Origin of the sequence: Acerihabitans arboris, assembly GCF_010131535.1 — a bacterium.
Classification (GTDB): domain Bacteria; phylum Pseudomonadota; class Gammaproteobacteria; order Enterobacterales; family Enterobacteriaceae; genus Acerihabitans; species Acerihabitans arboris.
This window is the reverse complement of sequence record NZ_WUBS01000012.1, coordinates 1-115,343: the sequence shown is the minus strand read 5'-3', so window position 1 is coordinate 115,343 and position 115,343 is coordinate 1. Positions and strand designations below refer to the sequence as shown.

93 protein-coding genes, 6 tRNA genes, 1 rRNA gene and 5 pseudogenes are annotated in these 115,343 nt (G+C 58.7%); 31 read left to right on the top strand and 74 right to left on the bottom strand.

Features of this window, described 5'->3' with window-relative positions:
• Positions 1-347: 347 nt before the first annotated feature.
• On the bottom strand, positions 348-1,451 hold the full coding sequence (gene asd, locus GRH90_RS17000; RefSeq protein WP_162367151.1) for an aspartate-semialdehyde dehydrogenase: 1,104 nt from the start codon (positions 1,449-1,451) through the stop codon (positions 348-350).
• A gap of 209 nt (positions 1,452-1,660) precedes the next feature.
• Here asd and GRH90_RS16995 point away from each other — a divergent pair, with 209 nt between their 5' ends.
• Positions 1,661-2,254: a YhgN family NAAT transporter gene (locus GRH90_RS16995; protein WP_162367150.1), complete on the top strand. Its 594-nt coding sequence runs from the start codon at positions 1,661-1,663 to the stop codon at positions 2,252-2,254.
• A gap of 90 nt (positions 2,255-2,344) precedes the next feature.
• Here GRH90_RS16995 and GRH90_RS16990 read toward each other — a convergent pair whose 3' ends face one another.
• From GRH90_RS16990 to GRH90_RS16975, 4 genes are all read right to left on the bottom strand, one after another.
• Positions 2,345-2,926 carry a nuclear transport factor 2 family protein gene (locus GRH90_RS16990; RefSeq protein ID WP_218586259.1) on the bottom strand — a complete coding sequence of 194 codons (582 nt, stop codon included), beginning with the start codon at positions 2,924-2,926 and terminating at the stop codon, positions 2,345-2,347.
• A gap of 205 nt (positions 2,927-3,131) precedes the next feature.
• A complete protein-coding gene (gene gntT, locus GRH90_RS16985; protein WP_162367149.1) occupies positions 3,132-4,451 on the bottom strand; it encodes a gluconate transporter in 1,320 nt (439 codons plus the stop codon).
• A 285-nt stretch (positions 4,452-4,736) separates the two neighbouring features.
• A complete protein-coding gene (gene gntR / locus GRH90_RS16980; RefSeq protein ID WP_162367228.1) occupies positions 4,737-5,732 on the bottom strand; it encodes a gluconate operon transcriptional repressor GntR in 996 nt (331 codons plus the stop codon).
• 161 nt (positions 5,733-5,893) lie between these two features.
• Positions 5,894-6,658, bottom strand: coding sequence for an SDR family oxidoreductase (locus tag GRH90_RS16975; protein WP_162367148.1), 765 nt, complete (start codon positions 6,656-6,658; stop codon positions 5,894-5,896).
• A 100-nt stretch (positions 6,659-6,758) separates the two neighbouring features.
• On the opposite strand from GRH90_RS16975, the gene GRH90_RS16970 reads away from it, so the two are divergent.
• Positions 6,759-7,658 carry an AraC family transcriptional regulator gene (locus GRH90_RS16970; protein WP_162367147.1) on the top strand — a complete coding sequence of 300 codons (900 nt, stop codon included), beginning with the start codon at positions 6,759-6,761 and terminating at the stop codon, positions 7,656-7,658.
• A gap of 218 nt (positions 7,659-7,876) precedes the next feature.
• On the opposite strand, the gene GRH90_RS16965 is transcribed toward GRH90_RS16970, so the two are convergent.
• The 3 genes from GRH90_RS16965 to pldB all read right to left on the bottom strand — a co-directional run bounded on the left by GRH90_RS16965 (position 7,877) and on the right by pldB (position 10,714).
• Positions 7,877-8,572, bottom strand: a complete 696-nt coding sequence (locus GRH90_RS16965; RefSeq protein ID WP_162367146.1) for a pirin family protein — start codon at positions 8,570-8,572, stop codon at positions 7,877-7,879.
• 300 nt (positions 8,573-8,872) lie between these two features.
• The gene (yigL, locus tag GRH90_RS16960) at positions 8,873-9,670 is read right to left on the bottom strand and encodes a sugar/pyridoxal phosphate phosphatase YigL (RefSeq protein WP_162367145.1); all 798 of its coding nucleotides are present in this window, start codon (positions 9,668-9,670) and stop codon (positions 8,873-8,875) included.
• 9 nt (positions 9,671-9,679) lie between these two features.
• Entirely contained in the window at positions 9,680-10,714 is a 1,035-nt protein-coding gene (gene pldB, locus GRH90_RS16955) for a lysophospholipase L2 (RefSeq protein WP_312857197.1), read from the bottom strand.
• A gap of 145 nt (positions 10,715-10,859) precedes the next feature.
• Between pldB and rhtB the strand changes: the two genes are divergently transcribed.
• Complete coding sequence (gene rhtB / locus GRH90_RS16950) at positions 10,860-11,477, top strand: homoserine/homoserine lactone efflux protein (protein ID WP_162367143.1); 618 nt, start codon at positions 10,860-10,862, stop codon at positions 11,475-11,477.
• Here rhtB and rhtC read toward each other — a convergent pair.
• The 3 genes from rhtC to pldA all read right to left on the bottom strand — a co-directional run bounded on the left by rhtC (position 11,464) and on the right by pldA (position 14,994).
• Positions 11,464-12,084, bottom strand: coding sequence for a threonine export protein RhtC (rhtC, locus tag GRH90_RS16945; protein WP_162367142.1), 621 nt, complete (start codon positions 12,082-12,084; stop codon positions 11,464-11,466). The two genes, rhtB and rhtC, sit on opposite strands and share 14 nt — an antisense overlap.
• A 136-nt stretch (positions 12,085-12,220) precedes the next feature.
• On the bottom strand, positions 12,221-14,053 hold the full coding sequence (recQ, locus tag GRH90_RS16940; protein ID WP_162367141.1) for an ATP-dependent DNA helicase RecQ: 1,833 nt from the start codon (positions 14,051-14,053) through the stop codon (positions 12,221-12,223).
• 71 nt (positions 14,054-14,124) lie between these two features.
• Positions 14,125-14,994 carry a phospholipase A gene (gene pldA / locus GRH90_RS16935; RefSeq protein ID WP_162367140.1) on the bottom strand — a complete coding sequence of 290 codons (870 nt, stop codon included), beginning with the start codon at positions 14,992-14,994 and terminating at the stop codon, positions 14,125-14,127.
• 274 nt (positions 14,995-15,268) lie between these two features.
• Between pldA and rarD the strand changes: the two genes are divergently transcribed.
• Entirely contained in the window at positions 15,269-16,177 is a 909-nt protein-coding gene (gene rarD, locus GRH90_RS16930) for an EamA family transporter RarD (protein ID WP_162367139.1), read from the top strand.
• Here rarD and GRH90_RS16925 read toward each other — a convergent pair.
• The 9 genes from GRH90_RS16925 to GRH90_RS16885 all read right to left on the bottom strand — a co-directional run bounded on the left by GRH90_RS16925 (position 16,148) and on the right by GRH90_RS16885 (position 27,083).
• Positions 16,148-17,200, bottom strand: a complete 1,053-nt coding sequence (locus tag GRH90_RS16925; RefSeq protein WP_162367138.1) for an AbrB family protein — start codon at positions 17,198-17,200, stop codon at positions 16,148-16,150. The genes rarD and GRH90_RS16925 overlap by 30 nt on opposite strands.
• A 186-nt stretch (positions 17,201-17,386) precedes the next feature.
• Entirely contained in the window at positions 17,387-18,337 is a 951-nt protein-coding gene (corA, locus tag GRH90_RS16920) for a magnesium/cobalt transporter CorA (RefSeq protein ID WP_162367137.1), read from the bottom strand.
• 377 nt (positions 18,338-18,714) lie between these two features.
• Positions 18,715-20,877: a DNA helicase II gene (uvrD, locus tag GRH90_RS16915; RefSeq protein ID WP_162367136.1), complete on the bottom strand. Its 2,163-nt coding sequence runs from the start codon at positions 20,875-20,877 to the stop codon at positions 18,715-18,717.
• An 83-nt stretch (positions 20,878-20,960) separates the two neighbouring features.
• Positions 20,961-21,677 carry a 5-amino-6-(5-phospho-D-ribitylamino)uracil phosphatase YigB gene (gene yigB, locus GRH90_RS16910; protein WP_162367135.1) on the bottom strand — a complete coding sequence of 239 codons (717 nt, stop codon included), beginning with the start codon at positions 21,675-21,677 and terminating at the stop codon, positions 20,961-20,963.
• Positions 21,677-22,588: a tyrosine recombinase XerC gene (xerC, locus tag GRH90_RS16905; protein WP_162367134.1), complete on the bottom strand. Its 912-nt coding sequence runs from the start codon at positions 22,586-22,588 to the stop codon at positions 21,677-21,679. Before xerC ends, yigB begins: the two co-directional genes overlap by 1 nt.
• Positions 22,585-23,289, bottom strand: a complete 705-nt coding sequence (locus tag GRH90_RS16900) for a DUF484 domain-containing protein (RefSeq protein ID WP_162367133.1) — start codon at positions 23,287-23,289, stop codon at positions 22,585-22,587. Before GRH90_RS16900 ends, xerC begins: the two co-directional genes overlap by 4 nt.
• Entirely contained in the window at positions 23,286-24,110 is an 825-nt protein-coding gene (gene dapF, locus GRH90_RS16895) for a diaminopimelate epimerase (protein ID WP_162367132.1), read from the bottom strand. Before dapF ends, GRH90_RS16900 begins: the two co-directional genes overlap by 4 nt.
• Before the next feature lie 69 nt (positions 24,111-24,179).
• Positions 24,180-24,389, bottom strand: coding sequence for an LPS translocon maturation chaperone LptM (gene lptM / locus GRH90_RS16890; RefSeq protein WP_162367131.1), 210 nt, complete (start codon positions 24,387-24,389; stop codon positions 24,180-24,182).
• Positions 24,390-24,530: 141 nt separating this feature from the next.
• Entirely contained in the window at positions 24,531-27,083 is a 2,553-nt protein-coding gene (locus GRH90_RS16885) for a class I adenylate cyclase (protein ID WP_162367130.1), read from the bottom strand.
• Positions 27,084-27,377: 294 nt separating this feature from the next.
• On the opposite strand from GRH90_RS16885, the gene hemC reads away from it, so the two are divergent.
• The 4 genes from hemC to hemY are packed head-to-tail and all read left to right on the top strand — an operon-like array spanning position 27,378 to position 31,575.
• A complete protein-coding gene (hemC, locus tag GRH90_RS16880) occupies positions 27,378-28,331 on the top strand; it encodes a hydroxymethylbilane synthase (protein WP_162367129.1) in 954 nt (317 codons plus the stop codon).
• A complete protein-coding gene (gene hemD, locus GRH90_RS16875; RefSeq protein WP_162367128.1) occupies positions 28,328-29,068 on the top strand; it encodes a uroporphyrinogen-III synthase in 741 nt (246 codons plus the stop codon). The genes hemC and hemD overlap by 4 nt, the downstream gene beginning before the upstream one ends.
• Before the next feature lie 23 nt (positions 29,069-29,091).
• Positions 29,092-30,333, top strand: a complete 1,242-nt coding sequence (gene hemX, locus GRH90_RS16870; protein WP_162367127.1) for a uroporphyrinogen-III C-methyltransferase — start codon at positions 29,092-29,094, stop codon at positions 30,331-30,333.
• Between the two features lie 3 nt (positions 30,334-30,336).
• Positions 30,337-31,575, top strand: a complete 1,239-nt coding sequence (gene hemY / locus GRH90_RS16865; RefSeq protein ID WP_162367126.1) for a protoheme IX biogenesis protein HemY — start codon at positions 30,337-30,339, stop codon at positions 31,573-31,575.
• A 721-nt stretch (positions 31,576-32,296) separates the two neighbouring features.
• On the opposite strand, the gene GRH90_RS16860 is transcribed toward hemY, so the two are convergent.
• The 4 genes from GRH90_RS16860 to GRH90_RS16845 all read right to left on the bottom strand — a co-directional run bounded on the left by GRH90_RS16860 (position 32,297) and on the right by GRH90_RS16845 (position 35,486).
• Positions 32,297-32,512: an MFS transporter gene (locus GRH90_RS16860; protein ID WP_162367125.1), complete on the bottom strand. Its 216-nt coding sequence runs from the start codon at positions 32,510-32,512 to the stop codon at positions 32,297-32,299.
• Between the two features lie 219 nt (positions 32,513-32,731).
• Positions 32,732-33,166: a hypothetical protein gene (locus GRH90_RS16855; RefSeq protein ID WP_162367124.1), complete on the bottom strand. Its 435-nt coding sequence runs from the start codon at positions 33,164-33,166 to the stop codon at positions 32,732-32,734.
• Positions 33,167-33,214: 48 nt separating this feature from the next.
• Positions 33,215-34,141 carry an LpxL/LpxP family Kdo(2)-lipid IV(A) lauroyl/palmitoleoyl acyltransferase gene (gene lpxL, locus GRH90_RS16850; RefSeq protein WP_162367123.1) on the bottom strand — a complete coding sequence of 309 codons (927 nt, stop codon included), beginning with the start codon at positions 34,139-34,141 and terminating at the stop codon, positions 33,215-33,217.
• 499 nt (positions 34,142-34,640) lie between these two features.
• A complete protein-coding gene (locus GRH90_RS16845; RefSeq protein ID WP_162367122.1) occupies positions 34,641-35,486 on the bottom strand; it encodes a fumarylacetoacetate hydrolase family protein in 846 nt (281 codons plus the stop codon).
• A gap of 504 nt (positions 35,487-35,990) precedes the next feature.
• On the opposite strand from GRH90_RS16845, the gene GRH90_RS16840 reads away from it, so the two are divergent.
• The 8 genes from GRH90_RS16840 (at position 35,991) to tssG (ending at position 47,541) form a co-directional block, all read left to right on the top strand.
• Positions 35,991-36,629 (top strand): two component system response regulator, encoded by a 639-nt coding sequence (locus GRH90_RS16840; protein WP_162367121.1) that lies wholly within the window; start codon positions 35,991-35,993, stop codon positions 36,627-36,629.
• 162 nt (positions 36,630-36,791) lie between these two features.
• Positions 36,792-39,278 carry a type VI secretion system Vgr family protein gene (locus GRH90_RS16835; RefSeq protein WP_162367120.1) on the top strand — a complete coding sequence of 829 codons (2,487 nt, stop codon included), beginning with the start codon at positions 36,792-36,794 and terminating at the stop codon, positions 39,276-39,278.
• 10 nt (positions 39,279-39,288) lie between these two features.
• Positions 39,289-42,180 (top strand): DUF2169 family type VI secretion system accessory protein, encoded by a 2,892-nt coding sequence (locus tag GRH90_RS16830; protein WP_162367119.1) that lies wholly within the window; start codon positions 39,289-39,291, stop codon positions 42,178-42,180.
• Positions 42,177-43,241, top strand: a complete 1,065-nt coding sequence (locus GRH90_RS16825; RefSeq protein ID WP_162367118.1) for a pentapeptide repeat-containing protein — start codon at positions 42,177-42,179, stop codon at positions 43,239-43,241. Before GRH90_RS16830 ends, GRH90_RS16825 begins: the two co-directional genes overlap by 4 nt.
• A gap of 89 nt (positions 43,242-43,330) precedes the next feature.
• Positions 43,331-43,963 carry a DUF3540 domain-containing protein gene (locus GRH90_RS16820; RefSeq protein WP_162367117.1) on the top strand — a complete coding sequence of 211 codons (633 nt, stop codon included), beginning with the start codon at positions 43,331-43,333 and terminating at the stop codon, positions 43,961-43,963.
• 69 nt (positions 43,964-44,032) lie between these two features.
• Positions 44,033-44,569 carry a type VI secretion system baseplate subunit TssE gene (tssE, locus tag GRH90_RS16815; protein WP_162367116.1) on the top strand — a complete coding sequence of 179 codons (537 nt, stop codon included), beginning with the start codon at positions 44,033-44,035 and terminating at the stop codon, positions 44,567-44,569.
• 3 nt (positions 44,570-44,572) lie between these two features.
• The gene (tssF, locus tag GRH90_RS16810; RefSeq protein WP_162367115.1) at positions 44,573-46,438 is read left to right on the top strand and encodes a type VI secretion system baseplate subunit TssF; all 1,866 of its coding nucleotides are present in this window, start codon (positions 44,573-44,575) and stop codon (positions 46,436-46,438) included.
• Positions 46,435-47,541: a type VI secretion system baseplate subunit TssG gene (tssG, locus tag GRH90_RS16805; RefSeq protein ID WP_162367114.1), complete on the top strand. Its 1,107-nt coding sequence runs from the start codon at positions 46,435-46,437 to the stop codon at positions 47,539-47,541. The genes tssF and tssG overlap by 4 nt, the downstream gene beginning before the upstream one ends.
• Positions 47,542-47,645: 104 nt before the next feature.
• On the opposite strand, the gene GRH90_RS16800 is transcribed toward tssG, so the two are convergent.
• The 10 genes and pseudogenes from GRH90_RS16800 to GRH90_RS16760 form a co-directional block, all read right to left on the bottom strand.
• Complete coding sequence (locus GRH90_RS16800) at positions 47,646-48,284, bottom strand: hypothetical protein (RefSeq protein ID WP_162367113.1); 639 nt, start codon at positions 48,282-48,284, stop codon at positions 47,646-47,648.
• Positions 48,256-48,783, bottom strand: coding sequence for an Hcp family type VI secretion system effector (locus GRH90_RS16795; RefSeq protein ID WP_162367112.1), 528 nt, complete (start codon positions 48,781-48,783; stop codon positions 48,256-48,258). Before GRH90_RS16795 ends, GRH90_RS16800 begins: the two co-directional genes overlap by 29 nt.
• 42 nt (positions 48,784-48,825) lie before the next feature.
• Complete coding sequence (gene tssC / locus GRH90_RS16790) at positions 48,826-50,307, bottom strand: type VI secretion system contractile sheath large subunit (RefSeq protein WP_246236118.1); 1,482 nt, start codon at positions 50,305-50,307, stop codon at positions 48,826-48,828.
• A gap of 69 nt (positions 50,308-50,376) precedes the next feature.
• Positions 50,377-50,844: pseudogene (gene tssB, locus GRH90_RS26295) on the bottom strand (type VI secretion system contractile sheath small subunit); the annotation flags it as partial.
• On the bottom strand, positions 50,841-51,860 hold the full coding sequence (gene tssA / locus GRH90_RS16785) for a type VI secretion system protein TssA (protein WP_162367110.1): 1,020 nt from the start codon (positions 51,858-51,860) through the stop codon (positions 50,841-50,843). The pseudogene tssB and the gene tssA, both read right to left, overlap by 4 nt.
• Positions 51,857-55,408 (bottom strand): type VI secretion system membrane subunit TssM, encoded by a 3,552-nt coding sequence (gene tssM / locus GRH90_RS16780; RefSeq protein ID WP_162367109.1) that lies wholly within the window; start codon positions 55,406-55,408, stop codon positions 51,857-51,859. Before tssM ends, tssA begins: the two co-directional genes overlap by 4 nt.
• A gap of 16 nt (positions 55,409-55,424) precedes the next feature.
• A complete protein-coding gene (gene icmH / locus GRH90_RS16775; protein ID WP_162367108.1) occupies positions 55,425-56,609 on the bottom strand; it encodes a type IVB secretion system protein IcmH/DotU in 1,185 nt (394 codons plus the stop codon).
• Complete coding sequence (gene tssK, locus GRH90_RS16770) at positions 56,606-57,961, bottom strand: type VI secretion system baseplate subunit TssK (RefSeq protein WP_312857196.1); 1,356 nt, start codon at positions 57,959-57,961, stop codon at positions 56,606-56,608. Before tssK ends, icmH begins: the two co-directional genes overlap by 4 nt.
• Positions 57,948-58,475 carry a type VI secretion system lipoprotein TssJ gene (tssJ, locus tag GRH90_RS16765; RefSeq protein ID WP_162367107.1) on the bottom strand — a complete coding sequence of 176 codons (528 nt, stop codon included), beginning with the start codon at positions 58,473-58,475 and terminating at the stop codon, positions 57,948-57,950. Before tssJ ends, tssK begins: the two co-directional genes overlap by 14 nt.
• Positions 58,476-58,501: 26 nt before the next feature.
• Positions 58,502-58,894 carry a DUF4150 domain-containing protein gene (locus GRH90_RS16760; RefSeq protein WP_162367106.1) on the bottom strand — a complete coding sequence of 131 codons (393 nt, stop codon included), beginning with the start codon at positions 58,892-58,894 and terminating at the stop codon, positions 58,502-58,504.
• Positions 58,895-59,143: 249 nt separating this feature from the next.
• Here GRH90_RS16760 and GRH90_RS16755 point away from each other — a divergent pair, with 249 nt between their 5' ends.
• Positions 59,144-60,310 (top strand): AAA family ATPase, encoded by a 1,167-nt coding sequence (locus GRH90_RS16755; protein ID WP_162367105.1) that lies wholly within the window; start codon positions 59,144-59,146, stop codon positions 60,308-60,310.
• A 164-nt stretch (positions 60,311-60,474) separates the two neighbouring features.
• Here the strand turns inward: GRH90_RS16755 and GRH90_RS16750 are convergent, their stop codons facing one another.
• Both GRH90_RS16750 and GRH90_RS16745 read right to left on the bottom strand, forming a co-directional pair.
• Positions 60,475-60,717, bottom strand: coding sequence for a hypothetical protein (locus GRH90_RS16750; protein WP_162367104.1), 243 nt, complete (start codon positions 60,715-60,717; stop codon positions 60,475-60,477).
• 106 nt (positions 60,718-60,823) lie between these two features.
• Positions 60,824-61,342, bottom strand: coding sequence for a GNAT family N-acetyltransferase (locus GRH90_RS16745; RefSeq protein WP_162367226.1), 519 nt, complete (start codon positions 61,340-61,342; stop codon positions 60,824-60,826).
• Between the two features lie 595 nt (positions 61,343-61,937).
• On the opposite strand from GRH90_RS16745, the gene kdpF reads away from it, so the two are divergent.
• From kdpF to kdpD, 5 genes are read left to right on the top strand one after another with little or no spacing between them, the layout of a single operon-like run.
• On the top strand, positions 61,938-62,027 hold the full coding sequence (gene kdpF / locus GRH90_RS16740) for a K(+)-transporting ATPase subunit F (RefSeq protein WP_162367103.1): 90 nt from the start codon (positions 61,938-61,940) through the stop codon (positions 62,025-62,027).
• Positions 62,027-63,712, top strand: coding sequence for a potassium-transporting ATPase subunit KdpA (kdpA, locus tag GRH90_RS16735; protein ID WP_162367102.1), 1,686 nt, complete (start codon positions 62,027-62,029; stop codon positions 63,710-63,712). Before kdpF ends, kdpA begins: the two co-directional genes overlap by 1 nt.
• A gap of 18 nt (positions 63,713-63,730) precedes the next feature.
• Positions 63,731-65,779, top strand: a complete 2,049-nt coding sequence (kdpB, locus tag GRH90_RS16730; RefSeq protein WP_162367101.1) for a potassium-transporting ATPase subunit KdpB — start codon at positions 63,731-63,733, stop codon at positions 65,777-65,779.
• A gap of 11 nt (positions 65,780-65,790) precedes the next feature.
• On the top strand, positions 65,791-66,366 hold the full coding sequence (gene kdpC, locus GRH90_RS16725; protein ID WP_162367100.1) for a potassium-transporting ATPase subunit KdpC: 576 nt from the start codon (positions 65,791-65,793) through the stop codon (positions 66,364-66,366).
• Between the two features lie 9 nt (positions 66,367-66,375).
• Positions 66,376-69,066, top strand: a complete 2,691-nt coding sequence (gene kdpD, locus GRH90_RS16720) for a two-component system sensor histidine kinase KdpD (RefSeq protein ID WP_162367099.1) — start codon at positions 66,376-66,378, stop codon at positions 69,064-69,066.
• Positions 69,067-69,462: 396 nt separating this feature from the next.
• Here the strand turns inward: kdpD and GRH90_RS16715 are convergent, their stop codons facing one another.
• Positions 69,463-70,284 (bottom strand): YdcF family protein, encoded by an 822-nt coding sequence (locus GRH90_RS16715; protein WP_162367098.1) that lies wholly within the window; start codon positions 70,282-70,284, stop codon positions 69,463-69,465.
• A 165-nt stretch (positions 70,285-70,449) separates the two neighbouring features.
• On the opposite strand from GRH90_RS16715, the pseudogene GRH90_RS16710 reads away from it, so the two are divergent.
• The 3 genes and pseudogenes from GRH90_RS16710 to GRH90_RS16700 all read left to right on the top strand — a co-directional run.
• A pseudogene (locus GRH90_RS16710) lies at positions 70,450-70,731 on the top strand (LOG family protein); the annotation flags it as partial.
• 115 nt (positions 70,732-70,846) lie between these two features.
• On the top strand, positions 70,847-71,500 hold the full coding sequence (locus GRH90_RS16705) for an aspartate/glutamate racemase family protein (protein ID WP_162367096.1): 654 nt from the start codon (positions 70,847-70,849) through the stop codon (positions 71,498-71,500).
• A gap of 93 nt (positions 71,501-71,593) precedes the next feature.
• Positions 71,594-71,983 carry a ribonuclease T2 family protein gene (locus GRH90_RS16700; protein WP_162367095.1) on the top strand — a complete coding sequence of 130 codons (390 nt, stop codon included), beginning with the start codon at positions 71,594-71,596 and terminating at the stop codon, positions 71,981-71,983.
• A 186-nt stretch (positions 71,984-72,169) separates the two neighbouring features.
• On the opposite strand, the gene GRH90_RS16695 is transcribed toward GRH90_RS16700, so the two are convergent.
• From GRH90_RS16695 to trxA, 17 genes are all read right to left on the bottom strand, one after another.
• The gene (locus tag GRH90_RS16695; RefSeq protein ID WP_162367094.1) at positions 72,170-72,604 is read right to left on the bottom strand and encodes a hypothetical protein; all 435 of its coding nucleotides are present in this window, start codon (positions 72,602-72,604) and stop codon (positions 72,170-72,172) included.
• A 230-nt stretch (positions 72,605-72,834) separates the two neighbouring features.
• Positions 72,835-72,911, bottom strand: a tRNA-Pro gene (locus GRH90_RS16690).
• Between the two features lie 36 nt (positions 72,912-72,947).
• Positions 72,948-73,034, bottom strand: a tRNA-Leu gene (locus GRH90_RS16685).
• 14 nt (positions 73,035-73,048) lie between these two features.
• Positions 73,049-73,124: transfer RNA gene (locus GRH90_RS16680), tRNA-His, on the bottom strand.
• A gap of 64 nt (positions 73,125-73,188) precedes the next feature.
• A tRNA-Arg gene (locus tag GRH90_RS16675) sits at positions 73,189-73,265 on the bottom strand.
• A 184-nt stretch (positions 73,266-73,449) separates the two neighbouring features.
• A complete protein-coding gene (gene wecG, locus GRH90_RS16670; protein ID WP_162367093.1) occupies positions 73,450-74,190 on the bottom strand; it encodes a lipopolysaccharide N-acetylmannosaminouronosyltransferase in 741 nt (246 codons plus the stop codon).
• Between the two features lie 27 nt (positions 74,191-74,217).
• The gene (wzyE, locus tag GRH90_RS16665) at positions 74,218-75,561 is read right to left on the bottom strand and encodes an ECA oligosaccharide polymerase (RefSeq protein WP_162367092.1); all 1,344 of its coding nucleotides are present in this window, start codon (positions 75,559-75,561) and stop codon (positions 74,218-74,220) included.
• Complete coding sequence (locus GRH90_RS16660) at positions 75,558-76,649, bottom strand: TDP-N-acetylfucosamine:lipid II N-acetylfucosaminyltransferase (protein ID WP_162367091.1); 1,092 nt, start codon at positions 76,647-76,649, stop codon at positions 75,558-75,560. Before GRH90_RS16660 ends, wzyE begins: the two co-directional genes overlap by 4 nt.
• Positions 76,646-77,896, bottom strand: coding sequence for a lipid III flippase WzxE (gene wzxE / locus GRH90_RS16655; protein WP_162367090.1), 1,251 nt, complete (start codon positions 77,894-77,896; stop codon positions 76,646-76,648). Before wzxE ends, GRH90_RS16660 begins: the two co-directional genes overlap by 4 nt.
• A 1-nt stretch (position 77,897) precedes the next feature.
• Positions 77,898-79,028 (bottom strand): dTDP-4-amino-4,6-dideoxygalactose transaminase, encoded by a 1,131-nt coding sequence (gene rffA, locus GRH90_RS16650; RefSeq protein ID WP_162367089.1) that lies wholly within the window; start codon positions 79,026-79,028, stop codon positions 77,898-77,900.
• 4 nt (positions 79,029-79,032) lie between these two features.
• Positions 79,033-79,827 (bottom strand): dTDP-4-amino-4,6-dideoxy-D-galactose acyltransferase, encoded by a 795-nt coding sequence (gene rffC, locus GRH90_RS16645; protein WP_162367088.1) that lies wholly within the window; start codon positions 79,825-79,827, stop codon positions 79,033-79,035.
• 42 nt (positions 79,828-79,869) lie between these two features.
• Entirely contained in the window at positions 79,870-81,132 is a 1,263-nt protein-coding gene (gene wecC, locus GRH90_RS16640) for a UDP-N-acetyl-D-mannosamine dehydrogenase (RefSeq protein WP_162367087.1), read from the bottom strand.
• Complete coding sequence (gene wecB / locus GRH90_RS16635) at positions 81,129-82,259, bottom strand: non-hydrolyzing UDP-N-acetylglucosamine 2-epimerase (RefSeq protein WP_162367086.1); 1,131 nt, start codon at positions 82,257-82,259, stop codon at positions 81,129-81,131. Before wecB ends, wecC begins: the two co-directional genes overlap by 4 nt.
• 108 nt (positions 82,260-82,367) lie before the next feature.
• Positions 82,368-83,414 (bottom strand): ECA polysaccharide chain length modulation protein, encoded by a 1,047-nt coding sequence (gene wzzE / locus GRH90_RS16630; RefSeq protein ID WP_162367085.1) that lies wholly within the window; start codon positions 83,412-83,414, stop codon positions 82,368-82,370.
• A complete protein-coding gene (wecA, locus tag GRH90_RS16625; RefSeq protein WP_162367084.1) occupies positions 83,411-84,523 on the bottom strand; it encodes a UDP-N-acetylglucosamine--undecaprenyl-phosphate N-acetylglucosaminephosphotransferase in 1,113 nt (370 codons plus the stop codon). The genes wzzE and wecA overlap by 4 nt, the downstream gene beginning before the upstream one ends.
• A gap of 275 nt (positions 84,524-84,798) precedes the next feature.
• Positions 84,799-86,058, bottom strand: a complete 1,260-nt coding sequence (rho, locus tag GRH90_RS16620; protein WP_162367083.1) for a transcription termination factor Rho — start codon at positions 86,056-86,058, stop codon at positions 84,799-84,801.
• Between the two features lie 442 nt (positions 86,059-86,500).
• On the bottom strand, positions 86,501-86,827 hold the full coding sequence (gene trxA, locus GRH90_RS16615; protein ID WP_162367082.1) for a thioredoxin TrxA: 327 nt from the start codon (positions 86,825-86,827) through the stop codon (positions 86,501-86,503).
• Positions 86,828-86,945: 118 nt separating this feature from the next.
• Here trxA and rhlB point away from each other — a divergent pair, with 118 nt between their 5' ends.
• Both rhlB and gppA read left to right on the top strand, forming a co-directional pair.
• Positions 86,946-88,241 carry an ATP-dependent RNA helicase RhlB gene (gene rhlB, locus GRH90_RS16610; RefSeq protein ID WP_162367081.1) on the top strand — a complete coding sequence of 432 codons (1,296 nt, stop codon included), beginning with the start codon at positions 86,946-86,948 and terminating at the stop codon, positions 88,239-88,241.
• 5 nt (positions 88,242-88,246) lie between these two features.
• The gene (gene gppA / locus GRH90_RS16605; protein ID WP_162367080.1) at positions 88,247-89,740 is read left to right on the top strand and encodes a guanosine-5'-triphosphate,3'-diphosphate diphosphatase; all 1,494 of its coding nucleotides are present in this window, start codon (positions 88,247-88,249) and stop codon (positions 89,738-89,740) included.
• A gap of 107 nt (positions 89,741-89,847) precedes the next feature.
• On the opposite strand, the gene rep is transcribed toward gppA, so the two are convergent.
• From rep to ilvC, 6 genes and pseudogenes are all read right to left on the bottom strand, one after another.
• A complete protein-coding gene (gene rep / locus GRH90_RS16600) occupies positions 89,848-91,875 on the bottom strand; it encodes a DNA helicase Rep (RefSeq protein ID WP_162367079.1) in 2,028 nt (675 codons plus the stop codon).
• A gap of 182 nt (positions 91,876-92,057) precedes the next feature.
• The gene (locus tag GRH90_RS16595; RefSeq protein WP_162367078.1) at positions 92,058-92,324 is read right to left on the bottom strand and encodes a hypothetical protein; all 267 of its coding nucleotides are present in this window, start codon (positions 92,322-92,324) and stop codon (positions 92,058-92,060) included.
• A complete protein-coding gene (locus GRH90_RS26290; RefSeq protein ID WP_246236114.1) occupies positions 92,321-94,045 on the bottom strand; it encodes a trichohyalin-plectin-homology domain domain-containing protein in 1,725 nt (574 codons plus the stop codon). Before GRH90_RS26290 ends, GRH90_RS16595 begins: the two co-directional genes overlap by 4 nt.
• 606 nt (positions 94,046-94,651) lie before the next feature.
• Positions 94,652-95,112: pseudogene (locus GRH90_RS26285) on the bottom strand (hypothetical protein).
• Between the two features lie 33 nt (positions 95,113-95,145).
• A pseudogene (locus GRH90_RS26705) lies at positions 95,146-95,250 on the bottom strand (ash family protein); the annotation flags it as partial.
• Between the two features lie 613 nt (positions 95,251-95,863).
• The gene (gene ilvC, locus GRH90_RS16580) at positions 95,864-97,342 is read right to left on the bottom strand and encodes a ketol-acid reductoisomerase (protein WP_162367077.1); all 1,479 of its coding nucleotides are present in this window, start codon (positions 97,340-97,342) and stop codon (positions 95,864-95,866) included.
• 183 nt (positions 97,343-97,525) lie between these two features.
• On the opposite strand from ilvC, the gene ilvY reads away from it, so the two are divergent.
• Positions 97,526-98,413 (top strand): HTH-type transcriptional activator IlvY, encoded by an 888-nt coding sequence (ilvY, locus tag GRH90_RS16575; RefSeq protein WP_162367076.1) that lies wholly within the window; start codon positions 97,526-97,528, stop codon positions 98,411-98,413.
• A gap of 9 nt (positions 98,414-98,422) precedes the next feature.
• Here the strand turns inward: ilvY and ilvA are convergent, their stop codons facing one another.
• The 6 genes from ilvA to ilvL all read right to left on the bottom strand — a co-directional run bounded on the left by ilvA (position 98,423) and on the right by ilvL (position 104,997).
• Positions 98,423-99,967, bottom strand: coding sequence for a threonine ammonia-lyase, biosynthetic (ilvA, locus tag GRH90_RS16570; RefSeq protein ID WP_162367075.1), 1,545 nt, complete (start codon positions 99,965-99,967; stop codon positions 98,423-98,425).
• A 5-nt stretch (positions 99,968-99,972) separates the two neighbouring features.
• Positions 99,973-101,823: a dihydroxy-acid dehydratase gene (gene ilvD, locus GRH90_RS16565; RefSeq protein ID WP_162367074.1), complete on the bottom strand. Its 1,851-nt coding sequence runs from the start codon at positions 101,821-101,823 to the stop codon at positions 99,973-99,975.
• Between the two features lie 65 nt (positions 101,824-101,888).
• Positions 101,889-102,818 carry a branched-chain amino acid transaminase gene (locus GRH90_RS16560; RefSeq protein ID WP_162367073.1) on the bottom strand — a complete coding sequence of 310 codons (930 nt, stop codon included), beginning with the start codon at positions 102,816-102,818 and terminating at the stop codon, positions 101,889-101,891.
• Between the two features lie 21 nt (positions 102,819-102,839).
• Complete coding sequence (gene ilvM / locus GRH90_RS16555) at positions 102,840-103,097, bottom strand: acetolactate synthase 2 small subunit (RefSeq protein WP_162367072.1); 258 nt, start codon at positions 103,095-103,097, stop codon at positions 102,840-102,842.
• Positions 103,094-104,740 carry an acetolactate synthase 2 catalytic subunit gene (gene ilvG, locus GRH90_RS16550; protein WP_162367071.1) on the bottom strand — a complete coding sequence of 549 codons (1,647 nt, stop codon included), beginning with the start codon at positions 104,738-104,740 and terminating at the stop codon, positions 103,094-103,096. The genes ilvM and ilvG overlap by 4 nt, the downstream gene beginning before the upstream one ends.
• Positions 104,741-104,895: 155 nt before the next feature.
• The gene (gene ilvL, locus GRH90_RS16545; RefSeq protein ID WP_162367070.1) at positions 104,896-104,997 is read right to left on the bottom strand and encodes an ilv operon leader peptide; all 102 of its coding nucleotides are present in this window, start codon (positions 104,995-104,997) and stop codon (positions 104,896-104,898) included.
• Positions 104,998-105,384: 387 nt separating this feature from the next.
• Here ilvL and GRH90_RS16540 point away from each other — a divergent pair, with 387 nt between their 5' ends.
• Positions 105,385-106,908 (top strand): YifB family Mg chelatase-like AAA ATPase, encoded by a 1,524-nt coding sequence (locus tag GRH90_RS16540; protein WP_162367069.1) that lies wholly within the window; start codon positions 105,385-105,387, stop codon positions 106,906-106,908.
• Positions 106,909-106,949: 41 nt separating this feature from the next.
• Here the strand turns inward: GRH90_RS16540 and GRH90_RS16535 are convergent, their stop codons facing one another.
• Positions 106,950-107,288: a MaoP family protein gene (locus tag GRH90_RS16535; protein ID WP_162367068.1), complete on the bottom strand. Its 339-nt coding sequence runs from the start codon at positions 107,286-107,288 to the stop codon at positions 106,950-106,952.
• Between the two features lie 120 nt (positions 107,289-107,408).
• Here GRH90_RS16535 and hdfR point away from each other — a divergent pair, with 120 nt between their 5' ends.
• Entirely contained in the window at positions 107,409-108,227 is an 819-nt protein-coding gene (gene hdfR / locus GRH90_RS16530; protein ID WP_162367067.1) for an HTH-type transcriptional regulator HdfR, read from the top strand.
• Positions 108,228-108,343: 116 nt separating this feature from the next.
• Here the strand turns inward: hdfR and yjfF are convergent.
• From yjfF to ytfQ, 4 genes and pseudogenes are all read right to left on the bottom strand, one after another.
• A pseudogene (gene yjfF / locus GRH90_RS16525) lies at positions 108,344-109,321 on the bottom strand (galactofuranose ABC transporter, permease protein YjfF); the annotation flags it as partial.
• On the bottom strand, positions 109,314-110,330 hold the full coding sequence (ytfT, locus tag GRH90_RS16520; protein WP_162367065.1) for a galactofuranose ABC transporter, ATP-binding protein YtfT: 1,017 nt from the start codon (positions 110,328-110,330) through the stop codon (positions 109,314-109,316). The gene ytfT and the pseudogene yjfF, both read right to left, overlap by 8 nt.
• Before the next feature lie 14 nt (positions 110,331-110,344).
• A complete protein-coding gene (gene ytfR / locus GRH90_RS16515) occupies positions 110,345-111,853 on the bottom strand; it encodes a galactofuranose ABC transporter, ATP-binding protein YtfR (protein ID WP_162367064.1) in 1,509 nt (502 codons plus the stop codon).
• A gap of 302 nt (positions 111,854-112,155) precedes the next feature.
• The gene (gene ytfQ, locus GRH90_RS16510; protein ID WP_162367063.1) at positions 112,156-113,112 is read right to left on the bottom strand and encodes a galactofuranose ABC transporter, galactofuranose-binding protein YtfQ; all 957 of its coding nucleotides are present in this window, start codon (positions 113,110-113,112) and stop codon (positions 112,156-112,158) included.
• Positions 113,113-114,147: 1,035 nt separating this feature from the next.
• Here ytfQ and GRH90_RS16505 point away from each other — a divergent pair.
• Positions 114,148-114,579 (top strand): fibronectin type III domain-containing protein, encoded by a 432-nt coding sequence (locus GRH90_RS16505; RefSeq protein WP_162367062.1) that lies wholly within the window; start codon positions 114,148-114,150, stop codon positions 114,577-114,579.
• A 235-nt stretch (positions 114,580-114,814) separates the two neighbouring features.
• Here the strand turns inward: GRH90_RS16505 and GRH90_RS16500 are convergent.
• The 3 genes from GRH90_RS16500 to rrf all read right to left on the bottom strand — a co-directional run bounded on the left by GRH90_RS16500 (position 114,815) and on the right by rrf (position 115,341).
• A tRNA-Trp gene (locus GRH90_RS16500) sits at positions 114,815-114,890 on the bottom strand.
• An 8-nt stretch (positions 114,891-114,898) separates the two neighbouring features.
• Positions 114,899-114,975, bottom strand: a tRNA-Asp gene (locus GRH90_RS16495).
• 250 nt (positions 114,976-115,225) lie between these two features.
• Positions 115,226-115,341, bottom strand: a 5S ribosomal RNA gene (gene rrf, locus GRH90_RS16490).
• Positions 115,342-115,343: the final 2 nt, after the last annotated feature.

Genomic DNA, 115,343 nt, shown 5'->3' with positions numbered 1-115,343 from the left:
GAACCGGCGCGGGTAGAAAGAAGCTGTGCAGAGATCCCGCAAGCATTGATTACATCTTGTTCGCAATCATAGATCTCACAATAATAAGCATAGACAAAGGTTTAGAAGAAAGAATAACCCCGGTGATAAAATTTTTATTTTCTAATAAACCGTTGATAAATTTTGGGTTTGAAAAAAAGATTCTTATATTAATCATCGCAATATGAAAAAAGCGACTTTACATAAAGGTTAAAAAAGTGAAATTATTTAGCTTATTTAATTTAAAGTGCGTTAAAGCGGGGAATTAGCGAGGGTAATCAAAGCCCATCCGCCGATGACGGACGGGCTGGTTTGTCAGAAGCGTCGAATCAGGCCAGTAAGCGCAGCATACGCCGCAATGGTTCCGCCGCACCCCATAACAATTGATCGCCCACGGTAAACGCGGAAAGATATTCCGGCCCCATGTTCAGTTTGCGCAGCCGTCCGACCGGCGTTTTTAGGGTCCCCGTCACGGCGGCCGGCGTCAGTTCCCGCATCGACAGTTCGCGATCGTTGGGCACCACATTGACCCAATCGTTATGGGTAGCCAGCATCTGTTCGATTTCCGGCAGGCCGACGTTACGCTTGAGCTTGATGGTAAACGCCTGGCTATGGCAACGCAGCGCGCCGACCCGCACGCACAGGCCGTCAACCGGGATAACCTGGCGGGTATTGAGTATTTTGTTGGTTTCGGCCTGGCCTTTCCATTCTTCACGGCTCTGGCCGTTGTCCAGCTGTTTGTCGATCCAGGGGATCAGGCTGCCGGCCAGCGGCACGCCGAAGTTATCCGTAGGCAGGGCGCCGCTGCGGGTCAGCGCCGTTACTTTACGTTCGATATCCAAAATGGCCGAGGCCGGATCCTGCAGCTCTTTAGCCACTTCATTATGCAGCTGGCCCATTTGCACCAGCAGCTCACGCATATGGCGCGCCCCGCCGCCAGACGCGGCCTGATAGGTCGCCACCGACACCCAGTCGACCAGATCGTGGGCGAACAGCCCGCCCAGCGACATCAGCATCAGGCTGACGGTGCAGTTGCCGCCGACAAAGGTTTTGACGCCGTCGTTCAGGCCCTGCTGGATTACCGCCTGGTTCACCGGGTCAAGGACGATGATGGCGTCGTCCCGCATGCGCAGCGAGGATGCCGCGTCGATCCAATATCCCTGCCAGCCGATTTCCTTCAGCTTCGGATAGATTTCGTTGGTATAATCGCCGCCCTGGCAGGTGACGATAATATCCAGGGCGCTAAGCGCGTCCAGATCAAAGGCATCCTGCAACGTCCCTTGCTGCCCGCCGAATACGGGCGCGGCCTGGCCATGCTGGGAGGTTGAGAAGAATACCGGACGGATGGCGTCAAAATCGCGTTCTTCGTTCATGCGTTGCATGAGCACCGAACCGACCATACCGCGCCAGCCAATAAAACCAACGTTTTTCATGTTAACTGTCCTGCCTTGGAGGGTGACAAAGGATATTCTGGCGTAAGCCGCAGCATAAGCTTGCAGGCTATACAATGACCACCTTACAAAATGTGGCCGAATAGCTGCAAGCGAAATTAATCGATAAGGAAAACTTTTTCAGCAGTTGTGCTAATAATCACCCTGCGCGCGAAAATCAGGGATAAAAAACTGAATAAAAAGAGGCGATAATGACTGAAATGATTTCGGCAACCGTATTGCTGTTTTTAATAATGGATCCGCTGGGCAACCTGCCGATTTTTATGTCGGTGTTAAAACATCTCGAACCGAAACGGCGGCGGGCGATCGTGATCCGCGAGCTGTTGATTGCGTTATTGCTGATGCTGTTATTTTTGTTTGCCGGTGAAAAAATCCTCTCTTTTCTTAACCTGCGTTCGGAAACCGTGTCGATCTCCGGCGGCATCATCATGTTCCTGATTGCCATTAAAATGATTTTCCCTTCCCAGGAGGGCAGCAGCAGCGGACTGCCGGCCGGTGAAGAACCCTTCCTGGTGCCGCTGGCCATTCCGCTGGTGGCCGGGCCGTCGATTTTGGCCACCCTGATGCTGCTGTCCCACCAGTATCCGCACCAGATTAATCATCTGGTGCTGGCATTGCTGATAGCCTGGGGGATGTCGGTGTTTATCCTGATGCAATCGTCGCTGTTTATCCGGCTGCTGGGCGACAAGGGAGTCAACGCGCTGGAACGCCTGATGGGGTTGCTGTTGGTGATGCTGTCCACCCAGATGTTCCTGGATGGGGTGCGATCCTATCTTCGTGGTTGATCGGGGCAACGCCGTTAATGAGACGACATCTATTTACCGCCATGAAGTGATGGCGGCGCGGCCTGATGACCGCGCCGGCCGCCGCCCGACTTACGCGTCCGGCCGCATGCGCCGCCAGAAATCGTTGGACGCGGTGCTGTCATAAAAGGCGGTGGCGTCGACCATTCGCTTGCCTCGCACCGTAAAAAACCACGCATAGCTGTTACGGTAGGGTTTGTGGTCCCGCGCCGTCCCGGCGGCATCGAAATGCACAATGACGGTATCGCCGTCGGCATAGATATGCCGGACGTCAGGAATCAGCCGCCCCGACATGCGGGCGTTGAAAGGCCGGATCACATTCGCCAGGAAATCCTCGCGGCCGTGATAGGTTCTTGATGCCAGGGAATTACCCGCTATGGTCCAGGTGGCGTTATCGGCGAGGTGATCATCAGGGCTGCCGGTGCCGTTTTTCCAGTCGTCGAACCCGGCGGCGATCGGCGCCTTGTTTTGCGCCTCACGGGTATCTGCCCGGGCCACGGCGCTGTGCGCCGGTATCATAAAACCCAGGCCAAGCCCGAACGCCAGGGCAAGAAAATCGCTGAGAACCGGAGCAAGGAAACCATTATCCGCTGCGGCAGGCTGGTTCCGCTGCTGGTGGAACATGTAGCCGAGCATGAGGGAATCTATATGCATTACGGCCATCGGAATGCAATGCCGCTGAGGGTACGGACTTTTATCGAATTTATGATAAGACGCGTGGCGGGCAATCGCCTTTTTTTCCTCGATCCGCTCGAACTGCGCGCATGGCGTAATCCGCCCGCGCCACACGGTTAAATGAGTCCCGCTAAAAAAAATCCCGGCCATCAGGCCGGGATGAGGATTGCGGGCATCGGGCAGGTTATGAAATCGCCATGTTCATCAGCAGGCAACCGATCAGGCCGCAGACCGAAATAATGGTTTCCAGCACCGACCAGGATTTGATGGTTTCCATGATGGTCAGGTTAAAATACTCCTTGAACAGCCAGAAACCCGGATCGTTCACGTGGGAGAAAATCACGCTGCCGGCGCCGACGGCAATAACCATCAGCTCGGGACTGGCGCCGGTGGTGGCAATCAGCGGCGCGGCGATGCCGCCGGCGGTGATGGCCGCAACCGTGGCGGAGCCGAGGGCGATACGCAGTACGGCGGCGATTGACCAGGCCAGCAGCAACGGCGAAATGGAGCTGCCTTCCATCAGCGAGGCAATGTAGTTACCCACGCCGCTGTCCACCAGAACCTGTTTAAATGCCCCGCCCCCGCCGATGATCAGCAGGATCATGGCAATAATCTTGATGGAGTCGCTGATGGTGTCCATCACCTGCTGCACGCTGCGGCCGCGGTTAATGCCGAAGGTGAAGATGGCAATCAGCACCGAAATCAGGGTTGCCATGATCGGATCGCCAAAAAATTCGGCGTAGGGCAGGATCACATGTCCGGCGGGCAATGCCATCTCGGCCACGGCGCGCAGCGCCATCAGCACGACGGGCACCAGCGCGGTCCAGACGCTGACCGCGAAGGTCGGCATTTCCTGTTCGGTAAAGATTTTCGGATTGTACAGACCTTCCGGCACCGGCTTGTCGATGCCTTTCAGGAACCGGCTATATACCGGACCCGCCAGGATCACCGTGGGCACCGCCAGTATGGCGCCATACAGCAGGGTCTTGCCCATATCCGCATGGAAAATCGTGGCAATGGCGGTCGGTCCCGGATGCGGCGGCAGGAAGCCATGGGTGACCGAAAGCGCGGCCGCCATCGGCACGCCGACATACAGCAGCGGAATACGCGCCGTTGCGGCCAGGCTGAACACCAGCGGCAGCATCAGCACGAAGCCGATTTCGTAAAACAGGGCAAACCCCACGGTAAAGCCCGTAACGACTACCGCCCATTGGATATTCTGCTTGCCGAACTTATCGATAAGCGTAGTGGCGATACGCTGTGCGCCGCCACAGTCCGCCAGCAGCTTACCCAGCATGGCGCCAAAACCGATAATCAACGCCAGGCTGCCTAAGGTACCGCCGACGCCGGACTTGATGGATACCAGTACTTTGCTTACCGGCATTCCCTCAAGCACGCCGACAATCAGCGCCACCAGGATAAGGGCTATAAAACCATTCAGTTTGAAACGAATCATGAGCAATAGCAGCAACGCCACGCCGATGGCAACGATAAAGAGCGGCATAAAAAATCCTCAATGGCCTTTTCCCGGCAAGGGTTTGAATGTCCTTGCCTTCGAGTAGTTATGCATTCGGGTCAGTGATGCGCAAGTTAGGGATATCTCCCGACCAACCGTTAGAGCATAGTGCGTATCAAGATGTTACCGGTATCATGATACCGGTAACATCTTATTAAGGAATCCACTGGCGGCACTAAATTAACGTTTTGGGAGGTGGATCATAATTATGGGTATGTCAGATGACGCTACGATGAACCCATCGGCGCGGGAAAAAGCAGAAAAAGGAAAGATTTAGATGCTGTCGCCGGGTAATAGCGTAAAACCGACGTCCGTGATCGGCGGATCGACCGTCTCGCCACGCAGGCGGGCCAAGAGTTTCTCGGCGCTCAGGCGTCCCATCTCCTCGCGGGGGGTGAGCACGCTGGCAAGCCTGGGCAGCATCGCCTGGCCGACATCGTGGCCGTGGAAACCGGCGATGGCCATATCCTCGGGGATGCGCAGCCCCTGGCGCTGGCATTCAAACACCGCGCCGATGGCCAGGTCATCGTTGGTGCAGATAATGCTGTCCATGGCGGGAAACTCGCGCCGGGCCTGGCGAAACAGCTCCGCGCCGGTCGAGTAGGTGGATGATTCGACAATCATGACGCTGTGGGCCGGCAGCCCCTGCTCTTTCATGGCCTGTTCATAACCGCGCTGTTTGATAATGGTACGCTCATCCAGGCGCGCGCCGAAATACACCACGTTGCGATGCCCGCGCGAGATGATATACAGGGTCATTTGCCGCGCCGCCTCGAAATTATCAAACCCCACCGCGATATCCAGACAGGGTGAAACGCTGTCCATGATCTCGACCACCGGGATACCGGCCACTTCAATCATCTTCAGGGTGCGCGGGGTATGGGAGCGTTCGGCTAAAATCAGCCCGTCGATATTATATGAAAGCAGCGAGGTCAGGCGCAGCTCTTCGGTTTCGGGCTGGTAGCCGTAGTGGGCCAGCATGGTCTGGTAGCCGTGGGCGTCGGTGACCGTTTCGATGCCGCGCAGCACTTCGGCGAACACCTGGTTGGTCAGGGAGGGCAGCAGCACGCCGATGGCCCGGCTGGTGGAGTTGGAGAGGATATCCGGCGCCCGGTTGGGAATATACCCCAGCTCATCCAGGGATTGGGCGATTTTAAACTGCAACGCCTCGGATACCAGCGCCGGATTGCGCAAATAGCGGCTGACCGTCATTTTAGTGACGCCGACTTTATCGGCAACATCCTGAAGTCCCGGTCTTTTTTTCTTGATTTGCGCCATGACTGCTCCCACCTGGAATGGGCGCAGTTTAGCAAAAAAAAGACGTGGCGAGTATGTTTATCAGGAGAGGGTGAGCGTGGGCAAAAAAATAGGGCCAAGGCCCCATTTATTATGTGAGTGATGTGGCTATATCAGGAGCAGCCGCAGCCGGGCTAGGGGGTTAGCCCAGGGTCCAATGACTCGGCCAGCGCCACGGCGTCAGCGCCGGCGGGGATGTGAAACGGGCACGAGGGGTCGTTTGCCGCGCGCCATACCGCCTCCGCCACGTCCAGCGGCCGGGTGATCGGGGACGACGACTGTGCCCATTCGTCGAAGACACTCTGCCCAAGGTCGGCGTAGGCATCCGGGAACCCGCCCTGCAACCGGGGCTGTGCGTTTTCACCGAAGCGCGTATCCGGCGCCCGACCGGGAAGCACCAGGTTTACCCGAATGTTGAATTGCCGGAGTTCCAGCGCCAGACACTGCGTAAATGCGTTCACTGCCGCCTTGCTCGCGGTATAGACGGAAAGCAGGGTAAACGACGTCAATGTCACCGTCGATGTGACGTTTACGATTGCCCCGGCCCGGCGTTGCCTGAATTGAGGCAGCACCGCCTGGATCACCGCCATGGTGCCGAAGGTGTTGGTTTCGAAGACTTCGCGGACCATTGCCATCGGAGTGCCTTCAAAGGCGCTGAGCAGGCCAATGCCCGCGTTGTTGACCAGGACGTCGATCGGCCCCGCGTCGTCCACCGCCCTACGGATGCTGTCCGGATCGGTAACATCAAGGGCCAGCACGCGCAGACGCGGGGAATGTGGCAGAATGTCCCCGCGCGGCGTACGCATCGTGGCGATAACATTCCAGCCGCGATCGAGGAAGTATTGCGCGGTTTCGAGGCCGAAACCGGACGAGCATCCGGTAATCATAACGGTTTTCATTGTAAGCTCCTGCGAGTGGTTGGCGATATCGACATGATAGATTGCCCCATCCGGACTTGCTATAATTGTAAGTCCATATTTCATTCGCGGGAGTACGGCCATGATCGATCCGCTGGCAGAAGTGGTCACGTTGCTCCAGCCCGGCGCCCCGTTCTCGAAAGTCGTCAGCGGGGCAGGTCCCTGGCGGGTTCGCCATAACAGATCCGGGCAGACGTTCTACTGCGTAATCCTCGACGGTTCGTGCCGCCTGGCGATCGACGGACATGAGCCGATTATCCTGCGGGGGGGCGACTTTATCCTAATCGCCACGGCATATGGCTTCACGATGTCCAGCGTTGAACCGGTAGCGCCGGAGGCCCCCGATAACGCTCCCGTCGCGCTGCCCCATGGCGAATACAGGCTCGGCGTGCAAAGCGGGCCGGCCGACATTCAAATGCTTGGGGGCGAATGCGTCTTCGGCTCGCCGGACGCGGCCCTGCTGGTTTCGTTCCTACCGCAGCTAGTGTATGTTCGCGGCGAGAATAGGCTGGCCACCCTGGTGCAAATGGTGGGGGAAGAATACCGCGCGCTGCGGCCCGCGCGTGATGTCATCCTGGCGCGCCTCCTTGAGGTTCTTCTCATCGAAGCCCTGCGATCCACGGCGGGAACCGCGGCGTCGCCGGGCCTGCTGCGCGGGCTGGCCGATGAACGCCTCGCGATCGCGATACGCCGCATGCACGAAAGCCCGACCCGGCCCTGGAAGGTTGCCCAGTTGGCTAAGGAGGCGGCCCTCTCCCGCTCGGCGTTTTTCGAGCGATTCAACCGCGCGGTGGGCATGACGCCTATGGAGTACCTGCTCGCCTGGCGCATGGCCTTGGCGAAGAACCTGCTGCGGCACGAGAAATACGGCGTTGCCGAGGTTGCGCAACGCGTCGGCTACAGCTCCGCGAGCGCGTTCAGCGTTGCATTCACCCGCCATGTCGGACTGCCGCCGACGCAGTACGCGCGGGAGGCGCTGTAATAGTGAAATAGCGTCGCCAAAACGCAAAAAACCGCGCTCATCGCCGGGCGCGGCTTCAGGCTTTTGACAAACCTGCACATAAGCTTGGGACGGATGTGCCGGGCAAGGAGCCGCTTGGGACCAACACGCTTGCGGGCCCAAGCGCTATAGCGGCAAGGACGGAAGTATTTACGGCGTCTTTACGATCTTGCCCACCACGCCCGCAACACCCTGTTGTATTATACCGGCGGCAGGTCGAATACCAGGATTTCGCTGTCCCGCCCCGTCTTGATGGTTAAGGCGGTTTCGTCCCAAACGGCAAGCGCATCGCTGGCGCCGACCTGTTGTCCGTTGATATCCAACTCACCGCGCACTACCTGGATCCAGACACGCCGTCCCGGCGCCACGTCCAGCGTTTCCTGCCGATCGCCGGCCAACGCCCAGCGCGACAGGGTCATGTCTTGGAACACCTTCAGCGATCCGTCGCGCGCATCCGGCGACAGCACCAGTTGCCGCCCCTGCGGCGCATCAAAACGGCGCTGTTCATAACGCGGTTCCAGGCCGGTCTGCCGCGGGATAATCCAGATTTGATATAAATGCAGCGCCTTGTCGTCACGGCCGTTGTATTCGGAATGACGCACCCCGGTGCCGGCGCTCATGATCTGGAACTCCCCGGCATGGATTTGTTCTTTATTGCCCATGCTGTCCTGATGCTCAACCGTACCGTCCAGCACATAGGTCAGGATTTCCATATCTTTATGGGGGTGGGTACCGAAGCCCTTGCCTTCGGCGATGTGGTCTTCGTTAATCACCCTCAGTGCGGAAAAGCCCATGAATTTGGCATCATAATAGTCGGCAAAAGAAAAAGTATGCCAGCTATCCAGCCAACCATGGTTAGCATGACCGCGATCGTTTGCTGCTCTTAAGAAAATCATGTTCAAGTCTCCTCAACGTTTTTTTCTAGTCTAAACCTGCGCTGGGAATATGAAAGGGTAAAAATCTCATCGCTCTGTTCAAAAAATCTGAATGTTTAGAGCGCCATGATTCAGTGGCTTTGCCGGTTGGATGGAGGGAGGGAAATCAAGGTTAAAAAAAAGCCGGCATCAGGGCCGGCCGAAGAAATACTGGAAGCAATGTGAGCAATGTCGTGCTTTCGCGGTTATCGCCACTATCCGAACCATAACCGGATTGCATGGTGATAATAATCATTATCATTCGCACTTGTAAAGTATTTTTTAAAGATACATCTGGCGCAGGAGACGTGATACCGCCTCTTCGCCGTTAGTGCCTATGACTTCAAGCTCGGGCAGCAGATCCTTGAGGCGCTGGTGCGAATTTTTCATGATGCAGCCCTTGCCGGCCATGGTGAGCATCTCTTTATCGTTCATGCCGTCGCCAAACGAAATGCAGTCGGACAAGGCGAAACCCAGGGTTTTCGACACCTGATCCAGCGCATGTCCCTTGGAGACGCCGCCGGCCATGACTTCCAGGCATACCGGCAGTGAAAAGCAGACGTTGACCCGGGAGCCCCAGCGCGCGTTAAGCGAGTCCTCCAGGGCCACCAGCCGTTCATGGTTGTCGCTGGTGTAGTAAACCTTGCAAATGCCGTCGGCAGGCAGCGTGCCCGGCTCGAACAGCTGGTAGTTGAATTCGGATTCGCGAAAAAAGTCTTGCTGATCCAATCTGTTGCGGTTCATATACCAGTCATCGCCACGATAGACGTTGGTCAGGATTTCCGGGTCGTCATGGACCAGGCCGAACAGATCGGCGGCAATATCCCCATCCAGGTCATGGGCGAAAATCAGCTCGCCCGCCGGGTTATGCACCCGCGCGCCGTTGGAGGTAATCATATACGCGCTGATACCGAGATTATCGCGGATTTGGGAAACATCGATATGATGACGGCCGGTGGCAAATACAAAATTGATGCCCCTGGCGGTCATCAGCTGCAAGGTTTCCTTCGTGTAAGGTTTGAGGGTGTGGTCCGGCGCAAGCAGGGTACCGTCAAGATCGGAAGCAACGACATGATACATAAGCCTTAATTAAACCTCTGGTGTTATCGGCGGTTGTACACCGCCGGAAATTGAGTGATAACGGCCAAAAAACGCGGTAATCCTTTCCAGCGCCTCGGCGCGCAGAGTGTCTTTTTCAAACAGGATCTCATGCCTGGCACCCTCGATCCTAACGGGTTTATTTGCCTCGCACGGATGCCCGGCGGCGGCCATGATCTGGCAAAAAAGCTCATGGCTGTGGTTATCGACAATCCGGTCCTCCCCCGCCTGCAGCAACAGTAACGGGGTGGTAATGTCCGCGGCCTTGGCCAGCACGTCATGCCCTGCCAACACCCCTTCCCTGACCCAATGATAGGTCGGGCCGCCAACCCGCAGTTCCGGATCGTCGGCGTAAAAACGCAGGCTGCGCCGGTAACGTTGCCCGCTGTGCGTCAGCATATTGAGCATAAACGGCAGGGGACGCCATTGCCCGGTGCCGATGGCGTAATAATCACGCATGGCCGGCCGCTGCTCGGTCCATTCCAGGATTTGCCAGGCCAGCCAGTGCGGCATCGGCAGGCGGATGCCGAACATGGGCGCGCAGAGCACCGCTGCGTCGCAGGCATCCGGCTTGGCGGCCAGGAACAGGGCCAAAACCGCCCCGCCCATGGAGTGCGCCAGGGCAAAACGGCGTTTATAACGGCCGGGGACCACGTACTGCTGCCAGAACTGGGTAAAATCGCTGACGTAATCGCCGAACTGCAGTACGTGCCCCCGATGGGTATCTTCCAGCAGGCGGCCGGAACGCCCCTGGCCGCGGTGATCGATGATCATCACGTCATAGCCGCAGTGGAACAGATCGTAGGCCACTTCGGGATATTTTACGTAGCTTTCAATGCGCCCGGTGCTGATGACGATCACCTTGTTGTGCCGGGCCGAGCGCAGGCGGACAAAACGAATCGGCATGCCCTGCGCCCCGATGAACTCGCCCTCTTCCCGTTGGTGCCAGAAATCCAACAACGCTCCGGTGGAGAAGGCGGCGAACTGTTGTTCGCGGGTTAACCAACTTTTTTTATGTACCGACACCACCTGCGCTACTCCTGGCAAAACACGGGGCAATTCATTACTGTCCGGCGCGCTGGAAATTCGTTGCCGTCCTGACGGGGAAAAGGCTACTCTGTCTGCATTGACATATTGTGACATAAAAACAACATTTCAGGGAGCGCAATTAATGACCTGCGACTGGTGGCTTACCTACCTGCTCACAACCACCATACTAAGCCTGTCGCCCGGTTCGGGGGCGATTAACACCATGAGCACCGGCATCAGCCACGGTTATCGCGGCGCGGTGGCGTCCATTGCCGGCCTGCAGGTGGGATTGGCCACGCATATCGTGCTGGTGGGTATTGGATTGGGGGCGTTATTCGCCCATTCGCTGCTGGCGTTTGAAATCCTGAAATGGCTGGGGGTGGCTTACCTGGTCTGGCTTGGCATCCAGCAATGGCGCTCCGCCGGCAGCCTTAGCCTGGACGCCTCAAGCGCCGCGCTGCTGCCCAGGCGCCGGTTATTCAAGCGGGCTATTTTTGTCAACCTGACCAATCCCAAAAGCATTGTGTTCCTGGCCGCGCTGTTCCCGCAGTTCGTGCTGCCGCAGTACCCGCAGGCATCGCAATACCTGGTGCTGGGCGTCACCACCCTGGCGGTGGATACTATCGTGATGATTGGCTATGCGACCCTGGCCACCCGCCTGGCCCGCTGGCTGAAGGGGCCGCGCCAGATGCGGCGGCTGAACCGCACCTTTGGGTCGCTGTTTATCATGGTCGGCGCGCTGCTGGCTAGCGCGAAATAATCAGGTTGATGCCGAAACCGGCAAAAAACACCCCCGCCACCCCATCGATCCAGCGCGCCAAGCGCTGGTAGCCGCGGCGCATGGCCGGCAGGGCAAACACCACCGCCACCACGCTGAACCACAGCAGGGTTTCGCCGATAATCATGATAAAGAGTCCCCAACGCGCGCCGGCGGCCACGTTGTCGCCGACAAACAGCGAGAACACGCTGCCGAAGTAGATGACCGCCTTCGGATTGGCCAGGTTGGTCAACAGGCCGCGCACAAAGGTGCGTCCGGTATGGGTCGACGCCGCCGGGGTATCGCCCGCCGGCGGCGGGGACGGATGCCGGGCGGCGCGCAGCAGCTGCCATCCCAGCCAGCAGAGGTACAAACCACCGCCGACCGTGATGATGCTGTGCAGCCACTTCATTTTCAGCAGCAGCAGGTGCAACCCCATCAGCGCCACGGCGGCCCACACCGCCACGCCCAGGGTAATCCCCAGCATGCCCATCATGGCGTCGCGGCGCGAACGGCTGGCCGCGGTCTGGGAAATAAAGAAAAAATCCGGACCGGGGCTCATCAGGGCAATTAAATGCACCATGGCCACGGTGGCAAACAAGACTAACATCGCTGGTCGCTCCTGATAACAGTTGCCGCCGCGGCGGCGGGTTTACCGGCTGGATAACACCTTGTTAACACCGTTCCTCATGCTTAACCCCGGTGGCAGCGCCGGAGCGGGATAGGCGCTGTCCGCACCATGGCCGCTACAGCCCATCATCGTCAACCAGGTGCTCGCGGATCAGGGTAAGGAACGGCATACCGAAGCGATCCAGTTTACGATTGCCGACGCCGTTCACCCGCAGCATATCGCCGGGGGTCACCGGCAGCTGCTCGGCCATTTCCAGCAGCGTCGCATCATTAAATACCACATAAGGCGGCACGTTGGCCTCATCCGCCAGGGATTTGCGCAGCTTGCGCAGCTTGGCGAACAGTTGCCGGTCATAATTGCCGCCGTAGGTTTTCGGCGCGGTGCCGCGCGCCTTCAGGTTGGGCAGACGCGGCTCGGCCAGCATCAGCGGCACCTCGCCGCGCAATACCGGACGCGCCGACTCGGTCAGCTGCAACGCCGAATGCTGGGTAATATTCTGGCTGACCAGCCCCAGGTGAATCAACTGGCGCAGCACGCTGACCCAGTGCTCATTGGTGCGGTCGCGGCCGATGCCGTATACCGGCAGTTTATCGTGGGCATAGTCGCGAATGCGCTGGCTATTGGCGCCGCGCAATACCTCGACGATATACCCCATGCCGAAGCGCTGGCCCACCCGGTAAATGCAAGACAGCGCCTTGCGCGCTTCCTCCAGCCCGTCATAGCGCTTAGGCGGATCGAGGCAAATATCGCAGTTGCCGCAGGGCTGTTGGCGACCCTCGCCAAAATAATTCAGCAACACCAGGCGGCGGCAGGTTTGCGCCTCGGCGAACGCGCCCATGGCGTTCAGCTTATGGCGCTCGATGTCCTGCTGCTCGCCGGGGGCCTTTTCCTCCAGGCAGCGGCGCAGCCAGGCCATATCCGCCGGATCGTAAAATAAAATGGCCTCGGCGGGCAGGCCGTCGCGACCGGCGCGACCGGTTTCCTGGTAATAGGACTCGATGTTGCGCGGGATATCGAAGTGCAGCACAAAACGCACGTTGGGTTTGTTGATGCCCATGCCGAAGGCCACGGTGGCCACCACCACCTGCAGATCGTCGCGCTGGAACGCCTCCTGCACCTGCCCGCGCCGGTCGTTGCTCAGCCCGGCATGATAGGCGTCGGCGCTCACCCCGCGGCTTTGCAGGCGCGCGCTGACATCTTCCACCTTGGAGCGGCTGTTGCAGTAGATGATGCCGCACTTGCCGCGCTGCCCCTGCACGTAGTGCCAGAGCTGCTCGAAGGGCTTATATTTTTCCACCAGGGTATAACGGATATTGGGGCGATCGAAGCTGCTGATTTGGATCAGCGGGTCCTGCAGGTCCAGCAGGCGGACAATATCCAGACGGGTGGTTTCGTCCGCCGTGGCGGTCAGGGCGATAAACGGCAGGCCGGGAAAATGCCGTTTGATTTGCCCGAGCGTGCGGTATTCCGGGCGGAAATCGTGCCCCCACTGCGAGATGCAGTGCGCCTCGTCCACCGCGATCATCGCCGGGTGCCATTGCAGCAGCTGCTCCAGCATATTGTCCATCATCAGGCGTTCCGGCGCGATGTAGAGCAGCTTGATGCGGCCTTCACGACAGCCGGACATCACCTCGTGCTGCTGCTCGCGGGTTTGCGTGGAATTCAGGCACCCCGCGGCAACGCCGTAGGCCTGCAGTTGATCCACCTGATCCTTCATCAGGGAAATCAAGGGCGACACCACGACGGTCAGCCCCGCCATCACCAACGCCGGGATCTGGTAGCACAAGGATTTGCCGCCGCCGGTCGGCATGACCGCCAGGCAATCCCTGCCGCTCATCACGGCGTTAATCAGCGCTTGCTGACCCGGGCGGAACTGCTGGTAGCCGAAGGTATCATGCAATACCTGCTCCGCCAGCGCTTCCCGATCTATTACTGCCACCGTTGACACATCTTCCCCAACTTATTACGTTTTGCGTTCAGGGGCCGGACGTTCCGACGCCTGTGATAAAACCTGTCGATTTACATAAAGTCGTTGAGCATAAAGCCTGCCCCGACGCGGGTTTGCCGGTGGTTATAGTCAATCAGCGACTCGCCGTAACCACTGAACACCTGCGTATAGAAGCGCACGTGACGGGAAATCGGATAGCTCCACCCCAGTTGGCCGCTGCCGTATCCGCTGTTCCAGTTATAGCGGCTTTCAACGCTGAACACGCTTTCACCCCAGGCATAACCGATCTTTAGCCGATAATACCCCAAATATTTGGTGATATCAGGGTTGTCATTGTTATTGCCGAACGTCATCCAGGGTTTCACTTCCACCTGCCAGTTGCCGTTTTGCGCCATCAGGCGGGTGTAGGCGCGATCCCAGCTGCGCGAGGTCGGGTCGGACCTGCCGTTGGACTGATGATTAACGCCGACTTCGATGTCGCGCAGGGTCCAGCCCGCAAAATCATAATCCGTCGCCCAGCCGAGGAACAGCTGCGGCTCATAATTGGTTTCACGAAACGGCGACGATTCCTGGGTATTGGAAATCTGCCAGAACGAGTGCTGCGTATAGGAGGCGCCCAGCACGGAATTATCCCCGGCAATACCGCGCCACAGCGGGAAACCCAGGCTCAGCTGGAAGTCGAGCTCGTCGCGACGGGCGTTTTCGGCCCAGTCGTAAGACTTGATGGCTTCTTTGTTCATATCGCTGGTGTAGGTATACATCACGAAGTTGCTTTCATACGGATACAGTACAAAAGCGTTGTCGTGTTCCTGCAGCATATTAGCGATAATACTACCCTTGACAGCCGGCGCATCGTGGATTTTTACCACCGTCGCTTCTTCCGCATTCACGAACGTCGATGATCCTAAAAAGAGAACCGCGGCTCCCAAAAGCTTACGCATATATTTTTCTCCGAAAGTGCGCAATCCAAGAATGCATGCAAGCGGATCATTTTACACACTATCATCTATTTCTTTTAGCAAATTACTGACTATTCGCACGCAGGCATAAGCGATAGCGTACAGGTATCCTGTTATACGTAATATCCAAGCGCACCGGTATGCGCCGCCTCCGATCGCGGCGGCCCGGGGGAAAGAAATCAGGATTGACCGCAGGTGAATATGTCATAACTTTCGCTTATACTGACCTGCTTATTTTACGTAACCAGGTTACCCCATGAATGAAAAATCCACCCGCCAGGGCGTGCTATGCGCACTGGGTGCCTATCTTATTTGGGGGCTGGCGCCGGCGTATTTCAAACTGATCCAGCAGGTTCCCGCCACGGAAATCCTCACCCACCGCATTATCTGGTCGGTATTCTTTATGCTGGCGTTGCTGATCCTGTGCCGTAAATGGCGGCAGGCGCGCGAAGTATTTCTCCGTCCCAAGGTCCTGCTGCTGCTGGGCGTTACCTCGTTGCTGGTGGGGAGCAATTGGCTGCTCTATATCTGGGCGGTGAATCATCATCACATGCTGGAAGCCAGCCTGGGTTATTTTATCAATCCGCTGGTCAATATTTTGCTGGGGATGGTATTTCTCGGCGAGCGCTTTCGCAAACTGCAGTGGCTGGCGGTGAGCCTGGCCATCTGCGGCGTGCTGATACAGCTGTGGAAGTTCGGCTCGCTGCCATGGATTGCCCTGGGCCTGGCCTTCAGCTTTGCTTTTTATGGCCTGCTGCGTAAAAAGCTGGGCGTCGACCCGCAGACCGGCATGCTGATCGAAACCCTCTGGCTGCTGCCGGCCGGCGCCTGGTATCTGTTTGTCTTTGCCGACAGCCCCACCAGCCATTTAAGCGCCAACCCGTGGCAGCTCAATATGCTGCTGGCGGCGGCGGGGATTATCACCACCATACCGCTGCTGTTGTTTGCCGCCGCCGCCAACCATCTGCGTCTCTCGACGCTGGGTTTTTTCCAGTACCTCGGTCCGACGCTGATGTTCCTGCTGGCGGTGGCGTTTTACGGCGAGGCCATGACGGAAGACAAGCTGTTCGCCTTTGGGTTTATCTGGCTGGCGCTGGCGGTATTTATCTTTGACGCGCTGATAGCGCAGCAAAAATTACGTCATGCGCGGCACCGCATGGCGTGAGATAAAACGCGCCATGGCCGGGCCAATCAATAAAATCGAAAACAGCCGCAGGCTTTGCATCGCCATGACGAAGCCGATATCGGCGTGGCTGCCCGCGGCAATAATCGCCATCGTATCCAGCCCGCCGGGGCTGGTGGCGAGATAGGCGGTCAGCAGATCCACCGGCAGCAGCAGTGTCAACACCCAGGCCATCAGGCCGCACAGCAGAATGAGCCCCACGATGGACGCCACCATCTGCGGCAGCGTTTTCAACGCCAGCATCACGATGGCCGGGGTAAAACGCAGCCCGACGCTCCAGCCGATAAACGCGTAGGCCAGGGCCAGCAGCCATTGCGGCACCTGTATCGTCAGCGTGCCGGTGATATGCAGGGCGGCGCCGGCCAGCATCGGGATCAGCAGCGCGCCGGCGGGAATATGCAGTTTTCGCCCCAGCCAGGCGCCGGCGACCCCAATAACCAGGGTGGCGGCAAAACGGTAATCCAGCGCGGGAAACCACTCCACGGCCGCCGGCTCGCCCTGGTCGGCCAAACTGATATGCGCCACCAGGGCCGCCGCCGCCGCGACGAACAGCACGCGCAGATATTGCATAAACGCCACCAGCCGCACATCCGCGCCGAACTCACCCGCCATCGCCACCATCGCCGACGCGCCGCCGGGCGAGGAACCCCAGGCTCCGGTGGGTCCCGGCAAGCTGCTGAACCTGACCAGCAGCCAGCCCGACAGGCCGCTGGCCAGCAGGGTCATGACCAGCACCACCAGCACCATCGGCCAGTCGGATATCAGGACGTTGAGGATAGAGGGTGAGAGAGTCAGGGCAATCATGCAGCCGAGGACCGACTGGCAGCCGATAAAAATGCGCGGGGGGATATCAATGGCGGCGCCGCTAAGCGCCATGATTACGCCGATCAGCATCGGGCCTATCAGCAGGGCGGCCGGGAAATGGTAATATTGCAGGGTAAATCCAACGGCCAGCGAGCAAAACAGTAACACGGCCCATTGGGCGGTAAGCGGCAAATGTTTCATCGGCAACGTTCGCAACGTTAATCAGGGTATGCTAAAGCGAGATGTTTTAGCCAGGCACCCTGTTTTATCATATTCGCCGGGTGGGGCAATCATTTATCGTACAATAATACCCTAATTGCTCTTCGCCCGGTCGGGCGAGGCTTAGCCTATTACAGGCCCGCGCCGCGGCCCGGCCGGCGCATCGCGCTACAGCCAGTTCTTACGCTTAAAGTACAGATAGGGCGCCAGTCCCGCCAGGATCATCAGCCCGATGGCGCCGGGATAACCAAACGACCATTTCAGCTCCGGCATAAAGTTAAAATTCATGCCGTAGCTGGAAGCCACCAGGGTCGGGGGCAGGAACACCACCGAGACCACCGAGAAGATTTTGATGATGCGGTTTTGCTCGATATTGATAAAACCCATCGCCGCCTGCATCAGGAAGTTGACCTTCTGGAACAGCGACTCGTTATGGGGCAGCAGGGATTCGATATCACGCAGGATTTCCCGCGCCTGCTCCAGCTGTCCCGAGGGCAGCCGCGCCTTGCGCACCAGGAAGTTGAGCGCGCGCTGGGTATCCATCAGGCACAGGCGCACCTTCCAGCCGACGTCTTCCAGCTCCGCCAGGGTGGAGAGCGCCTCGTCATACTCGTCGCCCTGGTGCCCTTCCATAATCACCAGGCTCAACGCTTCCAGGTCGCTGTAGATATTTTCAATCTCATCGGCCAGCTGTTCGATTTTGGTTTCGAATAAATCCAGCAGCAGCTCGTAGGCGTTGCCGTCGGTAAGCCGCTGGCTGCGGGCGCGCATGCGGTAAAGCCGGAACGCGGGCAGCTCGCGCTCGCGCAGGGTATAAAGGCGCCCGTCGCGGATGGTGAACGCCACGGTGGCGTTGCCGGCGTGATCTTCGGCGTCTTCATAAAAAAAGAAGGAGTGGATATGCAACCCGTCTTCGTCTTCGAAAAAACGCGCCGACGCTTCGATGTCCTCCAGATCCAGCCGGGTCGCCAGGCTCTGGCCCAGTTCGTCCTGCACCCGATTTCGTTCATCGTCGCCGGGCTCGATTAAATCTACCCAGACGGAATCGGCTAACCTGTCGGCTTCATCCAGCTCGAGGCGGGACAAGCGATTGTGATCCAATTTAAACGCGTTAAGCATACGCCATAGCTTCCTTAGCGGTGACAATCGGGAAACGCATTAGAAAGCAGAAACCGGGGGTGAGGATGTCACCGGCAAGTTTCAGACCATCGAGATCCGACTCTGAGCGACACATAAACGCGGGTCGCTGACAACCACTGAGGCTATCAGCAATAGGGATAGCCTTAGTGGGGGTACCTGATAAACAGATTATCGAGCCAGTATCTACTGGGGGCGTCCAAGGCGTGATCCTCTAACCATAATAGTGCGCGCATGTTACGCCGAGATGAAAAAGTCTGTCAATACACAAGCGGCGTTAAGCTGTATATTTCGCGTACGATCGGTTGATTTAATGAGTAACCGGGCGTAAACGGCCCGGTTCGCCAAAACCGGGAGGATCACACCGTCTCCAGGCGGGCATAAGCCGCCACCAGCCACTTAATGCCCTGGCCCTGGAAAGCAATCTGCAGCCGGCTGTGCTCGCCGCTGCCCTCGAGGTTTACCACCGTGCCTTCGCCGAACTTCGGATGGCGCACCCGCTGCCCCAGCGTAAAACCGCTGTCGTTCTCACTCAGCGGCGCGCCCATGCGCTGATGGTTGGCCGGACGAGTGACGCTGGCGCGCAGCCGCACTTCCTCTATGCACTCCTCGGGCAGCTCGCCGACAAAACGCGAGGGGCGGTGAAACGCCTCTTTACCGTACAGACGGCGGGTTTCGGCATAGGTAATGGTCAGTTTTTCCATCGCGCGGGTCACGCCCACGTAAGCCAGGCGGCGCTCTTCCTCAAGCCGGCCGCCTTCGTCCAGCGACATTTGGCTGGGAAACATGCCCTCTTCCATGCCGACGATAAACACCTGGCGGAATTCCAGGCCTTTGGCGGAATGCAGGGTCATCAGCTGCACCGCGTCCTGGTTGGCATGGGCCTGTCCTTCCCCCGCCTCCAGCGCGGCATGGGACAAGAACGCCTGCAGCGGCATCAAATCCTGGTCTTCGTCCTGGTAACTGTATTGCCGCGTGGCGGTGACCAGTTCCTCCAGGTTTTCGATGCGCGCCTGCCCTTTCTCGCCCTTCTCCTGTTCATACATGATCCACAGGCCCGAGTTCTTGATCACCCGGTCGGTTTGCACGTGCAGCGGCAGGTCGACGGTTTCTTCCGCCAGGGCGTCCACCAGTTCGATAAAACGCTGCATGGCCGACGCGGCGCGCCCGGCCAACACCCGTTCCTGCAACAGCGCCCGGACAGCCTGCCATAGGGTTAACTGCCGATCGCGGGCGGCCTGGCGCACCACGTCCAGCGTACGGTCGCCGATGCCCCGCGTCGGGGTATTGACCACGCGCTCGAACGCCGCGTCGTCATTACGGTTGGCGATCAGGCGCAGGTACGCCAGTGCGTCCTTGATTTCCTGGCGTTCAAAGAAGCGCTGGCCGCCGTAAATGCGGTAAGGCATGGCATTTTGCAACAGCGCCTCCTCCAGCACGCGGGATTGGGCGTTGCTGCGGTACAGGATGGCGCTATCGCAGAGCGCCCCTCCCGTTTCCTGCCAGGTGCGAATGCGGTTGACCACAAAACGCGCCTCGTCCAGCTCGTTAAACGCGCAGTAGACCGAAATCGGCTCACCCTCGGCGTCCTCGGTCCAGAGATTTTTCCCCAGCCGGCCGCCGTTATGGGCGATCAGGGCATTGGCCGCCTTCAGGATATTGCTGGTGGAGCGGTAGTTCTGCTCCAGGCGCACGGTGTGGGCGCCGGGGAAATCGTCCAGGAAGCGCTGGATATTCTCCACCTGCGCGCCACGCCAGCCGTAGATCGACTGATCGTCGTCGCCGACGATCATCACGTTGCCGCTATCGCCGGCCAGCAGCCTGATCCAGGCATACTGGATGCGGTTGGTATCCTGGAATTCGTCCACCAGGATATTGCTGAAACGCTCGCGGTAGTGTTGCAGGATATGGGGCTTATTCAGCCACAGCTCGTGGGCGCGCAGCAGCAGTTCGGCAAAATCCACCAGGCCCGCGCGATCGCAGGCTTCCTGGTAGGCCTGGTAGATGCGCAGCCAGGTGGCCTCCACCGGATTGCCATAGCTTTCCACATGCTGCGGGCGCAGGCCTTCGTCCTTTTTGCCGCCGATGTACCACATGGCCTGGCGCGGCGGCCACTGCTTCTCGTCGATATTAAGCGCGCGGATAATGCGCCTGAGCAGCCGCAGCTGATCTTCGCTGTCGAGGATCTGGAAATCCTGCGGCAGATTGGCGTCCATATGGTGGGCGCGCAGCAGGCGGTGCGCCAGCCCGTGGAAGGTGCCGATCCACATGCCGCCCTGGGCGGTGCCGATCAGATGCTCGATGCGGTGGCGCATTTCCGCCGCCGCCTTGTTGGTAAAGGTCACCGACAGGATGGAATAAGGCGAGCAGTTTTCCACCGACAGCAGCCAGGCGATACGGTGCACCAGTACCCGCGTTTTGCCGCTGCCCGCGCCGGCCAGGACCAGCAGGTTGCCGCGCGGCGCCGCAACGGCTTCGCGCTGTTTGTCATTCAGGCTGTTAAGCAGATCTGAGACGTCCATAGATGGCCTTTTTTTAAGACGTTAAGATGTCGTGCGGGGCGACAGCGTTAAGGTACTGGTTATTTATACAGACATATTGGGGATTATAACAAGGCTGTCAGGGATGCCAACTGCGAAATTTCAATATGAGGCAACAAACGGGCATCCGGGGCCTGGAAAAAATTGCCGCCGCGGTCGTTTACCCAGCAGGCCTGCATGCCGGAGCTGATGGCGCCGGTTACGTCGGCGGTTAAATCGTCGCCCACATGCAGGATGCTTTGCGGCGGCAATCCCAACTTTTCCGCCGCTATATGATACATGTCCCGGAAAGGTTTGGCGCGTCCGTCGGGGCCGGCGCGCAGCACAAAGGTAAAATATCCGCCCAGTCCGCAGGCCTCGGGGGAGGCATTGCCGTTGGTAATGGCCACCAGCGGCCAGCGCTCGGCCAAGGCGCTCAGGGTCCGGTGGGTGGCGTCGGGCACGTTGATATCGCTGCGCCAGCGGGCAAAACTCGCCATAAAGGCGTCGGCGCCGGCCCGCGCCACGCCGATATCCAGTCCCTGGTTAAGCATGGCCAGTTCGACCGCGCGCCAGCGCCATTGGCTCACGTCATGGTAGATTTCCGGTTCGCGCCGGCGCAGTTCGGCCCTGAGGCGCTGGAAATGACCGGCGTCGAGATCTTTCAACGCCGGATGATAACGTTGCAGGAAAAGCACCGACTCACGCTCGGTACGGGCGATAACCGGACGGTTATCGTACAGGGTGTCGTCTAAATCGAAGGTTAATGCGCGCAGCGCGCGCAGGGGACGATAAAAATGCATCAGGTCTTCCCTCGTTTGGCTCGTGGATGCGCCGCATCGTAAACCAATGCCAGGTGCTGGAAATCAAGATGGGTATAGATCTGGGTGGTGGATAAATTGGCGTGGCCGAGCAGTTCCTGTACCGCGCGCAGGTTGCCGCTGGACTCCAGCATATGGGTGGCAAACGAATGGCGCAGCTTATGCGGATGGACGTGGCTCTCAAGCCCTTGCTTGACGCCCCACTCGGCAAAGCGCTTTTGCACGTTGCGCATGGAAATGCGCTTACCGGTCCTGGCGACAAACACCGCGTTATCCTCGGGGGCGAACAGGGAACGCAGCGCCAGCCAGTGCTCAAGCCAGGCGGTGGCGGTTTTGCCCAGGGGCAGCTTGCGTTCCTTGTTGCCCTTGCCCACCACCCAGACTTCGCCGGCCGCCAGGTCGATATGGCCGCGGTCCAGGTTGACCAGCTCAGCCAGACGCAGTCCGTCGCCGTACATCAGTTCCAGCATGGCGCGGTCCCGTACCGCCAGCGGATCGTCGGTATTGATATCCAGCAGCCGGTTCACTTCATCCACGTCCATGTTTTTCGGCAGATGGCGGCCGCTGCGCGGCGCCGAAACGCCTTTGGCCGGATTGGCTTTCAGTTCGCCGCGACCGACCAGCCAGTCGAGGAAACTGCGCAGCGCCGACAGCCGCAGCGCCAGGCTGGCGGCCTGCAGTCCACGTCGTTTGCTGCGCGTGGTCATCGAGCGGACATGGGTTACGTCCAGATCGCGCCAGGCGGCCAGCCCCAGTTCGTCGGCTATCGCTATCAGGGCGGTTAACTGGTGGTCATAACTGGATTGGGTCAGCGGGCTGAGCTGCCGCTCCACCCGCAGGTAGCGCAAGAACGCATCCACCTCCGGGCGCAACGGCGAGTCCAGGATTGTCATGAGCGTCCGACCCAGCGGTCAATCAGGCCGGGCAGCAGGATGGCCAACTGCTGCAGCAGCACCGTGCCCATGCCGGGCTGGTAATGCTGGCTGTCGCGGCTGGTGAAGGTCAGCACGCCCAAATCGCCTTTTTCCCCCATTAGGGAAATCGCCACCGAGCCGACCTGCCTGGCCTGGGGCAACAGTTGCAGCAATTCGGGGCCGTTCAGGCCGCCCAAATAGTGATTGCCCTGCCCCAGACGCTGGATGCGCAAGGGCTCAAACGCGGTGCGGGAAATGCCCAGATGGGTAAAATCCGACGGGGCGCCGATATACCATTTATCGGTGAACAGCCTAACATGCGCCCCGGACAAGCCCAGGCCGCGCGCCCAGCGCTGCAGGCGGTTTAGCATATCCAGCAGGCTGTCGGCGGCCGCCAGATCGGATTGTAAATGCAGCAGGCGATTAAACAGCCGCTCGTTGGCGGTCGCCTGTTCCATCAACAGGGTAATTTCTTCCTCCAACAGCCGGATATGATTGCGCTGGCGGGCCAGTTGCCATTCCAGCAACGAGACGCTGCCCCGGTTGACGTGGGGCACGCGCATTTGCTCGACCTGGCAGGCATTGCGGATAAAGAAATCCGGGTTTTCCAGCAGAAATTGCGCCACCGTGCTGTCGTCAAGCCGCGCCGCCGTCTCCAGTTGCTCCCCGAGATGCTTCATAGATGTATAAATCCGTCATAGATGTGGGTTGCCGGCCCGGTCATATACAGTGGATTACCCGGCCCTTTCCAACTGATGTCCAACGTGCCGCCCGGCAAATCGACGCTGACGCGCTCCGCCAGCCGCGCCTGCTGGATGCCGACCGCCACCGCCGCGCAGGCGCCGCTGCCGCAGGCCTGGGTTTCGCCGGCGCCGCGCTCGTAGACCCTCAGGCGGATATGCTGCGGGTCGACCACCTGCATAAAGCCGATATTCGCCCGTTCAGGGAAACGTTCGTGATTTTCCATCACCGGCCCCAGCGTCCCCACCGGCGCGGAGTCGACATCATCCACCGTTATCACGCAGTGGGGATTGCCCATGGACACCACGCCGCACAGCACGGTCTGTTCCGCCACCCGCATGATATAGGTCTTTTCGGCCTTGGTGGCGCGGAAAGGCACCGTCTGCGGATCGAAATTCGGCTCACCCATATTGACCCTTACCAGCTCATCGTCGGTAATGGTTAATATCATACGGCCGGTTTGGGTACTGACGTGTATTTCACGTTTGTTGGTTAAACTTTTCATCCGCACAAAACGGGCAAAACACCGCGCGCCGTTGCCGCACTGCGCCACTTCACTGCCGTCGGCGTTAAATATGCGGTAGTGAAAATCCAGTTCCGGGTCGTAGGGAGGCTCCACCACCAACAGTTGGTCAAACCCGACGCCATAATGCCGGTCCGCCAGGCGACGGATCAGCTCCGGCGAAAAGTAGACGTTTTGCGTCACGGCATCCACGACCATAAAGTCGTTTCCCAGACCGTGCATTTTGGAAAACTGCATAATTCACTCCGCTGAGTAATCCTACGCGCAGCATAGCGCGTCTCTAAGGCCGATGCGACTGTATCGCGGTTACGGTTGCACCGTCGCGGACGGCGATGAGGCGCCACTGCCTGGATTTGCGGTTTGCGCCGGCGTCTGCGCCGACGTTGTGGTGAGCTTAGGCTTGGGTTTCGCGGCGGCTTTGTCAGCCGGCGGGTAATACAGCGGACCTTTTAGCCCACACCCGTTCAATCCCAGAACTAAAAACGCCAGCACAACAAGGCGTAAAGGGTTTTTCATGCGGTTAGCTACCTGTTATTCATGCTTTCAGGCTAACTATAATCGCAGTTAGATGCTGAAAAGCAATAGGAATCGAATGCCGGCACTGCCGGGCGCCACGGGTCGGCGAGGGAAAATGCGCACGCTAAACAGTGGCCGCGGCTAGTTTAACCTGGCCTGCTGCTGCAGCGGCGAGGTGTCATGATCATAGGCGGGCGCGCATAAATGGGACAGGACGCTGTTGCGAAACGGCACCACCTGGATGCGGCCGTCCAGCTGCACGATCTGGTAAAACTGCGGCAGGTTGAAGTTGATAAAGCTGGAGCCATAGGTAAAGCGGTCATGGGACGACGAATAAAATCGGCTCACATCGCGCACCAGCTCTTCCTTGCTGCCCTCGCAATGATGATAGGCCTCGACCCGATTGGTCTCATCGAGGATATAAATATTAAAGCCCTGATCGTCGGCGCTGTCTTCAAAAAAGAACTGGATAATGCCTTCGCTGGCAAACCCATCCACCACCGGCGGTAAATGAATTTTTTCCGTTTCCATCTGGATCGACAGCCCGTGCAGCTTGTTGTTGGAAATGGCGCCGTAAAATTCGATGGCGTTTTCCAGTTTTTGCACCGAGACGCTCAGGCGTTCAAAAAACAGTCCCCAGGTCTGGCCGGCCACCCGGACCGCTTTAAAGCGCGCCGGATCCTGGCGGGTGCTGGAAAGGCGCAGCTCGATGCAATCCGCCACCAGCTGTTGCACCCGGGTACGGATCAGGCCGCGCAGATGCTGGCTGTAGCAGAACACCTCCACCGTATCGGGCGGCGCGGCATCCTGATGCATCTTGCCGAGGATGGTTTTCAGCGCTTCCAATACCGCCTGCTCGCCGTTGAAATGCAGGGTACGCACTTCATTCCACGAGTTGCGGTACAGCAGGTCGATACTGCCCACCAGGCACTCCTGCTGCTGGCCGAAGCTGAACACGTCCAGCTTGCGGAAATCAAAATGCACCACCTGGTTGCGGAATACGGCGGTCGGATCGTGTTCAAGGTTGACGATGATCGCCAGGTGACGGATTTCGCAAGGGCTATACAGCGCCTTGGGCGTCGGCGCGGGCACCCGCAGCGGAAAATTGCGCGAGACATCCGCCACCAGTTCCTGCAGCCGGGGCAGATCGCACAGATCGCTGCCCTTGATATGCAACTGGGTCTTTTCGGTCAGCAGGCCGTTAAACCACGCCCAGGCCACCAGCTTGTTCAGGTAGCGGTTATATTCCAGCGGCTGATGGCTGATGATAAATTCCATCGACGGCGACTGGTTATACAGATACCAGCCGGCCCGGTTGGCCCGGCCCTGCGGCACATGGATAAAAGTGAGGTTCGGTTCGGACAGGTCGGGCGAGATCTGCGGGTTAATCAGCGTCACCTTGCCCGGCAGCGCTTCAAACGCCGCGTAGAGTTTACGGGTCAACACGCCGATATCCTGCGGGCTGGCGCTGACGCTCAGGTTATTGCGGCGCGCAAAGCGAATCAGGTTACGGTAGCTTTGCATCATGGCGTCGAGCAATTCGTTATGCGCTTCGCGCACCTGGCCGATTTTCCAGTTGGCGCGGTCGTCGAGCATGCTCAGGCGCGCTTCGTCCCAGCCCCACTCCTTAACCTGCTGGCTAAGGATCTCCCTGCGCCAGACCACGCTTTCAGGCGTCAGGGATAGTTTCTCGCACACTTTCAGGTAAAAGCAGCGCCGCACCAGATCGAGCCGGGTGGTGTCGTTAATCTGGGTCAGGTAATGGGTAACGCGTTCGAGCATCATGCAGTAGGGATCAAGACCGTAGGAAACGATCTCGCCGTCGTGCAAATGCTGCTTGATGGTCATGGCCAGCAGCTGGGTATGGGGATATTCCCAGGAATAGGCTTCCAGCAGCAGGGTCTTGAGCACCGCTTTATAGGGCGAGTCGATGCTTTTATACAGTTGCCACAGGCTGGCGCCGAAATACTCTTCGGCGGACAGCGTGCCCAGGCCGCCCAGATCGAGCCATTCGTTGGGCGTCAGCGCGCCGCGGGCGTACAGCGACATGACGTATTCGTCATAGTGATCTTCTTCGTCGCCCGGCACCATGTTCCACAAAATGCGTTTGCCGGCCATGCGGACCGCGGTGCGGTAGAATTCATCCAGCAGCAGGATATGCTGGGTGGAACCGCAGTCCTCATCGCCGAGGCTGCCGCTTTCGTTATGGCGGAAGCGGTTTTCATCGATCAGGAAGAAGTTGACGTCCACGCCTTTGGCGCCCGCCCATTTTTCCAGCAGCGCGCATTTACGCTGCAGCTGGTAACGTTCTTCGTTATCCAGCCAGGACTGATGACAGACCCAGATATCGAGATCGGAGTTGGCGTTCTGCCCGATGGACGAGGTGCTGCCCATGGAGTAGACCCCGGTGATCGGCCGTTCGCCGCTGGCGGGCGTCACCATCGGCTGCGCGGATTGCCGCTCGATGTCGGCAATCATGGCGGCCTGGCTGTCATCGGACGTGTAGAAGCAAACGCCGCACGGAACGTTACCTTCTAGGTAACCCGGAAGCATTGGATGATGATAATGTAATAAGGTTGGCAGCAGACTGTAGACTTGCTGAAAGGCCGGCCCCATGGCCGCCAAAGCCCGATCCACCCGTAATTGGTTGATCGCGTCCAGTCTCTGTTTCAATGTCTCGATATAGAAGTACAAGACGTCTCGCCTGGTTATTCCGGTGCCTAAGAGCCTATTTCCCTACCCGGCCGGGTTTAGTTTTGAAAAATGGTCGGCCGGTAATTGCTGGAAACGTGATCAATTTAACACCTTGCTGTTTGACCGTAAAGAAAGTTAAGCTACCCGTCAATTATAACACTTTTCCCCGCGGCTACCCTTAATTCCCATTGTTCGGCATTTCACCCGACGCCGCCACCACCGGATCCTGATAACTTACAGCGTTTTACTATCGATGGTAGAATGGTCAGATAATGTGAGCAACGGTAACCCAGAATGCAAGATACCCTGATACGGATCGCCACCCGGCAAAGCCCGCTGGCGCTATGGCAAGCTCGAGATATTCAACGGCAGCTGATGCTTATCCATCCCGCCCTGCGCGTGGAGCTGGTGCCGATGGTGACCCGTGGCGACATTCTGCTGGATACGCCGCTGGCCAAGGTGGGCGGCAAAGGATTATTCGTCAAGGAGCTGGAACGCGCCTTGCTTGACGGCCGCGCCGATATCGCCGTGCACTGCATAAAGGATGTCACGGTCTCGTTTCCCGACGGTTTGGGCCTGGTGACCATCTGCGAGCGCGAGGATCCCCGCGACGCCTTTGTCTCCCCGGCGTACGCCAGTCTGGACGACCTGCCGCCGGGCGCCATTTTAGGCACTTCCAGCCTGCGCCGGCAGTGCCAGATGCGGGAACGACGGCCGGACCTGGTGATCCGCGATTTGCGCGGCAACGTGGGTACGCGCCTGGCCAAGCTGGACCGGGGCGAATACGATGCGATCATCCTGGCGGTGGCCGGCCTGAAACGCCTGGATCTCATCGATCGCATTCGTCAGCCGCTGGAACCTGAACTGTGCCTGCCCGCCGTCGGCCAGGGCGCGCTGGGCATAGAATGCCGGCTGGACGACAGCCGCACCCGCGCGCTGCTGGCCCCGCTGCATCACCGCGCCACCGCCGTCCGCATCAGCGCCGAACGCGCCATGAACGCCCGTCTGGACGGTGGTTGCCAGGTACCCATCGGCAGCTACGCCGAAATCCAGGGCGACCAGCTCTGGCTGCGCGCGCTGGTGGGCAGCCCCGACGGCAGCCGTGTGATTCGCGCCGAGCGCAGCGCGCCCCTGGATCAGGCTGAAGATTTGGGTATCCGGCTTGCGGAGGAACTGCTTAAACTGGGCGCCGGGGAGATTTTGGATCAGGTTTACTCCCCGGAAAACCCAGGGAATGCGCCGCAATGAGCATCCTGGTGACCCGCCCGTCGCCCGCCGGCGAAGAGCTGGTGAATCGCCTGCGGGTACGGGGCCGGTCCGCCTGGCACCTGCCGCTGATTGATTTTGCCCCGGGCGATGAACTGGCGCTGCTGCCCGGACGCCTGGCGGCGCTGCTGCCGGACGATCTGGTGTTTATCGTGTCGAAACACGCGGTCAATTATGCCCACCCGTTCCTGACCCGCCGGGGCCAGTCCTGGCCGGAGTCGCTGAAATATTTCGCGGTCGGGCGCACCAGCGGGTTGCTGATGCACACCGTCTCCGGCCTGCCGGTGGACTATCCCCGCGACGACGAAAGCAGCGAACATCTGCTGCGCCTGCCTTCACTACAGCGCGTCACCGGGCGGCGGGCGCTGATCCTGCGCGGCAACGGCGGGCGGGAAGTGCTGGAGGAGACGTTGCGTCAGCGTGGCGTCGAGGTCGGTTATTGTGAATGCTACCAGCGCAGCCCGGTGCATTACGACGGCGAGCAGCAAAGCCGCCGCTGCCAGCAGTTGGGCATCAATACTTTGATCATTACCAGCGGCGAAATGTTACAACAATTCTATACTTTAATTCCTGAGTACTATCGCGCCTCGTGGCTGTTGCAATGCCGGCTGGTGGTGGTGAGTGAACGAATCGGGACATTAGCCCGCGAATTGGGCTGGACGGACATCGTCGTAGCAAACGCGGCAGACAACGATGCGCTTATGCGTGTGCTGCTCTAAATCTAATCATGGGATAGGCCAATATGACGGAACACACTACTCCAACGACTCCGCAGGAAGACGCAACCCGGGCGGCGGAGATCCCGACGTCCTCGTCATCCGCGCCCGGCGGCACGGCGGCGGGAACAACCAAGGCCAAACCCGCGAGCGGAGCGACGTTACCCCCCGGCGGCAAGGCGAAGGCCGTGCCCGGCGATAAAAAACCCTACGGCGCGATCCTGGCGGCCATCGCCATTATCCTGGCCCTGCTGCTGGCCGCCGCGCTGTACATGTACGGCGCCCGGCAGGCGAAAACACAGAATGCGTTGAATCAACAGCTGCAATCCCGCGTCGAGGCGTTGCAGCAGACACAGCAACAGCAGCAACAACAGTCCCAGGCGGCGTTGCAGCAGCAGGGCCTGGCGCTTGGCGCCGCGCAGCAGCTGGCGGCCACCCAGGCTCGGCAGCTGGACGAACTGCGCGATAAGGTCGCCACCATTTCCGGTTCCGATGCCAATACCTGGCTGTTGGCCCAGGCGGATTTCCTGGTCAAGCAGGCCGGACGTAAGCTCTGGAACGACCAGGATATCGTCACCGCCGGCGCGCTGTTGAAAAGCGCCGACGCCAGCCTGGCGGACATGAACGATCCCAGCCTGATGAACGTCCGTCGCGCTATTACCGAGGATATTGCCGCGCTTTCAGGCGTCAGCCAGGTGGATTTTGACGGGATTATTCTGAAAGTGAACCAGCTGTCGAACCAGGTGGACAACCTGCGCCTGGCCGACAACGACAGCGATGAGTCCCCCATGGACAGCGACGGCGGCAGCGAGTTGTCCGGCTCAGTACGCGAATGGCGGCAAAACCTCAGCAAAAGCTGGCATAACTTTATGAACGACTTTATTACCATCCGCCGCCGCGATACCAGCGCCGAGCCGCTGCTGGCGCCTAACCAGGATATCTACCTGCGTGAAAATATCCGCTCGCGCCTGTTGATCGCCGCGCAGGCCGTGCCCCGGCATCAGAATGAAGTTTACCGGCAGTCGCTGGAGAGCGTATCCACCTGGGTGCGCGCGTATTTTGACGCCGATGACGCCAACACCCGCGCCTTTCTCGCCGAGCTGGACGATCTGGGCCAGCAGAATATCACCATGGACGTGCCGGCGCAGCTAAGCAGCCAGCCGCTGCTGGAAAAACTGGTGCAGACGCGCGTGCGCAACCTGCTGGCGCAGCCGTCGGCCGCGACCGCAGACGCCCCCGCGGCCACCCCCGCCGGCCAGGGAGAATAAACGATGCTACGCGTATTGCTGCTGTTCATCCTGTTGATTGCCGGGATTGTTATCGGCCCGATTGTCGCCGGGCATCAGGGCTATGTGCTGATCCAGACCGATAACTACAATATCGAAACCAGCGTGACCGGCCTGGTCATTATTTTGATCGTGACGCTGGTGGCGCTATTTATCGTCGAGTGGGTATTGCGGCGGATTTTCCGTACCGGCGCGCGCACCCGCCGCTGGTTCCTGGTGCGTAAAAACCATCGCGCCCGCAAACATACCAAGGCCGCGCTGATGAAGCTGGCGGAAGGCGATTACCGGCAGGTCGAGAAACTGCTGACCCGCAACGCCGACCACGCCGACCAGCCGGTGGTCAACTACCTGTTGGCCGCCGAGGCGGCGCAGCAGCGGGGCGACGATATCCGCGCCAACCAGCATCTGGAGCGGGCCATGGAAGCGGCGGATAACGATCAGCTGCCGGTGGACATCACCCGGGTGCGTATCCAGCTGGCGCGCAACGAAAACCATGCCGCCCGCCACGGCGCCGATCGTTTACTGGAAATTGCCCCGCGTCATCCGGAGGTGCTGCGCCTCGCCGAGCAGGCGTTTATCCGCACCCGCGCCTGGCAGGCGCTGCTGGATATCCTGCCGGCCATGCGCAAGGTCCGGGTCTATGACGAGAGCAAGATCCAGGCGCTGGAGCACCAAGCCTATAGCGGGCTGATGGATCAGATCATGGAGAACGAGGGCAGCGAGGGGCTGAATGGCTGGTGGCGCAACCAAAGCCGCCATACCCGTAACGATACCCGGCTGCAGGTGGCCCTGGCGGAACATTTGATCGTCTGCAACGACCATGAAATCGCCCAGGATATTATCGTCAAGGGGCTGAAGAACCACTACAATGAACAGCTGCTGCTATTGCTGCCGCGCCTGAAAACCGGCGATCCGGAGCAGTTGGAGAAAGTGCTGCGCCAGCAGGTTAAGCAACAGGGCGCGTCGCCGTTGCTTAACAGCACCATGGGGCAGCTATTGATGAAGCGCGGGGAATGGCAGCCCGCCGCCGACGCTTTCCGCGCCGCGCTGGCCCAGCGTCCGGATGCCCACGACTACGCCTGGCTGGCCGACGTGCTGGACCGCCTGCGCCTGCCGGAAGAAGCCACGCAGATGCGTCAGGAATCCCTCAACCTGTCGCTGAACTCACCGCAGCAGGCGCAACCGGTGCTGCAACCGGAGCCGCCGCTGCATCCCCTGCCATAGTTAACCGCCGTTTATTGCCAAAAAAAAACACTTGCCATCACGGCAAGTGTTTAACAAAGTCAGGTCATAAGACAACAGTTTGGCGCCTCACTCAACGTTTTGTCCGAAGGTTCTGATGAGGTACTCATCAAGGAGCTGGACAATAGGCGCCACAAATTTGGCTCTGCGTCATTCCGGGATTTATGAGGCGTAAACGCGAACATAAGGGGTGGAATGAGCATCTACAGTGAAGATAATGCAGTTTACGTGCCAAGATAGTATGGGCGGCTGGCGGATTTTGCCGCCGGAATGCGCCGCCCTGAGGCCTGCTGATATCAGCATTTCTTAATGTATTGATAAATTTGCAATTAATATCAAAATTGCCGCTGACGGCCCCCACGCAATAACTGCTGGCAAGGGGAGTTTAAGCGATTAATTTTTCATTAATCGCGGCCCGGGTATTGTTGCCGCGGGCAGGGACCGGGGATTATGTTACCCATAAGCGACACTATTAGATTGAATTTAATATGTTTAATAAATTCAGTGAGATAAACGTCTCCTTTCCGCGACAGGTCATGCCGGATTATAGGTTAGCGCCATACCGTGCCATCCGCCTCGCGCCCGGCGGCGGGATAAGGCGGCCACACCCGTTGGCAAGAGTACGCTGGATCTGCGCCAGATAGGGCGCCCCGGCCCGATCGGCGGGCAGCAGGCAGCCAGCGAATCGCGCAGGACAAGCTAATCAACCGGCGACGCTCCGATTTATCGCCTCAAGGCAGCAGCAGGAAGATACCCAGGGCATAGCCAGCCTAACTGTGTCAAGGCGGCAATGGCGCTGGTTTTGTTGCGTGACGTGAAAACCGGCCGCCAGGGTCGCCAGCAGCGGCTGGTTGCAATAGTTATTGGCGACCACCAATCCCGCCGTTAGCGCCATGATCCATAAAGTAAAACGTTGCATAGCCCCTGCTCCCGATCGACATATTTCATAATATGAAATAGACGACCATCAATTGCACCCAGCTTCTCCTTCCAGCCACACCCGTATCGGCAAAGCGGAGCAAAAGGCCATCGTTGCGTCCGCCATCGGCAACGCATCGCGCTGCCTGACCTGGGGGTATTCGGCTTTTTTGCCGCGGTTATCGGCACGCAGTCTTTTCCCAGCGATAATCCGGTGATTTCAACCCTGAGCAGCTTCGCCATCTTTGCCCTTGGCTTCCTGATGCGCCTTTGGGGTCAACGCCGCGCCAGGTTCGCCGAGGTGGCGACCTGGGGATGGCGGCCGGGTAGCCGATCGCTTGGGCGCAAAAGCGCGTTTACTCTTAATAGCTCTAATAGCTCTTAGCGAATACTTATTTTTAAGCCAGACGTTCATAGATTGGCAAAGGACAATAATAATATGCGTAAGACAGGCAAGATAGCTGGAAGGTTTGGAATGAAGTACGAGTTTTAATGAGTACGGTAAAAAGCTTTCTGATATATGTCGCACACAGTGGAACAATATAAATATAGCGAGAACAATCCCAATATATTTATTAATCTTTAAATTTGGAGATAAATTAAAGCCTATCACCTCATATATGATATTATGGCAGGTAATAATCAAATTAATCATAGACATGCCCCACCGGTCCCAAACCGCCATGGGGCATCGCCGCTCAGGCTAAATATATAACGACTTCTCGCCCAGCGGCCGGGTCTTGAACCGCCGGTGCAGCCATAAATACTGGCCCGGGGCTTTCATGATTTCAGCTTCGATCACCCGGTTAACATAGTTGGCCGCCGCCACGTTATCGTCGTAGGGGTAGTTTTGCAGCTCCGGCGAAATAATCAATTGGTAACCCAACCCGTCGGGTTTGCGGATGACTACCGCGGTAACCAGCTTCGGCCGAGCCAGTTTGGCGATGGTAAAGGTACCGTTGGTGGTGGCGGTTTGATCGACGCCGAAAAAGGGTACAAATACGCTGCCTTTCGGGCCGTTATCCTGATCGGGAGCAAACCAGACCACGCCGCCGCGTTTTAACGTATGCACCATGCACACCAGTTTTTTGCGGCTGACCAGGCTATTGCCCGATCGGGAACGACCCCATTTTTGCACCAGCTCCATAATTTTACTGTTATGGGGGCGATACATCACGGTCATGGGTTTACAGTGGCCTAAAATACGAAAATGCAGCTCCAGCGTCATAAAATGCACGCCAATGACAATCACCCCGTTTTGTTCTTTCTCTGGCGATGCATCCAGGTTTTCCAGGCCAACCACATCAAACCATTTTTTAATGCGCCGGTCGGGCCAAAACCATGCCATGCCCGTTTCCATCAGGCCCATGCCGAGGGACGAAAAATTATCAGCCAGCTTCAGGTTGATTTGATCCGGCTCGATAGCGGGAAAGCTGAGCTCAAGGTTACGCTTGGCAATGGAGACGCGTCTTTTCAAAAAACGCATGGACAGCAGGCCCATGCGGCCGCCAAGACGCAACAATAGCGGGTAAGGCAGCAGCACCAATAAATACAGGACGCCGAGACCCAGCCACAGTAGCCAGTATCTGGGATGCATATAACTTAACGGCGTTAGCCAACGTTGGATCATAATAATTGTTCCGAAGCACAGGCGGCGTCGAGAATTTGGCAGGAGTAATAACTGAGGTTATTACTTTCCGCAATGAGCTTATCCAGGGTAATGAACTCTCGCCGCGACAGCGCATTAACTGGCATCCAATTTAAAAAACAGATTCTTCAGGCTTTTGATCCGGTGCCAAAACAAAAACTAGAAATACAGCCGGGTTAACATTAACCATTTTATTTTACAGAAAAAAGACAAGCTATCACGACCTGGTGCTTTTAAACAGCCCACGCATTGTCTGGTATAATAATTTCCTCTGGCTTCTGATTACTAAGACAGCCGCGACCAAAGATAATTCATTAAGCTGTTTAATCTATCATTCCTAAAATAACGTTTAAAAGATAAAAAATTTAAACCTGTCACCACCACAATCAGACCAGGCGGCGCCAGGCAGGCCTTGGGCTATCTCGCTCCCCCGTCCGGCAACGCCTGCCGGGGGATTCGATTAACCACCGTCAGCCAATTATCAGGCCGACAGCGTCCTTTGCCTTTGCTCGCCCAAACCTTCGACGCCCAAACGCATGGTCTGGCCCGCGCGCAGGAAAATCGCCTCCGGCTTATGTCCCATGCCCACGCCGGGCGGGGTGCCGGTGGCGATAATATCTCCGGTCTGGAGGCTCATAAAACGGCTCAGGTAGCTGATAATATGCCTGACGCCAAAAATCATGGTGCCGGTATTACCGTTCTGGTAACGCGTGCCGTCCACCTCCAGCCACAGGTTCAGCGCCTGCGGGTCGGCAATTTCATCCGCCGTAACCAGCCACGGACCGATGGGGCCAAACGTATCGCAGCCCTTGCCTTTATCCCAGGTGCCGCCGCGTTCGATTTGCCACTCACGCTCGGAAATATCGTTCACCACGCAATAGCCGGCCACGTGGCCCATGGCATCCCGCTCGTCGATATAACGTCCGCCCTGCCCGATGATAACGCCAAGCTCAACTTCCCAGTCGGTCTTATGCGACTGGCGGGGGATAAGCACATCGTCATTGGGACCGTTGATGGCGCTGACCCATTTGTTAAATACGATAGGTTCCTTGGGAATAGCCGCCCCGGTTTCCGCCGCATGGTCGGCGTAATTCAGGCCGATGCAGACAAATTTACCCACCTGGCCGACGCAGGGCCCCAATCTCGGCTGGCCGTCGACCAGCGGTAGCCGCGTTACATCAAGCGCGCGGAGTTTATCAAGCGAGGCGGGTAGCAGCGCGGCGCCGCCGATATCGGTAATATGCGCGGCCAGGCTACGGATGCGGCCCCCGTTATCCAGGATGCCGGGGCGTTCCTCGCCGGGCAGGCCATAACGCAATAATTTCATTATCAACTCCAGGTTTTTTGAGATGCCAACGGATAAAAATCTTATGCCTCGCAGCGCGTTCCGGCCATCAAAAAAACCTGGCATATCTAAATTGTATGAAGAAGATCACTTAACCCAGGCTTTATGCCATGTGACAATCCGTGCTGGAAACGTGCAGCGATACTGAAGATTTATTACGGCATCGCTTAACGGGAACCGCTAAGCAGGCAAACCATCTAAACCGGATTGAAACATCCTGAATATAACGTCTGTTTTTTTGGTCATTTTCTTGATTTATTTTTGGGTTGGATTATGCTCATGGCGTTTAATCTTCCAAGAAATGGCATTAAATAACCTTCAACATATCAATGTATTTATCATGCGCAATATTCAGCTCTTTAGTCTTTATTTATTATTATCCTTAGCACTGTCCGCTATAAAATAACAGCGACTATCGGACCTGTGCGTTTTTTATTTCTGAGTCCTTCAATAAATACTCACTATCCACACTCCAGGGAAACAGGTATGAACATCAAACTGGTGTTGGTTGACGATCACGAACTGATCATCAACGGCATTAAATCATTGCTTAGCCCCTACCCGCGCTATCAGGTGGTCGGCCAGGCGGATAACGGACTGGAGGTCTACGGCCTGTGCAGCGAAACCCATCCGGATATCGTGATTCTGGACCTGGGATTGCCCGGCATGGACGGTCAGGATGTGGTCGTTCAACTGCTGCGCCGCTGGCCGGCCATGCGCATCATCGCGCTGACCTCAAGGCAAGGCGAGCATCATGCCGCCAGGGCGCTACGCCTGGGCGCGTTGGGTTATGTGCTAAAGAGCAGCACCCAGCAATGCCTGATTAGCGCCATGCAAAGCGTGTTTAACCGCAAGCGTTATATCGATCCGGCCCTGGACCATTTTCGTGTATTCCAGCTGATGGACGAGACCGGCCACCATCCGTTATCCCTTACCCTGCGGGAGCGGCAGGTGCTGAAACAAATTGCCGAGGGCGTGGGCAACCATACCATTGCCAATAATTTGTCCATAAGTCCGAAAACGGTCGAGACGCACCGTTTGAATATCATGCGCAAACTGGACGTGCATAAAGCCATTGAGCTGGTGCATTGGTCGCACCGGTTGGGATTAGTGGAATATCGTTAAGCAGAACATTCCACGTCGATAATCTCAGGTAATTACCTGATGTTTTATTATCTGTGGTTTTTTATGATAACCCTCAGAAAAAATAATGCTTAGCCGACCATAAATAGCGTTTATAAAAAATCATTACGCCCCTTGCCGTCGCGTTTAAACATAAGGAATAGCATGCCTGACTGGATTAGTGCCCATACGCCATTACGCGGTAATGTCGATGGTGATTTGATATTTAAGCGGCTAACCGGGCGTGAATCATTGTCGGCGTTATACCGGTTCAGCGCGGAATTCCTTAGCAAGAATAATGATTTAGATTTGAATGCATTATTAGGTCAAGATATTGCTTTTGAAATAATGCTCGCTGATAGCGGACGCCGGTTTCTGCATGGCCATATTACCGGCATCGAGTTTAACGGCTATGACCTGCTAAATGAAAAATATAAGCTTTATACCTTCACCCTGCATCCGGCGCTATGGTACCTGACGCAAAATCGCGATTGCCGCATCTGGCAGGAAAAAAACCTGCCGGATATCATTACCGCTATCCTGGCCGAAAATAATATCGTCTGCGAAAACCGGCTCACCAGCGCCTACCGCTTACACTCCTATATCGTGCAATATCAGGAAAGCGCCTTCGATTTCCTCAGCCGCCTGATGGAACATGAGGGCATCTATTATTTTTTCCAGCATCATGCCCGGGGCCATACGCTGGTGCTGGCCGACTCGCCCCAGGCGCACCAGCCCTTCCCCGGCTATGAGGATATGGTTTACCGGCAGCCGGGCTTCGGCCTCGCCGAACATCGGGAAGGCATTCACCGCTGTACCCTGCGCCATGAAATTACCCCCGGATTATGCAGCATGGATGACTATGACTTTCGTCAGCCGCGCGCCCATCTGGCGCAAGCCTGCCGGAACCGGGCCTCTTTTGCGGTCAATAAAACGGAAATTTACGACTGGCCCGGCCGCTATGACGATAACCGGCGCGGACAGTTCCTGGCGCAGATACGGCAGCAGGCGCTGGAAGCCCGGCAATGCCGCGTCTCGGGCCTGGCAACAGCGCGCGGCATGGCGCCCGGCTGCACCTTTCGCCTGCATCGGTGCCCGCGTCCGCGGGACGAACAACAGTACCTGGTGACAGGGGTCGACTATGAAATCCGGGATAGCCGCTATCAAGATGAAGCCTCCCTGGCCGGCGCTGGAACCGGCGGCCCGACGGCCGAATTCAGCGTGAATTTTACCATGATCCCGGCCCATATTACCTGGCGCCCGCCCCGCACCACCCCCTGGCCGAAAACCCAGGGGCCGCAGACCGCCGAGGTGGCAGGACCGCAGGGCCACAGCATCTGGACCGATAAATATGGCCGGGTAAAGCTGAAGTTCCGCTGGGACCGGCGCGGGGCGGGCGACGATACCGATTCCTGCTGGGTACGCGTATCCAGCCACTGGGCCGGCTGGAAATATGGCGGCGTGCAGGTGCCCCGGGTGGGCGAGGAGGTGATCGTGGATTTTATCAACGGCGATCCCGACCGTCCCATTATCATTGGGCGCGTGTACAACGAAGACGCCCTGCCGCCCTGGGAACTGCCGGCGGCCGCCACGCGGATGGGGTGCATGAGCCGCAGCAAGGATGGCGGCGCGGGTAACGCCAGCTATTGGTTTATGGAGGATGCGCCGGGGCGCGAATCTTTTAGCCTGCACGCCGAGCGTGATATGACCATCTCGGTCGAACATGACAAAAACATCGGCGTCGACGGCGATTTGGCGCAGGAGATCGGAGGCCGGAGCCAATTTATCCATCGCGGCCCCTGCGCCACGCGCAAATTCCAGCCCGATATGCAGACCTTTCACCTTGGCAAGACCAGCCTGATTACCGCCGGCGGCAGGGCCGACGCCATTGGCGGCGGCGAATACCGGCAGGTGACCGGGCACGCCGCGCATATCGTCAGCGGCAACCTGACCCAGCATGCGGGTCACACCCTCAGCCATCACGCCCTGGGTGACATCATGTTTGATGCCGGCAATAAAATCGTGTTTGGCCAGACGCTGTACCCTGGGGAACAGGCGGCGGGTAACGATAACTCAGCCCATGCCAGCCTGGCGGCGGCCCGGCCCGCCACCCCGCAGGAAGCGGCCGATCGCCGGCAGGCGGAAAAACAGCGTCGGCGGCCGGATCCCACCCGGGTGGAATATGCCAAAGGCGTGGAGACCGCCATCCACGGCGTGGATCGGCAAGATATCGCCGGCGATCGGCACATCGAGGTGAGGGGCAACGCCGGCTGCCATATCCATGGCAGGCTGGATAAACAGATAGGCCAGGATCTTACGGTGCGCGCCGGTGGCGATATCAGCGTAAACGGCGGCAACGAGGTGCTGATAGCAACCAAAAAAATGACGCATAAGATCGAGGGGAGTATCGAAACCCATTCCGGCAATGCGCTTAACGTTACCGGCTCGGCGGAAAGCATCAGCTCCATGAATTTTTCCATGGCGAAAATGGCGGTCAAAACCGATGAGGTATTAACCTCCAGCACCCGGCTGAATCTTGCCACCACGGCGGTGCGCGTCGAGACAGTGGGGGTGAATATCGGCCAGGGCCAGTTGGATATCCGCACCACGCTGCTCAGCCTGCATACCAGCGCCATTACTATTTTTATCTGAGCCGGCTGCCATGAAAATCATCAAACCCCTGCGCCTGGGCGTGCTGCACCGTCCCTGGCGCTGGTTGGGCCAAAACCAGCTTGGCGTGTCCGTCCTGGCCCTGGCCGATATGGGGCCGGCGCCCCGGCTGCGCCCCGAACCGGAGCTGTGGCAACTGGCGGCGCGGGAACTGGCCGGCGACGGTGGATTGCTGGATCTGGCCATTCCCAAGGCCCGCGCGGAGTTCCTGGCTACCGGTTACGCCTATACCCGGCACCAGCGGCAAAAAAATGCCTGTATGGTCAAAATCCAGGTGGGCGAGCTGGAAAAATGCCTGATGGCGTTTGGCGAACGTTTTTGGATTAACGGACGCCCCACCGAACCGCTGCCCTTTGAGCAGTTGCGCCTGGACTGGGAAAACGCCTTCGGCGGCGAAAACAATGCCGGCAACCCGCGCGGCCTGGGCGCGCAACCGATAGCGCGCAACGGCGCCTTATGCCATCCGTTAGCCCATATCGAACCGGTGCATCTCGGCTATGGCCCCCAGCGCCGCAGGATAAAACCCGACTGTTTTGGTCCGCTGGATTTTTGCCTGCCGGAACATTTCAAACAGATCGGCAAAGGCTACGACAGCCGGTGGCTGGCAGAAGATTACCCCGGTTTTGCCCGCGATATCGACTGGGGGGTATTTAACCGGGCCGGGCGCGATCAGCGGTGGCCGCAGTCGGCGTCGCTGCCTGCGGGCGCGCCCTGGCGCATCTGGAATATGCATCCCGACCAGCCGCTGCAACAGGGCGTGGTGCCCGACTGGCGCGCCAGATGTTTTATCACCCGCGCCGGTGCCGGCGCCGCAGTCCCCGGTAATATTTGCTCCGCCAGGATGTCCCCCGGCCCGGAGGTCCCCGGCAATCATCCAGCAGCCAACCCTCCGGCGCTGGAAGAAATCGCCCTGCGCGCCACCACCCTGTGGTTTTTCCCCCATCTGCAACAGATGGCGCTGATTTGGCAGGGCAGTTGCGCGATTAACGAAGACGACGCGCTGGACGTAGACAATATGCTGGTCGCCGTCGAGGCGGCGCGGGAAAGCCGCCCGCCGGCGCATTATCAGGCGGTTTTCCAGTCCCGCAGCCAAAAGGCCACCGGCGCCGCCCATGCCCTGCGCGAACAGGATTTGGTGGCGGAAAGCCTGATTGGCCCTTGGCTGGATACCGCTGCCCGCGCCCCGGACAGCCCGCTGGTCGCCAACCTGGCGCGGCGGGAAGCGTGCCTGAGGGAAACGCACCGGGAAACCTTGGAACAGGGAGCCCTGGATACCTGCGATCCGCTGGCCACGACCGGGCTGGCGAGCGCCGATGACCCGGACACGTCGGGGAAGCAGGATGCCCGTAAGAGTAGCATGCCAGGGGAAAAGAACGCCGCCGGCCCGGATATCCGCGGTCGGGAACCGGTGCCCCGGCCCGGCGAACTGCCGGAATATATGGCGCGGGTCGAGCTGCGGGCGGCGGCGCTGCAACGGCGGGCGCTGAACAAGGCCGCGGCTCTGGGCGCGGATATCGCAGGCTTGATGAACGATGCGGGAAGCCGTGCCGGACATGGCGCCGGCCATCCTAACCTGGGCGAAGCCAGCCAAAGTAGCGGGATTGGCGCCGGCATTTGTGCCGATGACGACAACCCGGGCCAGCGCAGCCATAAGGTTGAGATAAGCACAGGCGAAAGCGCCATGAAAGACGCCGACGCGCCGTCCTGCTCCGGGCCAGCACAGTACCACCGCATGCTGGCGTTACTGCGGCGGCGGGAAGAGCAATCGCCTGATGCCGATCCGGCCATCGACACGCCGGAGGCGCGCCATAGCCTGCACCAGATCTACCGGCTGTCCGCCGATACCCGCCCCCCGGCCCCGCCGCTGGATGCCGGGGAAACGGACGCCGTGCGCCGTCGCCTCCAGGCATTGCTGGCGCATACCCGCGATCTCGGCGGTATGGACCTGACCGGCGCCGACCTGAGCGACATGGATCTGCGCGGGGTTAATTTGCAACGGGCCCTGCTGGAAAGCGCCAGGCTGGATAACTGCCTGCTCGACGGCGCCAATCTCAGCGAGGCCATGCTGGCCCACGCGTCTCTGGTCAACGTTTCACTATGCGACGCGCGGCTTAACGGAACCTGCCTGACCGGGGCCCGTTGCCTGAACAGCCGGTTCAGCGGGGCCTGTCTGGACGAAGTTTCGTTAACCCAGGCGACGCTGGCAGATTGCTGTTTTGATCGGGCGCAGCTTAGCAGGCTGCTGTTTTACCATACTACCCTTGACCGCTGCCGCTTCAGCCGGGCCGCGCTTAACAACTGCACGTTCCTCGGTCCGGCCGCCGCCGGGCTTGATTTCAGCCACTGCCGCCTGGAAAAGGTCACCTTTAATGACGGACGCCTGGGCGCCGCCTGCTTTAACGCGGCGCAGTTGGCGAATTGTGCATTTATCGGCATGAATCTGGACGAAACACAGTTTCAGGAGGCCCATCTGGACAGTTGCGTTTTCACCGCCGGCACCCACGCCCGGCGTGCGACATTCCAGCGCGCCCGGCTTATCAGCTGCAACCTGCGGCATACGCCGCTCGACCGGGCTGATTGGTCACGGGCCCGGGCCGAGGGCTGCGATTTCAGCGCCGCCGGGCTGACCGACGCGTGCCTGGACGGCATCAACGCCGATGGCTGCCTGTTTATCCGCGCGGATCTTACCCGCGCCTCGCTTAACCGCGCCGATTTGCTGGGTGCCCAGTTGCAAAAAGCCCGGCTTGCCGGCGCCGACCTGCGCGCCGCCAACCTGTTTCGCGCCGATCTGTCGTTAGCCAGCATCGATCGCCATACCCGGCTGCAGGGCGCCTATACGCACCAGTGCAAAACCCTGCCGCGCGCCGGGGAGCCGTCGTCTTGAAGACGCTCACGGCGCAGGCGCTACAGCAAAAAATCAGCCGCGGCGAAACCATCGACTCGGTCATACTGGGGCCGGAACAGCTTACCGGCGTCGGGCTGCGCGGCGCGGTATTTATCAATGTGCAATTCAGCGCGGTGGATTTCGGCCAATGTCCGCTGGAAGACACGCTGTTCGATCGCTGCCGGTTGGACGATGCCGACTTCAGCCAGGGAGACATCAACGGCTGTCGGTTTAACCACTGCGCGCTGCGCCGTGCGAATTTCAGCAAATGCGGCATCACCGGCAGCCTGTTTAACCATTGCCGGCTGGACGGGAGCCAACTGCGCGCCACCCGCCTTACGGAAACCCAGTTCCTGGAGTGCCTGCTTGCGGGCGCCGTATTGGAACAGTGCGCGCTGGATAAGGTCACGCTGTATAAAACCCCGTTACTCCAGGCCCGGCTGCATGACTGTCGGGCGACGCTGACCACGCTGTTCGGCATCGATCTTAGCGCCACGACCATCAGCCACGGCCATTTCGACCGCGTGATCTTTGCCGGGTGCGATCACCACGATAACGACTATCGCCAACAGTCGTTTATCGGCTGCCAGTTTACCGATAACGCCATGGATAACGTGAACTTTAGCCACGCCACCTTGTCCCGTAGCTGTTTTAAGGGCGCGTCGCTGGGCGGCGCGCGTTTTGAACAAGCCCGGGGCGAGCAGGCGCTGTTTATCGACAGCGATTTGCAACGGGCGCAATGCCGCCATGGCCATTTTGACCAGGGCCAGTTTATCGGCGCCAACCTGCGACAGGCGGATTTTTCCCACGCCAGCCTGGTACAGGCCCTGCTGCATCGAGCCGGAGCCGCGCACAGCCGGTGGGTGGGCTGCAATCTTACCTATGCGGATTTCAGCGCCGCCGATCTCCAGGGCGCCGACCTGCGCCAGGCGCAGTTTAAGCGCACCCAAATGCACCGCGCGCGGCAAACGGCGGCGCTGTTTTCCACCCGTCAGGGGCTGCTGGAGGCGGATGAAGCGCTTTATGCCGCCGAGGAATGGAGCCACAGGCGGCCCCCCTGATCCCCTGGCCGATAAGCCGGTAAGCCATAAGCCATAAGCCATAAGCCATAAGCCATAAGCCATAAGCCATCCATTATTTGAGGCCCGCCATGATTAACCTGCAAGCATTAAGTGACCCCATCGCCTCACCCCCCGGCCAGGCCGTTGGCCGAGTGATCAATATTCTGCCGGACGGCTGTTATATCGTCTGCCACCAGCAGCGCGGCTGGCAATGCCGCCTGGCCGCCAGTTGCCTGCTCCAGCCGCAGCCGGGCGACGAGGTGCTGGTTGCCGGCAATGACGCGCAGCTTTGGCTGCTGGCGGTGCTGGATCGCGCCGACAACCTGCAGCCCTGGTCCCTGCGCGTGGCCGGCGATCTGCATATCGCCGCCCAAGGCGCGTTAACCCTGCATGGCGCCGAACGGCTGGAATTACGCGCGCCGGCGCTGGCTATCCGCGCCGATCGCGGCGACTGCCGCGTTGGACGGATGCGCTACCACGGGCAGTCTTTGTCGGCCCGGGTCGATATCTGCTGTATCGTCGGCAAACGCCTGGAATCGGTATGGCAAACCCTGGTGCAGATAAGCCACCGCTGGTTGCGCAAGGTGACGCAAACCGAGCACGCGCGGGTGGGCCAGCTGGATTACCAGGCTGTCGATTATGCCCGTATCCACGGACAAAACGTGATGATCACCGCCGAAGCCGTCGCCAGGCTCGATTCTGAACAAATTCATCTGGGTTAAACCTGCCATGACCCTATTTACCAGGACAATATTAACCAGGGCAATGTCCACCCGGCAAAGGCGGCGGTTATGCAGATAAAACACGCCCGCGTGCCGGCGGGTGGCGACCCGGACCGCGCGCACCAGCGGGTTGCGCCGCTGTTATTGGAGCGCCTGACCGATAACGACCCCGACAATCCCGACGATGCCCCGCTGGATATGCCCGCCTTACGGGAGAGGTTGAAAAAATCGGTACTGGCCAACCTGCAGGCGTTGCTTAACTGTACCTGCTTTGCCTCCCGCGACCAGCTTGCGCGCTGGCCGCACGTTTACTCCAGCACGCTGAACTTCGGCCTGCCGCCGCTGGCGGGCAAAATGCAGTCCGACATCGCCTGGCAGGATATCGCGGACCAGATCACGTGGGCGATAGCTCACTTCGAGCCACGCATTATCGCCTCGGCGCTGTGCATTGAATGCCTGGATGACGACCCCGGCCTGGCGTCGCATAACCTGCTGTCGTTTACCCTACAGGGACGTCTTTGGTGGTCGCCGGCGCCGGTGGATTTTATGTTTACCAGCCGCGTGGATTTAGAAAATGGCCATTTTGAACTGGCCGACAAGAGGTAACTGATGGATAGCCGGCTACTGGACTACTACAATCGCGAACTGGCCTGGCTGCGGGAAATGGGGACGGAGTTTGCCGAACATTACCCCAAGGTCGCCGGACGCCTGGGCATCGGCCACGCCGATCAGGCCGACCCCTATGTCGAGCGGCTGCTGGAAGGCGTCGCCTTCCTGACCGCGCGCGTCCAGCTGAAAATGGATGCGGAGTTTCCGCGTTTTTCCCGCCAGCTGCTGGATATGCTTCATCCCAACTATCTGGCCGCCACGCCGTCAATGGCCATAGTGGAACTGCAACCGGACGCCGTGAAAGGGGATATCAGCCGGGGCTTCAAGGTACCGCGCGGTACGATAATGGATAGCCCGGGGCTTAAGTCCCGGGGCGTAACCTGCCGCTATCGCACCGCACATGAGGTCGATCTCCAGCCATTGCGCATCGAACAGGTGGACCTGGGCGGTATGCCGGCGGATATTTGCCCCGCCGCGCTGGGGCTGGACGGGTCGGTTAGCGCGCTGCGCATCAAACTTTCCTGCCTGGGCCATGTGACGCTTGGGGAAATGCGCTGCGATCGGCTGACGTTTTATCTCAGCGGCGGCGATATCCCGGCCCCTCAGCTGCTGGAGCTGATAATGCAGCATACGCAAACGATACTGGTCCAGACCGGCGACGCAGCGCCCCGGCGCCTGCAATTGGGGCGGCAGGCGCTGTGTCATGAGGGACTTGACGCCTGCCAGGCCATGCTGCCGGCCGATGCGCGCAACCTGGACGCCTTTCGCCTGTTGCAGGAGTATTTTTGTTTTCCCGCCCGGCTACAGTTTTTCAGCATCCAGGGGCTGCAACCCCTGTTCGACGGCGGCGGCAACCGGCAACAGCTGGAGATTATCCTGTTGCTGGACCAGGCCGCGCCCGATCTGGAGCGCCGGGTTGACCGGCAGCATCTGGCGCTGCATTGCACACCGGTGGTCAATTTGTTCCCCCGCGCCGCCGAACGCATCATCCTCAATGAACGCCAGGGCGAATACCCGGTTATCGTGGATACGCTGCATCCGCAGGATTATGAAGTCCACTCCATCGTGCACCTGCACGGCCGCGGTCCGCAGGGTGAAAACGGCTACCGGCGCATATTCAGGCCGTTTTACGATCGGCGGAGCGAGGATGGGCCCGGCGATACGGGTTGGTTTTCCCTGCGCCGGGAGCAGCGCCCATGGCCGGCGACCGCCGATCCGTTGACGCCCTATACCGGCTACAGCGGTTCGCAGGCGTTTATTTCCCTGGCCGATGAGCGGCATCCGCCCTGGCACGGAGAACTGGCCTATCTCAGCGCCGAGGTGCTGTGCTCCAATCGCGACCTGCCGCTCAGGCTGGCGCCGCAGGATCAACGGCTGGTGCTGCGCGATTCCCTGCCGGTACAACGGGTAGTGTTACGCAACGGCCCGAGCCGGCCCCGCCCGGCATTGGCGGAGAGCGAATCCTGCTGGCCATTGGTTAACCAACTGCAGCTCAACTGCGTTAGCCTGCTGGATAATGACGCCGGCGACAGCGGCGCGGCCCTGCGTCAGTTATTACACTTCCATGCCCGGCAGGCGGATATTACCGTCAGGCAACAAATCGCCGGTATCCGTCAATGTTTACCGGTGCCCTGCCACCGGGTCATGGCGCCGCCGGCGTTGGCCCGGCGCGGCGTCAGCCTGCGGCTCAGCGTCGATGAACAGGCGTTTTCCGGCGTCAGCCCCTGGCTGCTGGGCAGCGTGCTGGCGCGGCTGTTTACGCGGCTGGTCACCATCAACAGCTTTAGCGAAACCACGCTGACCTCGGTGCAGCGGGGCAAGATTGGCTATTGGCCGCCATGCCCGGGGGTAAAAGCAGCGTTATGAAAATTTACCGCATTCGATCCTGCCCCGCCGGCCGTTATCCGTCGCCCGTACCGCCCCGACGCGCCGTTATCGCGCCGGCGGCGGGCGGCGATATCGGCGCGGCCTTCTGGGCGGAGCGCGAACGCCGGCCCTGGGCATTCGACCTGTTCCAACTGCTGCGCCGCGTCGATGCCCAGGATGGGCAGCGCTATGGGCTGGGACGCGCGCCGCTGCCGCGCTACGAGCGGCTGCGCCTGGGCCAGCGGCCAACGCTTGGGTTTGCCGCCGCCAATATAACCGCCATCGTCCCCGCCGACGGCGCGCGCAAGCGTCGGCTGGATATCAACGGCTTTGGGCTGTTTGGCCCCAACGGGCCTCTGCCGCTGCATTTAACGGAATATGTTTACCAGCGCCGGCGGCAGGACAAAGATCCGGCCCTGGCGGCCTTTGCCAACCTGTTTCATCACCGCCTGATCACGCTGTTTTATCGCGCCTGGGCCGACGCGCAGCACTGCGTCTCGTTCGACCGGCCGGACAGCCGGCGTTTCGATCATTATGCCGCATGCCTGCTGGGCATAGGCCAGCCCGCAAGGCGGGACGGCGCGTTGGACGCGCAGGCGCGTTATTATATGGCTGGACATTTATCCCGCCGGACCCGCGGCGCCGAGGGACTGCGTTCGGTTATCCAGCATTATTTTGCCGTGCCGGCCGGGGTGCGGGAAAACCTGTTTCAATGGCTTCCGCTGCCCGCCGACTCCCGGCTGCGACTGCACCCCAGGCACCCCAACGCCCGGCTGGGAAAAAGCAGTTGCCTGGGCCTTGCCGCGCCGGATATCCAGTCGCGTTTCGCCGTTGATATCGGCCCGCTGCCGTGGCGGCAGTATCGCCGGTTTTTACCCGCCGGGAGGGGCGGCGCGCTTGGCCAACTGGGTGATTGGATCCGCCAGTACGCCGGTATGGAACTAGCCTGGGAGGCGCGGGTGATCCTGGCGCGAGAGGATTATCAGGGCTGCGTGCTGGGTGGCGGCCAACCGCTGGGACAGGGCAGTTGGCTGGGTGATAACTTTTCAACGGCCCATCGCGGCGACTTTATTTATCGTCCCGACGAGCAGACGGCAGGCTAGCATTCACCGATCCGGTTAATCGCGTTGCCACGCCGGTCATGGCAACCATTACATCGCCCCGGGGTTGCCGCGCGCGCATGGCGGCAATCGGCACAACATCCGTCCTAGCCTTTTGCCATTTCCCGCAGATATACCGTCAAAAAAGTCTCGTTAAACAAGGTGTCGCTCTCGTTTTGCCACTGTTCCACCGCTTGCCGATAGCGCAGGTCGTGCGCAGCGCGCAGCGCAGCCCGTCGTTTTTGCGCACCGATCGCGGGGAAAATACCTCCCCGCACCGGACCAGGAGGCAGGTGCTCCGGCCCGAACCCCGGCAGGACCGCATCAATACAGGCTTGCAGCGCCGCCAGCATCGCCCGCCGCTGCGGGGGAGTGACCTCGCCCATCCCGGTATTCGACGGCGTTGGCGCATCCGGCGAAGTATGGGTCAAGGGCGTCGCGTCCCCGGCCGATCCGGGCCATGGCGCCGGCCAGCGGCTTGCCGGCGGGTTTCCTGGCCGAAACAGCATTAACGGGTCGGTTTCCCCGGTCGCGTAAGGCCGCGCCCTTTGGTTCGCGACCCCCACATCCGCCATAGCCGGCCCGGCCGCGGGCGGCGCGTCGAACAGCGCGGCCAACGTCCGGTCGAGATCGTTTTCCAGTACCGGCGCGCCGGGAAACTGGTTAAGGAAACTCTCCCAGGTCTCCGGCGGATCGCCGCCGTCGGCAAAGGGGCCGTTATTTAAATTTGACTTCTGCGGCGGCATTCTTTTTCACATCCCAACCAAATTCAACCTTCGCGCTCAGGGCGCCGGTGTTTAACTGCTCCCCACAGGTCACCCCGACCACGGAGGGCGAAAAACGATACAGCACCGCCATCGCGCCGGGCGCCACCGCCTGCCCTTCCAGCGCGCCGGTATCGCCATGCGGGGCAATTTCCACCGCGCTCAGCATTACCTCCTGCATTTTAATCAGCAGGTAGTCCTCACTGGATTCGGCCGCCTTTCTCAGTCCCAGTGTCACCGCGGACAAATGCGTGCCTTCGACGCATTTTTTCATCATGGTCGGCATGGCTTTATCGATGCGCGCCAGCACCTCCATCTCGCGCACCACCGCCTTGCCGATGCCGCCGCCGCCGCCGACGCTGTTTTCCGTGGGCTGGGTAATCCGCCAGCGAAAATGCTGTACGTCAATCCAGCCCACATGCTGCTCGTCCTTGGCCTCGCCGGTGACGCTGTCGACCTTGAGATAAATACTGTTATTCATAATGCAGACTCCTTAATCCGGTTAACTATCCGCCTGGGTGTTTTAGTTGCCGCGCTGCTTTAACGAAGGCAGCTTGGACACCAGGCGCAACGATACCGTCAGCCCTTCCAACTGGTAGTGAGGGCGCAGGAAAAATTTCGCCTGGTAATAACCCGGATTATCGGCCAGCTCGTTAACCTGTACCTCGGCGGCCGCCAGCGGACGGCGCGCCTTGGTTTGCTGCGAGGAATTGACCGGGTCGCCGTCGACGTAATTAATGATCCATTTGTTAAGCCAAAGCTCCATATCGCCACGGGTCTGGAAGGTGCCCACTTTGTCGCGCACGATGCATTTCAGGTAATGGGCAAAACGGCAGCAGGCGAACAAATAGGGCAGGCGCGCGGCCAGGTTGGCGTTAGCGCTGGCGTCGGGGTCGCTGTATTCCGCCGGTTTTTGCAGCGACTGGGCGCCGATAAACGCGGCGAAATCAGAATTTTTGCGGTATACCAGCGGCATAAAGCCGTTTTTGGCCAGCTCGGCTTCGCGGCGATCGCTGATGGCGATTTCCGTCGGGCATTTCAGATCCACGCCGCCGTCGTCGGTGGGAAACGTATGGCATAACAAATGATCCACCGCTCCGCCCGATTCCACGCCGCGAATGGAGGTACACCAGCCGTATTCCTGGAACGAACGGTTAATATTCACCGCCATGGCATAGGCGGCGTTCATCCAGGTGAAATTGGCGTGCGTGGCCCCCTCGGTCCGCTCGTCAAAATGGAAAGCGTGGATCGGATTAACGACCGCGTCGTACGGCAAACGCGCCAGCAGGCGCGGCAGCACCAGCCCCAGGTAGCGCGCGTCTTCCGCTTCCCGCAGCATGCGCCAGGCGGCATATTCGGTATTTTGCACGATTTTGCCCAGGTCGCGCGGATTGGATAACTCCTGCCAGGTCTTCATCTGCATTACCCCGGGCGAGGCGCCGCTGATAAAAGGACAATGGGCGGCGGAGGCAATAAGCGCCAGTTCGCTTAACAATTCCACATCCTGCGGGCTGTGATCAAAATAGAAATCGCCGACGATACAGCCCAGCGGCTCGCCGCCGAACTGGCCGTACTCCTCTTCATAGATGCGCTTAAAGATCGGGCTTTGGTCCCAACTGGCGCCTTTATAGCGTTTCAGCATCAGCCCGAGTTCTTTTTTGCTCAGGTTAATCACGCGGATTTTCAGCATGTCGCTGCTTTCGGTATTGCGCACCAGGTAGTGCAATCCGCGCCATGCCCCTTCCAGCCGCTGGAACTCGGGGTGGTGGAGAATGACGTTAATCTGCCGCGACAGGGTCTGGTCGATCAGCGAAACCAGGCCCTGGATGGTGCTGAAGGCATCCCTGGACAGGGTGACCTGATTGGCCAGCGCCTGCTGCGCCATGATCCTGATCGCCCGCTCCAGCGAGGCGTGCGCATGCTCGGTTTTGGGACGGAACTGCTCGTTGATCAGGGTGCCGATGGCCGGCGGCAAAATACGCCCCGCGCCCTCGGCTCCGTACATCGGTGAATAGGTTAAAATATCCAGAATATCCTGCCCGCCGGCGGAAGATGACGTGCCCGCCAGGCCTTGCAGCATCGTGGGATCTTTCAGCACCGAGGCCATCAGTTCCTCGGCGCCGTGTTTACCGTCCATATAGGACAGCAGGTTGGACAGCTGGATATGCGCCTCCAGCAGGACGTTCAGCGGTTCGACCTGGCGCGCGACGGCGTCCGGCAAAAAGTCATCCATCTGGTTAAAGGTGAGCGATACCTCCAGTTCATCCACGCCGGTCAGGGTGTTCTCCACCCGAATAGCCATGGCCGGCTGGAGTGATTTCATCCGTTCGTTAAAATTATCGACGTCGATATCGAGGAATTTACGTTCATCGATACGCACCGGCGGCTCTTCCACCGGGCCGCTTAAATCCGCCATCACCCCCATGACAAAAGGCAACTGTACCGTGCGCTCGGCGCCGTATAATTCAACCTCATATTCAATCTGCACGCGCGGGGCGCGGTTGCGGGATATGAATTTTTGTCCGCTATGTGCGTCTGTCATCTCTCTTGCTCCTTATGGTCTTTACAACCGAAAAAACGCTCCAATTGGCTTACCGCCTCCGGCGCCAGGTTACCCACTATCGCCATAAAGTCCTGGCTCATTAACCCCTGGATCCGGGCGATCATTAACGGCGCCGGATGGCTTGATTCATATTGCGTAAAATAAATCTTCACCTGTTCCAGCGCCCGGTAGGCGTCGTCGCGGGTGAGGATGCCCCCCTCGCGCCATGAAGACGGTTGCGCCGCCGCGGGATCGGTGGAGACGGCGCGGACTGGTACCGGCGATGGCTCAGGCAGATCGGGCGGCGGCATCGTCGCCAGCGCGCGGGACAAGGTGCGCAGCGCGGCCAGCTGGCCGGGCATGTCCGGCAGCGCCGTTTCGCCCAAATGCTCGCGCAGCAGGCAAAACAGGCGCTCCAGGGCGGAGCCAATCAACGGGATATGCCGCGCGTGGGCGGCAAGACCCCGCTGGATGGCGGCGGCCATCCGCGCCGGCCCGCCGGGATACCCCGTGGCCACGGTCCCCAAGCCGTCCAGGGCGGCAACGGCATCGGCAAACGTCAGGCTTTGGCCCGCGTCGCGCGCAAACGGGCTGCGGCGCAGCAGTTTTGCCAGGTCAAAGCTATCGCCCAGCTCGCGCAACAGGTTGATGCGCATCAGGGGATCGGCCTCACCCTCCAGCGCCAGCGGCGGCAGCAGCGGCTGCCAATATCTGCCGAGCGCTTCGCCAATCAGCATGACGCCGTCGGCATAACCGGCCAAGCCGCGCAGGGCGGTCCAGGCTTGGGCAAGCAGCAGCATCACGCGCAGATCTTTGCTGCACGCCAGCAGGTCGAGGGCGTGTTTTTCCACCTGTCGCCAGTCCGGTTCCTGCGCCGGAATCAGGGTATCGCCGAACTGCTGCTCGGCTTTACCGCGCGCCAGCTGGATCATCTGCATAAAGGACAGGTCGTACTCCAGGTTTTCACCGCAGGGCGCGTCGGCGGTGACGGGGGTAAGCAGGTCGTTGATGTTCATAACGGCTCCGGTGGCGCGACACAGCTGAAGTTCGGCAGGATGAAGGGGTTGCGTACGCCGTCCGGCGCAAGTGCCAGCGTCACGTCGCGGCCCGCGACGGTGAAGGTAATCCGCCGCGCGCCGGCGCTGCCCTCCCGCCGGTTTTTGCCGCGATCCAGCAGCCGGTGCAATGCCCAGGGGCCCTGCTGTTCAAGGTGGTGGGTGGCGCCGTCGGCCAGCGTCACGGCCAGCCGTGCCGTGCCCGCGCGCCGTGGCCCCGGCCAGTTGAGGCGATAGGTCATCGACGGGCCATGGTTATAGCTGAGGATTTGTCCGTCGATATCCAGCGACAGGCTGAGGATGTCGTGGTCCATCCCCAGGGGGCGCAGGGTAAAGGAAAACGAGGCATGCGCCGCGCCTGGAGGGAAAAACGCGTCGCCGATATCACGCGCAACGCGGAAAAATTGCAGCAGCGCGTCCCCGGCGGCCTGGTCGCCGGCGTTTAACAACGGGGAAAAGCGCCAGTGGCTTGCGCCGGTATTCACTTTATCCGCCAGGTGTTGCCGCCAGAAACGATCGGCCAGGCCCTTTTCCGGCGCAAACAAACGCGCCAGATCGTCCGGGCTGAGGTCGACGGCGCTTTGGGGAGATAAGGGATAGCGTCCGTCGGCAACCTGCCGGCAATAATCACCGATATGGGTATCAAACTGCTGGCGCAGCCGCTGCAACGCCTGGCGCCGCGTGTCATGGCCGGCCCCCTCGGCCAGCCCGAGCACCAGGCTGCGCAAAGGCTGCGGCAAACTCAGGGCATCGGCCCGCAGCCGGGTCAAGCTATCCCCGGGCGCGGCCGCCGTGTCGCCGCCGTCCTGCAGCGCGACCAGATAGCGATAGACGCTGCCCAACTGCGTCAGGATATCGTCAAACATAATGGCGTCGCCGTTTTCATTGCGCGGGCGGGCCAGATCGATGATATCCCGGTAGTGGTCCCTTGCCACCCGCTCGGGATGGCGCTCTTCATCCTGGAGGTCCGGGCGGGAAAATACACTGTCAAGCAGGCGGCGGGTGCCGGCGCTGAACTGCCGGCTGATATCCGGCAGCGTGGCGTCCGCCGCCCGCGGCGGTGATAACGCGAGCACCGGAGCGATGTTCACCACCAGGCTGCGCAGCGGGGAACGCTCGCCGGACAGGACGCGCGCGCTGTTGATGCGCCGGTTCAGGTCCGGCGCCGGCATCAGGCCGATATCGCCGAGAAAGCTATCCCAGCGGGTAATAAAATCGTTCATGTACCAGTAGCGGACATTGGCGGACAGATCCTCGTCATCCCGCGGCATAGCCTGGTTTAGCACCCAAATATCCTCATGCTGTAACACGCCCAGGGTCGCTGCGACCTGTGGATGGAAACCATGCCAATACCCCTCGGGGGTAAACAGCCCGGGGACACCATCCGTTATAGGCAGGCCGCTCTTGCGCGCCAGCTCATGTTCCGCCGGCGCGCCGGCCAGATCGATAAGGCTAAGGGACTTGAACCGTTGGTCCCGGATATGCGATAGCTTGAGCCGCTGATAGGCGCGCTGGGACAGCGTCAACTGCCGGATGGCGGACTGCGCCGCCTCGACCAGGCGTAGGTCCGGGCCATAGGGCGAGCCCAACGGCGCGCTGGCGATCAGTTGCGCGAGATGCCGGCGTAGTTGGCCGCGCTCCGTGGCATCAAGCTGCGCTGCGCCCGGCATGGCCGACAGCGTCATCAGCACCCAGGCCAGTAAAAATTCACCATCGTAATACTGCGGCTGATGCAGCATCTGATAGGCTTTCAGCGCCTGGTAGGTAAAATCCGTCTCGCCGAAATCCGCCCGGGACAACACCGTGGCGACCTGCTGCGCCACCAGCGGCAGCAATACGCGCTTCAGGGCATGCTGGTAGACCAGTTCGCCGGCGCCGTGCAGCGTATGGCCCCGGTACAGGCCCATACGATAATCCAGCGGGGGATGGCGGTGATCGAAGCGATCGTTCCCGGCCCATACGCCCAGGCCGTTAAAAAAGGGCAGCAGTTGTCGCAGCCCGGGGGCGGAGGCGCCAAGAATGGCTGCGCTGAGCTGCTCCAGCGCCTGGGTGCGCACCTGCACCTGGGCCAGGTACAGGCGGTTGTTGTGGTAACTGGCAACGCAATATCCGCCCGTCGCCAGCAGCAGCGCGGATAACAATCCTCCGGCCGCGGCATAACCCAATCGCCGGCGATAGACGCCCCGGCGGCGGGTGCCGGCCAGGTTGCTTTCGGCCAGGATAATGTCCCTGAATAACGCCTTCAGAAAATAACTTTGCGGCGGCGGGGCCTCATTGGCCGGTGGCATCGCCGCCGCGAAACGGTGGTCGAACAGATCGTCCTGGCGAAAGGTAAGTGCGCTGGCGGCCGGGCTGGTTTTCTGGTTGGCGCTGGTGAGCCAAAGGCCCCTGGGCGCGGACACGGGACCATCGTGGGACGGCGCAAAAATAATTGCCAGATAGTGCAGCAGCGGAGGCCGCAGCGCGGCAAAGGCCTGCGGCAGGGCGAAGCTCCCGGCCCGCAGACGCGGATCCGTCTCCGCCAGCAGCGTATCCGCCAGCGCATCGTTCAGCCGCCGCTGCAACCGGTCACAGGCATCCTCGAAGACGCGCGGCGGCGAACTTTCGCTATCGGGTCCGGCCGGCCACGGAAAACTCACACCCCAGGACTGCTCCAGCTCGGGCCCGTCGAAGCGGCTGAAATACTGGCTGAACCCGGCCAGGCGATCGGCCTTGGTGATGATGATATAGACCGGTATGGCGATATTGAGCTGCCGGCGCAGCTCAAGCAGGCGGCGGCGCAAGATCCCGGCCTGCCGGTCGTGTACATCCCGCGAGGCTTGCAACAGGTCCTGGACGCTTATCGCCAGCACCACGCCGTTGACCGGCTGGCGGGGACGATAGCGCTTGAGCAAGACCAGCAAACGCCGCCACCGGTCGCCGCCGTCATCCAGAAAGCTGCCGGCGGGACTAATCAATACGCCACGGGACGCAAAATACCACTCGCACGGGCCTGGCGCCGGCCGGCCGGCGGCCGGTTCCCCTGGTGCGAGAAAATCCAGCCCGGCATGTTTTAATGCCCTGGACTTGCCGCTGCCGGCGGCTCCCACCACCAGATACCAGGGCAGGTGATACAGACAGGCGCGCCCGTTGCCCGGCAGCCAGAATTTTGTCAGTCCGCCGCCGCGACAGTAATGCCGCCTCAGCGTCCTAACCGCCTGTTTAAAGCCCGCGGCCAGCGTCTGCGCTTCCATCGCCTCCGGCAACGGCGCCGGGCTTAGCGGCTGCAGTTGCCGGCGCAGGCTACGTTGGAAACAGGCCCGGCGCGTCAGGGCAACCAACCGTAACAGCAGCCAGAGCGCCGCCGCCGCGCCGGCCACCTGATAGCGGACAACGGCCGGCGCCAGGGGACGCGCTTCGCCGACGGCAAGCGAGGGCCCGATAAACCACACCATCAGGCCAAACCCCGCCACCCCGATAATGCCGCGCAATAATCCAAGGCCGCGCAGCGCCCGCAACACCCTTAACATACGGTTATTTCCTGCTTCATTCGCTGTCGCTTTTGGCGGCGGCCAGAGTAAATATAATGTCGATGCGCCGGTTAATGGCGCGGTTTTCCGGCGTGGTATTCGGCACCAACGGCGCCTGGCCGGCGGCGCTTTCGACCGTTACCCGTCCCGGCTGGTGCAGCGCCGGGCGCAGTATCCGGGCAACGGTTTCGGCGCGCGCCAACGCCAGCGCGTGGTTAGAGGTAAAAGCGGCGCCGTGGATCCGCTGGTTATCGCTGTGCCCGCGCACCGTTACCGCACCGGTGGTGAACGCCAGATGCCGGGCAATCAGCCGGATAGCCGGCTGATATGAGGCGTCAAGGCGCGCGGAGGCGGAAGCGAACAGATCGCCGCCCAGCAGGGTAATGGTCGCCCGTTCATCCTGTAAGGCCACCGCGACGCGGCTGACGGCGATATCCTCCGCCAGGGCCTGCATCAGCTCCGCCAGCGAAAACTCGCCCACCGGCGACGAAGGCTTGGGCAGCGGCAGGCTGAACAGCATGTTTTGTACCCGGCCGGCGGCGGCATCCAGCCGGCTATTAAGGTCGATATACAGGAAACACAGCAGGATGCAGCACAACAAGAAGCACAGCGGCAGCGCCAGCCTGGCCCGGGACGGCCGCCGCGGCGCGGACCTTCGCGGACAGGGTCCGCCCAGGGAACGGGCGTAATCGCCCCTGGCGCCGCGAATCTGTTGCGCCAGCCGCTGGGTCAGGATTTCCAGCCGGTAGATGCCGTTCTCCATCACCCGGTAGCGACCGCCGAAACCCAATAACAAACAGAAGTAGATCACTTCCAGCAGATCGATATGCGCCTGCGGCTGTTGCAGCAGCGTCGCCATCAGCTGAAAAAACTTCTCGCCGCCGTTGGTTTCATTATGAAAAGCCACCAGCAGGCCGTTGCCCGCCCAAATACTGCTTTTGCCCCAGTCGGTCAGCGCCACGGCTTCATCCAGCGACGTGCACAGGCAGTAACGCGCGCCGATAACGACGTTATAATCCTGTCCATCCTCCCGGCAAACCTGCTCAAAACGGCGCACCTCGTTGATCATCTGCAACCGCAGCGCCCCTGCGTCCGCGGGCGGCGGCGCCAGGCGAAAATGGGCCACGGCGTTCAGCAATGGACAGGCCGCGGCCAATAGCTGGTTGGGTTGCGCGGCGCGCAGGCGGTCGCGGCTTATCATGGCTGATCACCGCCCAGCGCGGAGGATCGCCTTACCGCCCACAGCGTAATATCCAGCCGGGCGAACTCGCCGGTGAGATACAGGGCGAAGACGCCGTTTATTGCCAGCGGTTGCCATAACCCGCCGCTGTGCTCCAGGGCGAAATAGCTGGCGCCTTTACGCAGGGGAAGCTGTCGGGGCGCCTGCGGCAGGGGGCGCAGGGGAATGCCCGGCAACTGCAATTGCACCACGTCGCGGATGCGGCACACCGGCGCAATCTTTATCTGCGCCAGGAACGCGCTCATTGGCGCCCCGGCTGCCAGTTCCCCCACCGCCAGCACAAAATCGAACCGGTCGAGCATCGCTTTATCCGGCAGGGTGGCCAGGTTCAGGCCCGGCATACGCTCGGTCAACGGCAGGGGGATGGCGCTCTCTTCCAGGGCGATAAACAATCCCTGGCGCAGCAAAGACATCAGGGCCTCAAAACAGCCGCCGGTATCCGCATGGTCATAACGGGGAATATCGCCCTCGAAGGCATGAGGTGCCCGGTATATCGCCAGTTCCAGCGCGAACGGCAGCCATTCGGCGAACAATCGCTCGGGATGTACCCGGGGAGCGTGCAGTAGGTGGCTGACCCTGGCGCTGAATCGGTGGAGCAGCGCCTGCAGCATCAGGTCCGCCGCCGTCATGTCCCGTCCCTCTTCCCGCCGTTGCAAATGGCGTCCCAGCCGCTGGCGGCGCTGCTGCAGCAATCCCGCCAGTTCCTGGGCCATACCGCGCAAGCTAGGGCTGACCCGGCTGTCCAGCAGGGGAGGAATAAAATCCTGGTCCAGCACGACGCAGCCGTCGCGGTCTTTTTCCAGCACCCGTACCGCGCCCATGGCCTGCCATTCGCCGTTAAGCTCGTTTTGCGGCAATAACCGCAGGCGCAGCCTGCCGCACTGGATCTTCGCGCTGCCCATCGACAGCGCATTGGCATCATTGATCTCTTTTTCAAAGGCCAGATACCGGGCCGGCGAATCCGCGGCCTCATTAAATATCACCGTTTCCCGCCCCTCTCGCCGGATGGGCAATGCCAGCACGATGGTCAACGCGCCGCAGCCGGCGCGGATATCCAGCGCCGCCGGGGCGTCACCGGCATCGGCAAATTCAAACGGCGTGCCGTCCGGCAGGATGCCGGCGGCGGCGGCCAGCGCCACCTTGCCCAGCGACAGCAGGCTTTCGTCCATCCGCAGCACGGAAAACCCCCAGGGATAGAGGCCCTCCCGCATGCTCCATTGCCGAAGTTCCAGATAGTCTTCGGCCTGCTGGAAATGGTGTGGGCGCAGGAACATACCTTCGGTCCAGAGTACTTTATGGCTATTTTTCATCATTATTTACCTGCAACCCGTCCGCGGTGACGATAATCACCCGGTCCGGGCCGGGCGGGGACGACGGCCAGAGTCGGGTCCATAGCGGGGGCTCCGGCGACGGCGGCAAGGGCAGAACCAGCCGCCAGCGTTGAACGGTGATGTTTTTGTATTCGGCAAACAAGCCCAGATAACGCGCGTCGGGAGACATAACCAGCGGCAGGGTCCGGGACGCCTCGCCGGGCAGCAGGAAAATCTCCTCGCCGCCAAGGCCATTGCCCGCCAGCGCCGTATGCGCGTCATGTTGCAGTTCCTGATAGCCGGCCGACAAAAAACGGGCCTTATGGCTAAGCTGCCATACGGTGATTTTTAACGGCGCGCCCTGATTCAGCGGGCCATGGGCGATAAACTCCAGCGAACTGGTCCGGCCATAACCGCCCTGCGGTTTTTCGCCCCCGGCGCAGCCGGTGATAAACATCATCAAGGCCAGGACGCCCGCGAAAAACGGATAACGGCGCCGGGGAAAACGTGACGGCATAAATATGTCCTGTTACCGGCGGGCGGTTATAACCCGAGCATCATGATTTTCAACTGGCTGGGAATCAGCCGCATCCCCACCATATTGGTACCGTTTTGTAAACTCAGGCTGGTCACGCGGGTGGCGGGAGAGCCTTTGATCAGGGTGGTAAAGGCGCCGGTTAGATGGCGCGAGGTTCCCATCACCGTGCCCGACATCACTCCCAGGTTAATGCCGGGGTTATCGCCAAAACTGGCATAGGTGAGGGTCGCCATATTGTGCGCGGGCAGCCCGCCGAACAGGATGGTATAGGTATGCGGTGTCGCCATGCAGCCCAGCGCCATATTGGGGTAAGGGACAGGCACGGGTACCGGCGTCGGTGTCAGGCACACGTCGGGGAAAGCCAAATCCATGCCGAATAATTGACAATTCGCAAACATATCCTTTTCCCTTCCACACGGTCGTACGCCAAAAACATTGACGACAACGCTACCAAATAAACGCCAAAAACCTCTACGGCGTTTACCTGATTTTATGCTCAACCGTTGTCTTGCCGGCGGGCGCGGGATGACCGGTTTTTCACCGGGAACGCTATCGTCACATTGCCGGTCGGTTTGAAAACGCGGGCAAATAGCGTTTATTTTGTGATATGTTTTTATCCGTTGCGCCAGCCGTGGAGTATTGTCCCGATGATCAACCTGCTTGCCGTTTCCGGCTATCGTTCGCTGCGTAACCTGGTGCTGGAACTGGGGCAAATTACCGTGATAACCGGACCGAACGGCGCGGGTAAATCCAGTATCTATCGCGCGCTGAATCTCCTGGCCGATATTGCCCAGGACCGCATAGTGCAGTCGCTGGCCGCCGACGGCGGCCTGGCATCCACCTTGTGGGCCGGGCCGGAAACCTTTTCGCGCGCGATCATCACCGGCAGCGTTCCCCTTCAGCGTCCCCATGCGCGGCAGGCGCCGGTCAGCTTAAGGCTGGGGTTTGCCGGCGACGACTATGGCTACGCCATTGATTTGGGGCTGCCGGAAAGGGTCCCGCCCTCCGCGTCGATGTTCTCACGCGATCCGCATATCAAAAGCGAAGTGGTCTGGCATGGCCCGCTATACGGCAAAAGCGCGGCGCTGGCGGATCGCCATGGGCCTGCCGTGCGGGTACGCGACGAACGGGGCGTCTGGCAGAAACCCTTCCATAACCTGGCGCCGTTCGACAGCATGATGACCCACTGCATCGATCCGCAAAACGCGCCGGAGCTGCTGATGCTGCGCGAAACCATGCGCGGCTGGCGTTTTTACGATCATCTGCGCACCGACCGCGACGCCCCGGCGCGCCGTCCGCAGATCGGCACCTATACGCCGGTGCTGGCCGCCGACGGCGCCAACCTCGCCGCCGCCGTCCAGACCATTTATGAAATTGGTTTTGGGGAGGATTTGGACGAGACCATCCATGACGCGTTTCCCGGAGCCGCCCTGCACGTCGCGCAAAACGACGGTTACCTGGAGCTGCGCATGTCGCAGCACGGGCTATTGCGCGCCTTAAAGGCCGCTGAACTGTCGGACGGCACGCTGCGCTTTTTGCTGCTGGCGGCGGCGCTGCACTCGCCGCGCCCGCCGGCGCTGATGATCCTTAACGAACCGGAAACCAGCCTGCACCCGGAGCTATTGCCGGCCCTGGCGCGCCTGGTTGGCAACGCGGCGCGGCGCACGCAGATGGTGATTGTTTCCCATGCCGTCGACCTGGTGGACGAGCTGCGCTCGGCCTCGGCGATTACGCCGGCGGTGCTGGAAAAACGGCTGGGGGAAACGCTGATTAAAGATGACGACGCGCCGGTATGGCATTGGCCGGCGCGCTGATGCTAATGGCCCTGTTGTTGTTCAATACGCGCCAGGTCACGGTAAATAACGCTGTATCCTGACCTGGCGGTTCTTTTTCCACCGTTTTTCCAACAGCCGTAGCCTGAACGGCGGCTGCGCAGTAAGCACAGGGTGGCGACGCGCTATCCCGCGCGTCACCCAAGCTATTGCCGCGCTGCCGGGCATACTGCCTGACCGAGCTGTGGCTGGCTTAACTTGGCCAGGAGATCCGGATGGGCAACCAGATAGCTTTCAACGATGTACTCTATTTCTGCCTGCTGCCGGGCGGTAAAATCGCCGGTGGCCGGATCCGGAGTGGGGGCGGGCACCGGCGATACCGCCCATAACAGGCAGGAAACCGACAGGCATGCCATAAACAACAATAGATTAACGACAAAATATTTCATTTTCTTGCCGACCTCATACTTATGATAGCGCGATAATTCGCACTTTCGCCCTGCCGCCGCCTTTCTTTTACCCAGGCGTCGGGTTGAACCGTCCGCCGTCGGACCCTTAGCGCACCCGAGGAGTGTTACCCTCGGGTTCGGTCTCCAGATAAATATCCGCGCGGGAAATGCTCCAGACAAAATTTCTTTTATTAATAGGTTCATAACCCATTTTTTCATATAGCCACGGGGCATAGGTGGTCACCAGCATAATGCGCCTTAACTCCGACATCAGCGGATGGTCCAGGCAGCAGCCCATCAGCCAACGGCCCAGGCCGGCCCCGCGGTATGCCGGCATGATAAACACGTCGCACAGATAACCGAAGGTGGCGAAATCGGTGATCACGCGGGTAAAGCCAATTTGCCGGGTTTTCCGGTACAGGCCGAAACACAGGCTGTTGTTTATCGATTGCCGCACCCGCGCTTTATCGATGCCTTTTGCCCAATGGGATTGAGTCAGGAACTGGTGGATAACATCGATATCCAGCAAACTCCGGTCGGTACTGACCTGGTAAATATCTTTACTCCATGTGAATACCGGCTCATTTTCCACTGCTTTTTTATCGGTCCTCGTCGCTGTGGTCATATCCTGCGCCAGGCTTTTCTGATAAAGATATTGTGGGTTCTTCATGATAAAACATAGCTCCGCTCATTTAGCCATACTATTCAAATAACACCTCATACCGCTCAGTCCATTTAAATTAACGTATCACTTCCTGTTGTATTCAGAGGGTGTTCTGACGTTAGATTAAGAATAGAAGTTCAAATATAAAAATTTTATAAAAAATAAAGATAAAGATGTAATTTTTACGTATTGATACCGACGCCCTGGCGGATGGACGACAACCAGATACGGGTTGGCATCGGTGCCGGCCAGCCGGTACCTCAATCACATGGCCAAGGCTATACATGGCGAATGCCGAAGCCGGGAAATGTTAGGCACAGTTATCGGCCCGAATAAACTCAGGATAGCGGGTAAAGGATAAAACCGTCGTAAAAAGAGAGGATTGGCATATAAATTTTTTATATAAACATGGGTGATAATAATCATGGCAAAAACAATATAATTTCGGACTGCGATTTTTATAAAATTTTTATATCCAGCCCAGGTAATTTTACATTAACTTTTCATACAAAAATTTACACTCGCTCCACCTGGGAAATCCCTGTGGAGGTGCACTGTGAGTATTGGATTGATAACCGGCATCGTGCTGGTGTTTTTACTGCTGGGCTATTTGGTCTATGCCCTGATTAATGCGGAGGCATTCTGATGGCTTCCAGCGCGTTTTTGCTCATCTTCAGCTATCTGGCCGTACTGCTGATCCTGGCGCGTCCCCTGGGGCAAGGGCTGACCAGATTTATCAATGATAAGCCCGCCCCCGGTTTCGCCGGTATCGAGCGCCGGTTATGGCGTCTGTGCGGCGTGTACAAACAGGATATGAACTGGCGCGGCTACCTGCTGGCCATTTTGTTGTTTAACCTGCTCGGCATTATCGTGCTGCTGGCCATGTTGATGCTGCAGGACCACCTGCCGTTGAACCCACGGCATCTGCCGGCCCTGTCCTGGCATCTGGCGCTCAACACCGCGATCAGTTTTGTCACCAACACCAACTGGCAGTCCTATGCCGGCGAAAGCACCATGAGCTATTTCAGCCAGATGGTGGGGTTAACCGTGCAGAACTTCCTGTCGGCGGCCACCGGCATCGCCGTGGCGTTTGCGCTGATCCGGGGATTTGCCAACCGCTCGGTGGCAACGCTCGGCAACGCCTGGCGCGATATGGCGCGCATCACCCTTTATGTCCTGTTGCCGATTGCGCTGCCGATCGCGCTGGTGAGCATCAGCCAGGGCACCCTGCAGAATTTCAGCGATTATCTCAGCCTGACGACGCTTGAGGGCGCGCAGCAGACGTTGCCCATGGGACCGGTGGCTTCGCAGGAAGCGATAAAAATGCTCGGCACCAACGGCGGCGGCTTCTTTAACGTTAACTCCGCCCATCCGTTTGAAAACCCGAACCTCATCACCAACTTTATCCAGATGATTGCCATTTTCCTGATCCCGGCGGCGCTGTGCTTCGCCTTTGGTAACGCCGTGCGCGATCGGCGCCAGGGCCATGCCCTGCTCTGGGCCATGTCGCTGATGTTTATCGCCGCCGTGGCGGTGGTGATGTGGGCGGAGCTGAGCGGCAATCCGCACTTCCTGCAGTTGGGGGCGGACAGCGCCGTCAATATGGAAGGCAAGGAGACCCGTTTCGGCATCCTAAACTCCAGCCTGTTTGCGGTGATAACCACCGCCGCCTCCTGCGGGGCGGTTAACGCCATGCATGATTCCTTTACCGCGCTGGGCGGCATGATGCCCATGTGGCTGATACAAGTCGGCGAGGTGATCTTTGGCGGCGTCGGCTCGGGCCTGTACGGCATGCTGCTGTTCGTGCTGCTGGCGGTGTTTATCGCCGGATTGATGATCGGCCGCACCCCGGAATACCTCGGTAAAAAGATCGAAGTGTGGGAAATGAAAATGACCGCCATCGCGATCCTGATCACCCCCGCCCTGGCGCTGCTGGGCACCGCGCTGGCCATGATGACCGAGGCCGGGCGCGCCGGGATGCTCAACCCCGGCACGCACGGCTTTAGCGAAGTGCTCTACGCCGTTTCTTCCGCCGCCAATAACAACGGCAGCGCCTTTGCCGGCCTGAGCGCCAACACCCCGTTCTGGAATCTGCTGCTGGCGGTCGCCATGCTGCTGGGCCGCTTTGCGGTCATCGTGCCCGTCATGGCCATTGCCGGCTCGCTGGCGATAAAAAAAGTCCAGCCGGTCGGCAGCGGCACGCTGCCCACCCATGGCCCGCTGTTTATTTCGCTGGTCATCGGCTCGGTGCTGCTAGTAGGTGCGCTTAACTTTATCCCCGCACTGGCGCTTGGCCCGGTGGCGGAACATTTGCAACTGCTTGGTCATTAATCGCCGGAGAATTTAGCCATGAGTCGTAATCAAAAAGCGCTGTTTGACGGAGCGTTGATCCGCGCCGCTCTTGCGGATGCGTTTAAAAAGCTGGATCCACGCGTGCAGTTCCGCAATCCGGTGATGTTTGTCGTCTACCTGGGCAGTATCCTGACGCTGTTGCTGTCCATGGGCATGGCGGCGGGGCTGACCGAGGGTGATGCCGGCTTTACCGCCCACGTCTCGCTCTGGCTGTGGTTTACCGTACTGTTTGCCAATTTTGCCGAGGCGTTGGCCGAAGGACGCAGCAAGGCCCAGGCGGAAAGCCTGAGAGGCGTGAAAAAAACCAGCTGGGCGAACAAACTGGCCGAGCCGCGTTACGGCGCCGCTATCCAGAAAGTGGCCGCCGATTCGCTGCGCAAGGGCGATGTGGTACTGGCCGAGGCGGGAGATATTATCCCCTGCGACGGCGAAGTGATGGAAGGCGGCGCCTCCGTGGATGAAAGCGCCATTACCGGTGAATCCGCGCCGGTGATCCGCGAGTCGGGCGGCGACTTTGCCTCGGTAACCGGCGGGACGCGCATTTTGTCCGACTGGCTGGTGATAAAATGCAGCGCCAATCCGGGCGAAACCTTCCTGGATCGCATGATTGCCATGGTGGAAGGCGCCAAGCGGCGTAAAACACCCAATGAAATCGCCCTGACCATCCTGCTGGTGGCGCTGACCATCGTCTTCCTGCTGGCGACGGCGACGCTGTATCCGTTCTCGGCCTGGGGCGGCGCGCCGGTGACCATTACGGTGCTGGTGGCCCTGCTGGTCTGCCTGATCCCGACCACCATCGGCGGCCTGCTGTCGGCCATCGGCGTGGCCGGGATGAGCCGCATGCTGGCGGCCAATGTCATCGCCACCAGCGGACGCGCGGTCGAGGCGGCGGGCGATATCGACGTCCTGCTGCTGGATAAAACCGGCACCATCACGCTCGGCAACCGTCAGGCCACCCGCTTTATGCCCGCGCATGGCGTGAGCGAAGAAGAATTGGCCAACGCGGCGCAGCTGGCTTCGCTGGCCGATGAAACGCCGGAAGGCCGCAGTATCGTGGTGCTGGCAAAGCAGAAATTTAACCTGCGCGAGCGTAATCTGCAAAGCCTGGACGCGACCTTTATCCCGTTCTCGGCGCAGACGCGCATGAGCGGCGTGAATATACAGCAGCGCATGATCCGTAAGGGGGCGGTGGATTCCATTCGCCGGCATATCGAAAGCAACGGCGGCCGTTTTCCCGCCGAAGTCGTCATTCTGGTCGAAGAGGTGGCGCGCACCGGCGGCACGCCGCTGGTGGTGGCGGAGGATGCGCGCGTCATGGGCGTGGTCGCCCTGAAGGACATCGTCAAGGGCGGCATTAAAGAACGCTTTGCCGAACTGCGCAAGATGGGCATCAAGACCGTAATGGTCACCGGCGACAACCCGCTGACCGCCGCCGCCATTGCCGCGGAAGCCGGGGTGGATGATTTTCTCTCCGAAGCCACGCCCGAAGCCAAGCTGGCGTTGATCCGCCAGTACCAGGCCGAGGGGCGGCTGGTGGCCATGACCGGCGACGGCACCAACGATGCGCCCGCGCTGGCGCAGGCGGATGTGGCGGTGGCCATGAATTCCGGGACCCAGGCGGCAAAGGAGGCCGGCAATATGGTGGACCTGGATTCGAACCCCACCAAGCTGCTGGAGGTGGTGCATATCGGTAAACAGATGCTGATGACGCGCGGTTCGCTGACCACCTTCAGCATCGCCAACGATGTCGCCAAATATTTTGCCATTATACCGGCCGCGTTTGCGGTGACCTATCCGCAGCTGAATATGCTTAACGTCATGCACCTGCACTCGCCCGGCTCCGCCATTTTATCGGCGGTGATATTTAACGCCTTGGTGATCGTCTTCCTGATCCCGCTGGCGCTGAACGGCGTAAGTTATCGTCCCATGGGGGCCGCCGCCTTGCTGCGCCGCAACCTGTGGATCTATGGCATGGGCGGCCTGCTGGTACCCTTTGTCGGTATCAAGCTGATTGATTTAATATTGACCGTTTTAGGTCTGGGCTAAGAGGAACCATCATGAGCCAATTACGTCCCGCCTTGATTTTGCTGGTCTTGCTGACCCTGATCACCGGTGTTGTTTATCCTTTATTAACCACCCAGCTGGCGCAGTGGTGGTTTCCCGCCCAGGCCAACGGCTCGCTGCTGGACGCCGGCGGTGAAAACCGGGGCTCCGCGCTGATAGGGCAGACCTTTACCCGGCCGGAATATTTCCAGGGCCGCCCGTCGGCCACCGGGGATACGCCCTATAATCCCCTGGCCTCGTCGGGCAGTAACCTGTCCGCCAATAATCCGGCGCTGGACGACGTGGTAAAACAGCGCGTGGCGGCACTGCGCGTGGCCAACCCGCGGGCCGACGGCCCGATCCCGGTGGATCTGGTCACGGCGTCCGCCAGCGGCCTGGACCCGGATATTTCGCCGCAGGCCGCCCAGTGGCAAGCGCCCCGTGTCGCGGCAACGCGCCATCTGCCCCAGGAGCGGGTGCGCCAATTGATTGAGGACCATACGTCACGACCACTACTGGGTTTTCTCGGCGAACCGACGGTGAACGTACTGAAACTCAACCTGGCGTTGGATGATCTCCCCAAGTCTTAAGGACGCCCCATGAGCGATGATGAACCCCAGCGCCCCGACCCGGACGCGTTATTATTGCAGGCCGGTATTAAAAAACGCGGCAAGCTGAAAATCTATTTCGGCGCCTGCGCCGGCGTGGGTAAAACCTGGTCTATGCTGCAGGAGGCCCGTCGCCTGCGGGCGCAGGGACTGGAGGTGCTGGTGGGGGTGGTGGAAACGCATGGGCGCGTTGAAACCGAGGCCTTGCTGGATGGGCTAACCCTGCTGCCGCGGCGGCCGACCGGCCGGCACAAGCATCAGGAGTTTGACCTGGACGCCGCGCTGGCCAGGCGCCCGGCGGTGATCCTGATGGACGAGCTGGCGCATACCAATGCGCGCGGCTCGCGCCATCCCAAGCGTTGGCAGGATGTCGAAGAGCTGCTTGACGCCGGCATCGACGTCCTGACCACCATCAACGTCCAGCATCTGGAAAGCCTGAACGACGTGGTAAGCGGCGTGACCGGCATCCGGGTGCGGGAAACCGTGCCGGACCCGTTTTTCGATTCGGCGGATGAGGTGGTGCTGGTGGATCTCCCCCCCGACGATCTGCGCCAGCGCTTGAAAGAAGGCAAGGTGTATATCGGCGATCGCGCCGAGCGGGCCATCGAAAATTTTTTCCGCAAAGGCAACCTATTTGCCCTGCGCGAGCTGGCCTTGCGCCGTACCGCCGATCGGGTGGACGACCAGATGCGGGTCTGGCGCGACGCCCTGGGAGGCGAGGACAAGGTATGGCATACGCGCGACGCCATCCTGCTGTGCATCGGCAATAATTCCGGCAGCGAAAAACTGGTGCGCACCGCGGCCCGGCTGGCCGCCAAGCTCGGCAGCGTCTGGCATGCCGTCTACGTGGAAACCCCCTCACTGCACCGCCTGGCCGAATCGCGTCGCCGCAGTATCCTGCGCACCCTGCAGCTCGCCCAGGAACTGGGCGCGGAAACCGCCACCCTGTCCGATCCCAGCGAGGTGAACGCGGTGCTGCGCTACGCCCGCGAGCACAACCTGGGTAAAATCATCACCGGCCGCCGCCCGGCCAAACGCTGGCGCAGGGACAGCTTTGCCGACCGGCTGGGCCAGCTCGGCCCCGATCTGGATCTGATGATAGTGGCGCTGGACGAGCCTCCGGCCGATGCCCCGGGCAGGCTGGCGGACAGCCGGTCCTTTACCGATAAATGGCGGGTGCAGTTGCGCGGGTGCCTGGTGGCGGTAGTGCTCTGCGCCCTGATTACCATCGGCGGCCGCTGGCTGCTGCCCGGCGTGGATCCCACCAATCTGGTGATGATCTATTTGCTCGGCGTGGCGATCGTGGCGCTGCGCTACGGCCGCTGGCCGTCGGTAGTGGCGACCATCCTCAACATCGTTATTTTTGATATGGTGTTTATTGCGCCTACCGGCACCGTGGCGGTGTCGGATGTGCAATATCTCTTCACCTTCGGCGTGATGCTGGCGGTGGGCATCATCATCGGCAACCTGACGGCGGGTGTGCGCTACCAGGCGCGCGTGGCGCGCTATCGGGAACAGCGCGTGCGCCACCTGTATGAAATATCCAAGGCGCTGAGCGGCGCGCGCGGCATGGATGAAATTGCCCATACCTGCCAGCGCATCATCGACAGTACCCTGCAGGCACGCAGCGAATTGCTGCTGCCGCAGGAAAACGGCGAGCTGGAGGCCATCGGCACCGTGCCGAACCTGACGGCGATCCCCGATCGCGCCATCACGCGCTGGAGCTTTGACAAGGGGCAACCCGCGGGCGCCGGCACCGATACGCTGCCCGGCGTGCCCTATCAGATCCTGCCGTTGAAAACCGCCGGCAAGACCCTGGGGCTGCTGGTGATTGAGCCGGCCAACCTGCGTCACCTGATGATCCCTGAACAGCAACGCATGCTGGAAACCTTTACCGTGCTTATCGCCGGCGCCCTGGAGCGCATGTTGCTTACGCGCAGCGAAGAGCACGCGCGGCTGGCCGCCGAACGCGAGGAGCTGCGCAATGCGCTGCTGTCCGCCCTGTCCCACGATCTGCGCACCCCGTTGACGGTTTTGTTCGGCCAGTCGGAAATCCTGACCCTCGACCTGGCCGCCGAGGGCTCTAGATACGCGCCGCAGGCCAGCCAGATCCGCCAGCAAACCTTAAGCACTATCCGGCTGGTGAATAATATGCTGGATATGGCGCGCATCCAGTCCGGCGGACTCAACCTGCGCGCCGAATGGGTGGCGCTCGAAGAGGTGGTCGGCAGCGCGCTGAAAATCATGGAGCCGTCGCTGTCCAAGCGCCAGATCAGGCTCGACCTGCCGGATCACCTGGTATTGATCAAAGCCGACGGCACCCTGCTTGAGCGGGTGTTCACCAACCTGCTGGAGAATGCGCTCAAATATGCGGGAGATCACGCGCAGCTGGGCATCCGCGCCTATGAGCAGCGCGACCGGTTGGAAATCGAGGTTTGGGACAATGGCCCGGGTATCCCGGAAGGGCAGGAACTCAAGATCTTCGAAAAATTCGCGCGCGGCAACAAGGAATCGGCCGTGCCCGGCGTAGGCCTGGGGCTGGCTATCTGCAAGGCGATTATAGAAATGCACGAAGGGCATATCCGCGCCGGCAACCGACCGGAAGGCGGCGCCTGCTTTTATATTACCCTGCCCATCACCCAACCGCCCATAGTGCCCGGGTATGCCGAAGAAGCGCAATGAACACCGTATTGATCGTGACTGCTGGCACGTGTCCGGGTCGCGTTGCGCCGGCGGGATACCGGGCAGGATTTCCAGGCGGCGATGGTTTCCCGCACAAAATCCTGGTACCGGCGCAACGGGTGTCCCAGCATCGATTCCAGACGCGGCGCGACATCCGGTCCCGCCGTCATGCCGTCCCGCTGGAAGGCCCGCATCATGGTGCGTATATGGCGCGGCCGGCATTAGAGGATAAGCGCCTGACGCGCTGGGGCACGTTGGAAGGTAAGCACTTGATTTCCCCACCGCAATGCGCAGCGTGGCATAACCCAAATCGACAATAACGCTCCAGCCTCAGATAGCTGGGCAATGTTATTTCCTCTCCCTGGCTCCGCTATCATGATTACCCGGACAACCGGATCATATATCGATACGATCGCGCCATACTTCCGCTATCAACTGATTTTGCATCAGCGCTTGCCAGGCATCTTCAACAGGCTTTGGGATATCCACATGGCAGATAAAACGTTTCCCTTTCGGGCCATATCCTTGTTGATCATCTCGCAAACGGGGAATTTCACCCAATAATAATGATATAAAACGATTTACCGGCCAGAGACCATCATGCCGGCCACCGGAAAAGCCGATGCCGCTGTTGGTGTTGGCCAGATGGGGAATATAGGTCGGCCAGTTGATAAATGTCGGCCGGTTGACCGCGTCTGACCAACAATGCCGAAAGGTGGCATCGGTCCGGCGCTGTAACAAGGGATCCTGGATAAGAATAATATTCCGCGATGTAAATCGCTGTTGCTCCAGCAGCGCACGTGTAAAACTGGCATTTTCGCCGGAGTTGCGCGAAGCGGTCTCCATAAATACCTGTTCCCCAGGCAGCGCCCAGAATCGGGTGGCAATATCATGCAAAATGGCGGCTTCCGGGCGGGCAGCGGCATCAATCGTCCGGTAGCGGGGATGTTGTGCTATAGCGGCGGTAAGAAACGAAGTGGAGTGGCCAATGCCGCCGGAGACAAACAGGGGAATGTTGCGGGCCTTCGCCAGCGCGCATGCGCCATCAATGGTCGTCAATATCGCATTACCGGCCAGGATAATGGCGTCGGCGCTTAAATTATCCCGATGGGCGGAAAAATCGTCAACGGCCAGCCAGGAAGCGATGGTATTCAGCGCCGTGATAACATCGGCAGGAAGTGGCGGCAGCCGCGATGCGGCAGAAATTTCGGTAGGCATTTTTCATAATCCCCGTTATTTGCGATATATTTTTATTGTGACGCTGGTCAGTTTACTCCAGGAAAGTCAGCGTTCATCGCAAACTTCCGCAAAACCGATTTTGTCACTTAGCGCCCACCTGCCAATCGACAGCACGAACCGACGTGTTTAAGGACCTGATAAAAAATGAAAATAGGTATTTTTTGTGGTTCCGCCCCTGGCGAGAACCCGCTATATATGACCGCGGCCAAACAGGTGGGTCAACAACTGGCATTGCGGCGTATCGGCATTGTGTACGGAGGAGGACGGGTAGGCCTGATGGGCGCGGTGGCGAATGCGGCGCTGACTGCCGGTGGTGAGGTGATTGGCGTCATGCCGCAGGGACTGGTCGACCGGGAGATAGCGCATAAAGGTTTGACCGACCTGCTGGTTGTGGCAAACATGCATGAACGTAAAGCGAAAATGGCAGTCCCACACAGATAGAGAAACGTTGAAGCCATGATAACGACCCCCGGTCGCCACCGTCATAGCGCAAATCCAGGCGTGCGGCTGCCTTGGCATTTTTGATTGGAGAGAACTTACCGTGCAAATAGCCTGCTTACATACTGCCGCCAGTAATATTGATGTTTTCGAGCGAGCTGCCGGGAAATTGGGTCTTTCGGCCGGGACGCTGCGCCATGAGGTTAGGGAAGATCTCCTTGATGCGGTGGAGTGTGCCGGCGGCATTACAGCAACTATTGCCGATGAAACAGCGGCAATATTGCTTAAACTGGCACAAGAAGCGGATGCCGTAATTCTCACTTGCTCGACGCTGGGTCCCGCCGTCGATAGTATTTCGGCTATGTCTTACGTTCCCATATTAAGGGTTGATATAGCGATTGCCGAACGGGCTATAGCCATTGGTGGTATGATTGTTGTTCTATGTGCGGCCGAGACGACGATGGCGGCCACCTCCCGACTGTTTAGTGATGCTATTCAGCATTCATTGGTTTCATCTGTTCACATCAGCTTGGTTCCAGATGCCTGGGCTTTATTCAAAGCAGGCAGGCAAGACGCATACTTATCCACGATTGCACGCTCTGTGGAACATGCATATGAGGAGGGCGCGACGATGGTGGTATTAGCACAAGCATCCATGGCGGATGCGGCTGAGCTGGTTAATCACTGGCCAACACCTATCACCAGTCCTCAATCCGGACTGATGGCCGCTATAAATCGGATATCAACCGAGATATAGCCAGCCTGAGGTTGCCCCCAGATATACCTATGCCAAACATAGGCCTGAAAACTCTCGCTTTCACGCTATCTCGATAAAGACATATTATCATCTATGCTGGATGATCAGGATTACAGACATATTGTCACGTCTGAACCAACCGGCCTTATGCAACACGAGTGGAAAAAACATGGCACCTGCTATGGGGAAGGACAGTTAGAGTATTTTAATGATTTCAAAAATCTTAGAACGGTAGTGAAATATAATAAAGAGTTTAGGGAACATATTGGAAAAACAGTTTTTCTAAAGGACTTGAAATACTGGTTTCCTGCTAATACCAGTTTCCGCTGTGCTTTCAAAAACGAGAAGCAGTATTTGTTTGAAGTTTTTTATCTGATAAACAAAGACGGCAGCCCTTTTTATCAGGAAAAATCGTTACAGATCGGGGAGCGTTGCATCGAGTCCCCGATAACCATACCTGATGCAATAAACGTTCATGGGTGATTGTGCGAAAAAATGACCTTGCTCATAAGCAAGGCAAAGGTGTGGTCCCCAACATGTCGCGTCATCAGCACAGCCTGAAGCATGCCCGGGATCGGCTAGCTTACCTGCCAGAACCTCCGGTTACAGTATGCCGAAAAACCTATTGCCACCAGTGTCGGAAATCCGGCATGTTTGTCCATGGAGTTGTCAGCCGGCAAGCATTGTTACTCCCGCAGGCCTGAAATGTGGAGCCGCGCCAGTATCACATTCAGTACCAAGCACCTCTTGGCCAGTTATATTTTTGATAGTGTATACTCCGCCTCCCCACAGCGTTATATCCATCCGCAGGACGGCCTTCACCGTAATAAGACCATCTTTAACCCTAATAACTTCGCCGGTGCCACCAACGTCAATCACTGGCATGGCATCGTTAGGATAATACGTAATGTCGAATGATACGCATGCTGGAGAAAATTTATTGCATGAATATTCCGCGCCATCTGGCGCCAAGCCAAAATCATACGTGGCGATGCCATTTTCCTTAAAAATCCACTTTTTTTCTCCCATGCCATCTCTTTCACTTTCATTAACACCGTTACAATTTTTCAGCGATGATGAAGAAGTTATTGCGTCTGCATTCATATTTTCACCTTCAAGTTTATTAAAAAAATATTTTTAATCAAGAAAACCGGACTGGGTTCAGTGATATTTATAAATATAACAAGAAAAAATAAACGCGGCATTAACGCAGATAATGAATATGAATTTACATCCGTTTTACGCAGGCGAAAAAAAACGGCAGGTCATAACGACCTGCCGTTTTTCTTTTTCTGGCCTTGCCCGCTACCGCCTGGGCAACACCATCGGGAATGTGGTCGGCGAGAGAGGATTCGAACCTCCGACCCACTGGTCCCAAACCAGTTGCGCTACCAAGCTGCGCTACTCGCCGTACTGCAACATCTTAAAACCGGTACTGCATAGGTTGTGGTGCGAAGAGAGGGACTTGAACCCTCACGTCCGTTAAGACACTAACACCTGAAGCTAGCGCGTCTACCAATTCCGCCACCTTCGCATGGCCACTAATAATGGGGTGACTGATGGGGCTCGAACCCACGACAACTGGAATCACAATCCAGGGCTCTACCAACTGAGCTACAATCACCATTACTGATACTGCTTACCGCAACGTGACGATACTGCTGACACGGCACTTGCGCACAAATTTATGGTGCGCCCGACAGGATTCGAACCTGAGACCTCTGCCTCCGGAGGGCAGCGCTCTATCCAGCTGAGCTACGGGCGCTTAGCGCCGTTGCGGGTGGGGATAGTACGGAATCGCGGCCTGACTGTCTAGTGCTTTTTGATACTTTTGCCGGGTTTAATGACCCTTTGCTCATTTACTGCCCGCTTAGCTCGCTTTTCCCACCGTGAAAACGCCATGCCCCCTTATTTTCGGCTACTTAACCCCGATCTGGCGACCCGCGCGCCTATAAACGTCCGCTGATATAGTAGCCGATGAAGCGCAACAGTTTCAGCTGGCGCCGGAGGCGGCTGGGCTGGCTGAACAGGCGATACAGCCACTCCAGGCCCAGGCGCTGCCAGATGAGGGGCGCACGCTTCACATGGCCGGTAAAAACGTCGTAGGTGCCGCCTACGCCCATGTAGAGCGCATTCGGGTAGCTGGCCCGGCAATCGCGCATCACCTTTTCCTGCTTGGGCGATCCCATCGCCACGGTAACGATAGCCGCGCCGCTGGCCCGCACCCGCGCGAACAGCGATTCCTGGGCGGCCGGGGCAAAATAGCCGTCCTGCAGGCCGACGATATTAACATTCCATTTCAGCCGCAGCCGCTCGGCGGTCTGTTCGAGGATGGCCGGCCTGCCGCCGATAAGGAACACCGGCGTGCCCTCTTTGCCCGCCCGCGCCATGATGCCTTCCCATAAATCGGCGCCGGCGATACGCGCGACGTCGGCGGACGGGTATTTGCGGCGGATCGATCGCACGATGCTGATGCCGTCGGCGTATTTGTATTCCGCTTTATTCAGCAGTTCGAGAAGCACGGCGTCCCGCTCCGAGGCCAGGACTTTTTCTGCATTGATGGCCACCAGGGTACCGGTCTTGACCCGCGCGCCGGCAAACAGGTAATCGACACATTGCCGTTGTTCATGAAAGCCCCAGATGACCAAACCGCGAATACGGTACTGAGCAATCCCATCCACAGTGTCCATTTATCATCCTTCCAGAGGTTTGAACGCTTATGACGCCTCTGTCGCCCCACTCGCATGCCGGGGCCGGATCAATCCCGCGCGGTTAAGCAACCAAAAGAGTAGTTTTGCCAACGCCAGGCAAATACCGAATACCAGGGCAAAGAACACCACGCGGGACGTAAAGGCGTCCAGTCCCTCGCGGGCCAGTACGATCATATTAAACACCGCGCCGAAGCAGAATGCCTGCAATACCGCCGAACGGTAACGGTCCGTCGCCGCCTTGCCCCGCTCGTACAGGGTGTCGAACCCTTTCAGGATAAAACCCACCAGGATAGCGCCGAGCGGGATGAATACCACGCCGCCCATCACCACCAGCGAGCCGATCAGCGTGGGCGAAATCGCCAGGCCGGAGTGATTGTCCAATACCTGCCAGGTAAAATAATTGGCGGTATTGAGCACCAGGCTGGGCCGGTCAGGCCATAGCCAACCGGGAATAAAAACGTAAAAATCACGGATTATCGGCGCCAATCCCTGGAAGTCTATTTTATCGTAGTTTTGCAGCAGCAGCGCGAGGTTTTCCCAAGGCGAAAACGTATCGCGCGTCAGGTATAAAAAGGTGTAAAACCCCTCCTCGCCGCTGACGTTCAGGCCGTAGCGCTTCAACGCCAGCCAGAACATGCCGCCCACGGCCAGCAGCCCGGCGCTGCCCAGCATCCACAGGCTTATCCAGCTACGCTGGATGCCGATAAATAAAAACAGGGCAAAGGCGATGATAATATTGGCGCGGGTGCCGCCGACCACCATATAGGTAAAAATACCGAAGGCGACGGTGCCGCACAAAAATAATAGCCAATTGCGGCGCGAGGGGTTGAGGAAATAAATAATTAACATCGCCGGGATAAAAAAATAGAAAAAGCGCTTCAGCGCCACCCCGGTGACGTCGCGGGAAAAAATCTGGCTGTAGGACTGCAGGCGAAATAATAAAAAGCCGTTATGCATGAAAAATATTGCCACCGTGCCGACGGCGGTTAACGCCAGCAGGATCCAGGTCAGGTGCGTTTCCACCCGATTCAGCGTCAGTACCGCCCTGGACGCGGGACGCGAAGGGGGGAACCAACGGGTTTTATAGCTGACATAATAAATCCCGTAAAACGCCGTGGCGGCCAGCAGGGCCTCCATCAGGTTTTCCACCGGCGCCACCCGGACATTAAAACGAAATGAGAGCATGCAGGTCAGCGGAAAACCCAGGTAGAAGGTCAATAAATAGAGCAGCGAAAAAAAGACGTTAAAATTAAATCGTACCCGGCGAAATTCCCGATAGGTCAGGGTCAGCACAAACAGTACCGAGATCAGATAAACCGCCAGCAAGCCGCTGAACTGGCCCAGGGTCATGAGGATTCTCCCGCGGCCGCGGCCAGCGCCTGGCGCCACCCCTGCAGATAATTGGGGTAAAAAAAGGCGATGCGGCTTCTGTCCACGCCGGCCAGCTGACGCTGCGCCTCGCGCACCACCGCCCGGTCAAGCGTGTCGCCATCAAAGAGCACCGGCACCTGTTCCCCGGCCAGATCCTGCCAGAACGGGTTGCGCCGGCTCAGCACAAAAGGCACGCCAAACTGGATCAGCAAGCAAAGCGTGCCAATCCCCTGCTGGCGGTTAAACAGGAAGTAACCCAAGTCGCACTGGCGCAGCAGCGCCAGGTACGCGTCGAACGCCACCGGTTGCGTAAGCAGCTCCAGCCGATCCGCTGGGAAATACTTTTCCCCTTCCGCGCGCACCCTGGCGATATAGGCCTCGTTATTGGCCGGATATCCCAGCGGCACTATCACCCGCACGTCGGCGCCGAATTGCCGGTAAATCGCGCCCAGCGCCTCCGGATGGCGATTAGTGGCATCGCCCGAGTTGCCCACCAGCACGGTGAGTAATTTACCAGCCTCAGGCGTCGGCCGATCAAAACCCAGCGCCGGATCCATCCGGGTGGGGAAATAGAGCGGCGAGGAGGCGACTTTTGGATAACGCGACCGGTATACCGAGAGATCGCCCCGGGTGGCGAAGACATGGCCCACCCGGCCCTGGGCGCGACGGCGCAGCAGATAAAACAGGCGATGTTTCCAGCTACGGGATTGTTCATAAAGATCGGCGCCCCAGATATGCCAGCTGACCCGGGCCGGCGGCAGTCTACCCAACAGCAGGGCCAGCCAGAGTGCCGGGTTAAACTGCCCGTGCAGGAAAAACCGTGCCGACGGTTCGGCGGCGGCACGTAAGACCACCGCCCGCGCCAGCGCCCGTTTGTCCGCATAGGTGTCGATAAGAAGCCGCGTAAACGGCGCGAACGGCGCGCTATCGGCCGCCGCCACCATAAAATGCCCGGACTGTCCGGCGGGCAGGCCAAGGCCGCCCGCCAGCTGGTCGTTGAAAAAACGCAGCACCGTCAGGTTATGATGGGGGATATCCGCGCCCAGCACATGTATCAATAGGGTCATTTTTTCCTGCAATAAATAAGGAATACGCCGCTACAAAGCAAAAAATACACTATGTAGGTTGCCATATAAGCCTGCGTCGCGCCAAGCGCCCCATAGCGCGGAATCAGCCATTGGGAAAACCCGGTCAGCAGCGCAAACTGGCTGATTTCGGTCAGCAGGTAAAAACGCAGCGAGGCCCTGGCTATTACCAGATAGCCAAATACGTAAGCGCCCACTTTCAAAACATCGCCCACCAGCTGCCAGGCGAACAGATCGCGCATGGGTTCAAACTGCGCTGAAAACAGCAGACGGATAGCCAAATCCCTTAACAGCCATAATAACAGGCTTACCGTCGCCACCGCCGGCATCACAAACAGCAGGGAACGGACGATTTCCCGGGCGACGGCGCGCTTATCGCTTAAACGCGACAGGGTCGGCAGCAGATAAACGGTAAACGAGGCGGTGATAAACTGCAAATAAGCATCCGAGATGCTGCTGACCCCCTGCCAGATGCCCACCGCCTCCCAGCTGTAACGCTCAGCCAGCAGATTGCGCATCATGATATAGGCCAGGGGCAAGGTGAACGAGGTCATCAGCGCCATCAGGGTAAACTTGCCAAGCTGGCCGGCCAGCGGCCGATCCCAGGCCGGACGCAGATCGCCCGGGCGTATAAGCCGCCGCCGGGCCACCACCAGCGCGGCGGGCACCAGCGTCACGGCGGGCACCAGCGCCAGCCCGGCCAGCGCGCCCGGATAACCGCCCCATTGGTAGCAGAGGAAAAAAGCGCCCGCGCCCAGCACGCTGCCGCAGCTGACGGCCAGGGCGTTGCCGGCCGCGTCGCGAAAGCCTTTCAGGATGGCCAGCATCAGATTGGCATAGGCGATGCCCAGCTGGATAAAGGCCACAGCCCGCACCACATTGGCATAGTCGCCGTGGCCGAACAGTCCGCGGCTGATGGATTCGGCGCCGGCCAGGAAAATCACCGCCAACAGGGTGGAAAATCCCAGCACCATGGCCGAGCCGGTGCCCAGTAGCGCGCGCAGCCGTTCCGGCTGATGCTGGTACTGCGCCACATATTTGGTGATGCCGTTGAAGATGCCCGCGCCGGACAGCACGCCGAGCACGGTCACCAACTGCCGGAAATTACCCGCCTGGCCTACGCCGGACGGCCCGAAGGACACCGCCAGCAGTTTGACCACCAGCAGGCCGACGCCAATCTTGACCAGCGTCGATCCGGCGGTCCATAACGACGCGCGGGCCAGCGACATATCAGGCGAAGTACCGGTTAATCGCGCTGATAACCCGGGACTGGTGCTCGTCGGTTAAGTTGTAGAACAGCGGCAGCCGCACCAGTCGTCGGCTTTCGCGGCTGGTATAGCGGTCTTCGCCGCTGAAACGCCCGAAACGCAGCCCGGCCGGGCTGTCGTGTAGCGGAATATAATGGAATACCGCCAGGATGTCCGCCGCCTTCATATGATCGATAAACGCCGAACGATCCGCGATATCCCGCAGTTTGATATAAAACATATGGGCGTTTTGCCGGCATCCGTCCGGCACCGACGGCAGTTCGATGCGTCCTTGTCCCGCCAGCGGCAAGAGCGCGTCGCGATAGCGGTTCCAGAGATCCAGGCGTCGCCGGTTAATGATCTCGGCGGCGTCCAGTTGCCCCCACAGATAAGCGGCCTGCAGGTCGGCCATCAGATAGCTGGACCCGATATCGCGCCAGGTGTACTTATCCGCCTGGCCGCGAAAGAACTGGCTGCGGTTGGTGCCTTTTTCACGCACGATTTCCGCGCGGTCGATCAGCCCGGCATCGTTTACCAGCGTGGCCCCGCCTTCGCCGCCGGCGGTGTAGTTCTTGGTTTCATGGAAGCTGAAGCAACCGATGTCGCCCAGGGTGCCGAGCGGTTTACCGTGATATTCGGACATCACGCCCTGGGCGGCATCCTCGACCACCGCCAGGCGGTATTTTTTAGCAAGCGCTAGGATGGTATCCATTTCGCAGGCAATGCCGGCATAGTGCACCGGCACGATAACCCGGGTTTTATCGGTAATCGCCGCTTCGATAAGCTGTTCATCCAAATTCATGGTGTCGGGGCGGATATCGACGAACACGATGGTCGCGCCGCGCAGCACAAACGCGTTGGCGGTGGAGACAAAGGTATAGCTCGGCATGATGACTTCATCGCCCGGCCGGATATCGAGCAGGATGGCCGCCATTTCCAGCGACGCGGTGCACGATGGCGTCAGCAGCGCCTTGGGAGTGTCGAAACGCTGCTCGAGCCATAGCTGGCAACGCTTGGTGAAATCGCCGTCGCCGCACAGCTTGCCGCTGCCCATCGCCGTACGTATAAAATCGATTTCAGTTCCCACCACCGGTGGGGAATTAAACGGGATCATATCTTCACCTGTATAGCCAGTAGGCGGTGCTGTCAACGGTGGCGCCACATGCGATGTAGAGCCGTAACGCGGCAAGGTTGCCGGCCTGGGTGGCCACCCGCAGGCGCGATATTCCCTGTAGGCGGCACCACGCCAGCGCGCCGGCGAACAGGACGCGGCCGACGCCCCGCCGGGTAAAGGCCGGATCTACCGCCAGCAGGCCGATGCGCGCATCATCCGCGCCGAGACGCCTGAGCGTCACCATGCCTTCGATTGCCCCGGGCCGGCCCTTGACCAGGCAGAGATCATCAAAGGTGCCCAGGATGGCGTTTTGCGCCCATACGGCATAGAAGCGCCGGCGGTCCTGCTCGCGGTACCAGGGTTCGCGAAACCGGCTTAGCCTGAACGCCGACGACGCCAGCCGGCTGACCGCCGCGTTGTCCCCCCGGCCTGCGATACGCAGGTGACCGGCATAAGGGGCACCGCCGGGGAGACGCGCCGAGCCTTCCACCGCGCGATCCGCCAGATCTCCCTGCGCGCTATCCGCCAAATCTCCATGCGCGCCATCTCCCCTGCCGCACCGCTTCGGCACCCGCAGGCTGCAATCAATTTCGCCTTCCACCAGCCGGAAACCCAGCTCCGCCAGGGCGTCCGCCTGGCCCATGGCGTCAGCCGCCACCTTGGCCTGCACCACCTGGAACGCATCCAGGGCACAGCCGCTCAGCGGCGCGGCGGCGGGATTGACGATAATCTTGCCGCTGGAAACGTTGAAGAAATCGCTTTCCCAACCCAGCGGTTCAATTGTGGCATGCAAGGGCATAGTGTCCACCCGATGGATAGCGGCCGAAGCCGGGGTTGCTGCTTAGCGCCAGACACCTTTGGTATCGACTATCCAGCGCTGTGTAATGTCGGCCGCGGGCAGTTCCCTGAATTGACGGTGGTCCACCAGCATCACCAGCACGTCCGCGCTGGCCAACGCGCTGTCCAGCCCGGTTAAGGTGGCAAGGGCGGCAAGCGTGGCGGGCAATTGCGCCACGTTCGGCTCCACCGCCAGGGTTTCCCCCGGATGCCACTGGGCGATCAGTTGGGTAATAGCCACCGCCGGGCTTTCGCGCAGGTCATCGATATCCGGCTTGAACGCCAGCCCGAAACAGGCAATGGTCAGCTCACCGGCGCGTTTGCCGCTGTGCGCCAGGCAGTCCGCCACCGCCGCCTTGACCCGTTCCACCACCCAAAGCGGCTTGCCGTCGTTGACTAAACGGGCGGTATGGATAAGCCTGGCCTGCCGTGGATTCTGCGCGACGATAAACCAGGGGTCGACCGCAATACAGTGGCCGCCGACGCCCGGGCCCGGCTGCAGGATATTCACCCGCGGATGCCGGTTGGCCAGGCGGATCAATTCCCAGACATTGATCTCCCGATCGGCGCAAATCAGCGATAGTTCATTGGCAAAGGCAATATTCACGTCCCGAAAGCTGTTCTCGGTCAGCTTGCACATCTCGGCGGTGCGTGAGTTAGTAACCACACACTCACCTTCCAGGAAAATACGGTAAAGCTCGCTGGCCCGCGCGGAACAGCGAGGGGTCATGCCGCCGATCACCCGATCGTTCTTAACCAGTTCGGCCATGATCTTGCCGGGCAGCACGCGCTCCGGGCAATAGGCGATATTGATATCCGCCCGTTCACCCGCCGCCTGCGGAAACCGCAGATCCGGCCGCGCTTCGGCCAGCCATTGCGCCATCTGTTCGGTGGTGCCTACCGGCGACGTGGATTCCAGGATGACCAGGTCCCCCTGTTTAAGCACCGGCGCCAAGGAGAGCGCCGCCGCGCGGACGTATTTAAGGTCGGGTTCATGCCCGTCCATAAACGGGGTCGGCACCGCAATCAGGAAAGCGTCGGCGGTTACCGGACGGGTGACCGCCGTAAGATAACCCTGGGCGACGGCGCGTTTAACCACGTCGGCCAGGTCCGGCTCGACAATATGAATCGCACCGCGGTTAATCGTCTCTACCGCCTGGTGGTTCACGTCCACGCCCACCACCTTTTTACCGCGCGAGGCAAAGGCGGCGGCGGTGGGCAGGCCGATATAGCCCAGGCCGATAACGGAGATTTGGTCAAAACTCATACTTTCACCTGATTATTCTTTAACGCTTCTATAATTCGCTGGCAAGCCTGCCCATCGCCATAGGGGTTGTGCGCCCGGCTCATGGCCTGGTACTCATCGGCGTCGTTCAACAGCCTGGACACCGCCGCCTGGATGGTCTTGGGATCGGTGCCCACCAGCAGTACGGTGCCGGCCGCCACCGCTTCCGGGCGCTCGGTGGCGTCACGCATCACCAGTACCGGTTTACCGAGGGAGGGCGCCTCCTCCTGGATGCCGCCGGAGTCTGTCAGGATCATATAGGCCCGGTCCATCAGGTACACAAACGGCAGGTAATCCTGCGGATCGATAAGTTTGATATTGGGTATGCCGCTCAGGATGCGGTTAACCGGCTCGCCGACGTTGGGATTAAGGTGAACCGGATACACCACCTGCACCTCGGGATGGTGGCGGGCAATATGGGCCAGCGCGCTGCATATGCGCTCGAAGCCGTCGCCAAAGCTTTCCCGCCGGTGGCCGGTAACCAGAATCATTTTTTTCTGCGGATTGAGAAAATCGTAGCGCTTCTCAAGCGTGTCGCGCAACCCGGCGTTGTTCATTACGCGATCGCGTACCCATAACAGCGCGTCGATGACGGTATTGCCGGTGACAAATATCCTGTCCCCGGGCAGCCCTTCGCGCAGCAGGTTTTGCCGCGCATTCTCGGTGGGGGAAAAATGATACATCGCCAGATGGCCGGTTAATTTGCGATTGGCTTCCTCCGGCCAGGGCGAGTAGAGATTGCCGGTGCGCAACCCGGCCTCCACATGGCCGACCGGGATATGCTGGTAAAATGCCGCCAGGCTGGCGGCCAGGGTGGTGGTGGTGTCGCCGTGAACCAAGACCACATCAGGACAAAACGATTCCAATACCGGTTTCAGGCCGATTAAGATGCGGCTGGTAATTTCCGTCAGGCCCTGATCCGGACGCATGATGTTTAAATCATAATCGGGCGCGATCTCGAACAAGCGTAACACCTGATCGAGCATTTCCCGATGTTGGGCCGTGACGCAAATCCTGGATTCAAAGGCCGGGTCCCTGGCCAGGGCCAGGATAAGCGGCGCCATCTTTATGGCTTCCGGCCTTGTACCGAAGACGATCAACACTTTCACAGCAAATTCCTTTCCGTCTCAAGTAAGCCATACGCGTGGCTGATATAAGTTCTGCCGCGTAGTGGCGGCGCATCCATCCGGGTTGATGCTAGCTCCACGGCAACGTGATCAGCGGCGACGCGCCAGCGCGACACCGGCTCCAATCAATCCACCCAAGGCGCCCCAGAGGATGAGCAGGAAAATCCGGCGCGGTTTATCGCGTTTGACCGGTTCCTCGGGCGTTCTTAAATAACGGTAAGTCTGGAATGTATTCTGCAGCGTCGGGCCGACGCTAAGCGTGGCCAGCATGGCGCGGTTCTGATCGTATTCCACGTCAAAACCGGGGCCGGCCGCCTGCAGTGCTTCCAGCCGCGCCTGCAGCACCGGTTCTCCCAGCAGGAATAATCCGGACTGCGGCAATTGCTCTTCGGGGACGTTGACTTGACTATGACTGATGCCCTGCCGCTTGGCAATATCCAGGGCATGGCGCAATGCGCTCAGGTCGCGTTCATGGATGGTGTTGGCCACCGCTTCCTGGCGTTTGACCTGTGCCTTGAGTGAGATGGTGCGCGCCGTCCAGGCGCCGGTGATATCTTCGTTCAGGTGGCCGGCGGCGCGCTGGCTGGCGAACGCCACGTAGCGGCGCAGCAGCGCGTTGGCGTCCGCCGCCGTTTCGGCGGTAAGCGTCACCTGGTCGGGCAGTTTTTTAGCCTCGTCGCCTGGCGTAAACTGGATATTGCCGATCATTTCGTCGAGCAATACCGCATCGGCATGGGCGTCGACCTGTTTGCGCGAAATAAAGTAGTCCGACGCCTGCCAGAAATCGCGCCGGGTATCATAAGAGGACAGCTGGCGGATAAATTCCTGGTATGCCTCATCGCCGATGCCCGGCATATCCGACGTCGGCAATGCGGTATTCTTCACATCCAGGTTGCGCAGGAACTGCTGCTGGGAGAAATAGCTGCCGAGCATGTTCACCGTGGGTTTATCGGTAATCGCCGCGGCGGTCCACTCCTGCTTAACCAGGTAGGAATAGACCAGGGCAATAACCGCAAACACCAGGGCCGCGCCGATAATCCAGCCCTTGCCGCGCCACAGTGCGCAAAAAAGGCCGCGTAGATCGAGCTCGTTATCCAGCGCCGTTCCAGTGGCTTTCGGTTGGGTTTCTGATCTCATTTTTGTCCCGTATTACGGTGAGAGGGTACGTGTTTGCCACTGAACCGCCGCTTGGTGCGCTTGACGAAACGCGCCACCCGCCAGGCGCATTTCAGCAAATAGCCGTAGAGTAAAAAAACCAGGATGAACAAGATAAACATCAGCCAGTCGGGCCACACGAACCATTGCTCGCCCGCCACGCCGAAGGCGGCCAATAATGCGGCGGTAACGGTAATGATAACAAAGGCTTGGCGCGAACTAAACCCGGCGCGCATGATAAGGTGATGAATGTGCTGCCGATCGGGAGAGAAGGGGCTCATGCCTTTACGCATGCGGCGGTACATGATGGCAATCATATCCATTAACGGGATGGCGATGATCCAAAGGCCGGTGACCGGGTTCATCGGGTGGCCGGTGCCCTGGGTGCTTTGCAGGATAATCCAGATAATGCTGAAGCCTATCATGGTGCTGCCGGCGTCGCCCATAAACACTTTATAGTGTCGTCCGAACATCCCGAGGTTCAGCAGGATATACGGCAGGATGGCGGCAATCATGGCAAAACACCACAACCCGAGGCTGGGGTTATTGTCTTTGTACATCAGGATGCCCATGGCGCCGAGCGAAACGCAGGATAACCCGCCCAGCAGCCCGTCGATGCCGTCCACCATGTTAAAGGCGTTGATCGCCGCCCAGACCGCGAACAGGGTGACCGGGTAGCCGAAGTAGGGACCGAGCACCATTTCCCAGGGGCCGAACACAAATCCCAGGCTGTTGATGTACAAACCGCCGAAGTACATCATGGTGATGGCGACCAGCGCCTGGATGGTGGCGCGCGACTTGACGCTGATATCAAAACGATCGTCGAGCGCGCCGGTCAGCACCAAAATGCCGGAACAAAGTAAATACAGCCCGATATGCGGCACGAAGTGGTCGGTAAAGAGGAATGTGAAGCAAATGCCGGCGTAAATGGAGATACCGCCCACCAGGGGGATTTGCCCTTGATGACGTTTGCGGTAATTGGGTTTATCAACCAGGCCGATCTTCTGGGCAACCTTACGGGAGAAAAACAAAAAAACCATTGAAAACAAAAAAATAGCAAAAAAATCAGTACTCATATTGAGTAAGTTCACAATAGAAGGCTCTCTGCATCCATCAGGTTGTTAGAAGCGTTACCGATGTAGACGCCCCTTACTCTCTGCCTCAATCGTCACCGTACCGCGCGACACTGAAATATTGACTTTGTTATCTTTTTCGTCACACCCGAAGCTCCGTCAGGTGAACTGAAGCAAAAAGACCGCTTGGCTTAGCCTTCATTAAAAGGCTACGGCAAGTAAGAACTGACTATCCTAGCATTAGAAACAAAAAACGCCACGTCTTGACGTGGCGTTACCCGAGTTTTTATTATTTACGAGCGTTTCATCATATCGAAGAACTCGTCGTTGGTTTTGGTCATCGCTAACTTGTTCATCAGGAATTCCATGGCGTCGGTCTCGCCCATCGGGTGGATGATTTTGCGCAGGATCCACATTTTCTGCAGCTCCTCCTGGGTGGTCAGCAATTCTTCCTTACGGGTGCCGGAGCGGTTGTAGTCAATCGCCGGGAAGACACGTTTCTCGGCGATTTTGCGCGAGAGGTGCAATTCCATATTACCGGTACCTTTAAATTCTTCGTAAATGACTTCATCCATCTTGGAGCCGGTGTCGATCAGCGCCGTGGCGATGATGGTCAGGCTGCCGCCCTCTTCCATATTACGCGCCGCGCCGAAGAACCGTTTTGGCCGGTGCAGGGCGTTGGCGTCCACGCCGCCGGTCAGCACCTTGCCCGAGGCGGGCACCACGGTGTTGTAGGCGCGGGCCAGGCGGGTGATGGAGTCCAGCAGGATGATGACGTCTTTCTTGTGTTCGACCAGGCGTTTGGCTTTTTCGATCACCATTTCGGCGACCTGAACGTGACGCGAGGCCGGTTCATCGAACGTTGACGCAATCACTTCGCCTTTAACCAGGCGCTGCATTTCGGTCACTTCTTCCGGCCGCTCATCGATCAGCAGTACCATCAGCACGCAATCGGGATGGTTGTAGGCGATGCTTTGCGCAATATTCTGCAGCAGCATGGTCTTACCGGCCTTGGGCGGCGCCACGATCAGGCCGCGCTGGCCACGGCCGATGGGGGCGGCCAAATCCAGCACGCGCGCCGTCAGGTCTTCGGTGGAGCCGTTGCCGCGTTCCATACGCAACCTGGAGTTGGCGTGCAGCGGGGTTAAATTTTCAAACAGGATCTTGTTACGGGCATTTTCCGGTTTGTCGTAATTGACTTCATTGACCTTCAGCAGCGCGAAGTAGCGCTCGCCCTCTTTCGGCGGACGGATCTTGCCGGAAATGGTGTCGCCGGTGCGAAGGTTGAAACGGCGAATCTGGCTGGGGGAAACATAAATATCATCGGGGCCGGCCAGGTATGAGCTGTCCCCGGAGCGGAGGAAACCGAATCCATCCTGCAATATTTCCAACACGCCGTCGCCAAAGATATCCTCTCCACTTTTAGCATGCTGCTTCAAAATGGCGAAGATGATGTCTTGCTTGCGCATACGGGCCAGGTTTTCCAGCCCCATGTTTTCGCCGAGAGTAATTAGCTCAGAAACCGGCGTATTTTTTAATTCGGTAAGGTTCATAATGGTGGGTTCTTAAACTCGGGGTAATTCTCGAACTATTTTTGTGGATGGTATGGCAGCGTAAAATCGTGCCTGTCTAACGGCATTTAATCCCAGTACATCCCGTTTGGGCTGATGAACAGCAATTCATGCAAAATGAATACAAGAAGACTGAAGATTGAGAGCGCCTAAAAACGGATCAATTCAAATCCAGGTTGCTTGAACGCTTTGCTTGGTAAAACCGATGCTGTTTAACGGCCGTTCGCATTGGACAATTCTACAGTTGAACAATTCTACGGTTGAACAACAGGACTCGGGCAAAGAGTAAAGCTAAGATTCAAACTACAGGTAAGATCTAAATGCAGTGGACATAAACTTAGCATGGTTCTTGGCGGGCGTCTAGCGGTCAATACGAGAAACATAGCGATCGTCAGAGCCCGTTGGGATAACCGTTTTTTACGGGTTACAGATTTTTGTTCAGGAACTCTTTTAACTGGCTGCGGGACAGCGCCCCGACCTTGGTCGCGACCACTTCGCCATCCTTGAACAACAGCAGGGTGGGGATGCCGCGGATACCGTATTTAGGCGCGGTAGCCGGGTTTTCGTCGATGTTCAGCTTGGCGATAGTCAATTTACCTTCGAATTCATCAGCGACTTCAGCCAGGATGGGCGCGATCATTTTACACGGACCGCACCATTCCGCCCAAAAATCCACCAGGAACAGTCCCTTTGCCTGCAACACGTCCTTTTCGAAGCTGTCGTCACTTACGTGAATAATTTTATCGCTCATGTTCTACTCCACAGGATTATCTTTACCCGGCTGGTTTAAGGTTAACCAACGTCGGGTTGACTTTATTTCACTGGATACGCTTTCGTAATGCAATAGTTAACTGTTATTCTACCACACTATGAGCAAAACACACTTAACCGAAAAGAAGTTTTCCGACTTCGCCCTGCACCCGCTGATTATTGAATCTCTTGAAAAACAAGGGTTTAGTAATTGTACGCCTATTCAGGCGCTGACATTACCCATCACCCTGGACGGGAAGGATGTCGCGGGCCAAGCGCAAACCGGTACCGGAAAAACGTTGGCTTTCCTTGCTGCCACGTTTCATCACCTACTCACCCAGCCTGCCAGCGAGCAGCGCCAGACCAATCAGCCAAGGGCGCTGATCATGGCGCCGACCCGCGAACTGGCGGTGCAAATCCACTCCGATGCTGAACCCTTAGCCCAGGCGACCGGCCTGAAAATGGGTCTGGCCTACGGTGGCGATGGATACGACAAGCAGCTTAAGGTTCTCGAAACCGGGGTGGATATCCTGGTTGGAACCACCGGCCGCCTGATTGATTATACCAAGCAAAACTATGTCAACATGGGCGCGATCCAGGTGGTGGTGCTCGACGAAGCCGATCGCATGTTTGATCTGGGCTTTATCAAGGATATCCGCTGGTTGTTCCGCCGTATGCCCGCCGTTGAACAACGTTTGAATATGCTGTTCTCCGCCACCTTGTCTTATCGCGTACGTGAGCTGGCGTTTGAACATATGAACAACGCCGAATATGTGGAAGTCGAGCCGCTGCAAAAAACCGGCTATCGTATCCAGGAAGAACTGTTTTACCCTTCCAACGAAGAAAAGATGCGCCTGTTGCAGACGCTGTTAGAAGAAGAGTGGCCGGATCGCTGTATTATTTTCGCCAATACCAAGCACCGGTGCGAGGATATCTGGGGCCATCTCGCCGCCGACGGCCACCGGGTCGGGCTTTTGACCGGCGACGTCTCGCAGAAAAGGCGCCTGCGCATCCTGGAGGATTTTACCCAGGGCACGCTGGACATCCTGGTGGCGACCGACGTCGCGGCGCGCGGCCTGCATATCCCATTGGTCACCCATGTGTTCAACTATGATCTGCCCGATGACTGCGAGGATTACGTTCACCGCATCGGCCGTACCGGCCGCGCAGGCGAGAGCGGCAGTTCCATCAGCCTGGCCTGTGAAGAATATGCGTTGAACCTGACGGCGATTGAAAGCTATATTGGCCATCAGATCCCTGTCAGTAAGTACAACAGCGACGCGCTTATGACCGAACTGCCCGCGCCGAAACGGCTTACCCGTGCCCGGCCGGGCACCGGTCCGCGTCGTCATTCGGTATCCCGCCGCAGCGGTGCGGGCGGTGCGCCACGTCATAACCGTAAACGTCCGGGCTAAACACCATGCTAAGTTGCACCTCGCTTTATGCCGCCATTGACCTAGGTTCCAATAGTTTCCATATGTTAGTGGTGCGCGAGGTGGCCGGCACCGTTCAGACGTTGGCGCGCATCAAACGCAAGGTGCGGCTGGCCTCCGGGCTTAACGCCGGCAAGGCGCTTACCCCCGAGGCCATGCAGCGTGGCTGGCAGTGCCTGCGGCTGTTCGCCGAACATCTGCAGGATATCCCCGCGGCGCATATCCGCGTCGTCGCCACCGCCACCCTGCGCATCGCCACCAATGCCGAAACCTTCCTGGTCACCGCGAGGGAGATTCTTGGTTGCGATGTACAGGTGATAAGCGGCGAAGAGGAAGCGCGGCTGATCTACCAGGGCGTGGCCCATACCACCGGCGGGTCGGATGAACGCCTGGTGGTGGATATCGGCGGCGGCAGCACGGAGCTGGTGGTGGGACGCGGCGCGCAGGCGCTGGAGCTGTTCAGCCTGGAAATGGGCTGCGTCACCTGGCTCGATCGCTGGTTCAGCGATCGCAGCCTGACCAGGGAAAACTTCGAGCAGGCGGAACAGGCGGCGCGCGCCATGATTCGCCCGGTGGTATCGAAACTGCTGGCCTCCGGCTGGCAGGTTTGCGTGGGCGCCTCGGGCACGGTACAGGCGCTGCAGGAAATCATGGTCGCCCAGGGTATGGACGAGCAGATTACCCTGAGCAAGCTGTTGCAGCTCAAACAGCGGGCTATCCAGTGCGGCAAGCTCGAAGAGCTGGAAATCGAGGGCCTGACCCTGGATCGGGCGCTGGTGTTTCCCAGCGGCCTGTCCATCCTGCTGGCGGTGTTCCATGAATTGGGCATCAAGACCATGACCCTTGCCGGCGGCGCGCTGCGCGAAGGCATCATGTATGGCATGCTGGATTTGCCGGTGTGCGAGGATATCCGCGAGCGCACGCTGCAGAATATGCAGCGCCGCTACCTGCTGGATACCGAGCAGGCACAGCGGGTCAGTTCCCTGGCGGCCGATTTTGCCCTGCAGGTGGCCAAGGCGTGGCAGTTGGACGATCGATGTTTTGCCATCCTGCACTGCGCGACCATGATTCATGAGATTGGCCTGAGCATCGATATTAAAAACGCCCCGCAGCACGCCGCCTATCTGGTCCGCCACACCGATTTACCCGGCTTTACGCCGGCCCAGCAAAAACTTATCGCTACCCTGTTGCAAAACCAAAGCCATCATATCGACGTCGCGCAGCTCAGCCAGCAAAACAGTTTACCGCCGCGCATGGCGCAGCGGCTGTGCCGGCTGATGCGCCTGGCGATCATCTTCGCCAGCCGCCGCCGCGACGAAACGGTGCCGGAGGTTAAGCTGCGGGCGCTGGACGATACCCTGCACGTCCTGTTGCCGCACGAATGGCTGGCGCGGCATCCGCTGCGCGCCGAATACCTGGAGCAGGAGAGCCAGTGGCAGAGTTATGTCCACTGGCCGATGCTGCTTGAGGAAATCAATTAACCCCGGCAAACAATGCCTGCAGTTTTCACCTCCATACGCTGGCAAAGCGCGGTCGTAACCGGTTGCGGAAATGAACGCCCGGCCCTTGCCGATGTTGGCGGGGAGCTTCAGCCACCCCGGTCCTTCGCTTTGGCCAGCTGTTCGCGCAGGCCGGCCACGCGGCTTTGTCCGTGCGCCATGCGGGCCTCCGGGCTGACCACCTTGCGCACGCTCTCCCAGGCCAGATCGTCCTGCGGCAATTCCAACAGGAAACGGCTCGGCTCGGGCCGGATGGTCTCGCCATACTGGCGGCGCTCGCGGCATAAGGTGAAGGTCAGTTCTTTTTGCGCCCGGGTGATACCCACATACGCCAGCCGTCGCTCTTCATCGATATTATTCTCATCAATGCTGCTTTGATGGGGCAGCAGGCCCTCCTCCATCCCCACCAGGAACACGTAGGGGAACTCAAGTCCCTTGGACGCATGCAGCGTCATCAACTGCACCTGGTCCAGATCCTCGTCGTTTTCGCCCCGCTCCATCATTTCCCGCAGCGTAAAACGGGTCACCACCTGATCGAGGGTCATCGGCTCGTTAAGATCCGATCCCTCCAGCATCTCGGTCATCCAGCTGAACAGCTGGTCGACGTTTTTCATGCGCATTTCGGCGGCCTTGGGGCTGGGAGAGGTTTCATGCAGCCAGCTTTCGTACTCCATGCCGTGGATCAGATCGCGCACCGCCGGCACCGGCTCGCTCTCCGCCAGCCGGGCAATGCCGGCCATCCAATGGGTGAAACGTTGCAGGGATTCCAGGCCGCGCCCGGTTAGCGTCTGGCTTAGACCCAGGTCAAAACTGGCGTCAAACAGGCTTTTATTCCGTGCCGTGGCCCATTCGCCCAGCTTTTGCAGGGTGGCCGGGCCGATTTCCCGCCGCGGCGTGTTCACCACGCGCAAAAAGGCGCTGTCGTCGTCCTGGTTGGTCAGCACACGCAGGTAACACAATAAATCCTTGATTTCCGGGCGAGAAAAAAACGAGGTGCCGCCGGAAATTTTGTAGGGAATGCGGTTTTGCATCAGCATTTTTTCAAACAGCCGCGACTGGTGGTTGCCCCGGTACAGTATCGCGTAATCCCGGTAGCGGGTCTTACGGATAAAATGGTGGGCAATCAGTTCCCCCACCACCCGTTCCGCCTCGTGATCCTCGTTGTTGGCGGTCACCACCTTAAGCGCCTCGCCATAGCCCAGTTGGGAAAACAACTTCTTTTCAAACAGATGCGGGTTGTTGGCGATCAGGATATTGGCGGCTTTCAGGATACGCTCGGTGGAGCGGTAATTCTGCTCCAGCTTGATCACCTGCAACTGGGGGAAATCACGCTGCAACAGTTCCAGGTTTTGCGGGCGCGCGCCGCGCCATGAATAGATAGACTGGTCGTCGTCGCCCACCACGGTAAAACGCGCGCGGCCGCCCACCAGCATCCTGACCAGTTCATACTGGCTGGTATTGGTATCCTGGTATTCATCGACCAGCAGGTAGCGCAGGCGGTTTTGCCAGCGCTCGCGGGCGTCGGCATCGCGTTGCAGCAGCAGGGTGGGACGCAGGATCAGGTCGTCGAAATCCAGGACGTTGCAGGCGCGCAGGTGGGTATCATAGAGTTCATAACAATGGGCGAACAGTTTGTCGCGCTCGGTGCGCGCCACCGCCTGGGCCTGGGCGGGATCGAGCAGATCGTTTTTCCAGTTGCCGATCGCCGACGTCAGTTGCTTGAGCAGATCCTTATCACCTTCCAGCCACTGTTCCGTCAGATCTTTTAACAGCGCCTGCTGGTCGTGCTCATCGAACAGCGAGAATTTCGCCTTCATGCCCAGCGCTTTATATTCCCGCTTGATGATCTCCAGGCCCAGGGTATGGAAGGTGGCGATGGTCAGGCCGCGCGCCTCCTGCCGCCCCAGGGTTTGCGCCACGCGCTCCCTCATCTCACGCGCGGCCTTATTGGTAAAGGTGACCGCCGCGATATGCCGCGCCTGGTAGCCGCAGGCGCGGATAAGATGGGCGATTTTATTGGTAATCACGCGCGTCTTGCCCGATCCGGCGCCGGCCAGCACCAGGCAAGGACCGGTGACAAATTCGACGGCGTGCTGCTGGCTGGGGTTCAGGCGCATGATGAGTTCCTGGAGCTGGTAATGATAAACGACGGGTAGGGATTGTAGCAGAAAGGCGGGGCGAGGTTGATACGGTAATACCTCTTATATCTGGTGGCGGGATATGCTGACGCGGTTGTCCGACTGGCCAGCAGCCGGATAAACGTACTATTGCCGCACGCTTAACAAAATATAGTGGCACTTTATTGTATTTTATCTAAAATATCCTGAACAATGGGTTTTATAGAGACAACCAGTTCATCCTCGTTAACAGTAAAGCATAATAATTCAATCTCGTTTTCAGCGTTGAAAAGGGCAGTGCGAAGCCATTTTTCCTCAAATGCAACCACCTGACTTTCAGCACTGAAAATTTCAGTTTGGATATTTTGAACCGTTGTTTTCTCATCAAGAAAATTAATACATGATTCCTTAAGACGTTCGATTACCTCAGGATAGATCCATTTAGTCATTTTCCACTCCTGCGCAGGATAATAACAACTATCTTACCACTATTTTCTGTCACAACTCCGACGTCACCACTCCAATAAGTGGTTCGTGTTACTCCATTCACAATATGAGTTTGGGGCGAACCAGTTTTAATAACGTGTTCAACCATATTAGGGGTAATGTTCCTACCAGGGCCGACTGTTCCTGCGGGAGAAACTAGTCCTGATGGCTGAATCCTGTCTACCGCATGTTGCGCATATAATCGATCACCTATTTGAGCATATTGACGTTCCCTGATTATTGTCTTCGAATGGTTTTGCCAAGAATCCCAAATTACGTTTTTTTGGCCTGTAGATGACCCCTTGTCATTACTCAGGACCTGATGTTGCTTTTGAGAATCCTTATCATAGCCCTTTTGCTCATCATCCGGTCCCCAACCACCCGGTGTTACCGATCCCACTCCGCCCAATTCTGCTTTTTCCGCGCCGATAGCCTTACCTAAATTTGGCTTAGGCCCACCGCTTTCTTTATCGCGACTCTCCATGCGCTCAGGTTTGCGCGTCCCGTCACGGACCGCGCACTGCTCGCGCGTGCCTTCACAGGTTTCATCCCCCATGGCAAAGACGATGTTACCCTTTAAACCCGAATGACGACCATGCCCTGCGGCCCCTGCAACCGTAGCGCTTTTCCCACCAACACCTTCGCTCACCGACTGGGTATGCTTAATGGCGCTACCAGCGGGCAGATTGGCGGACGACGTCGAATCGGGGCTTGAAGAACCCGCCAGGGTAGCGGCAGCAAAGCGTTGCGACAAATCGCGTCCCGGCACCTTATCACTGCCTTCCCCTACCTTGCCGCTATAGGCCAACAACCCCGCCCCGAGGGGAAGTCTAGCCAGGCCAAGCGCGGCCGAACCTAATTGGCTTATCGCGGTACCTAGCCCAACACCACCGGCCCGTATACCGGCAGCGGATGCCAGACCACGCTCAGCGCCGGCCGTTAACGCAGGCATACCCGGATTGGGCCGCAGGGCGAACGCTATACCGGATAAGGCAACACCACGCCGTGCGTTAACATCCGCCATAAAAGGCGTTATTGAAGCGGTATTAGCACCAGCGCCTGACGAATGTTCGTGCCCGTCGCGGTTAACCGCTGTTGGTTGCTGATTCAGGCTGGCGCAGTTTGCCGAAAGCACGCTTTGCCGCTGATACTGCGCTGCTCGTTCCCGGGCATCCTGCTGCGCCTGACGTTGTAACGCATGTTTTTCGCGTTCACAGGCCGCGAGTTCAGCTCGCCTGCGCTCCAAAATCCTATAATGTTCCCAGGCTTGCCGCTGCGCTCGCTCCCGGACCTCGACTTTATTTTTTTCCCGGGCATTTTGCTGTTCAAGTCTTTTTTCATTCAGATGGCAACCTAATGTCCGTCCGGCGGTTGCTATCTCGCCATGACAACCTTGCCCTATGGGGGTCCCAATAGCCGATAAGTTAACGGGGTAACTGAAAACGCAGCTATTGCCCTGATGATTGGTTTTAACCAAATGAATATTATTAGCTGCAGGGCCACCCGAGAAGTCAGGTGAAAAATTAGCAATGCTATGAACGGTATTACCGCCAACCCAGGTTGAGTCGGAAGAGAATGTGATTCTGCCCGTTGATGAGCAACCATTATTGGTAATGTTGCGAAAATTGCCGCAAACGTTGGCTAATTTAATTGAGGATTGATGGGCAGCGATAGCTCTGCCCATACATAAAGGGGCAGAGCATGGGTTTGCAACAGCGCTGGAGCCTCTGCCCGGATTTATCTCTTGCCGTCCTCCGCCGGCAGTGCGGCGCGAGCTATTACCGGTATTACTACTTTGCCGGGGACCACATTGGCTGGAGTTTCCGCCACAGTTTGCGCGCGACGCATTACCGCCGTTTGACGGCCCGCAAGTACCGCCCATGCCTGCGCGCCCGCCAGCACCTGAACAACCGCCAGGCCCGTTGCCGCCTACACTTCCCATAGGTCCTCCCTGGTGGGTGATATCGTTCAATGAGACGATAAGTTTCCATTCACCGCAGCCATTAGGCAGTAGTCGTCGAAAAATGCCTTATGGGAATATCATGAATTGACGCCAGGCGAACGCCCTGCATCCAACCTCACGAATAGGCATTTTTATGCAACGGTTGAAGCCACCTGATAGATGATGTTTAGCGTCTTGCTCCGATGTTATCGGTGACGCGGGGTGCTTACAATATCGCCAGGTTAAACGAAATATTTTCAGGTTATTTGTCAGGTAGCAGCGGTGCATTATTGTTTCGTTGCTACCTGATTGCGGGGGATACCGAGCCGGTTTCTTCTAGCGTGACGCTCAGCTTTTCTTTACCACCTCTTGCATAAACTCCGCCCCATCGGCGGTACGTATCCAGCGCGGCGCTTTAAGTTCATCGGCAAAATAGCCGACCAGTTCAAACAGCAATCCGGCGAGGGTTTGCTCCATTTCCGGTAAAACCCACTGCTCAGTCAGAAGTCGGGCCAGCGCCGGGCAATATTCGCAGAGTAATTCGGCATCGGGTTCAAAGCGGGGCGAGGTCACCGGGAAATTATCCACGGTCAGGCTTTCGATCAAATGAGGCGGGATAGGGTCGTTCAGCATCGGTTGCAACTGGGCAAGGCATTCGGCAAGCCGTGCGCCGAACGCAGCGCCGGGTCCTCGCTTTCCAGGAGGGTTTCAGCGAACTGTTGGCCGTGCCCGGCCAGCACGGTGAAATCCGTGGTTGAGCTGAAGGGGGTAGAAAGTAAGGCGTGAATTTGGGTTGGGATCGTAGCCATAAGGCAGCCTCCAGTGTGTGATTTGTAAACCACCACACCGGAAATGCCAATTTCGCGGGTGATAGACTGAGCGGGATTGGCATTACCGGCCATACTGGAAACCGGCGCACCTTTCGGTACCCCCGCCCAGCCCACCATTGAATGGGAAAACGAAAAATTATCGCTTCGAGTGCCGGACGCACGACATAAAAAAGACGCGAGCGCGTCCTATATCGCCAGTATAGTTTTTCAGGATGCCAATCCCAGCGCCTGATTTTGCGGGCGCTTAGGCACGATACAAGGGCGGGCGACCAGCGGTAATACTTTTCGGCGTGAGTATCATTATCTTCGAGGGTCACCGCAGAATTGAATGCTGTATTGCGCGTTATTAGATTTAATGACTTATAGGTTATACATTATTCATAGTCCGCCGCATCACGCGTGCTTTGAATAAATGGCTACATTTGGAATGTTGTAAAATCCAGTCCTACTTTTTACCCTTTGGATAGTTCTTGAGACCTGTGCGAAACGATAGCTCCGTGATGGGTGATTTAGCACATTAATTTCCCAATTGGGGGAAAGGTTTCACTTGCTGTGAGTTATATGCCGCTATGGCGAGGGTGCCGCTTGCTGTGGGTTATATGGTATTCCTGCGTAGGTTTCGCTGTAGCTACCTAAAACTTACCGCAAGCGAAATCTTCGCCTTAGCTACCTATAACTCACCACAAGCGAAACCCACGCCAGCATTATGCAATGACGCGAATAATCCCCATCAGTTGGCAACGGCAATCCGCTTCATATCCTTCATATATCCGCGCAGCGTGGCGCCGATAACCTCAATCGGATGGTGACGGATGGCTTCGTTAACATCGCGCAGCTGCGCGTTGTCGATTTCGCCCGCGGGCGCGGCCTTGCCAATATCGCCCGGCTGCAGGCTGTCCATAAACTTGGCTTTCAGCAGCGGCACGGCGGCGTTGGCGAACAGGTAGTTGCCGTACTCGGCGGTATCGGAAATCACCACGTTCATTTCGTACAGACGCTTACGGGCCACGGTGTTGGCAATCAGCGGCAGTTCATGCAGCGATTCGTAATAAGCCGATTCGGCGATAATGCCGGAACGGGTCATGGTTTCAAACGCCAGCTCCACGCCGGCCTTGGCCATGGCGATCATCAGCACGCCGTGGTCGAAATACTCCTGCTCGCTGATTTTGCCTTCATACTGCGGCGCGTTTTCAAACGCCGAGGCGCCGGTCTCTTCACGCCAGGTCAGCAGCTTCACATCATCGTTGGCCCAGTCGGCCATCATGCCGCTGGAGAACGCGCCGGTGATAATGTCGTCCATATGTTTTTCAAACAGCGGCTGCATCAGGGCCTTCAACTGCTCCGACAGGGCAAAGGCGCGCAGCTTGGCGCTGTTGGACAAACGGTCCATCATCAAGGTGATGCCGCCCTGCTTCAGCGCTTCGGTGGTGGTCTCCCAGCCGAACTGCACCAGCTTTTCGGCATAAGCCGGGTCAATGCCGTCCGCGACCATTTTATCAAAGCACAGCAGCGAACCGGCCTGCAGCATGCCGCACAGGATGGTCTGTTCGCCCATCAGGTCGGATTTAACTTCGGCCACAAATGAAGATTGCAGTACGCCGGCGCGATGGCCGCCGGTAGCCGCCGCCCAGGCCTTGGCCAGCGCCATGCCCTCGCCCTGCGGATCGTTTTCCGGATGCACCGCAATCAGGGTCGGCACGCCGAAGCCGCGTTTGTACTCTTCACGCACTTCAGTGCCGGGGCATTTTGGCGCCACCATGATAACGGTAATGTCTTTACGGATTTGCTCGCCCACTTCGACGATATTGAATCCATGGGAGTAGCCCAGCGCGGCGCCTTTTTTCATCAGCGGCTGCACGGCCTGCACCACCACCGAGTGCTGCTTGTCCGGCGTCAGGTTCACCACCAGGTCGGCCTGCGGGATCAGTTCTTCATAGGTACCGACCTTAAAGCCGTTTTCGGTGGCCTTGCGCCAGGACGGGCGCTTCTCGTCTATGGCCGCCTTGCGCAGCGCATAGGAGATATCCAGACCGGAATCACGCATGTTCAGGCCCTGGTTCAGCCCCTGCGCGCCGCAGCCGATAATGACCACTTTTTTACCTTTTAGGTAACCCGCTTCATCGGCGAATTCGTCACGGGCCATAAAGCGGCATTTCCCCAACTGCTCCAGCTGTTGGCGCAGGTTCAAGGTGTTAAAATAGTTAGCCATGGTGCTACTCCGTAAAAGGGTATGGTGGTTCCGGTATAAGGGTTCCCGCCTGGCGGGAATAGGATATTTGCCACTATAAAGCAGGAATCATGTTGCTTAAATTGATATATTAACAATCTGATATTGCATATTATGCAACGCGTACGTTGCGCTGTGATAACGCTCGGCTAAGGTGGTCCCGATATGGATCTGCGCGATCTCAAATTGTTTCTTCATTTGGCGGAAAGCCGCCATTTCGGCCGCACGGCTAAAGCGACCCACGTCAGTCCCTCGACGCTGTCGCGTCAGATCCAACGCCTGGAAGAGGACGTGGGACGGGTATTGTTCCTGCGCGATAACCGCACGGTACAGCTTACCGACGCCGGCGAGCAGCTAAAGATTTTTGCCCAGCAGACGCTGCTGCAATACCAGCAGCTCTCGCACCGCCTGGGCCAGCACGGCCCGTCGCTCAGCGGCGAGCTGCGGCTGTTCTGCTCGGTGACCGCCGCCTATAGCCACCTGCCGCCGATCCTCGACCATTTCCGCGCCCGGCACCCGCTGGTGGAAATTAAACTGACCACCGGCGACCCCGCCGACGCGGTGGAAAAGGTGCAGTCCGGCGACGCCGATCTGGGTATCGCCGGCCACCCGGAAATGTTGCCCGCCAGCATCGATTTTGCCTCCATCGGCCACATCCCGATGATTTTAATTACCCCGGCGCTGCCCTGCCCGGTGCGCTCGCAGGCCTTGGCGGAACCGCCGGATTGGTCGCATATACCCTTTATTTTACCGGAGCACGGCCCGGCACGCCGTCGTATCGATCGCTGGTTTCGCGGCAACCATATCGCCAACCCGCAGATTTACGCCACCGTGGCGGGGCACGAGGCCATCGTTTCCATGGTGGCGCTCGGCTGCGGCATCGCCCTTATTCCGTCGGTGGTGGTGGATAATAGCCCCGAGCCGGTGCGCAACCGGGTGCGGATAATCGAGCACGGCACGCCGGTCGAGCCGCTGGAACTGGGGGTATGCGTACAGCGCAGGCGGTTGCGGGAGCCGCTGATCGAAGCGTTCTGGCAACTGCTGGAACGCTAAGTACCATCCTTATCCTTGCAGAAAAAAGCGGAACGCCGGATTCTTGGTTTCATCATGGCATTCATAACCCAGCGCGGACAGATGCCGATCGAATTCCGGCTCCTGCTCGCCCAGCTCAAACCCCGCCATTACCCGCCCGTAATCGGTGCCGTGGCTGCGGTAATGGAACAGCGAAATATTCCAATGGGTGCCCAGGGTATGCAAAAACTTCAGCAGGGCGCCCGGCGATTCCGGGAATTCAAAGCTATACAGGCGTTCGCGCAGCGGTTTCGACGGGCGGCCGCCCACCATATAACGCACGTGCAGCTTGGCCATTTCGTCGTCGGACAGGTCCACCACCTGGTAACCGCCGGCGGTCAGCTCGCTTAAAATCTCATCGCGCTCCACGTGCCCCCGGCTCAGGCGCACGCCGACAAAAATGCAGGCGTTGTCCGCGTCGGCATAGCGATAGTTGAATTCGGTTACCGCCCGGCCGCCCAGCAGCTGGCAAAACTTCAGGAAACTGCCTTTCTGCTCCGGAATAGTCACCGCCATCAGCGCTTCGCGCTGCTCGCCCAGCTCGCAACGCTCGGAGACATAACGCAGGCCGTGGAAATTGACATTGGCGCCGGACAGCACATGAGCCAGGCGCTCGCCCTGGATATGATGCTGCTGGATATATTTTTTCATGCCCGCCAGCGCCAGCGCGCCCGCCGGCTCCGCAATCGCGCGCACATCCTCGAACAGGTCCTTGACCGCCGCGCAGATGGCGTCGCTGTCCACGGTGATCACATCATCCAGATACTCGCGGCATAAGCGGAACGTCTCGTCGCCGATACGCCTGACCGCCACCCCTTCGGCAAACAGCCCGACCCGGGGGAGGTCCACCGGCTCACCGGCCTTAAGCGCCGCGCACAGGCAGGCGGATTCCTCGGCTTCCACGCCGATCACCTGAATCTGCGGCATCAGGTGCTTGATCAGCACCGCCACGCCCGCGGCCAGGCCGCCGCCGCCCACCGGCACGAAGATCCGGTCCAGATGCGCGTCCTGCTGCAGCAGCTCCATCGCCAAGGTGCCCTGGCCGGCGATCACCGCCGGATGGTCGAACGGCGGCACAAAGGTATAGTTATGATCGCGCGCCAGCTCAATCGCCTTGGCCTTGGCTTCATCGAAATTAGCGCCGTACAGGTAGGCCTCGCCGCCAAAGCTGCGCACCGCGTCCACCTTGATATCCGCCGTGGCGACCGGCATGACGATAAGCGATTTGATGCCGAGCTTGGTGGCGGAGAGCGCCACGCCCTGGGCATGGTTGCCCGCCGAGGCGGTCACCACGCCCTGGGCCTTCTGCTCTTCGCTCAGGCCGGAAATCATCGCGTAGGCGCCGCGCAGCTTAAAGCTGTGCACCGGCTGCCGGTCCTCCCGCTTCACCAGGACGGTATTGCCCAGGCGCGCGGAGAGTTTCTCCATGACTTGCAATGGGGTGACCTGGGCCACCTCATACACCGGCGAGCGTAGCGTGGCGCGCAGGTACTCCGCGGCGCAGGGCGCGGCGGGCAACGGTAGGGAGTCGGCCATGACCGTTAGCCCCCCAGCTGGCTTTTATCGCGCACCGCGCCCTTGTCGGCGCTGGTGGCAAGCAGGGCATAGGCCCGCAGGGCAAAGGAGACCTGACGTTCGCGATCTACCGGCGTCCAGGCGTCCGCGCCGCGCGCCAGCTGCGTTTCCCGCCGGGCGGCCAGTTCGCTGTCCGCCACGTCCAGCGTTATGCCGCGCTCATGGATATTGATATTGATAATATCGCCGTCCTGCACCAGGCCGATCAGGCCGCCGCTGGCGGCTTCAGGCGAAACATGGCCGATGGACAGGCCCGAGGTGCCGCCGGAAAAACGACCGTCGGTAATCAGCGCGCACCGCTTGCCCAGGCCCATGGATTTCAGGTAGGTGGTGGGATAAAGCATTTCCTGCATGCCCGGCCCGCCTTTCGGCCCTTCGTAGCGGATGACCACCACGTCGCCGGCCACCACTTTGCCGCCCAGGATGGCCTCGGTGGCCGCTTCCTGGCTTTCATACACCTTGGCCGGGCCGCTGAAGATCAGGCTGCCCTTATCCACGCCGGCGGTTTTGACGATACAGCCGTCTTCGGCAATATTGCCGTACAGCACCGCCAGCCCGCCGTCCTGGCTATAGGCGAACTCACGGGAGCGGATACAGCCGTCTTTACGGTCGGTATCCAGCGACGGCCAGCGGCAGTCCTGCGAGAAGGCCTTGGTGGTGCGGATACCGGCCGGCCCGGCGGAGTACATGCTTTTCACTTCCGCGTCCTCGGTCAGCATTACATCATACTGTTGCAGGGTTTCCGGCAGTTTCAGCCCGAGGATATTGCTGACCTCGCGGTTCAGCAGGCCGGTGCGGTCCAGCTCGCCCAGGATGCCCCAGACGCCGCCTGCGCGGTGGACGTCTTCCATATGGTATTTCTGCGTGCTAGGCGCCACCTTGCACAGATGCGGCACCCGGCGCGATAACCGGTCGATATCCGCCATGGTGAAATCCACCTCCCCTTCCTGCGCCGCCGCCAGCAGATGCAGTACGGTATTGGTGGAGCCGCCCATGGCGATATCCAGCGTCATGGCGTTTTCAAACGCGGCCTTGCAGGCGATGCTGCGCGGCAGCGCGCTCTCGTCGTCCTGTTCATAATAACGTTTGGTCAGCTCGACGATGCGCTTGCCGGCGTTGAGGAACAGCTGGCGCCTGTCGGCATGGGTCGCCAGCAGCGAACCGTTGCCCGGCTGGGACAGGCCCAGGGCTTCGGTCAGGCAGTTCATCGAGTTGGCGGTAAACATGCCGGAACAGGAACCGCAGGTAGGGCAGGCGGAACGCTCGATCTGGTTGCTGTCCGCGTCGGACACGTTTGGGTTGGCGCCCTGGATCATGGCGTCAATCAAATCCAGCTTGATGATTTTATCGGACAGCTTGGTCTTGCCGGCTTCCATCGGGCCGCCGGAGACAAAAATCACCGGGATATTCAGGCGCAGCGACGCCATCAGCATCCCCGGGGTGATCTTATCGCAATTGGAAATACAGACCATGGCGTCGGCGCAGTGGGCGTTGACCATGTACTCCACCGAATCGGCAATCAGCTCGCGCGAAGGCAGGGAGTACAGCATGCCGCCGTGTCCCATGGCGATGCCGTCGTCCACCGCGATGGTATTGAATTCTTTCGCCACGCCGCCGGAGGCTTCAATCTGTTCGGCAACCAGTTTACCCAAATCGCGCAGGTGCACATGGCCCGGCACAAATTGGGTAAAGGAGTTGACCACGGCAATAATCGGCTTGTCGAAATCATCATCGGTCATGCCGGTGGCGCGCCATAAGGCGCGGGCGCCGGCCATATTGCGGCCGTGGGTGGTGGTGGCGGAACGATACTTTGGCATGCTCAATACTCCAGTTAATCTTATGGCAGGCGGTTGCTCCCGCCTGCTGTGAAAAGCCTATTATTTTAGTTGTTGACCGGATCCAGCCAGCCCCATTTATCTTCGGTCTCGCCGGTGAACAGGCCGAAAAACGCCTGCTGCAGTTGTTTGGTCACCGGACCGCAGCGGCCGATGCCGACCTGGATGCCGTCGACGCTGCGCACCGGGGTGATTTCCGCCGCGGTGCCGGACATAAATACTTCGTCGGCCAGATACAGCGATTCACGGGACAGCACCTGCTCGCGCACTTCGATACCGCGATCCTTCGCCAGTTTGATGATGGCGTCGCGGGTAATGCCGGGCAGGGCGGAAGAGGTGAACGGCGGCGTAAACAGGATGCCCTCCTTCACCTCGAACAGGTTTTCGCCCGCGCCTTCGGAAACATAACCGTGGACATCCAGCGCAATACCTTCCTGATAGCCATGGCGCCGGGCTTCGCTGCCCACCAGCATGGAGGAAAGATAGTTGCCGCCGGCCTTGGCCGCCGTCGGGATGGTATTGGCCGCCACCCGGTTCCAGGAAGAGACCATGGCGTCGATGCCCTGATCCAGCGCGTCTTCGCCCAGATAGGCGCCCCACGGGAACGCGGCGATAATAACGTCGGTGGTATAACCGGCCGGCGGGTTAACGCCCATGCCCACGTCGCCGACAAACACCAGCGGACGGATATAGGCGCTGACCAGCTTATTTTTGCGCAGCACCGCGCGACAGGCTTCCATTAAATCATCAACGCTCTGGATCACCGGCATACGGTAAATCTTGGCCGAATCCTGCAGGCGTTGCATATGTTCGCGATGGCGGAATACCACCGGCCCTTTATGCGAGTCGTAGCAACGGACACCTTCGAAGACTGATGATCCATAATGCAGCGCGTGGGACATCACGTGGACCTTGGCCTCCGCCCATGGAACCATCTCGCCGTTGAACCAAATATAATCAGCTTTCTTCGTCGTCATTTTCTTTTCCTTACTCGTGCCTTAGGCGCGTATTTGTTGTGATGTCAATTGCTGGATCTCGACACAGGCGACATCCATAAGTTTACTTAATTGTGAAGACAGTAAATCGACCGGGCGAATGCTTGCAACAGTCATTTGAATATTTATACATTCCGGGTTGGCTTGCGGCGTCATATTTAATGCGCAAATCCGAAATCCGCGATGGCGCACCACCCGCAGCACTCGTTCCAGAATTTCCGGGCGGGAACGCGCCTCGATGTAAAGCTGATGTTGCATCATGATATTTTCTCCAGCATGGTTTCATTGCCGGCGCCGGGCGGCACCAGCGGCCAGACATTTTCGTTCTCGTCGATGGAGACATGCAGCAGGTAGGGTCCCTGGTGGGTAAACATGGCCTCAAAGGCGGCATCAATCTGGTCTTTACGGGTAATTCGTTGGCCGGGGATATCAAACGCGCTGGCCAGGATGAGAAAATCGGGGTTATCTGTCAGGGAAGTCTCGCTGTAACGTCCGTCAAAAAACAATTGTTGCCACTGTCGGACCATGCCTAATCGCTGATTGTCCATCAAGACGATTTTCAGCGGCAGCCGTTTTCGCTTGATGGTGGTCAGTTCCTGGACGTTCATCATAAACGAGCCGTCGCCGGACACGCAAACCACCGTGTCCCGGGGACGGGCCACCTGGGCGCCAACCGCCGCGGGAACGCCGAAGCCCATGGTGCCCAGGCCGCTGGAGGTGATGAAATTTTCCGGGCGGCTGAAACTCATATGCTGGGCGGCCCACATCTGGTGCTGGCCGACGTCGGTGGTCACCACGGTATTGTCCGGCGCGCGCCTGGACAGCGCGTTCAGCAGCGCCGGCGCATAAATGGCCTCGCCGGGATGATCGTAACGCCACCGGTATTCCGCTTTCAGCGCCTGGGTTTCTATCCGCCAGTCGTCGATGGACAGTTCCTGCGCCAGGGCGGGAAACAGCCGGTTCAAATCGCCCTGCAACCCGACATGGACCTGGCGCAATTTGCCCAGCTCCGCCGGATCGATATCCAGGTGGATCACCTTGGCATGGGGCGCAAAGGTATTCAGCTTGCCGGTGACCCGGTCGTCAAAACGGGCGCCGACCGCCATCAGCAGATCGCACGACTGTACCGCCAGATTAGCCGCCTGGTTGCCGTGCATGCCCAGCATGCCCAGGTAACAGGCGTCATCCCGATCCGGCGCGCCCAGGCCTTTCAGGGTCGCCACGCTCGGCATGCCGGTGCGATTGATAAAATCACGCAGCGCGGGCACCGCGCGCGCCATGCCGACGCCGCCGCCGATATACAACATTGGTTTGCGCGCCTGGCGCAGCAGTTCGCGGGCCGCCGCCACGTCACCCTGGATAACGCCGCCCCGATCGTCCATGGCGACCAGGTGCGGGCTGAGTTCGCCGGAGGCCAGTTGGATATCCTTCGGGATATCGATCAAAACCGGTCCCGGCCGCCCGGAGGTGGCAATGGCGAAGGCTTCGGCCATGATCGCCGGCAACTCGTCCAGGCTCTCGACCAGGAAACTGTGTTTGGTGCAGGCCAGGGACAGACCCAGTACATCGATTTCCTGGAACGCGTCGGTGCCGATAAGCGCCGAGCCGACCTGCCCGGTGATGGCCACCAGCGGCACGGAGTCCAGCAGGGCATCCGCCAGGCCGGTAATCAAATTGGTCGCGCCGGGTCCCGAGGTGGCGATACAGACGCCGACTTTGCCGGTAGCTCGTGCGTAGCCAATCGCCGCCATGGCCGCGCCCTGTTCATGGCGGCATAGCAGATGTTCCACCCCGCCGTCATAGAGCGCGTCGTATACCGGCATGATAGCGCCGCCGGGATAACCGAAAACCATATCCACACCCTGTGCGCGCAACGCTGACACTACCCACTGAGCACCGTTCATAGTTAGTTCCCCGCCTGTCTGCGCTGGGAACAGGATTTTATGCTAATAATCATTTTCTGCTCCTTATTCTTATTGCGTATTGGTTGTCATAAAAATGAGCCAAAAAAAAACCCCCGTCCTTTCGGTGCGGGGGTCTTCTTGAGATTTAAGCTTGTTTAATAAGCTTTTCTTCGTCCAAGTGCAGCCCCGCACGGTGGGATAATAATCACCACCACGCTAATCACGACTAGGCTAATCACTTGGACAAAGGCTTTCATAAATAGGTTTTCATTACTTCAGCTCGAATGAATGCCTACAGAGTTATCACAGTAAATGGGTTTATGACAACCTTTTTTATCATTTTTGCTTATTCCGGCGTCTGGGGAAAAGACAAAATAGACTAATTTTCAATAATTTGATTCGTCATGAATATTTTTCATTTTCTGCGCCAATTGCTGGGCACCGCGCAAGATACCCATGCCGACGGAGGATCCTGAGCCACCCGCGCGCATACAATGCGAATCACCGCAAAAGCCTTAAAAATTTTACGATCCGTCCCGCAGGGGAATGATTTTCACCTGGGCCGGATACGCAAAGCGGGCATGATAAAGACCGATGCCGGCATTTGAAGTCCGGCGGCCGGCACCGGCATGGAGGGGGTAGGCATGTCCCTTGCGTTAATCTATACCCGGGCGTCAATCGGCATCCAGGCGCCCCTGATCTCGGTGGAAGCTCATATCAGTAAAGGGCTGCCCGGCTTTACCCTGGTGGGACTGCCGGACGCCACGGTAAAAGGCGCGCGCGATCGGGTGCGCAGCGCGCTGCTGAACAACGGTTTCGATTTTCCCGCCCGGCGCATCACCGTCAGCCTGGCGCCGGCCGACCTGCCCAAGGAAGGCGGGCGCTATGATTTGCCTATCGCGCTGGCAATCCTGAGCGCCTCGGAGCAAATTGCCGGTCTGAAGCTGGCGCAGCACGAGTTCCTGGGCGAGCTGGCGCTGTCCGGGGAACTGCGGCCGGTGCAGGGCGCTATTCCGGCGGCGCTGGCCTCGTCGCGGGCCGGACGGCGATTGGTCCTGTCGCGCCACAATTGCGACGAGGCCGGCCTGGTGCCGGACAGCAACGTGCTGGTTGCCGGGCATTTACGCGAGGTGTGCGCCTTCCTGCAGGGCCAGGCAGGGCTCGATACCGTGCCAGGCCTCGATATGCCGCCCATGGAGCATAACGGCGACGATCTCCGCGACATTACCGGCCAGCAGCAGGCCAAGCGCGCGCTGGAGATTGCCGCCGCGGGCGGTCATAACCTGCTGCTTATCGGCCCGCCGGGCACCGGCAAGACCATGCTGGCCAGCAGGTTGCCCGGGCTGATGCCGCCGTTAAGCGATACGGAGGCCATAGAGACCGCCGCGCTGACCGGCCTGATGAATGTGGAGACCGCGCGGTTAAATTGGCGACAGCGGCCGTTTCGCGCCCCGCATCACAGCGCCTCGATGGCGGCGCTGGTCGGCGGCGGCCCCCTTCCCCGGCCGGGGGAAATTTCCCTGGCCCATAACGGGGTGCTGTTTCTGGATGAACTGCCTGAGTTCCAGCGGCGGGTGCTGGACGCGCTGCGCGAACCGCTGGAAGCGGGCGAAATCGTTATCTCCCGGGCGCGGGCCAAGGTACAATACCCCGCGCGTTTCCAACTGGTCGCGGCAATGAACCCCAGTCCGTCCGGAGACTACCAGGGCGTCCACAGCCGCAGCGGCCCACAGCAGACCCTGCGCTACCTTAACCGCTTATCCGGTCCCTTCCTGGATCGTTTCGATATCTCCATCGAGGTGCCGCTGTTGCCGCCGGGAATGCTGCGCCGGCAAGACCCGTCGGGCGAAACCAGCGCCACGGTGCGCGCCCGGGTAGAGGCGGCACGCGAGATCCAGCTGCGGCGCGGCCAAAAAATCAATGCGCACCTGAATAACCAGGAGGTCGCGCTATATTGTCGTCTTGGCGAGGAAGATGCGGTTTTCCTGGAAGGCGTCATGGAAAAACTGGGACTTTCGGTACGCGCCTGGCACCGGACACTGAAGGTCGCCCGTACGCTGGCGGATTTGGCGGGTGTGCCGGAGATACAGCGCGGTCATCTGGCGGAGGCCGTCAGCTATCGCAGTATCGATCGCCTGCTGCTGCAGCTTTGGCGGCAAATGGGATAGGATAAAGGGAATAATTTTGGGGCCGCGGCCCCAAGACGATTTTAATCTTCGCTGTCGGTATAGTCTTCCACCACATCCATCTGCGGTTTTCCGCCGGACAAAGTATGGAAGCGCTTGGGACGACGAATGTGCTCGATATACTTGAACCACACTTTTTCATGTTCGGTGGAAGGCTCGCGCTGGCCCTGGCACACCGCAACGAATTGTTTCTCTTCTTCGGTAACCGGCTCGCGCTTGCCGCTGTCCAGATCGTTGTAGGCGTGCCCGCAACGCTCCAGCAATTGAGCTTCCCGAATGGTGAAATGGCCATGCCGGGAAAACCCGCGCGGGTAATTCTTGTTATCGAAATAACGATTGGTACTAGAAAAGCTGTCCGCCATCTTAAGCGCTCCCCATCCTTTCATAAGCCGTACTGTTTATGGCGCGGAGTATTAGATAGGCTTGACTTTCTGTAAAACAAAACATTTAAATCGTTACGATAAGAATTTTTGGAGATGGGCGTGGACACGGAATTACTGAAAACCTTTTTGGAAGTTAGCAGGACGCGACACTTTGGTCGCGCCGCGGAAGCGCTTTACCTGACGCAGTCGGCCGTAAGCTTTCGGATTCGTCAATTGGAAACGCAACTGGGGGTCAGTTTATTTACCCGGCACCGCAATAATATCCGGCTGACGCCCGCGGGAGAAAGCCTGCTGCCCTATGCGGAAAACCTGATGTCCACTTGGCAATTGGCCAAAAAAGAGGTGACCCGCTCGCTGCAGCATAGCCTGTTGTCGATTGGCGCCACCGCCTCGCTGTGGGAGGCCTGGCTGGGGCAATGGCTGCAGTTATTATACCAGCAGCGCCCCACCCTGCAGCTGGAAGCCCGCATTGCGCTGCGCCATGGGCTGATCAACCAATTACATGAACGCCAGCTGGATTTGCTGATCAGCACCGAAGCGCCAAAAATGGAGGAGCTGACCTGCCAGCTGCTGGGGAATTTTTCGTTATCGCTGTTCGCCGCCTCGGCCGAACCCGAGACGGGTGAACGGCCCTACATCCGTCTTGAGTGGGGGGCGGATTTCCATACCCATGAAAGCCGGCTGCTGGTGAATAATCCGCTGCCGGTAATGAGCACCACCTCGGCCCTGTTGGCCCGCAGCCTGCTGCCAACCACCGGGGCATGCGTCTTCTTACCCAGCCATTGGGCCGAGTTATATCCCGACCTGACCGCCATCGCCGATATTCCCCCGCTGGTCAGGCCGCTGTATGCCGTATGGCTGCAGAACAGCGATCAGCGCGCCCAAATACGGCAACTGTTGAAAACGCCCATGATTTAGGCCTGCGAGGCCTGCCACGTCCTTATCGGGCATCAAGCCGGGCCATCCCCCGGGTATCCGGCCGCGGGGGCAGTATGGGCCTTCTGCAGGCTTTCCGCCCGGATGCCGGTCGGAGGGATGCTAGTCACCTTGGCCGTTTGCTTATTTTCCCACAACGAGTTCAACAGTCGTTGCAGGGTGATAAACGCAAACAGCAGGATGCCAATCACGATCTTGGTCCACCAGGAGCTCAGGGTGCCGTCAAAGTTGATATAGGTCTGGATAAGCCCCTGGATCATGACGCCGAACATCGTGCCGAACACCGTGCCTATACCGCCGCTCAGCAGCGTGCCGCCGATCACCACCGAGGCGATGGCGTCAAGCTCCACCCCCATGCCGGCCAGCGCGTAACCGGCCGAGGTATAAATCGAGAACACAATACCCGCCAGGGTCGCCAGGCCGGTCGAGAGCATATAAATACGAATCGTGGTGCTGCGGGTCGACACCCCCATTAGGTTGGCGGCCGTCGCGTTGCCGCCGATAGCGTATACCTGGCTGCCGAACGGGGTATAGCGGGCCAGCAGGATGCCGAACACCATCACCAGCAGCATCAGCACCCCCATGGCGCTCAGGCGTCCGCCGCCGGGTATTTGCCAGGCCAGCCCCGAGAGGGTTTCATATATCGGATGATCAATCGGCAGGGACTCCTCCGACACCAGGTAACTGGCGCCGCGCAGGAAAAACATACCGGCAAGGGTAATAATAAACGCCGGGATTTTCAGCGTATCGATAAGCCAGCCCATAAAGGCGCCGAATCCGCAGCCCATCAGCAATACCAGCGGAAACGCCAGCAGCGGCGACAGATGATAATCACCGATAACCTTGGCCAGGAATACGCCGGTAAAGGCGATGACCGAACCCACGGAAAGATCGATGCCGCCGGAGATAATCACAAAGGTCATGCCGACGGCGATAATGCCGAGGAACGCGTTATCCGTCAGGATATTGCAGATAACCCGAGTCGAGGCGAAGCCGGGGAACCGGCTCAGGCAAAACAGATAACCGAGAATAAATACCGCGATGGTAATGACCAGGGGGAGGTTACGTTTAAGCATGGCGACGGCTCCTGCGGATAAATGCGATAAAGCTGGGTGACTGCATCACCAGTACACAGAGCACCACCACGGCTTTCACCACCTGGTTAAGCTCCGGCTGGAAGCCCGACAGCAATATGCCGGTATTCATCCCCTGGATAATCAACGCCCCCAGGATCGAGAGGAACAGGTTAAAGCGCCCGCCCATCAGCGAGGCCCCGCCGATCACCACCGCCAGGATGGCGTCCAGCTCCAGCCACAGGCCGGCATTATTGGCATCAGCGCCACGGATGTCGGCGGTGACAATCAAGCCGGCGACGGCGGCGCACAGTCCGCTCAGGATGTAAGTGGACATCACGATAACCCGCGTCTTCACCCCGGCGTTTTTCGCCGCGCGGATGTTAATGCCCACCGCCTCGATAAACAGCCCCAGGGCGGTTTTTCGCGTCAACAGCCAGGCCAGGACCAGCGTAATCAAGGTGATAAACACCGGTACCGGGAAATAGAGCAACGAGCCGCTGCCGATCCAGGATAATGCCGGATTGTTGAAGGTGATGATTTGACCTTCGGTCACCAGCTGCGCTACGCCCCGCCCGGCGACCATCAGGATAAGCGTCGCCACGAAAGGCTGTATTTTCAGCAGCGCCACCAGGACGCCGTTCCATAAGCCCGAAAGCACGCCCACGCCCAGGGTTGTCAGGATGATCACCGGCAGGCTATAGCCCTGCACGGTCAGGGTCGCGGTCACCGCGCCGGCAATGGCCATCACCGCCCCCACCGACAGGTCGATGCCTCCGGTGGCAATGACCAGCGTCATGCCGATCGACAGCAACGCTACCGGCGCGCAGCGATTTAAGATATCAATCATGCTGCCGAATAACCGTCCGTCCTGGATATGGATTGAGAAAAAATTATTGGCGACGATACTGTCAACCACTAACACGACCACCAACGCGGCCAGCTGCGGCATCCCCACCGGCCAGCGCTTGGCGACAACGACTTTAGTTTCGGATGACGTTGAACCAGACATAACGTTCATGCTCCTTAGGCGGCAATGGCGTTCATAATGGCGCTGACGGATAGCTTATCGAGCGGGATGGCCGCGATATGTTTCCTGTCGCGCAGAATAACGACCCGATCGGCATAACCCACCAGTTCCTCAAGCTCTGATGAGATCACCAGCAGGGCCAGGCCATCGGCGCACAAGGATTCTATCAGGCGGATGATTTCGGCATGCGCGCCGACATCGATACCCCTCGTGGGCTCATCAAGGATCAGGAACTGCGGTTTGGTCAGCAGCCAGCGCGACAGCAGCACCTTTTGCTGATTGCCGCCGGACAGGAACTCTATCGGCTGCTCGGCGCTGGGCGTGCGGATGTCCAACTGGCGGATAAAACGCTCGGCGATATTATTTTGTTCCTTGCGCGGGATGGGCCGCAGCCATCCGCGCTGTACCTGCAGGGCCAGGATGATATTTTCCCGCACCGACGCGGCGGCGATAATGCCGTCCGTTTTACGATCTTCGGGACAAAAACCCAATCCCAGCCTGCCTGCCTGGTTCGGCGAACGAATGGTCCGCTGGGTGCCTTTGATCCAGGCGGTGCCTGAATCCGCCGGGCGAATGCCGAAGATAACCTCGGCGGTTTCCGTACGCCCCGATCCCAACAGCCCGGCAAGCCCGACGATTTCACCCGGCCTGATCTCCAGGTCAAAGGGAGCAATGGTATTTTTCTTGCCATAGCCGGCAAAGGCCGCCACGGGCTTTTCGCTGTGCAGGGTACGGCCGGCGCGCTGCAGGGCATGTTCGCCCAATTCGCGGCCCAACATCATCTTAACCAATTCAATATGGGGGAGTTCGCGGGTATTGCGGGTGCCGACAAATTCGCCGTTGCGCAGAACGGTAATCCGATCGGTGATCTTATAGACCTGATCGAGGAAATGGGTAACAAAGATCAGGCTGATGCCCCGCTCGCGCAATTGGCGCATGATAGTAAACAACATCTCGACTTCATTGGCGTCGAGGCTGGCGGTCGGCTCATCCAGGATCAGCACCTTGGCCGACAGATCCACCGCCCGGCAAATGGCCACGATCTGCTGCATCGCCACCGAAAAGTGCCCTAGCGGCTCGGTGACATCCAGCGCAAAACCATAGCCGGCCAGTAATGTCACCGCCCGGCGGTTAATTTCTTTGCGATCGATAAAACCAAACCGCCGCGGTTCGCGGCCGATAAACAAATTATCAGCCACCGACAGGTTCGGCAGCAGATTGACTTCCTGATAAACGGTGCCGATGCCAAGCTGCTGAGCATGGGCGGTATTCTTGGGATGAATGTCTTGGCCGTCCAGGTTTACCGAACCGCCGTCACGCTGGTAAACACCGGTTAACGCCTTGATCAAGGTAGATTTTCCCGCGCCGTTCTCACCGAGCAGCGCCATGATTTCACCACGTCTGAGGCTCAATGACACATTGTTCAGCGCTTTTACGCCGGGAAAGGTTTTGCTCAGGCCGGTGATGCGGAGTAATACATCATCATGACTATCGATAATACCCATGGTAAATGCTCCTTAAGACGTAGCCGGAAAAATACCCTTGCCAGACCGCTGCTCCATCAACCGCCTGGCATCGGTGCCGATGGTCAACGGACAAGGCTGGGGGCGAGCAATAGATTTTCATCATCAGCTACAAATGCGCCGGGAGTGTGTAGACAACACAGTGGAGATGCTCCCTGGCGGCTGGGGTCTCGGCGCCAAAACCCCAACCCAAGGGACACATTTACGATGTATCTATATCTGCAGGCCGGGCACTTATTCGTGAAACAAGCCCCGCCACCGCCGCCGGCAGGGCTTGCCGCGCGTTAATAGCCCATGCCGCTTTTCTTATCCAACTCGGTCTGGGCGTCGGCAGGCAAAAACAGTTTGCTTTGCGTCTTGATAATTTTTGTCGGTACGGTGCCGTCTTTTTTGTATTTAGCCAGCGCATCAAACGCCGGTCCGGCCATATTCGGCGTTAACTCCACGTTAGCGTTGGCTTCGCCCGCCAGCATCGCTTTATAGATATCCGGCACGCCGTCGATGGAGCCGGTAAGAATATCTTTGCCTGGCTTCAGGCCGGCTTCTTTAATGGCCTGGATGGCGCCGATCGCCATGTCGTCATTATGGGCAAACACCATGCAAATGTTCTTGCCGTTGTTCTCGGCCTTGATGAAGCTTTCCATGACTTCTTTACCTTTACTGCGGGTAAAATCGCCGGACTGTGAACGAATGATTTTTATGTTATGCGCTTTGGCAATGGCATCTGCAAAGCCTTTCTTGCGGTCAATGGCGACGCTTGCGCCCACGGTGCCCTGCAATTCCACCACATTACAGGGTTTGTCGCCCACGGTCTTGACCAGCCAGTCGCCAATCAGTTGGCCTTCGAGGACGTTATCGGCGGTAACCACCGCCAAATAGAGCGAATCGTCTTTCACTTTAATGGCCCGGTCGAGTAAAAAAACCGGGATCTTAGCGCTCTTGGCTTCCTGCAGCACCGGCTCCCAGCCGGTTTGCACTACCGGCGCGATAAAGATGGCGTCAACACCTTGGGCAATGAACGAGCGAACAGCCTTGATCTGGTTTTCTTGTTTTTGCTGTCCGTCGGCGATTTTTAAGGTAATGCCGCGTTTTTGTGCTTCAGTTTTTGCCACCGAAGTTTCCGCCGCTCGCCAGCCCGACTCAGAACCCACTTGAGAAAAACCGACGGTCAACGACTCGGCAAAAGCCACGGAAGACATGGCGACAGAAATGGCGGACACTAAAAGTAAACGCTTCCACATAGTCATCATCCTCTTATAATCATAAAATGTGCTGGTATCATTAGATTGCTAGCAATAATAAAACTAAACAAAAAAACGCTTTTTTATATCGGGCCGCATCACATTTTTGATAAATAAGAGCAGGGTTTGATAGCAACTTCTTTATTTAAATCTGTAGCTTATGGAACTATTTTTGTCTAGTCATCTCGCGCATCGAAAATTAAATGCTTCAATAATAAGTAATTACCACCTTTCTCATTTCTTCATTTTACCAGTAACACCGAACATGCCGTGTCCTAATCTGCTACTCGTTTTTATCGGCCAAACATCGCTTTTCTGGCGATTGTTATAGAGAGATAAGGCAAACGGATCCATCGCTTTTGGATAAACAAAATTACCATAGCCAATTTGATTTTTTTATATGGATATTTTAGCTTATTTTTTGGTAATATTATCCCTCGTTTTGCGGCCCACACTGTAAAAAAAGTTGTTTAGGATCGCGGCTACCTATAAATTCATTAGTCGAGAAACGATCAAATTACAACCAAACTTCGTTTATCTTCCTTAACGTGAGGGCGCCGCCAGGAAAAGCTCTGCCGACGGAGAATGTGATTGGTAAGACCCCGGGAAGAGCCGCTGAAGAAGATAGAGTCCATAAACTTGACCCAGATTAAACCAAACTCTTCTGAAAAAGCTTTCGCTGGAAAGCATTGTGCTTGGTGATAATATTTAAACTATTTTATGCATTAGCTAAACTAGACAATATTGATGCGATTTTAGGCAATCGACGGTATTGAATTACTGCCATATTTTTCTTGTGTATATTAATATTTCTTTGCTAAGCGGCGTTAATACTTTTGGGTAAAATTTTATATTCACAACTTGATTATGAGCTCCATGTTTCTACTCTTTCAGTACGATGAGGGAATTATCAATATATCGGCCAGCATACCTGCCATCACGTTCCTTTAATTCATCACCGTAGTAGCATTATAAGAAAAACCTTTTTATTTTTGCAGAACCATTGTTAACGCATTAAATATCGAGGATATAATTATGGCAAATTCAAACGCTTTTTATTATAGCCGACCGTTCGCTGAGCCGCCGGCATCACCCACCAGCATGCAGATATCAAATCTAACCGCTACTTCCGTAGATCCAAGCTGGACGCCAGGCATCGGCGGCGCACCTGTTGCGTATTATAATGTATGGCAGGCCGCTGCCCCCGGTTACTGGGCAGGCCAAACCACCGAACCTTGGCTGAGCCTGCAAAACTTGATCCCCGATAGGGCTTATTCATTCCAGGCTTTTGCCGTAGGCTTTGATGGACAATATAGCGATCTCCCCGCCGGAATTTATTTTAATACACCGCCTCTGGTTTATTCTTCTCAACCTTATTATCCACCGCGGCCGGGATGCTATCCACCCCCACCATATTATTATCCGCCGCGCCCATACTACGGAAAATATAACTATTCTAGCTGGTAAAAATCCGCTATCCGATGCTGCCAGGTTAAAGGGCAGCATAATGCACGCAGGCTATCGAATATACAATTATCTTAGGAGCTTTGCTGATATTTGTGAATTATTTACATTTGGCCCGTCCTAGGCAGTTTATTGTGTAAAAAAATAGCACAATATTTCAGAGAGGAGAATGCATTGCGTTTACAGTGACAAGGCCAAAAAAAAACCCCTCGCGTAAGCGAAGGGCTTTTTTTTGATCTGGCAGGGGCGGAGAGACTCGAACTCCCAACACCCGGTTTTGGAGACCGGTGCTCTACCAATTGAACTACGCCCCTAAATAGGGTGGCGGTGCGGACGGGACTCGAACCCGCGACCCCCGGCGTGACAGGCCGGTATTCTAACCGACTGAACTACCGCACCACGATTCGGTACTACACCCAAACATAACATTTGCGGGGTCAACGCATGTTAAAACCGTTTGTGGTGCTCACCAACGCCTCTCGCTGCGCTCAAGGTATTGGGTCTTAATGTATGCCTGGCAGTTGATGCCCGCCTGCGGCTTCGTTCAACCGGCAAAGCCGGTTGTCCTACTCTCTGCTCGAGTAGCGAACCGCCAGGTTTTTTTCAACAACGCCTCTCGCTGCGCTCAAGGTATTGGGTCTTAATGGATGCCTGGCAGTTCCCTACTCTCGCATGGGGAGACCCCACACTACCATCGGCGCTACGGCGTTTCACTGCTGAGTTCGGCATGGGGTCAGGTGGGACCACCGCGCTAGTGCCGCCAGGCA

Bases quoted from the DNA above. Each gene is read 5' to 3' on its own strand.
- wecC (WP_162367087.1), bottom strand. From the start codon at position 81,132: ATGAGTTTTGACCAAATCTCCGTTATCGGCCTGGGCTATATCGGCCTG.
- GRH90_RS16760 (WP_162367106.1), bottom strand. From the start codon at position 58,894: ATGTTTGCGAATTGTCAATTATTCGGCATGGATTTGGCTTTCCCCGAC.
- corA (WP_162367137.1), bottom strand. From the start codon at position 18,337: ATGCTTAACGCGTTTAAATTGGATCACAATCGCTTGTCCCGCCTCGAG.
- tssK (WP_312857196.1), bottom strand. From the start codon at position 57,961: ATGATGAAAAATAGCCATAAAGTACTCTGGACCGAAGGTATGTTCCTG.
- hemC (WP_162367129.1), top strand. From the start codon at position 27,378: ATGCAAGATACCCTGATACGGATCGCCACCCGGCAAAGCCCGCTGGCG.
- GRH90_RS16855 (WP_162367124.1), bottom strand. From the start codon at position 33,166: ATGATTAATTTGATTATTACCTGCCATAATATCATATATGAGGTGATA.
- trxA (WP_162367082.1), bottom strand. From the start codon at position 86,827: ATGAGCGATAAAATTATTCACGTAAGTGACGACAGCTTCGAAAAGGAC.
- ilvG (WP_162367071.1), bottom strand. From the start codon at position 104,740: ATGAACGGTGCTCAGTGGGTAGTGTCAGCGTTGCGCGCACAGGGTGTG.
- tssF (WP_162367115.1), top strand. From the start codon at position 44,573: ATGGATAGCCGGCTACTGGACTACTACAATCGCGAACTGGCCTGGCTG.
- GRH90_RS16835 (WP_162367120.1), top strand. From the start codon at position 36,792: ATGCCTGACTGGATTAGTGCCCATACGCCATTACGCGGTAATGTCGAT.
- kdpC (WP_162367100.1), top strand. From the start codon at position 65,791: ATGAGCCAATTACGTCCCGCCTTGATTTTGCTGGTCTTGCTGACCCTG.
- GRH90_RS16660 (WP_162367091.1), bottom strand. From the start codon at position 76,649: ATGACCCTATTGATACATGTGCTGGGCGCGGATATCCCCCATCATAAC.
- uvrD (WP_162367136.1), bottom strand. From the start codon at position 20,877: ATGGACGTCTCAGATCTGCTTAACAGCCTGAATGACAAACAGCGCGAA.
- ilvA (WP_162367075.1), bottom strand. From the start codon at position 99,967: ATGGCCGACTCCCTACCGTTGCCCGCCGCGCCCTGCGCCGCGGAGTAC.
- GRH90_RS16830 (WP_162367119.1), top strand. From the start codon at position 39,289: ATGAAAATCATCAAACCCCTGCGCCTGGGCGTGCTGCACCGTCCCTGG.
- wzxE (WP_162367090.1), bottom strand. From the start codon at position 77,896: ATGTCGCTGGCCCGCGCGTCGTTATGGACCGCCGGATCGACGCTGGTC.
- dapF (WP_162367132.1), bottom strand. From the start codon at position 24,110: ATGCAGTTTTCCAAAATGCACGGTCTGGGAAACGACTTTATGGTCGTG.
- wecG (WP_162367093.1), bottom strand. From the start codon at position 74,190: ATGGACACTGTGGATGGGATTGCTCAGTACCGTATTCGCGGTTTGGTC.
- tssE (WP_162367116.1), top strand. From the start codon at position 44,033: ATGCAGATAAAACACGCCCGCGTGCCGGCGGGTGGCGACCCGGACCGC.
- tssJ (WP_162367107.1), bottom strand. From the start codon at position 58,475: ATGCCGTCACGTTTTCCCCGGCGCCGTTATCCGTTTTTCGCGGGCGTC.
- rho (WP_162367083.1), bottom strand. From the start codon at position 86,058: ATGAACCTTACCGAATTAAAAAATACGCCGGTTTCTGAGCTAATTACT.
- kdpD (WP_162367099.1), top strand. From the start codon at position 66,376: ATGAGCGATGATGAACCCCAGCGCCCCGACCCGGACGCGTTATTATTG.
- kdpA (WP_162367102.1), top strand. From the start codon at position 62,027: ATGGCTTCCAGCGCGTTTTTGCTCATCTTCAGCTATCTGGCCGTACTG.
- GRH90_RS16700 (WP_162367095.1), top strand. From the start codon at position 71,594: ATGCTGGATGATCAGGATTACAGACATATTGTCACGTCTGAACCAACC.
- GRH90_RS16745 (WP_162367226.1), bottom strand. From the start codon at position 61,342: ATGACCACAGCGACGAGGACCGATAAAAAAGCAGTGGAAAATGAGCCG.
- wzzE (WP_162367085.1), bottom strand. From the start codon at position 83,414: ATGAGATCAGAAACCCAACCGAAAGCCACTGGAACGGCGCTGGATAAC.
- rffC (WP_162367088.1), bottom strand. From the start codon at position 79,827: ATGCCCTTGCATGCCACAATTGAACCGCTGGGTTGGGAAAGCGATTTC.
- GRH90_RS16845 (WP_162367122.1), bottom strand. From the start codon at position 35,486: ATGAAATTATTGCGTTATGGCCTGCCCGGCGAGGAACGCCCCGGCATC.
- GRH90_RS16795 (WP_162367112.1), bottom strand. From the start codon at position 48,783: ATGAATAACAGTATTTATCTCAAGGTCGACAGCGTCACCGGCGAGGCC.
- wzyE (WP_162367092.1), bottom strand. From the start codon at position 75,561: ATGACCCTGGGCCAGTTCAGCGGCTTGCTGGCGGTTTATCTGATCTCG.
- ytfT (WP_162367065.1), bottom strand. From the start codon at position 110,330: ATGTCTGGTTCAACGTCATCCGAAACTAAAGTCGTTGTCGCCAAGCGC.
- rffA (WP_162367089.1), bottom strand. From the start codon at position 79,028: ATGATCCCGTTTAATTCCCCACCGGTGGTGGGAACTGAAATCGATTTT.
- GRH90_RS16715 (WP_162367098.1), bottom strand. From the start codon at position 70,284: ATGCCTACCGAAATTTCTGCCGCATCGCGGCTGCCGCCACTTCCTGCC.
- GRH90_RS16695 (WP_162367094.1), bottom strand. From the start codon at position 72,604: ATGAATGCAGACGCAATAACTTCTTCATCATCGCTGAAAAATTGTAAC.
- GRH90_RS16540 (WP_162367069.1), top strand. From the start codon at position 105,385: ATGTCCCTTGCGTTAATCTATACCCGGGCGTCAATCGGCATCCAGGCG.
- ilvD (WP_162367074.1), bottom strand. From the start codon at position 101,823: ATGCCAAAGTATCGTTCCGCCACCACCACCCACGGCCGCAATATGGCC.
- GRH90_RS16840 (WP_162367121.1), top strand. From the start codon at position 35,991: ATGAACATCAAACTGGTGTTGGTTGACGATCACGAACTGATCATCAAC.
- GRH90_RS16900 (WP_162367133.1), bottom strand. From the start codon at position 23,289: ATGAAGCATCTCGGGGAGCAACTGGAGACGGCGGCGCGGCTTGACGAC.
- rep (WP_162367079.1), bottom strand. From the start codon at position 91,875: ATGCGCCTGAACCCCAGCCAGCAGCACGCCGTCGAATTTGTCACCGGT.
- ilvY (WP_162367076.1), top strand. From the start codon at position 97,526: ATGGATCTGCGCGATCTCAAATTGTTTCTTCATTTGGCGGAAAGCCGC.
- GRH90_RS16970 (WP_162367147.1), top strand. From the start codon at position 6,759: ATGATCGATCCGCTGGCAGAAGTGGTCACGTTGCTCCAGCCCGGCGCC.
- GRH90_RS16595 (WP_162367078.1), bottom strand. From the start codon at position 92,324: ATGACTAAATGGATCTATCCTGAGGTAATCGAACGTCTTAAGGAATCA.
- GRH90_RS16755 (WP_162367105.1), top strand. From the start codon at position 59,144: ATGATCAACCTGCTTGCCGTTTCCGGCTATCGTTCGCTGCGTAACCTG.
- tssC (WP_246236118.1), bottom strand. From the start codon at position 50,307: ATGTACGGAGCCGAGGGCGCGGGGCGTATTTTGCCGCCGGCCATCGGC.
- GRH90_RS16535 (WP_162367068.1), bottom strand. From the start codon at position 107,288: ATGGCGGACAGCTTTTCTAGTACCAATCGTTATTTCGATAACAAGAAT.
- ilvL (WP_162367070.1), bottom strand. From the start codon at position 104,997: ATGAAAGCCTTTGTCCAAGTGATTAGCCTAGTCGTGATTAGCGTGGTG.
- hemX (WP_162367127.1), top strand. From the start codon at position 29,092: ATGACGGAACACACTACTCCAACGACTCCGCAGGAAGACGCAACCCGG.
- gntT (WP_162367149.1), bottom strand. From the start codon at position 4,451: ATGCCGCTCTTTATCGTTGCCATCGGCGTGGCGTTGCTGCTATTGCTC.
- rhtC (WP_162367142.1), bottom strand. From the start codon at position 12,084: ATGTTAGTCTTGTTTGCCACCGTGGCCATGGTGCATTTAATTGCCCTG.
- rhtB (WP_162367143.1), top strand. From the start codon at position 10,860: ATGACCTGCGACTGGTGGCTTACCTACCTGCTCACAACCACCATACTA.
- asd (WP_162367151.1), bottom strand. From the start codon at position 1,451: ATGAAAAACGTTGGTTTTATTGGCTGGCGCGGTATGGTCGGTTCGGTG.
- ilvM (WP_162367072.1), bottom strand. From the start codon at position 103,097: ATGATGCAACATCAGCTTTACATCGAGGCGCGTTCCCGCCCGGAAATT.
- GRH90_RS16505 (WP_162367062.1), top strand. From the start codon at position 114,148: ATGGCAAATTCAAACGCTTTTTATTATAGCCGACCGTTCGCTGAGCCG.
- ilvC (WP_162367077.1), bottom strand. From the start codon at position 97,342: ATGGCTAACTATTTTAACACCTTGAACCTGCGCCAACAGCTGGAGCAG.
- GRH90_RS16975 (WP_162367148.1), bottom strand. From the start codon at position 6,658: ATGAAAACCGTTATGATTACCGGATGCTCGTCCGGTTTCGGCCTCGAA.
- GRH90_RS16860 (WP_162367125.1), bottom strand. From the start codon at position 32,512: ATGCAACGTTTTACTTTATGGATCATGGCGCTAACGGCGGGATTGGTG.
- rhlB (WP_162367081.1), top strand. From the start codon at position 86,946: ATGAGCAAAACACACTTAACCGAAAAGAAGTTTTCCGACTTCGCCCTG.
- ytfR (WP_162367064.1), bottom strand. From the start codon at position 111,853: ATGGGTATTATCGATAGTCATGATGATGTATTACTCCGCATCACCGGC.
- icmH (WP_162367108.1), bottom strand. From the start codon at position 56,609: ATGATAAGCCGCGACCGCCTGCGCGCCGCGCAACCCAACCAGCTATTG.
- tssM (WP_162367109.1), bottom strand. From the start codon at position 55,408: ATGTTAAGGGTGTTGCGGGCGCTGCGCGGCCTTGGATTATTGCGCGGC.
- GRH90_RS16800 (WP_162367113.1), bottom strand. From the start codon at position 48,284: ATGCCGCCGCAGAAGTCAAATTTAAATAACGGCCCCTTTGCCGACGGC.
- yigL (WP_162367145.1), bottom strand. From the start codon at position 9,670: ATGTATCATGTCGTTGCTTCCGATCTTGACGGTACCCTGCTTGCGCCG.
- hemY (WP_162367126.1), top strand. From the start codon at position 30,337: ATGCTACGCGTATTGCTGCTGTTCATCCTGTTGATTGCCGGGATTGTT.
- hemD (WP_162367128.1), top strand. From the start codon at position 28,328: ATGAGCATCCTGGTGACCCGCCCGTCGCCCGCCGGCGAAGAGCTGGTG.
- tssA (WP_162367110.1), bottom strand. From the start codon at position 51,860: ATGAACATCAACGACCTGCTTACCCCCGTCACCGCCGACGCGCCCTGC.
- gppA (WP_162367080.1), top strand. From the start codon at position 88,247: ATGCTAAGTTGCACCTCGCTTTATGCCGCCATTGACCTAGGTTCCAAT.
- ytfQ (WP_162367063.1), bottom strand. From the start codon at position 113,112: ATGTGGAAGCGTTTACTTTTAGTGTCCGCCATTTCTGTCGCCATGTCT.
- lptM (WP_162367131.1), bottom strand. From the start codon at position 24,389: ATGAAAAACCCTTTACGCCTTGTTGTGCTGGCGTTTTTAGTTCTGGGA.
- lpxL (WP_162367123.1), bottom strand. From the start codon at position 34,141: ATGATCCAACGTTGGCTAACGCCGTTAAGTTATATGCATCCCAGATAC.
- GRH90_RS16965 (WP_162367146.1), bottom strand. From the start codon at position 8,572: ATGATTTTCTTAAGAGCAGCAAACGATCGCGGTCATGCTAACCATGGT.
- GRH90_RS16820 (WP_162367117.1), top strand. From the start codon at position 43,331: ATGATTAACCTGCAAGCATTAAGTGACCCCATCGCCTCACCCCCCGGC.
- yigB (WP_162367135.1), bottom strand. From the start codon at position 21,677: ATGCATTTTTATCGTCCCCTGCGCGCGCTGCGCGCATTAACCTTCGAT.
- rarD (WP_162367139.1), top strand. From the start codon at position 15,269: ATGAATGAAAAATCCACCCGCCAGGGCGTGCTATGCGCACTGGGTGCC.
- pldA (WP_162367140.1), bottom strand. From the start codon at position 14,994: ATGCGTAAGCTTTTGGGAGCCGCGGTTCTCTTTTTAGGATCATCGACG.
- tssG (WP_162367114.1), top strand. From the start codon at position 46,435: ATGAAAATTTACCGCATTCGATCCTGCCCCGCCGGCCGTTATCCGTCG.
- GRH90_RS16925 (WP_162367138.1), bottom strand. From the start codon at position 17,200: ATGAAACATTTGCCGCTTACCGCCCAATGGGCCGTGTTACTGTTTTGC.
- GRH90_RS16560 (WP_162367073.1), bottom strand. From the start codon at position 102,818: ATGACGACGAAGAAAGCTGATTATATTTGGTTCAACGGCGAGATGGTT.
- GRH90_RS16995 (WP_162367150.1), top strand. From the start codon at position 1,661: ATGACTGAAATGATTTCGGCAACCGTATTGCTGTTTTTAATAATGGAT.
- GRH90_RS26290 (WP_246236114.1), bottom strand. From the start codon at position 94,045: ATGGGCAGAGCTATCGCTGCCCATCAATCCTCAATTAAATTAGCCAAC.
- xerC (WP_162367134.1), bottom strand. From the start codon at position 22,588: ATGACAATCCTGGACTCGCCGTTGCGCCCGGAGGTGGATGCGTTCTTG.
- kdpB (WP_162367101.1), top strand. From the start codon at position 63,731: ATGAGTCGTAATCAAAAAGCGCTGTTTGACGGAGCGTTGATCCGCGCC.
- GRH90_RS16990 (WP_218586259.1), bottom strand. From the start codon at position 2,926: ATGCATATAGATTCCCTCATGCTCGGCTACATGTTCCACCAGCAGCGG.
- GRH90_RS16750 (WP_162367104.1), bottom strand. From the start codon at position 60,717: ATGAAATATTTTGTCGTTAATCTATTGTTGTTTATGGCATGCCTGTCG.